A 115343-nucleotide genomic window follows, 5' to 3' on the forward strand; every position below is an offset into this window, starting at 1 on the left:
AAATTTAGCTTCATTGGTTTGCCAATAAAAATAACTGGTTTTATTTTTGGACCAATTGTAGGTATGATAACTGGGATATTGGCGGATATAATTTCATTTGCTCTAGTTCCAACTTACTATAATGTTTTGTATACAATAGCGGTTGCGGTATCAGGATTTGTTCCCGGGTTTGCTGCGTACTATTTTTTCAATATTAATGAATTGTTTTTTTCAAGAACGTATAGAATTTTTAAATACAAAGAAACAATTGATTATTTTAAAGAACAATATGATATTGCACTTACAATAGGTAACTCTGAAGATATGCAATATTTTTCAGAAAAAATTGCTTTTTATGAAGTCAAGATCATAATTTTAGAATGTAAGAAAAAGCCAATTGCCATGATTAATTTTTCATTTATTTCAACATTGATAATATTGGGTATTCAAGTGTTGATAATTCTTGCAATTTTTTCTAACCTAGATCCTTCAATATTTGAAAAAAATAGATTTGTTAAAAACAAAAAATTCTATATGTTCTTAACTTCTATAGGATTTATAGGAATGATGATTTTTGTTTCTCTATATAGAATATTTTTAAAGAAAAAATTTGAAACCTTTTTAGAAATAATGGCAATAATTTCATTTAGCGCTGTTTTAGAAATAGTAAATGTTATCTTATTGGCGTGAGCAGATACTTCTACATTAAAGACGGATTTCTGGGTTAATTTTACTGCTCAAAGTCTCTTTAGCCCCGTCAAAATATTTTTTAATTTAGCAATAATATTGGCAACGTATAAAGTTGTTGCACCTTTAATTAAATCAAAAGAAGGTGGACATTTATAATGAAAAAAATAGCAATAAGTTCTTTAAAAGTTACCAATTTAAAAAGTATTAATGTTGTAAATGAACAATTTAAAAACTTAATTAATAATCTATCTTTTACACTTAATGCAAACAATATATTGGGTTTTGTAGGTGGAGATAGCGAAACAAATAATTTAATATTTAATTATTTAACTAATAATACAATAAATCCTAAAAGATATCAAGGCTACATTGAATTTCAAACAAACTTAGGTGAATATTCTTCAATATATAAGAACTCAAATTATCAAAATAACATAGCTTTTGGTTTTTATAATGATATTTTAAATAATGATTTAAATGAAGATAATAGCTATAGAAATATAAAAAAATATATTAACCACGGAGCAGTTATAGGGGCACTAACGGAAGAGTTTGTTTCTCAATGAAAACCAGTTTTTCAAGATTATAAATTATTGCTTCAAAGCGAATTTGCAAAGTTGCAATATGGTGTCGAAATTGAACTCGGAAGTAAATTAGATGACTTATTCAGTGAATTAAATCAATTTGATTTGCGAAATATCGACGCTAAAAATTTAAAATTTGATACTCTTTTTAAGAAATTTAAAGATATAGAAATTTTATATAGAACCCATGAAATGAAACTATTCGCATTTGTTAATGCAACTATAGCAAAATATAATAAGGGGTTATCGTTTTTAAAACGCAAGGAATATTTAGACAGTAAAAAGGAATACGAAGAGGTAATAAAAAAAATTTATAAGCCTTTTTCAAAGCCCAATAGATTTTTAAATCGAGTAAGATTTTTTTCTAAACTTTTAGAAACAAAAAAATCTTCAAAATCGTCTATTAAAAAATTTGTAAATAAATTAAGGCGTGATTTAAATATTGAAAACTATTATTACAAATATGAGTTAAAGAAAACAATAAAACAATCTTCGTTTATTCACTTTTATAAAAATCTATATTTTAATGGTCTATTATTGAAATTTATAAATAAAAATTTAAAGGCCATATTAGGGCTAAAAGAAGCAAAATCGTTTGAATTATTGTATGAAATTTTTGATTTAAAAAACAATATTACAAATGAAGTTAATGTAATTTCAAACATTGATAATCAAAAAGAATTAAAGAATGAAATAAAGGCTGTAATAAAAAATAATTTTTTAAATGATGTGATGCCATATATTGAAAGAATTAAGGCGTCTAGTTATGAACACACTCAAGAAGTTATTAATGATGTTACAAGAGAAATTCAAACGTCTAATAACTACGATTTAAACATAGGCGAGTTTGGCCTTGCAAACAAAGCGTTTGAAAAATTAAAAACGGTTGAATCAAAATATAAAGATGCAAAAAATGAATATTTTTGAAATTATAAAACTGAAGGGAATGCCATTTTAAAGGAAACAAAAAAAGTTTTAAGAAATTTTAATAAATATTCAAAAATAAACTCACATAAATTAATCAAATTAAAACTAAAAATTTTTAATTTGATTAATTTAATAAAAATTAAGGAATTTAATAATTCAGTTCTAAATGAGCAAGTAAAAAAAATAAAAGAAAATCTACAATTTTTAAAAATTTTAAGAAATGAATTTGATTCTTATAAATATGTTGTAAGCGATTTTAAAACGGCATCAAAAAAACAAATAAAACTTTTTGTTTCAAAAATTAATATTTACAAAATTATTGCAAAGGCAAATATTGACGTTAATTTTTTAGTAGAGAAATTAGGCTCTTTAAGCGATGATGAAAAAATTAGATTAGAGTGCGAAAAAATTTTAATTAATAATCCTTCACTTATAATAATAGGACCCAATATTTCTAAATTACCATATGAAAAGCAATGTGAAACATTGAATCAATTGAATAAATTTGTTTTAGACAATCACAAAATGGCAATTTATTTCTTAGACAATATAAATATTGCTCAAAAAATAACTACAGATTTATATATTATAAATTCATCAAAAATTATTGAGCAAGGAAAAACTAGTCAATTAATAAGGAACCCAATAAATCCTATAGTCAAAAATATGTTAAATTATAAAGACGAGAAGACTCAAGAGGATTTAAGCTTTTATATGTCTCAAGAAGACAATATGGAAAATATATACAAATATGAAATAGAGCCATGCCACTTTGTTTGATGCACATGAAGTGAATTAAATAGATGAATAAACGCAAATAATGTTAAAAACAAAGAGCTAATGAGTTTATTTATTCCACAAAATACTTTTCAAAGTAAAGGAAATAAAACAATAGACAATAAGGAACCATTCGAAGAAACAACGCTTATAAATTTAATCGATGACGAAGATAACGAACTAAGGAATTTGAACATGGAAAAAACTTTTAATCATAAAATAGTTGAAAAAGACAGATGCAAAAAATGAAATGATATGAAGATTTTTCAAACTCACGATGAATCTAAAAAACCATTCACCATTATTTTGCCACCCCCAAATGTAACCGGCAATCTCCATATTGGCCATGCCCTAGACAATTATATTTCTGATACAATAATAAGGTTTAAGAAGTTACAGGGATATGATGTATTGTGACTACCAGGAACAGATCATGCAGGTATAGCAACTCAAGCAGTAGTTGAAAAGAAACTAGCTTCCCAAAATATCAATAAATATCAATTAGGAAGAGAAGAATTTATTAAAAAGGTTTGGGAATGAGTAGATGAATATTCAAAAAATATTCATAACCAATGACAAAAATTAGGTTTGGCCCTTGATTATGGTTTTGAAAGATTCACTTTAGATGATAATTCTAATGAAGCTGTATTAAAGGTATTTATTGAACTTTATGAAAATGGTTTAATATATCGTGACAAAAAAGCAATAAATTGAGATCCTGTATTAGAAACAGCTCTTTCTAATATAGAAGTAGTACCAAAAGAAACAAAGCAAAAGATGTACTACATAAAATATCCAATTAAGAATTCAGAAAACTTTCTTGAAGTAGCCACAACGAGACCCGAAACAATGTTCTCGGATGTAGCTTTAGCAATAAACCCGCAAGATAGTAGAGCAAACCAATTAATAAAAGAAATAATAATACATCCATTAACAAACAAAGAAATTCCAATTATTTTATCAAACAAAATAGATCCTAATTTTGGTAGTGGAATAATGAAAGTTTCAGCCCATGCTGTTGATGATATTGAAATTATTATTGAAAATAAACTTCCAATAAATGAATGTATCAATAAAGATGGGAAATTAAATGATTTAGCAGGTGAATTTAAGGGATTAGATCGCTTTGAAGCTAGAGAAAAAATTGCACACTTATTAAGTCAAAAAGGACTTTTAATAAAAGAAGAAGAAGTAGTTTCTAATATTGGATATAGTGAAAGATCAAAGGCCCCAATTGAAATTTTAGTTCAGCCACAATGATTTGTTAAGATGTCAGAATTTTCAAAGATGCTTTTGAAGGATTTACGCAGTGACGAAGGAGTAAAAATTTTTCCACCACGTTTTGAAAGTACACTAGAAAATTGAATGGAAAATGCTCACGATTGAACAATTTCAAGACAAATTTGGTGAGGGCATCGGATTCCCGCTTGGTACAATGAACAAAATGAAATTAAAGTTCAAATTCAAAAGCCTGAAGGAAATTGAAAACAAGACGATGATGTTTTAGATACTTGATTTAGTTCGGGACTTGCACCATTTGTGTTTTTAGGATGGCCACAAGACAAGAGCAAATTAAAACGTTATTTTCCTACAAGCTTATTAGTAACTGGATATGATATTATTTTCTTTTGAGTAGCAAGAATGTATTTCTTTAGTTTATATTTTATGGATCAAAAACCTTTTGAACATCTTTTATTACATGGATTAGTTAGAGATTCACAAGGAAGAAAAATGTCTAAATCGCTTGGCAATGGAATTAATCCAATTCAAGTAATTGATGAATACGGTTCTGATGTTTTAAGAATGTCTTTAATTTTTAATTGTACACCTGGCCTTGATATTAATTACAGTGATGAAAAAATCCAAGGTGCTAAACTATTTGCTAATAAATTCTGAAATATAGCTAGATTTGTTGAAAATATACCTGTTTCGATAACTGAAAAGATTGATTTTAATAAGTTGGATGAATATGATAATTGAATTTTGAATGAATATTTAACATTCAAAAAAAATATTGAAGATGCCATGGATAAATATGAGTTAACTATTATTTATAAGCATATTCAAGATTTTGTTGTTGACAAATTCTCAAATTGATATTTAGAATTTTTAAAATTTAAAGAAAATTCATATTTAATACATTATTTATTCAAACAAATATTGATTTTATTGCATCCATTTATGCCGTTTCTAACAGATTATGTTTTTGAAAAATTATATCATGAAGAATTGCTATGCAGCAATCTTCAAACTTTTGCCTTAAATAAAGAAAGTTCAAACAATACTCCTAAAATTATTTCTTTAATTACTGCCTTAAGAAAATATAGGGAAGATAAAAAGATTTCAAAATCTATTGAATTATTCTTCTATTTGAATAATCTTGTATTCAGCAGTATAGATTTAAAAATAATTAACAAATTAAGCAATTTTTCTTGAAAAGAAAATCACGATTTTTCACTAAAAACAGAAAGTTTTGAAGTATTTATAATTCAAAGCAAGCAAGACAAAGAAAATGAAATTCTAGAATTAAATAAATTAATTGAATTTAGTCAAAAAGAAATTGAATTTAATGAAAAATTAATCAATAATCCTAAATTTATGGAAAAGGCTAATAAAAATACAATCAATGAAAAATTAGCAAATTTAAAATTGCATAAAGAAAAATTAGAGTTTTATAAAAACCAACTTAAAGAAAAACAAGAAAAAATAAATTAATTAAAAACAAGATAAGAGTTTTTTAATAAACAATTATCTTGTTTTATTTTTTACTGTTATAAAATTGCATTAAAAATTATTATTTGTCTTGAATTGCTTCTATTCCAGGTAATTTCTTTCCTTGGACAAATTCTATTGATGCTCCACCGCCAGTTGAAATAAAACTAAATTTATCTTGATAACCTAATTTGTTTATTGCTGTAACAGAGTCGCCTCCGCCAACTACTGAATAGCAATCTCTATTTTGAGCAATAGCGGTTGCAATTCCTTTTGTTCCAGCTTCAAAGTTACTGAATTCAGTCACTCCTGCTGGGCCATTTCAAAAGATAGTTTTAGCATTTTTAATAATACTTGCGAATAATTTAATACTTTCTGGTCCAATATCTAATCCCATATTTCCGTCAGGAATATCAGGATTTTCTGGACTTGTAAATTTAGGAGTTTTGTCAGCAAATTCATCTACATAAGCATTGTCAATTGGCAAAACAATTTTATCTTTATATTTGTTTAAATATTCTTTTGCCATTTCAACTTTATCTTCTTCAAAAATAGAAGTTCCAATTTCTCTATTTAAGGCTTTTTGGAATGTATATGCCATACCACCAACAATTAAAACCTTATCTGCTAGTTCAAATAACTTTTCTAGAACTTTGATTTTATCACTTACTTTTGCTCCACCAATTATTGCAACAAAAGGACGTTTAAATCCTACTAATAATTTTTGAAGGTGTTCAACTTCATTATTCATTAAAAATCCTAATGCTGATTCTTTAGAATATTGTGAAATTCCATATGTTGATGCATGTGCTCTATGCGCGGTTCCAAAAGCATCATTAACATACACATCGCCTAGACTTGCTCAATATTTTGCAAGATCTTCATCATTATTAGACTCTGCTTTATTATTTAAATCTTGGAAACGAGTATTTTCTAAAACCAAAATTTCTCCAGGTTTTAAGTTTTTAGCAGCATTTGTAACTGCTTCACTTCTATTTTCGTTAATAAATTTAACGTCTCTATTTAATAATTGCGCCAATTTTTTAGCTACAATTTCTAAAGATTTAGTTTTCTTGTCTTCTTCTGTTTTAACTCTTCCTAAATGAGATAGAATGATTAAAGAAGCATTTTTACTCAATATGTATTTGATTGTTGGCAATTCTTCATCAATTCTTTTTGTGTCCATAATAGTATTGTTTGAAATAGGAACGTTAAAATCAACTCTTAAAATAACCTTTTTGTTTTCTAATTGAAGGTCTTCAATGGTTTTCTTCATTTTATCTCCTTGTGTGTCTTGTATGTTTTATATAAATAAAAATAATATTTTGTTTAAATTTATATAATTATAAAGAAAAAAAGTTATTTTAAAATCAACTTGGGAGATTAAATGGCAAAAATTTTAAATGCTCAAAAGCAAAAGGACACAAGAACTCTTAGCTATGATCCTGAAAAAGACAGCTTGACTTTGCTAATTTCAGAGTTTCAACTTTACAATAAAAACACCAAATTTATTAATGATTATTCAGAAATGGAAAAATTTCATTATTTTAAAGAATCTAGATGAATGAAAACAATGGATGAAAAATTACAAGATCAAGTGCAAGAATTTTCAAAAAGGCAAAAAAAATTAAATGCCAAATATAAAAGTTACATTGAATATTCTAAATGGTCTGAATCGCCATATGCAACAAAAACTAAACCGCTTACAAAATGAAATAGAATCATTATTATTTCGGTTTTCATTATTTTAGTAATTATCATGTTGCTAATCGTAATTGGCTTGAATAAATTGTGATAAAAACGGAGGTATTGACATGGAAATAAAACTATTAATTGTTTTACTAGTGTTGCTAGCAGGTGTTATTATTTTCATAATTGCTAATTATTCAATTACTTGAATTAAAAACAAAAAAAATTAAAAAAGTAACAAAAAGGTTTTGGGTGAATCTACAAAAATAAGAATTATTTATCAATTAAAAGAAGCCCTTGAATTTTTATCAAAGACAAAGACTGGTGCAATTATCACCATCGAAAATAAAGATAATCTTGATTTGCTAAGAACTGACGGCGTAATATTAAATGCTAACATTTCTGCTTCTTTAATTATTTCTATTTTTAATAAACACGCTCCACTTCACGATGGTGCAATAATTATTAGAAATAACAAAATTTATTATGCTGCCACATATTATAAAATAACAAAAAAATCAATTGATAATAAATATGGTGCAAGACACCGTGCTGCTATGGGTATTTCAGAAATTTGTGATGCTACAACTATAGTTGTTAGTGAAGAAAATGGCGGAATTACAATAGCTAAAAACGGAACTTTTAGCCCTGTTTTACTAGAAAATCTACAAGAAAGATTAGTCAATATTTTTAAGGATAATAATTAAAAAAATAAAAATTTTGAAATTATTAAAAAAGTATGGTAAAATGTATTTCGCAATTTGAAAAAAGCGATCGTTAAATTGCTCAAATTGCCGCTTAAAAAAATAAATATTATAGTTATATAATATACTCTCGCTCTTTTCTTATATTTATAATAAACCCTTATTTATTTTATACACATATACATACAACCCTTATTTTTTATATTTCCTTAACTTAGAACTTGAAGTTCAACTTATTATTAAATTAAATAATCAAAAGCTTATATTGTTCGATTTTTAGCGAGAGTAATCTTATTTTAAAAAATATTTCTTTCAAAATAGTAAACAAAAATGTTTGCTATTTTTTAATATTTTTGTTTAAAATATATAAGTACATAAATATCACTATTTTATGGCCAAAATTAAATCATTTACATTAAAAAAATATTTTTTTTGTTAAAATTACATTGCTATAAATGCGCGCTTTTGGACAGGACATAGTTGAAAGGCTATGCTAAGGTAGGTTAAACGCGTTTAATCAAAAGATTTAATAAATATTAAAAAAATTAAAATGTAATTTATTGAAAGGAAATTATTATGGCAAAATTAGATTTTGACCGTTCAAAACCACACGTTAATATTGGTACTATCGGTCACGTTGACCACGGTAAAACTACATTAACTGCTGCTATTGCAACAGTATTGGCTAAAAAAGGTCTAGCAGAAGCTAGAGACTACGCTTCTATTGACAATGCACCAGAAGAAAAAGCACGTGGTATTACAATTAACACATCACACATTGAATATCAAACAGAAAAACGTCACTACGCACACGTTGACTGTCCAGGACACGCCGACTATGTTAAAAACATGATTACCGGTGCTGCCCAAATGGATGGAGCAATTTTAGTTGTTGCTGCTACTGATGGTCCTATGCCTCAAACTCGTGAACACATTTTACTTGCAAGACAAGTTGGTGTTCCAAAGATAGTTGTATTTTTAAACAAAATTGATATGTTTAAAGATGATGAAAGAGAAGAAATGGTTGGACTAGTAGAAATGGACGTAAGAAGCCTTCTATCAGAATATGGTTTTGATGGTGACAATGCTCCTATTATTGCTGGTTCAGCTCTTAAAGCATTACAAGGAGATCCAGAATACGAAAAAGGTATTTTGGAATTAATGGATGCTGTTGATACATACATCGAAGAACCAAAACGTGAAACAGACAAACCATTCTTAATGGCTGTAGAAGACGTATTTACAATCACTGGTCGTGGAACTGTTGCAACTGGTAGAGTTGAACGTGGTGTTTTACAATTAAACGAAGAAGTTGAAATTGTTGGATTAAAACCAACCAAGAAAACAGTTGTTACTGGTATTGAAATGTTCCGTAAGAACTTAAAAGAAGCACAAGCCGGAGATAACGCTGGATTATTGCTACGTGGAATTGACAGAAGCGAAGTTGAACGTGGACAAGTTTTAGCAAAGCCTAAGACAATCGTTCCTCACACACAATTCGAAGCAACTGTTTATGTTCTTAAAAAAGAAGAAGGTGGACGTCACACACCATTCTTCCACAACTATAAACCACAATTCTACTTCCGTACAACAGACGTTACTGGTGGAATTGAATTCAAACCTGGACGTGAAATGGTTGTTCCTGGCGACAACGTAGAATTAACTGTTACTTTAATTGCTCCTATTGCTATTGAAGAAGGAACCAAGTTCTCTATTCGTGAAGGTGGAAGAACTGTTGGTGCCGGATCAGTTACAAAAATTCTTAAATAATTATCAAAATTATTAAAAGAAATTTTGAATTACAAAATTGGATTTGTATAAAGCAAGTCCAATTTTTTTATATTTTATTTAGTATGTTTAAATTGTAAATATTGCCGCTTTTATCTTCTATTATTAATTGTTAATAAAAAAAAAGTAACCATTTGTTCTTTAAAAAATGCCCCCCCCCCCCTATTTTTTAATTATTTTATTAACTTTTTAGTTAATAAAAATAAAATTGATTAATTAAAAATATAACTAAATTTCCATTTTTAATATAGGAGAACGAATGAATGAAAAAAAGAAAAAAATTGCCATTCCATTGGCAATTTTGTGCGGCGGTTTAGCAATTGCTACAACAGCGCTTATTGCAATAAAGGCTCGCCGTCATAAAATTGCAAATCAATCGCAAAAAGAAAATTTATTGCAAAATTTTAAAAAATTACAAAAGCAATTAAATGAATTGCTAGGATATAAAATTGTTAATGAAATAAATGTTTTTCATGAACAAGAAGTTTTGCAAGGATCACTAAAAATTAATAATAAATCTGAAACCAAAGCAATTGAAGAAGAAACTTTAAGGTTAAAAGATGCTATTACTTTATTAATATCAAAAATAAAAAATCAAATAAATCAAAAAGAATTGGAATTTGCTAAATTTAATGAAATAAAAGATAAATTGCAAGAATATATCAAAAACGAGTTATCGAAACAAGAATACGAACATATTAAACAAAATATCGAAAATGAATTAAATAAATATACTCCAATTAGTCTTGAATCAACTTTAATCGAAATACAAAATGCAACAAATAATCTAATTAAATTGTTAAATGAATCAACCAAAGAAAAAGATAACATTGATAATTTAAATGCCAAAGAACAATTAAAAGCATCTATTTCTCAAGCAAACCAATTATTGCCTCAATTAAGTGACAATGATAGTGAAATTGCAAAAGCTAAAAAATCATTAGATGCTGAAATTAAAAATGCAAATCAAGCAGTTGCCTCAAACAATACTGCTTCAATGCAATCAGCTAAATCTTCATTAGATGCAAAAGTTGCTGAAATTACTAAAAAATTAGAAACATTCAATAAAGATAAAGAAGCTAAATTCAATGAATTAAAACAAACAAGAAATCAAATTCAAGAATTTATAAATACAAATAAAAACAATCCAAATTATTCAGAATTAATTTCACAATTAACTTCAAAAAGAGATTCTAAAAATTCAGTAACTGATTCTTCAAACAAATCAGATATCGAATCAGCAAACACCGAATTAAAACAAGCTTTAGCAAAAGCAAATGCTGACAAAGTTCAAGCTGATAATTTAGCAAAATCAATTAAAGAACAATTAAACAACTCAGTTTCTAATGCAAATACATTATCAGCAAAATTAACTGACAAAGATAATACAATTCAACAAGCAAAAACTGAATTAGAAAAAGAAGTTCAAAAAGCAGATCAAGCAATTAAATCTAATAATACTGCTTCAATGCAATCAGCTAAATCTTCATTAGATGCAAAAGTTGCTGAAATTACTAAAAAATTAGAAACATTCAATAAAGATAAAGAAGCTAAATTCAATGAATTAAAACAAACAAGAAATCAAATTCAAGAATTTATAAATACAAATAAAAACAATCCAAATTATTCAGAATTAATTTCACAATTAACTTCAAAAAGAGATTCTAAAAATTCAGTAACTGATTCTTCAAACAAATCAGATATTGAATCAGCAAACACCGAATTAAAACAAGCTTTAGCAAAAGCAAATGCTGACAAAGTTCAAGCTGATAATTTAGCAAAATCAATTAAAGAACAATTAAACAACTCAGTTTCTAATGCAAATACATTATCAGCAAAATTAACTGACAAAGATAATACAATTCAACAAGCAAAAACTGAATTAGAAAAAGAAGTTCAAAAAGCAGATCAAGCAATTAAATCTAATAATACTGCTTCAATGCAATCAGCTAAATCTTGATTAGATGCAAAAGTTGCTGAAATTACTAAAAAATTAGAAACATTCAATAAAGATAAAGAAGCTAAATTCAATGAATTAAAACAAACAAGAAATCAAATTCAAGAATTTATAAATACAAATAAAAACAATCCAAATTATTCAGAATTAATTTCACAATTAACTTCAAAAAGAGATTCTAAAAATTCAGTAACTGATTCTTCAAACAAATCAGATATCGAATCAGCAAACACCGAATTAAAACAAGCTTTAGCAAAAGCAAATGCTGACAAAGTTCAAGCTGATAATTTAGCAAAATCAATTAAAGAACAATTAAACAACTCAGTTTCTAATGCAAATACATTATCAGCAAAATTAACTGACAAAGATAATACAATTCAACAAGCAAAAACTGAATTAGAAAAAGAAGTTCAAAAAGCAAATCAAGCAATTAAATCTAATAATACTGCTTCAATGCAATCAGCTAAATCTTCATTAGATGCAAAAGTTGCTGAAATTACTAAAAAATTAGAAACATTCAATAAAGATAAAGAAGCTAAATTCAATGAATTAAAACAAACAAGAAATCAAATTCAAGAATTTATAAATACAAATAAAAACAATCCAAATTATTCAGAATTAATTTCACAATTAACTTCAAAAAGAGATTCTAAAAATTCAGTAACTGATTCTTCAAACAAATCAGATATCGAATCAGCAAACACCGAATTAAAACAAGCTTTAGCAAAAGCAAATGCTGACAAAGTTCAAGCTGATAATTTAGCAAAATCAATTAAAGAACAATTAAACAACTCAGTTTCTAATGCAAATACATTATCAGCAAAATTAACTGACAAAGATAATACAATTCAACAAGCAAAAACTGAATTAGAAAAAGAAGTTCAAAAAGCAAATCAAGCAATTAAATCTAATAATACTGCTTCAATGCAATCAGCTAAATCTTCATTAGATGCAAAAGTTGCTGAAATTACTAAAAAATTAGAAACATTCAATAAAGATAAAGAAGCTAAATTCAATGAATTAAAACAAACAAGAAATCAAATTCAAGAATTTATAAATACAAATAAAAACAATCCAAATTATTCAGAATTAATTTCACAATTAACTTCAAAAAGAGATTCTAAAAATTCAGTAACTGATTCTTCAAACAAATCAGATATCGAATCAGCAAACACCGAATTAAAACAAGCATTAAATACCGCAAAGGCTAAAAAATCAAGTATAGATAATGAATTAAGGCCTCTAAAGAATGACTTGCAAAGTAAAATTGAAGAGTTTGGGCCTATAAGAAATACTAATTTTTCATGAATATCTAGCAAGTTAGAAACTACTAAAAATAAATTAGCAGAAGAATTAACAAAAGCAGATGCAATTAAAAATAATCCATCAAGTTCTAAACAAGCATTGAAAGATTCTTCACAACAAGTTCAAAAATTAGGAAATGAATTATTGAAGACTATAACCGAAGAATTTGGAAAGGTTGAAACTAAAAATAGTAACATCGGATATAGATTGTTTAAATTGGCACAAGCTGAACAATTTAATAACAGTGATGTTGATAAATTAAAGAACGCTTGAGAAGAAAAACAAACTCTACTTTCAAAGAAACAAAAACTAGGCAATCAATCAACAAAAGATTATTTAACCCAATTATCTACAGAAATGAGCACTCAAGAATCTACAATTAAAAAAGTTATAGTAAATATTCAAGCACATATAAGAAATAACCTTAACTCACAATATAGATTAGAAGCTGACAAGCTTATTGCCAATATGAAGAGAGGTTATGGAGATAAAGTTGGTATAGAAAGCTTACAAAAATGACAAGATCTTATGGACGATAGTGTGTTGAGTGTAGATGATAGTTTGAAAGACGACTTTAACAAAGCACTTAGAGTATTAGTTGGAGATTACACTAAAAACCCTCCTGTTTCATCGTGATTTATTAATAAAAGAAATAGAAGCATAGAAAATTATCAAAATCTAAGAAATTTAATTCTAGTAAGAGAAAATGAAATTTTATTAGATAAAGCAAAAGACTTAGATAAAAGAGCAGAAAAAACAATTAAATTTGTTGATGAAAATATTAATAGCCTTGACCAAAGAGCAAAAAGATTAAAACAAGAAATATTAAATGCTAAAAATGACTTAAGTAACTTTACACTAAATCATCAAAAAAATCAATTTACTGCAAAAGATATAACCCCTAAAATTTCTCTATTAGAAAATAAATTAAATGAAATAAATCAATATCTTCTTCCAATAATAAAAGAAAAAGCAGTATCAAAAATATCAGAAATTGAAAAAAATAAAAAAGAACTTGAAGATATTATAAGAAGCAATTTTTATCTTTGAGAAAAAGTTGAAATTAATAAATATATTAGTGAATTAACAAACAAACAAGTAGAATTAAGATCTAATATAAATTTCGAAAATAAATGAGAATCTATTAAAGATACATTAGATAACTTAAATATTAAAGAAAATGTTTCTTTATTAAAAGAAGTAATAATAAATAATTCAAACGCCCAATATTCAATTAATAGAATATTGTCAACAGTTCCTGAATTTATTAAAGTTGCTCAAACAACTAGAAGCAATAACTTGCGATCACTAGCAGAAATACAATTTAAACCCACATTGTTAGACATTGATAAGAATTTAAAAGAAGTAAAGAAAATACTAGACGAAAATAAAACATTAAATAGTGATAACATAGCCAAATTAAATGAAAAAATAAGATTGCTTGTGGATAGATCCCGTGAATTAAAAGAATCATTAAGATGATTTGATAGGCAAAATGAAAATATAAGTGATCAAAGGATTAAAAACAAGTTGGATGAAGTCCGCGAACTTCTTAAAAACGTTTAGTTTTGTAAGGTCTTTAAATTAAATTTAAAATTAGTGCAAAAAGCGCTAATTTTTTATTTTAATGTTAATCAAAAAAATAATTTCGGATTTTATTTTAAAAAAACTTTATTTTTCTAATGTGTTATAATAATAAATTAAATGCTTATTTTTAAGTATTTATATTGCAAGGAAAGGAAAATATGATAAAGAAACGAAGAAGAAAATTAGGATGATTGACCTTTATTGCTGGGGGATTGCCATTACTGCTTTTGTTTTAATAATGTGTAGATTTTGCAAGAAACCTAATAAGCAAATAAAAGATCGAACCTCTTTAAATTTATTTAATAATGCGCAAAGTGAATTGAAAGAATTAATTAATTCTCCAATAGCCAAACTATGCCAAACCGCTATTGAACAAAAAGTTTTAAACGATTCAAATAAAATAAATGAAAAGTCTACTGACGAAGAAATTTCAAAGAATACAGAATATTTAAATAGTTCAATCGCTTTGCTTAAAAATAAGTTAGATCTTGCTAAACAAGAATTAGAAAAATTCAACATGGCTATGTTTCAACTAAGATCATTAGTTAATAATAAAGATAGTAAAAGTATAGATACCAAAAATTCAATCAATGCTTTAAATAATGCTAAAAAATTGCCTTTTAATTCTATTGAACAAGTCAAGAGCGAATCTTTAACTTTGAAAAATAATATTGATGAATTAAAGTTAAAGCTTAAAGAAGTTAAAAAGTCTAGACTTGCAGAAGCCAAGAACAAATTAAAAGCAATTATTGATTCAGAACCTTCTAAAAATGTTGATAGTTCTAGAGAATTGCAAATATTTAATGATTCAAATGTTGAAGCAAAATCAACACTTGAAGATATTGATAAAAAGATTGATGCCGCAATAAGAGCAAACAATGATTTAAATGAAAAAATTCAAAATTATAAATCAGCAAAATTATCTGATCTTGAATCTTCAAGAAATGATTTGTCAAACTTTATTGCAAACGATTTAAAAAATCCTGTATATAAAGAAATTGCAGATAAAATTAATGAAAAGATTAAAGAAGTAAAAGGCGTTGGAAAAAATTCAACAATCAAAGAATTACAAGCAGCCATAAAAACTTTAGCAGATGCTAAAGAAAAAGCAATTAAAGAAAAAGCTTGGATAGATAGAGTTGGTATTAAAAAAGTTTTAGAAATTCAAAGATCTAAAATATTGTTGGTTGATGCTGAATATATTGCAAGATTTTTAAAATCACAAAATGGTGAACCATTTAGACAAAAGAATGAATTTAATGAATATTCAGGAACAGAATTTTTCAAATTAAAAAACGAGTTGGAAAGGGTTTCAAATCTTAAAGATTTAAATTCTCTTGACAGTGTTGATTATAAAGTAATATGAAAAGCTAATGAAGAATTAAAAAAATTTATTCCAATAATTAATAAAGCAATTAAATCATATTTATACGAAATTTTTGAAGACTGATCTGATGTGCTTATTTCAAAACTAAATGTTTGAGATAAATACTGCTATTCGCCAAAATATACTGGTGCAAATGAAAAATTAGCAGCATTTAAAAAGGAAATTCAACAAAAAAATGAAGAACTAAGAGCTAATGCACTAGATGCCAAATGAATGGATATTTGAGTAACTTATTATCCACAATTGTTAAAGCTTCTCACTGTTGACATTCGCGATAAATTTAGAGAAGTTTATATAACTGAAGAAGCAAAGAAAAATAATCTTGCATATCAAGTTGTTGATTTATTAAATAAATTAGAATCATTTGATTTGAACAATAGTAAATTAGATAAACAAGAAATTAAAGATTTTAAAGAAAAATTAAGTGCAAAAAATCTAGAAATTGAAAAATATTTAAGTGACAAAAAGAATTTTGAAAGTTATTATGCATATAACCCTGATTTATGAATGAATAATTTAAGTTATGATATAAAAGAACAAGAAAAAATTTTGAATAATATAAATTCTAAGATTTCTTTAATTGAAGAAAGCTCATTTACAAACCAAGAATTAAAGAATACTTTTGTTGAATTGAAACAAAAATTATCAATATTGAATAAAAACTAAAGGATTAGAAACCTTTTAGGGTTAAAAAAGTATATTAAAAATAAGGCTTAAGAAATGCCTTATTTTTAATTAGTCTGGATTATTGAACATCTTTTAGTTCGTTTAAAATATCATCTAATTCGTGGATATATTGAGATGCAAAAATTTCTTTTTCATAAAACTCAGGAAATTTTTCAATAGGAACAATGTTATCTTCATTGTCTTTTTTAACTTTATAAAATTGTCAATTATAGTAGATATTTTCTCGATTTGTTTCACCCGAAAATATAAGTCTATAAGAAATATTTTTTGAAAGCAATTTTTGTAATTTTTATTTTAATAAAAATTTTGATTTACTTATTTTTTAGTAATTCCTTTTGTTTTTGACCCATTATGTGGCACTTTCTGCATCTTGCTTCATATTCATTATAGTCACCAATTAAGTTTTGCTCATTTGAAGAATCTTTTCTAAAACTTGTTGAAGCAGCATGTTGACATACTACACAAATTGCTTGCAATTTAGTTACTCGTTCAGCCATTGCCATTAAGGCAGGAATTGGCCCAAAGGGTTTTCTTAGATAATCTTGGTCTAGGCCAGCTACAATTACTAAATATCCCTTATTTGCTAAGTCATCAGCGACTTCAATTAATGAATTCCCAAAAAAATGGGCTTCGTCAATTATTATTGCCTTATATTTATCTTGCTTAAGTAATTCATAAACTTCGTTAATGTTTTTTAATGAATGCGTTTTTCTTCTTACGCCACAACGGCTTACTATTTCATCATCAGAAAAGCGATTGTCATATTCAGGCTTTATTAAAAGCGGTAGCATCTTAGCATATTCTAAGGTTCTAACTCTCCTTAATAATTCTTCACTTTTTCCACTAAACATTGGTCCAGTTATAACTTCTATCATTCCATCATTAAATGTTTTATACATTTTTATACCTCAAACTTTTAAATAATAATGTTTTAACATTATAATATAATTATTACTTTTTTAAAGGAGTTTTTATGAGTTTAAAAGCTGGTATAGTTGGATTGCCTAATGTTGGCAAAAGTACATTGTTTTCTGCATTAACATTAAATGAAGCTGAAATGGCAAATTATGCTTTTACTACAATTGAACCTAACGTTGCAATAGTTAATTTAGAAGATCCAAGGCTTTATGAATTAGCTAAAATAGTTCAAACAGAAAAAATTGTTCCTGCTACTTTTCAATTTGTTGATATAGCTGGATTAGTTGCTGGTGCTTCAAAAGGCGAAGGCTTAGGCAATAAGTTTTTAGCAAACATTCGCGAAGTTGATGCAATTGTTCATGTTATAAGATGCTTCGAAAATGCTGATATAATGCATGTTAATAATAAAATTGATCCTATTAGTGATTTAAAAACTATTAATATTGAATTAATATTGGCAGATTTGCAAACTATTGAAAATGTAATTAATAGAATTGGTAAAAAAGCTCAAAATTCAGGTGATAAAGAATTGAAATTTGAATTTGAAGTTGCCTTAAAAATACGTAATGCATTAGAAAATGAAATTATGGTTAAAAATCTAGATTTAAGTTCAGAAGAACAAGCCGTGATCAAATCATATCAATTGCTTACTGCAAAACCTACAATCTATGTTGCAAACCTTGATAGTGATAGTTTTAAAAATCTAGAAAGTGCTAAATATTATCAAGAATTAAACAAATATTTGCAAGACAAAAAAGAAATTTTAATACCTATTTGTATTAAATTAGAATATGAATTATGTAAATTTAATGATGAAGAAAAAGAAATGTTTTTAAATGAATATAACATTGAATGCTCCGGATTAAATTTAATTATCAAGAAAAGTTTTTATTTATTAAATCAAGCAACATATTTTACGGCGGGTAAAATCGAAGCAAGGGCATGAGTATTTAAAAAAGGAATGAATGCTGCTCAATGTGCAGGAATTATTCACACTGATTTTGAAAAGAAATTTGTAAAAGCAGAAGTCATTAAATATGAAGATTATGTTGCTTTAAATGGCGAAAAAGGTTGCAGGGAAGCCGGAAAAATAGCAATTGAGGGCAAGAATTATATTATGCAAGATGGTGATGTTTGCTTTTTTAGAGTGGCAAAATAAAAATTAAAATTAGGGGAAAATACCTAATTTTTTTTGTTGTATTTTTTTAAAATCGTATAATAAAAGAGTAATGATACTTATCATAATGATATGATATGAATTAACGAAATATAAAACTTGACCAAATTTATTTGCTATGGTTTTAAAGTTAATTGCATGATTAAAAAGTTTATTGATATACTATCAAAACTAATACTCATTAAAAGTTTCATTACATCATAAAAATTTTATTAGTCTATATATATTGCTATATAGTATTTTTTGGTATTACATTAAGTTATTTGTAGGAAACGAACTTTTAAATTTCAACCTATTTTAAGGAACAATTATGAATTTAATAAAAATTGATTTGCATGTACATTCTCAGGATTCAAGCCATACAGGAAGTAATATTTCTCAAGAATCTGATTTAGAAAAATTGTTAATTTTAACTAAAAAAAGAGTCAAAATTGCTAGTTTTTCTGACCATGATAATTTTTATATTGAAAGTTATTTGAAACGCCTTGAAATAATTAAACAATACAATATTGATATTACATTATGGCCTGGTATTGAAGTTAATTTAAGAAAATATGATGGTCAAATAGGACAAGCTATATTTATATTTGATCCAGATAGCAACTTAAAAGAATTAAATGAAGTAACTAAAAAAGAATTTAGATTCAATAGCAATAAATACACATACAAAGACGCTGTTGAACTATTTAAAAAAAGTAACTTCAATTTTATGGTTTTCCCTCATGCTGGAAAAGGTCAAGATAATATGGAATGACAAGATATATGCAATAGCCAAGTTGATGGGCTGGATATAACAGATTTTAATAATAGCAATAAAAAGAAAATATTAAAACAAGATCCAAACATTCCGGTTTTATATTTTAGTGACACACATACATGAAGAAAATATCCTCAATATGGTAAATTTTGTTCTTATGTGGAAGTTGAAAATAAAGATCAAATTACATTTAATGAAGTAAAAAACAATATAAGAAATAATAAAGTTGATTATGACAATGTATAGAAAGGAATAATATGATAAAAAGCCTAAAAATTAAAAATAATAACGAAACTTATGACATAAATTTAAATAGTCAAGTTAATGTTATTGTTGGTGAAAAGGGTTCTGGTAAAAGCTCCTTGCTTTTGGTTTTAGCAGAAGCAATAGTAAACAAAAAATTATTCAAAAACGAATATGAATGATTCAATGAAAAGGCTAAATTTTTAGTCGATTCAATAAATATTGATAATACAGAAATTAAAACTCAGGATTTTTCATATATTTTTGATTCAGAAAGTAAGCAAAATTCAAAGGATGCAGGTATTTTAGAAATTCAAAAAAACCTAAGCGGTTATATTAGTCAAAATGATAGCAGGAAAAATTCTCTTGATTCTTCTGAATATGTTGAAAAGCAAAAAAGTAATTGTATTGATAATTTCACAGAAAAAATTTACTATGATCAAGATCAAAAAATGTTAAAACAATTAAATGATTTTAGATCGCTAGAAGATTTGTTAAATGAATATAGGCACGAACGTGATAGACAGATAGCACTTTCAAATGTTTTTAATCAATCTTTTAATTTAAATGAAGGTAGTACTAAAAACATTGCAACCATTGACTGTGATTCTTCAAATGAAATAAAAAAAATTAAGGAATTATTGAAATCAATTGAAGAAACAAAAGAAAAAATATATAGTACAAATTTGGTTGTCAATAATCTTTTAGCACAATTTGAACAATCTTCGTCGCTACTTCAAATTTCAAAAGAACAATTATTAGATATTCAACAAAGAACAGAAAATGTTATACTACAAAATAACTTATTTCTAGAATATTACAATCAATATAATTTAGTTGTATCCAAGGATAAAAAAGCTCTTGAATGTTTTAAATTATCATTTACAAATGCTAAAAGAGCATATCTTGAAGAATTAAGCAACACTTTGAAGATTCAAAATGATAATGAACAATTATTGGAACATTTCTCTAATTTAGGAAGAATAATGAAAAAAATCAATAGACAATATAATTCAATAATTGAAAAAGAAATCATTTTAAACTGAACATTAGAAGAAACTGATAAAAAAAATAAAAATATAAAATATAAAATAGAAAGTTTTGCTTTAAGTGAAGAAGAAAAAAATTTAATTTTGAATAAATGACTCGGTTCAACAAATAAGAGTAATACAATTGCTGATGTTCTTAATGGTAATATTAAAGATAACTTTGATATTAAAAAGATGATTAAGGCATTGATTAAAGATAAAATAAAAATCTATGCAGGGGATGAAGAATATAAAAATCTATCAATGGGCCAAAAGACATTGTTTGGTATAACACACGCGATTGACACATTGAACAATGTTCCTAATGAACAATACTTATTGCTAGACCAAATTGAAGATAATCTAGATAATAAAACAATATACGAAAAAATAGTTCCAATGTTGCAAGAACAAATTAAAAAAGGCAAACAAATTTTTATCGTTACACATAACCCTAATATTGGAACATTGATAAAAGGCAACATAATAACAACAGATATTTTCAATACTAATCTAAACAAAAAATTTGTTGTTAATGAAATAATTCGCGAAGATAATGAAATTGACACACCTCAATCGCTTTATTTGGAAGGCAGTATGAAAGCTTTGTATGAAAGATTAAAAGTTCATGAAGAAAAAATTAATAAAACCAAAGGAGATAAATAATGATAACAATTGACTATGTATTTACAAAAGATGAAAAGAGATTAATAGTTATTTCTAATGCAAGCGATAGCAAAAATAAATATAAAATTGAAATTGACTTAGACAACCCTTCTGATGCTTGAAATAAAGAAAACATTAATAATTTTATAATTAGAGCAATATCTATTAGTGACGAAAAATTAAGTGAACCACAATTAACAGAATCGGCTCAAGAACAATTACAAAAGGGTAATAAACAAATAGAATTTATTAAAAATTTATTCACAAATTTTGTTGAAAGATATAATGAAAATTAATTCTTATTCAATCTTAAATAAAGCACAAGATTTTTAATAAAAACATTTATTTTTAAGTTGAAAATTAAAAAAACAAGGCCTTGAAGGCTTTGTTTTTTTAAAAATTTTACATTTTTTCAGGTGCTTCAATGTCCATTAATTTTAAACCATCAGCTAAAACAATTTTTGTTGCCTTTACTAAGGCTGCAAGGCTTTGTTCATTAGGAGATCCTAAAACTTTGGTATTTGAATAAAATGAGTTAAATGCCTTTGATAATTTCAATAGATAAGGAGGCAACAAGTTGACTTTATAAGTTTTGGCCATTGTTGAAATTAATTCAGGGTATTCTTTTAATTCTGCAACAAGCTTTTGAGCATATTCATTATCCAACTCATCAGAAGCAATAGGGTTTTCAATTCCTACTTTATCTAATAATTGGCAAGCACGAGCATGAGCATATTTAATGATATACATAGGGTTATTTTCGTTGTTGTCAGTAACTTTGTTAATATCAAAGTCAATTCTTGAATTATATGATCTATCAATTAGAAAGTATCTAATTGCATCATTTCCAACTTCTTCTGCTAGTTCTCTTAACGTTAAAGAAGTTCCTAAACGTTTTGACATTTTAACTTCTTTACCATTCTTCATGATTCTAATTAGTTGGAATAGAAGAATTTCAATTTGGTCTCTTCTATGTCCTAAATCTTCAAATGAGAATTTAACACGTTCTACGTATCCTGAGTGGTCAGCTCCTCAAATGTCAACAATTTTTCCATTTGGATCATTTAATTCCAAAAGTTTTTGTTCGTGGTATGCAATGTCCGCACAGAAGTATGTTGAATCACCATTGCTTTTGATAATAACACGGTCCTTGTCATCTTTACCACCCTTTGTTGTTTCGAGTCAAGTTGCGCCATCTTTTTTGTATGTTGTCTTTAATCTATGAATTGCTGGTCATACTCTATTTTTGGCATATTGTTCTGCCTCTGATGTGAAAATATCGAATGTTACTCCAAATTTTTTCATATCTTCAATAATATTTTTTAAAGCAAAATCTCTTCCAAAACTTCTAAAGATTTTTCTAATTTCATCAGTGTATTCTACATTTTTGTATTCATCTTTGTGAATGTTATAAAATGCTTGAGCGAATTCTATCATATCTCCGCCATGGTATGAATCTTCTGGCATAGGAAATTCGGGATTAAATATTTGTTGGTATCTAGCAAATATTGAATCTGCCATTTTATTCATTTGGTTTCCATAATCATTAACTAAATATTCTCGAACAACGCGGTGACCTGCTTTTTCTAGAATATTGCACAATGTTGCACCAATAGCAGCATTTCTTGCGTGTCCAATATGCAAATATCCTGTTGGGTTAGCAGACACAAATTCAACATTAATTGCTCCTTTACCTTTTGGATCAATACTTCCGTATGTTGATCCTTCGTTGTTGATTTGATTTATTGTGTTGGCTATAACCGAGTTTGAAACTCAAAAATTAATAAAACCAGGTTCGGCAACCTTTATTTCACTAATTTCTTTAAATTTATTTAAATCAATATTTCTTACTATTTCTTGGGCAATATCTATTGCCTTCTTACCTAAATCCTTTTGCAATGTTAGGGCAATATTGCTTGAATAGTCGCCGTAATTTTTAGATTCGGTAAGTACAATAGGCTTAGAAATATTTAATTTTTCAAGTGCTTCATTTAATGAAGCAATAATAATGTCTTTCGTTGTTTTCATATTCATAATTATAATATAATAAAATTTAAAAACATTATATTTATAGTTATAATATTGAGTATGAAAAGATATTATTTATGTGGCCCAACTGTTTATAACTATCCTCATATAGGCAATTTAAGGCCAATAGTTAGTTTTGATTTAATGATTAGGGCTCAAAGGCAATTGGGAGAAGATGTTTATTTTCTTCACAATATCACTGATATAGATGACAAAATCATTGCTAAGGCAAAGCAAGAAAACAAGACAGAAAAAGAAATTTCAAGTTTTTATGAAGCATATTATTTAAATTTATTTAAATTATTCTCAATTGAAATGCCAAATAAGATTGTAAGAGTTACTGATTCCCTTAATGATATGTATGAATATATTCAATCATTGATTGAAAAGGGCGCAGCATATCAAGTGAACGGCAATGTCTATTTCGACGTTTTGAAATTTAAAGATGTGTATGGAAAAATAAGCAACCAGAAATTGGCAAATTTAATTTCAGATTCAAGCAATGAAGTTGACAAGCGCTCGCCATATGATTTTGCTTTATGAAAAGACACAACTGAAGGTATAAAATTCCAAAGTCCATTTGGTCTTGGAAGACCAGGTTGACATACTGAATGTAGTTGTTTTATAAATAAATATTTTGAAGGCAAACAACTTGACATTCATGGAGGAGGTATTGATTTAATATTTCCTCATCACGAAAACGAAAACATTCAACATTTTGCAATCAATCGCCAAGATATTGCCAAGGATTGGATTCACTTTGGTACATTGAATTATAAGAATCAAAAGATGTCTAAGTCAATAGGAAACATAATTTATGCTGAAGAATTTTTAAAAAATTATTCGGCTGATACTTATAAATTGTTAATGCTATCAACAAGTTACAGCAAACCAATTAATATTACTGATGAATTACTTGCATCGCTTCAAAAACAAATTAATAATATTGAGGCGCATTTTAATAAAAGTCAATTGGAAGATATTAAATATACGTTAGATAAACAAATAATAGATTCAATTTTAAAAAATGTTTCTAATCTTGATTTTTCATTAGCCTTTAAGCAACTTAATGAGCAATTAAAATCACCATTGAATTATGGTAATGCATTTTTTGTATTTAAGGTTTTAGGTTTTAAATTAGTTGAAAATAAAGTAAGCAATGATGATAAAGAACTATATAGAAAGTGAAATATTTTAAAAGAACAAAAACAATACGATAAAGCAGATGAAATAAGAAACATTTTAAAAACAAAAAGGTTGATTTAATGAAAAAGATAGTTTTTGGAAAAAATTCAGTCTTAGAAGCAATTGAATATGAATTTCCTATAGAAGAAATTTACTTGCAAAAAGGACTTGTTAACAACAATTTAAAATTTAAGAAAGTTGTTTATTTAGATAGAAATAGCCTAGATAAATTAACAGAAAATGGAAATCACCAAGGATATGCTGCAAAATTAAAAGATTTTCAATATCATGATTTGGGCAGTATTTTTAAAGACGGCTCAGATAAGGTTTTAATTTTAGACCATATCCAAGACCCCCAAAATTTTGGTGCTATTATACGTAGTGCCAATGTGTTTGGTTTTAAACATATAATCATTCCAAAGGATAGAGCATGTGATGTAACTCCGAGTGTTTTAAAAACTAGCTCGGGAGGTTTTAAAAACGTTAAAGTGATTAAAGTTAACAGCTTATTTGATGCAATTGAGGAATTAAAAAATAAAGGTTTTTGAATATATGCATCGGCCTTAAACCAACAAGCAAAAAAACTAAATGACGCAAAATTTAACGAGAAAATTGCAATTATTGTTGGAAACGAAGGGAGTGGCGTTTCAAAAACATTGCTTAAACATTCGGATGAAATTATTTACATTGAGCAAGATAAGGAATCCGTTCAATCTCTTAATGTTTCAGTGGCAACAGGAATTTTGTTATATACAGTTTTTAATAAGAAATAAAAAAATAACAATTTAAAAAAACAGCGGGTCTCGCTGTTTTTTTGTTTATATAGTTTTTTTAATATACGCTTAATTTAAAGTAACTTTTGTACCGATTTTTTCTGCTAGAATGTTTTCAAGATCTTTTAGATCACCAATAAATGCTGCTTTTCCGCCTTCTTCAACGAATTTAATAGCTGCTTGTACCTTTGGTAACATTGATCCTGGGGCAAATTGTTTTTCAGCAATGTATTTTTCAAGTTCTGCTTTTGTAGCGTGTTTTAGATCTTTTTGATCTGGCTTGTTGTAATTTACTTTAACAAAGTCAACTGCTGTTAGAACAATAAAGTAATCAGCTTTTGCTAATGCAGCCATTTTTGCTAAAGCGAAATCTTTGTCAATAACACCATCTACACCTTTAATAAAGCCATTTTCATCTTCAACAGTAGGAATTCCACCACCACCACCAACGATAACGGTAGCACCTGATTCAATAGCTTTTTTAATTTGATTAATACCAACAAAGTTTAATGGTTTTGGAGATGCTACAACTTTTCTGTAGCCTCTGCCTGCATCTTCAACAATTGTGCTATTTGGGTTTGCAGCAACTGCTTCTGCTTCTGTTGCAAAGAATGGGCCAATTGGTTTTGTAGGATTTTGGAATGCTGGGTCTTTTGGATCTACAAGAGTTTGAGTTAAAATGTATAAAACTTCTTTGTTCTTTAATCCTTCGTTTTTAAATGCATTTGTAATAGCATTAACCATATGATATCCAATGTATCCTTGGCTCATTGCACCTGCTTCAGGCAATGGAACTAAAGGAGACTTAGGATTAACTGAGTGAGCACTAACGAAACCATTGAAAATCATTCCAACTTGTGGTCCGTTTCCGTGTCCGACAATAACTTCATGTCCTGCTTTTACTAATTCAGCAATTTTGGCTGCAGGAACTTTAACAAGTTCTTTTTGTTCTTCGGGGTTATTTCCTAAAGCGTTTCCGCCTAATGCAATAACAATTCTACTCATATTAGTATCCTAAAGTAGCTAGAATAACAGCCTTAATTGTGTGCATACGGTTTCCAGCTTGTTCGATTGATTTGTTGTATTTTGATTGGAATACTTCATCAGTAACTTCCATAGCACCGGTTGAAACAACTGGGTATTTTGCACCTAAGGTTTCTTTAATAGTTGCTGAGAATTGAGTTTGGTCATCGTGGAATGCTGGTAAGCAGTGTAGGAAGATAACATTTTCTTTTGCTGCTTTGATCATTGCCATATCAACTTGGAATGATTGTAATTCTTGAATACGTGGTTCAAATAGTGAGAAGTCTTCTCCTAATGATACTCATACGTCTGTGTAAATAGCATCTGCGTTTTTAGCAGCTTCTAATTTGTTATCTGAAAATGATACAGAACCACCATTACGTTTGAATAGTTCTTGACATGCTTCATAAACAGCTTTGTGGTCTGGTCCATTTTTAACAATTTCTCATTGAGCTTTTGGTCCACATAATACAATATTAACACCAAAGAATGCAGCACCGATCATTAATGAACGAGCAACGTTGTTTTTAATATCACCTGAGAAAACAAGTTTCTTTCCTCTTAGGTCTCCAACGTGTTCTTTAAATGTTAAGTAGTCAGCTAGCATTTGTGTTGGGTGTTCAGCATCGGTTAAACCATTTCATACAGGAATTCCTGAGTATTTTACTAATGCATCAACATCTGATTGTTTGAATCCACGGAATTCAATACCATCATAAATTTGGCCTAAAACTTTAGCTGTGTCAATAACTGATTCTTTTTTACCAAAGTTTGATCCTGTTGGGCCAATGTATGTACAGCTTGCACCTAAATCAGCAGCTGCAACTTCAAATGAACAACGAGTTCTTGTTGAGTCTTTTTGGAACATTATAACAATGTTTTTTCCAACTAATGGGCGATTATTTGTGTGTAAACCAGCAAATTTTGCTCTTTTTAGTTCTAGTGATAAATCTAGTAAATAGTTAATTTCTTCGGTTGTAAAGTTTAGAGCGCTGTCTAAACTACGACCCTTTAAATTTAATGGCATATTTTCTCCTTAATTAAAATAAATTTATTTAATAAAAAATAAGTGTGTGTTTTGAATTTTTCAAGTTTTTTAAAACACGTTATAATTATACAATGTTTTAAAAATATAGATTTTTTATTTTTCATTATAATTTTTATAAAAAAAATAAGATTATTTTTCAATAACCTTATCTTTTATTTCTTTTAAAAATGTTTTATTTTAAATCGTTTTTTAAATCTTTTTTATTCCCAGAATTTTTCGTTTCTAATAAATTTTCATTTAATTTTTTTAATTCATTTAAAATTAATTCTTCTGTTGTTGGAATAGGTTCTTCCTTTATTTCTTCTTCAATTGGGTTCTTTTTAGCTTTTGCATATAGAATAGAATTCTTAATTGTAAATACAATCATTAATCCTATAAAAATAAATGTTGAAACAATAATAAATTGAATTAAAGCACCCAAAAATTTACCAATAAAAATTCCACCAGTTTCTTTTGTTGCATGAATGCCTGGTCAAACCACTCAAGCATCAAGATTTTTCATACCGACTGCCTTTGTGATTGCTGACATAATAACATCATTTGCTAGTGATGATACTAGTGCCCCAAATGAAGCTCCTAATAAAAGCCCAATTGCTAGCATGAACATGTTTCCACGCGAAACTATTTTTTTTGCATCTATATATGACTTTTTAATATAATGCTTTTTTTCTTCTAATTCTTTACTTGTCATATCAATATTATATAGAATAAATTTAATTTGAGTTTTTGTTTTTTTAATTAATAAAAAAAATAATAAAAAAATGGCGGGTAAGAGAGGATTTGAACCTCCGCGGGTGTTTTAGCACCCCTACAGTCTTAGCAGGACCGCCTCTTCGACCACTTGAGTACTTACCCATTTGCGCCATTGCATTAAAATTATATATAAATAATTTAAAAAAATAATAAAAATAAATCAAGGAAATTAATTTTTCCTTGATCTTTGAGGGTAAATTTTATTGATATCATTGCCACTATCAAAAATTCCTAATTTTAAATTTTTAGCATGATTAGAAGCTTCTTGTAATTGTTTGTAGTATTCAATGTTCTTTGTGTAATAAATGCTTTGAGGATTTGTACTAATATAATACATTCTTGCCATTCCAAAGAAAACCAATTGTTCATTTAAATTATAAATTTTTTTAGTTATTTTGTCTTGATAGTAAATAATTGCAACAATTCTTTTATAGTTATCATAAAAATTTTCGTCTTTTGTATTAACCCTTGATTTAGTTTCTTGAGGGACTACTCAAATTTTAGCAGCATTGTTTAGAAAATTCTTTGTATAATTTTCGGCAATTTTTCCATATTTATATTGAATGCCAGATGTTTCTTCAAATTTTCCATTAGTTATTTTATGAGTTTCTGGTGTATCAATTCCATTAAAGCGATATTTATTTCGATAGGAATCTGAGATTGTATCACCATCAGCAATTCTTGCAATATTTATTTCTGTTGCTTTTCCTACTTCAAATTTATTATTTTTTAGTATTTCAAAATCAAATTTAGCTTCATGAAAATTATTGATGTTGAATTTGTCATTGTTTGTGTCGTTTTGATTATTTGGCTTAGCTATCCTAGTAAATTTTTTTATTCTTAATAACAAAATATCAAATTCTTTAATTCAATCAATTTTTTTATTGTTTGAATTTATTAATTTTTTGGCATCAGCAATTAATTGTTTATAATAATCATTTTTTTGCCATTCGTTGCTATTTTCAATTTCCTTTATTTTTTTGTCATATTTTTCTTTAAAATTTTGTTGTTCTTCGTCATTAATTTTTTCTAGTTTGCAAGAATATGAAACTATTGAAATTGGAAAAATTGTAGCAATAGAGCCCAATGCAAGATTCAATATTTTTTTAGTTTTTCTTTCCATATTTATTCAATAAGTCCAACGTACATTTATATATTGCTTGATTTGAATTTGCATAAAGGATTCTTGGATTGTAATTTTTGTTTTCTAAAAAATTATTATTTTTTAAAAAATCATTTAGGGCTTTTGCATTGGCGATTTGCAACTCAGTATTGAAATTGATTTTTTTAATGCCTAATTTAATTGCTTTTTTAATGTCATCTTCTTTGATCCCACTTGCTCCATGTAAAACTAATGGAATTTTTATTTCTTGATTTAATTTGTCTAATAGTTCAAAATCTAGTCCCTTTCAATTACTTTCATATTGACCATGAATATTTCCAATTGCCACTGCTAATAAATCAATTCCAGTATTTGCTAATTTTTTAGCATCTTCAATGTTTGTTTTTTGAATATCAAGTGATTTATTTTTACTAATATCTAGTCCAATTCTACCTACTTCTGCTTCAACAGTTATATCCATTTTTTTTGCAATGTTAACTATTTTTTTTGTGTTCAATATATTGGTTTCAAAATCTTCTTTGCTACCATCATACATTATTGACTTAAAGCCGGCATTTATAGCATTAATACAATCGTTATAATTACCATGATCTAAGTGCAATATGACATTAGTTTTAATTTCTAAATCTTGAATAAGACCATTAACCAAATTGACAACGGTTTTATAGCCACCCATGTATTTAATTGCAGAAGGAGAAGCTCCGAGTATGATATCTAAATTTGCTTCTTTTGTTGCTAATAATACGAATTTCGCTCATTCTAAATTGTTTATATTTATATGCAAGATTGCATAATTTTCCTCTTTTATTTTTTTAAGTGTTTGATTTAAATTTTGTATTTCCATATTTTTTCTCTTTAATTTTATCATTGCAATAGTCATTTTAAAACAATAAAAGAAATAAAAAACTAGCATACACTAGTTTTTAAATTCAGGTCTTTTAGAAGTTCAAAGTCCATTTACTTTTTTAAAAAAACGCCCATCTATTGTTAATAGTTTATATAATTCACCACGTTTTTTTATTAATAGCTCTTCATCAGAAATACTAGATGTTAATTCTTCTTTTCAACGTTCAAGTAGTTCGTCTTTTACATAATTAAATAAAGTTTCAAAATCTAGTGCATCGTGTCTATCTAAAATTTCTTTAGCTATATCAACTTGCGATTTATATTCCATAATCACCTCATAAAATTTGTTTCTTATTATAACACTTTCTTACAATATATCTAATAAGCAATTCTCTATATATTATATAGATATAACTTTCATAATAACAAAAAATGTACATAATGGCGAAATTTTAGTTAACTATAGTTAGATTTTTTTAAGCAAGTATATTTTATTTACTATAAACAGTTAAAATATTTTGAACTTTGTTTCAAATTCAAATTATAAAAATAAAGATTATTTTATGCAGAATCTTTATATATTTTAACTTTTTTAACATTAGCCTGCACTAATTTTAAAATATGATGCATTTTATGCATAAAAAATGTTTTAAATTCTTTGCAAATTTATAAACAAAAAAATATAGTATAATTTATTACGTATAAATCATAATTAATGCAATAAAAGTGCATTTGTATTTATACGCTATAACATATATATTTGAAAGGAATAAAAAATGTCTGTATTTGACAGTAAATTTAATGGCATTCACGTTTATTCAGAAATCGGAGAACTAGAAACTGTTCTAGTTCACGAACCTGGACGTGAAATTGACTACATTACACCAGCTCGTTTAGACGAATTACTATTCTCAGCTATTCTAGAAAGCCACGATGCTAGAAAAGAACACCAATCATTTGTTAAAATAATGAAGGACAGAGGAATCAACGTTGTTGAATTAACTGACCTAGTTGCTGAAACATATGATTTAGCATCAAAAGCAGCTAAAGAAGAATTCATTGAAACATTCTTGGAAGAAACAGTTCCTGTTTTAACAGAAGCAAACAAAAAAGCTGTAAGAGCATTCTTATTAAGCAAACCAACTCATGAAATGGTTGAATTCATGATGTCAGGTATTACTAAATATGAATTAGGAGTTGAATCAGAAAACGAACTAATCGTTGACCCAATGCCTAACTTATACTTTACACGTGACCCATTTGCATCAGTAGGTAATGGTGTTACAATTCACTTTATGCGTTACATCGTAAGACGCCGTGAAACACTATTTGCAAGATTTGTATTTAGAAATCACCCTAAACTAGTTAAAACTCCATGATACTACGACCCAGCTATGAAAATGTCAATTGAAGGTGGTGACGTATTTATCTACAACAACGAAACATTAGTTGTTGGTGTTTCAGAAAGAACTGACCTAGATACTATTACTTTATTAGCTAAAAACATCAAGGCAAACAAAGAAGTTGAATTTAAACGTATTGTTGCAATTAATGTTCCTAAATGAACAAACTTAATGCACCTAGATACATGACTAACAATGTTAGACAAGAATAAATTCTTGTACTCACCAATTGCTAACGATGTATTCAAATTCTGAGACTACGATTTAGTTAACGGTGGAGCAGAACCTCAACCACAACTAAATGGATTGCCACTAGACAAATTATTAGCTTCAATCATTAACAAAGAACCAGTTTTAATTCCTATTGGTGGTGCTGGAGCAACTGAAATGGAAATTGCTCGTGAAACAAACTTCGATGGAACCAACTACCTAGCAATTAAACCAGGACTTGTTATTGGTTATGACCGTAACGAAAAAACAAATGCTGCTTTAAAAGCTGCTGGTATTACTGTATTACCATTCCACGGAAACCAATTATCTCTAGGTATGGGAAATGCACGTTGCATGTCAATGCCTCTATCACGTAAGGATGTTAAGTGATAATTTATAAATATTTATAATAATATTTAAATTTATATAAATAATAAACGGACTCACAATAGTGGTCCGTTTATTTTATTAATATACTTTAAATAAAGATTTGTTTTAGATTTGACTAGTTTTAATAATTATTTTTTATTCTTTCATAGTTTTTATGATTTTTTTTGGCATAGGCCGTGCAAATCATATCGCGATCAATATTCATAATTTCGCCTAGTCCTAAATAAACACCATATGCTTTTTTTATTAATCTTTTATTATGGTGCAAAAACAATTTGGTAAAGCATTGATATGTATAAGCAAGTTGCAAGGTAAAGTCATTATATTTAATTATTGGCTTTATATCAAATGAGGTTATGTTATTTTTTAGCGCAATGCTAGTAATAAAATGAATTCCATCCGCATATTCTTCTAACATTGAGATTTGGTTTATACTTTTATCTTTTTTTCAATATTTAAATAGTTTTACTTCGTTTGCAAATTCTCCTAGTTCAACAAGTAAAGCAATAACCATTTTGATTTTAATATTCAAAAATTCTGTTTTTTCAATACTATTTGCAAATGCAAGGTCTAATTTCTTTTGGGCTTCAAAAACTTCTGTTAAATTCATGTTTTGAATTATAAACTTAAAAGTTAAAAATAATTCCATAATAAATTATTTTTTTTATTATAATTATTTGTATGCCCCGATGGCGGAATGGTAGACGCAGTTGACTCAAAATCAACCGGTGAGAGCCATGCTGGTTCAAGTCCAGTTCGGGGCACCATATCTTTTGAGACTATTTAAACTAGCAGCAATGCTAGTTTTTTTGTATCTTTTATATCTAAAAAAAGAATTTGTGAGTCATAACAAGGTATTTTACTAAAAAATCAATTTATCAATGTTATACTTAAATAGTTAATTATAAAAATATGGGGAATTAAAAATATGGATAATAGGAAGCAAGAATTAAAACAGTTAAAAAAAATACCGTTGCAAGAAAATTGACCTAGAATTTTAATATTGCTAATATCTGCAATTGGTTTGCTTGTTTTGATTTATATTACATTAGTCTTTAAAAACAAATATGAAGAATCTTTTGAACTTGAAATTTTTAATGATATTTTTGTAAGTTGTTTAGTAGGAATATTTTCAGGAGCATTATTAGTCTTGGCTTCCTTTATATTATTAGATGTTTTTAAAAGAAATAAAATCAAAAATTTCTTTGAATATTATTGTTATCTTTCTTCATTAAAAAGTAAAAATAAATTTTTATTTTTTAAAAATTATGATTTAAGAGAAATAATAAATAATAAAAATCAACTAACCAAACAAGAATTTATTTGCTTTGTTGCCGAAAAATTAAACTATACAATGCCTTCTATTGAATATAAAAACTTAGTTAATGAAATTAACAGTGATTTTGCTAAACATTCATTTTTGGATCCAGATTTTAAAAAGCAAAAGAAAGCAACACTTACTAGGTTAATTATCTTTGAAATTATCATTCCTTTATTTATTTCTATTGCATTGATAGTATTAATTGCATGTCTTTTTAATAATGATGATCAACCAATCAGGGCAATTTATAGGTTAATAATTATTTTAGTCAGTGCAATAATTGTTTTAAGCCTATCGATTTTAATTTATGAACTATTTATTTTAAGTAAAGTAAAAAATTATCAAAATTTCAATAATTTATATTTACTTTCATTTAATAATTACTCATATAAGTATTTAAATTCTAGTTTAGTAAGATAGCAAAAGTACAATAAATTACAAAAATGTTATTTTATTTGAAATACTTTACCTAAAAGTTTTATAATTATACGTTTTAATAGGACTTATAAACGGACAATTTATGGTTTTATTAGTAATAATGAATTTTTGTAGCAATTTAGGTCTAAATTGTTAATTTTTTGTCTCAATATTAATTTAAATATATTAAAATTATCTTTGTGGAAACACAAGATTTATTTAACGCTATTAAATTTTATAAATTAATCTCAACCCTAGTAACAAGCTAGTTATTTTTTGGTTGAGATTTTTTAATTTATTTTAATTGACAAATATTAAATTAAAGAACATTTTTAATTATTAAATTGAAAGGAATTATAAAAATATGAAAAAGATAAACAAAATTCTTTTAGGGCTAGCACCTGCTGCAGCACTTATTGCTGCATCAGGACTTTCTGCTGCTTGTGGTCATACAGGAACTGGCTATGGATTTGACCAAACAGATGATGGAAAATTAGTATTAGCTTCAGGATTTTCTAACACAAATAAACAAGGTATTGCCTTAAAAGCAGTTGTTGATGCATACAACAAATGAATAAAAGACAATAATAAACAATCAGAAGGATATTTACCTGTTGAAGTTAAAACATTGGCTAATGGATATAATACCAATACTTTAAGAAGTGACTTGGATGCTAAAAACTCAAATGACTTTTATAACATGACATTAAATTATCCAGCTGCTGCTTCGATATTGTCTCAATACAAAATGAATTTAGCCATTTCAAAAGAAGATTATGATAAATTCGGTATTGAAAATGGATTTAATTTGGGTAATGATTTAATTGGTGGAAACACTAGAAAAGAAAAATGAGTAGTTCCTTTATCACGTTCATCAGAAATGCTTTCAGTTGCTAAAGCATTAGTAGGAAAATTCATTAAAGAATTAAACGGCTTGGGTGTAAAAATTTCTGACACAGACAATACTAAAGTTAAGGAATATCTAAACTATTACACAACTAATACCAATGAAGCAAAAGGTGTTGATGAAACTTGAGCACACGCTAAAACAACAGAAAAATGAGATGAAGTTAAAAAACAAATAGTTAAAGCATTGCCGGAAATGTCAGATCAAATCTTTAGAGATTATTCAAGTATGATTAATTTCTCAATTCAAGCAAAGAGAATGTACAACAAAGATCCTTTATTAAATGTTATTGGTTTTGACTCACTACCAAATGTTATTAATACAATGACAACTTCATTAACCAATGGAGATATTAATAAAGGATATATAAAACCAGATGAAGATAAAATAACAACAGGCGGATTTGACTACTCAACATTTCTAAAAGATGCAAATAGTGAACAATCAAAATTATTCAAAAAGATAGTTGACTTAATCCTAGAAGGTGTTAAGGAAGGCGCTGTTTGAATTGGTGGCGCAGGTGCTTATGGTTCAAATAACTTACTAAAATATCAATTAGCAATGAGCCTTGGATCAAATGCCGGATACTCACATACATTCTCAACTGCCCAATCATTAACAAACTTAAAAATAAAAGACACAACTACTTCATTAGATCAATCTACATTGGAAGTTTTAGGCCAAAAACCTAAAGAATCAGACAAATGAGTTATTCAAATTAAATCAGGCACACATAAAAATAGTGTATACGGCAAGGATAATTGAGCAAATGCTTCAAAATATGATAAGAAAATAACTCAAGAAGCTGCTGACATAATTAAGAAACAAGTCCAAGGTCAAGAAGGATATTTAGTAGAATTATCTTCAACATTTGAATATAAAAATAATAAGATTTCTCTAAAGAAAGGCAATAAAGAATTAGATGCTGTTTATTTAGGAAAAATTTATGAAGGAAATGAAAAAGAATATTTCTTCTTAAAGAAATCGCAAGTTGAAAATGAAGTAGTTTCATCAAATAAAATTTTAAATAAAGAAGATGCTGATTGAATTTCATCACCATTAGCATTTGATAAGACTGCTAAAAAAGCAGTATTTATTCAAGGACCTTCAATTCTTCCAATTCACGCTAACGAAAAAGAAGACAAGGCAACTAAATTATTCATCAACTGAATGTTCCAACACGATTTAGAAAACTTTAAAATTGAAGAAGTATTTAAAGGAAAAACTACAACTAAAACATTTGAAGGCAAGCAAAAACCTATTGATATTTTCAATGAATACGGAAGCTATATTTCACCAACTAAGTCATACTTCTCATCAGATAAAGCAAGCAAATTAAATACAGCAACAAAAATAGCATTTGACAACTTTAAACAACTTGACAATAAAGATAGTGGTTATATCCCATCAGAAGATATTGCAACTTCATTATCAGATGTTTTAAGAGAAGCAATAACAAGTGCTGGAAAAGCAGCGTTATCAAAAGCAAACGTTAACGAAGTATTTGAATATAAGGAATTTGTTTCAAAAATTTTAGGTCAATTAAGTAACCAACTTTAATAGATTTTTATTAAATATTAATATTTAAAAAACATAAAAACAACCAAATTTGGTTGTTTTTATACGGAAATTAGAGAAATATAAAATGAAAAAATACAATAAATTTTTATTGATTTTAGCCTCATCTGCTAGCTTAGTGGTCGGGGCTCCGTTACTGTCCGTATCATGCAAGACAGTGAATAAAGAAAAAATAAATTTATCAAAATTTGATGTAATAAAGAAAAATTATGAAATTCCAGTATATGAATTTTCAAAAGTGGGAACAATTTTTAATAAATCAATAAATTATAGAATGTATGTCACTGATGAAAAAGGAAAAACTATTAGAGAAGTTTCTCAATCATTATGGGATTATTATAATTACATTGAAGGCGAAGTTACTAGAATTTTTGATGGTGACACCATTGAAATAAAAGTAACAAAGCAACCAAATCCTAAACCTGGTGGTAAAGTTCTTACTGTTCCTACAACAATGAGATTAAGAATTCCAATGATTGATACATTAGAAGAAAATACACCAGAAGTTGGAAAAGAAGAAAAGGAATTAGCAAAAAAAGATCATGCATATGCCGAAAAATTAATTCCTATTGGTTCAAAAGTTAGAGTAATTTCAAGCAATTGAAGTGAAAAAACATATGATAGATTTGTTGGATATGTCTTCTTTGGCAAAAATTTTGAAAGACAATTTGATATTGAAATGTTAGCAGGTGGATATACTCTTGCTAGATTAGATACAACAAAAGTTATTTCAGAATTTATTGCTGATTTATCAAAAGAAAGCACTGAAGCAAAGGAAATAAGAAGTTACTTGTTGCCTTATGCTGCATATGCAATTAATTATGGAATTTTAAATAGAAAAGGATTTTATGGTGAAGTTGCCAATATGCGTTCTCCATATGAACTAAGTTCAAAATATTTGGAACATGGACAAGGCATGGTTGATTTCTCACTTTCAATACTTCATTATAATTATTGAAAAAAGCCTGAATTGGCAACTAAAAGGAATAATATCTATAGATATTTAGAACAAATTAATCAAAATAAAAAATAAAAGGAAATTCTATGAAAGAAACAAAATCAAGAGAAGAATTATTAAAAGATATTCATAGTTTTTCTAAGCAACGTCATGAAATTAAAAAGACATTGCCTGCAATTGAAATTAAAAATTTAGTTATTGACTTTGGTGAATCACTAGCAGTCGATAATGCTTCATTTTGCATTAATAAAGGAGAATTAGTAACATTATTAGGACCATCTGGTTCTGGTAAAACAACTACCTTGAATGCCATTGCGGGACTTTTAAGACCAACAGGGGGAAAAATTTTCTTTTCAGGAATTGATGTAACAAAATTCTCACCTCAACAAAGAGAATTAGGATTGGTGTTCCAAAACTATGCACTATATCCTCACATGTCAGTTTACGAAAATATTGCATTTCCTCTATACAATGACAAACATTGACGTGAAGAGACTCTAGAAAAAACTAAATTATCACAATTGAAAATTTTTGAAATCATTTTAAATGCTTATAAAGTTGATGAAAAAGCAATTGAAGATTTAAAGACAAAATGCTACTATTCAATTGACAACCCTAAAGAAACTAAAAAGTATTTAAATGAATTAATTTCACAATATAATGATATTATTGATGAACAAATTAACAAATTAAACTTTTATAAAACTAAAAAAACAGCCGAAGGAACTTCGCTAACTAAAAATGTTTTGCAATATATTAAAAAACTAGGATTGCAACGCCAAGCAGAAATTTCAGAAGCTAGAGAAAAATTTTTGGGTGAAAAACAAAAACTTGATAGAGAATTTGAATTTACTCATGACAAAAATATTTTAAAAAATATATCAGTATTAAAATCAGAATTTTCAGATACTGTTTCTAAAATTAAATCTAAAAGTGCAGAAGAGATTGCTAATGCTAAAAAAGAATATTCTGAAAAATATAACGAAGCGTTAGCTCGTAATACTCAAGCAATTAAAGATGCAAAACTAGAACTAATGGAAAAGAAACGTGAACAAGCAGAATCTCCATTAGTTAATAAAATAAAAGAAATAAAGAATAGATACGTTTTAGTTTCAAAAATAACTAATGTTGAATATACAGAAGCAGTTGAAAATGTTTTTGGTTCGTTGTTCAATTCTCAAAATATAACAAAAGGTAGTTTTGATACTAAACTTAAGGCTTTAATATTTGCTTTGGATCAAGAAACTCAAAATCAAATTTCAGAAATTTCTAAAGATGTTTTGACAATTGACGAAGCAATCGTAAAAGATGTATTAGATGTAGCACAAAGAGTTGAAATTACAAAGAACTTAGCAAAACGTCCTACTCAAATGTCTGGTGGTCAACAACAACGTGTTGCCATAGCTAGAGCAATCGTTAAAAAACCAAAAATATTATTATTGGATGAACCATTGTCAAACTTGGATGCTAAGTTGCGTATTTCAACAAGAAAGTGAATACGTTCAATTCAACAAGAATTAGGAATTACAACCGTTTTTGTTACACACGATCAAGAAGAAGCTATGTCAATTAGCGATAAAATCGTATGTATGTCAACTGCTAAAATTCAACAAATTGGTTCTCCTATGGAACTATATTTGAAACCAAAAAATGAATTTGTTGCCAAATTCTTAGGTATGCCAGAAATGACAATATTTGAAGCTCAAATTAAAGATGGATATATAATTTATAACAATAAAAAACTACTTAAAGCTCCTGAAGGATATCAAAAATCTTCTATTGATGTTGGTATAAGAGGCGAATCTCTAATAGAAGAAGAAGAAGGAATATTTGAAGGAAGCATAAAATTAGTTGAACATTTAGGTAAGGAAATTCAAGCTCAAATATTTATCAAAGAATTAAATAAAATTGCAAACGTTTTCTTAGCTAAAAAACACAATTACGAATTAGGTGAAGTTGTTAAGTTAAATGCAAAAAGTGAAGGCTTATTCCATTTATTTGATGTAGACAGCAAAGAACGTGTATAATGAAAACCTATTTTTGAAAAAAATATAGAGTTAAAAACACTGGACTTGCCTTAAGCACATTAAATAACAGGGTTAGTTTTTGAAAGCCCTTCTTATTGATGTTGCCATCATTAATTACATTAACTTTATTTACTATAATTCCATTTATTTTGGTTTTAATCTTTTCATCAACATATCAAGTTGGTGCAACGGTTTATGATAAGGGATTTGGACTAAGAAACTATATTAAGTTGTCAAAAGATCCAATATTCCACATCGCTATTAGAAATACATTGGTTTATGCTATATTAGCTTTACCAATTAGCTTGGCGATTTCCATTTTAATTTCATCTGCAATAAGCTTTGTAATCAAACAAAGTTTCCGTAGATTTTGACAAACAGTATTCTTTCTACCATATGTAACATCAGGAATTGCTGTTTCAATCGCCTTTGCATTCTTATTTAGAACATCAGGCGGATTTATTAACATGCTAGCGGGTAAAAACATCCAATGGCTTGATAACCCAAATGATGGTAATTGAAATGCATTTGTTGTTATTTTAATTAGAGGTGTATGAGGAAATTTAGCCTTTCAAATTCTAATTTTAACAACTGCTATGCTATCAGTTAACCCTGATTTATATAAATCAGCTTCTATTGATGGAAGTTCAAATTTAAAACAATTTTTTGCAATTACTTTGCCATCAATTAGAAAAACAATTACTTTCCTATTTACAGTAGGAATTATTGGATCAATTAAAACATTCCCATTGGCTTTATTTGATAACAAACCTGCTGAAGCAGCTGCAAACTCTGGTATGAGTATCATGCTATATATATTCTGATATGTTCAACGTGGAGTAAATGGCGTTGCTGGAGCAGCATCATTGATACTATTTCTATTAGGCTTATTAGTATCATTTGGTTTAAGAAAATTAGTAAGCTTAGTGTTCTTTGCTAACAAGAAGATTGGAGAAATAAATGTCATTAGGAAAATTGAAAATAAAACATTGAAGAGAAAAGTCGTATTTAAGATCTAAGCAAGAGTTAATGTCGAAACCTTACTCTTCAACTAAGGCTAGTTCATTAATAGCATCTTGAGCATTTAAAATAATAATTTTAGTATTCTTCGCGTTAGTAATAATATTCCCATTCTACTTTATGATTGAAATGTCATTTGTAGAAAAACAATTAAGTACAGATTCAAGAACCACAATACTATTTCCAAGGGCAATAGTAGAAGGTGGAAAGAGTTTCTTCCCTGAAAACTATAGAGATGCTTTTGAATCAGGATTCCTTGAAGCACTAGTATTTACTGCTGGTATCACAACTTTCTCGGTATTAATTAGATTAGGATTTTCGATTACATTAGGATATGCACTATCATTAAGAAATTGAAGGGGGAAGAATTCGTTCTTTATCTTCTTTATATCGCTAATGATATTGCCGGAAGTCGCCTTACTAAGTGGTCAATACCGGTTAGTTGTAGCATTGGGTTGAACTATTGGATGAGGTCAATTCTTTGCATTAGTTATGCCATTTGCCGCTTCAATATTCTTTGGATATATGTATAAAAATGCATTTGAAGCAATACCAAACAGTGTTAAAGAATCATCAATGCTAGATGGCGCAAATGGAATCAAATACTTCTTTAAAATAGCAATGCCAATGGTTTCGGCAACAACCTGAACAGTTTGCATTCTTACAGCATTTGCATCATGGAACTCATATACATGACCTGCATTAATATTTAAAACTTTAGGTTCGCCTTGAAAACCTTTAAACCTATGAGTATTTACTACTGGTAAATCACAAGAATCAGAAATTCAAATTGTTTATACATCAATAAGAATGGCTGCAACTGTAATTGCAATTCTCCCAATGTTTATAATTTACTTCATATTAAAGAAGAGAATTATGAATGCAATTTCAAGACAAGGAAATGCAACAAAAGGATAGAATTATGGAAAAAGACATTAATGTTCAATTAGTAAAATTATCGAAATATCAAAAGAAAAGTAAAATTAAAAAAGTATTTATTTATATTGGTATAGGATTTGTATTAATTTCTTTGATTATTATAATGATATTGGGTGTATACGGTATAGTTGGTGGTCTAGACGGATTAATAAAAAAAGGTTTATAAAAAACTGTAATAAAAAATATCGCATTTGCGGTATTTTTTATTGATATTTTTTAGTTTGCAAATATAATATTTAAACAAAGTCAATAAAAAATTAGGAGAGATATATGGCCTATGGAACTAAAAATTTATTAATATTTAAGAATAATTTAATTCAAAATAAACAAAATTTAAAATCTTTTGCACTTAAATTAAGCTTTTATGTTTTAAAACAAATGCCACAAATTAAAAGTGTTATATTGGCATATGACAATGAGTATTGAAAAAAAATGAGCCAATACGTAACTTATTATTTAAAATCCAGAGGTATAAATGTTTATTTTTTACATAAGAATCATTTAGGAGTTCCGTTTTCATTCCTGGAATTTGCTTTTAAAAAATTAAATACCTTGGACTTAGCAATATATTTTTCTTTTTTTGACAGTAAATCATGTGAAATTCAAACTATTTTTAAAAATCATCAAGAGATAAATTTTTTTGATTTTAATAATTTCAACCTCAATGAAAATGAATATCAATTTTTAAATGATGAGCCAATATATTTAGATACTAAGATGTTGCTTAATGATTATTTAAACCAAATTACTTCAAATAGAGTAACTAAATATCATAATTCAATCCTTAATTTAATAATTAACAAATATCAATATAATTTTGAATTAATTAAGAAGATTATGGGTTTTGACGATTTAGGATATAAATTTATTAATAAACAAAAATTCACTAACGATACAATTTTTAGAGTTTCTAAAACTTTGTTAACTAGAGGCACGCAGTTTAATTATTTCGCTAGATTTTTTATAAATCAAGAAGTTAAATATTATTTAGCACATAAAAAAATATTTAGTTATGATTTTAAACAAATTTTAAATGAACATTTAGTTGCATTATATATTAAATTTCAAAACACATTCTTTAGCTCAATGCTAATAAATGATAATTTTTTTAAAATAAATAAAATTTATATAAACCAACTTTATCCCACTCCTATTTTAATAAAAGTTTGTGAAATGTTTGACATAGAATATAGTTTTGTTTTGCATCAACAAGACATTATTTTAAACGACAATGAAAACGTTTTGTATGTTGATAATAATGATATTTCATTTTTAAGTGCTGAGTATAATTATAGAGATTCATTTAAGACATTTTTTTATATTAATGAAATGTTAAACTATTTTGAAACTCAGCAAATTGATATTTTTGACATTGAAAAAGAATTGAAATTAAAATTCTTAACTTATAAAGAATTTGAAATTGAATGTAGTATTGCAAATTTAGTTCATTTTAAAGACAAATTAAGTATTCAAAAATCAATATCTCGTATTGAAATTGATCAATTAACAGTTTTTGAAAACAAACAAGACAAATATATAAAATATATTGCTAAGATAGCATTAAAAACCAATCCTCAATGTTTTATATCTATTAGTTATAATGAAATCTCTTGCAAGTTGAAATTTTCTGTTTTTTATTCGCAAACTACAAAAATTTTCAATAAAATCAAAGAGTATTTTAACAAATTTCTTTTATTAAACAAAAAAATTCGCAACTAAGCGAATTTTTTAATATTATTCCTGGAACAAAAGCTTAATTTTATTAATAAATTCATCGTAGTCAAAAATTTTTAAAACATTGGCATCACTCAATATTGATCTAGCTGCTTGCTTTATTGCATCTCTTAATTGACCACTTCTTCTAGTTGCAACATCATCGGCAGGTTTGTATATTGATCCTTCATTGATTAAATGTTTAAAGTTTGTGAATGCTACTTCTTCGGCAATATTTTTTGTTACGTTCTTTGCATCTTGGCTTAGAAATTTAGTTGTAGGAGAAATATAACCACTAAAGATATTAAAAGCGTCTATTGCTTTTGTACCATCGGGGAATCTTTGAACATTTATCTTTTTACCCTTACTATCAACTTTATAAAGCTCTAAATTATTCAATGGTTGTGTATACATTCAATTAATAAATAATTTAGTTGCTTTGTCTTCTCTTTTATTTGCATGAACCGGAATTACAGAAGGACCTTGAAGAATGATTCCTCTATATTTTTCATTTTCTGAATATGAATAAGGGGGCGATATTATATCTACATCTTCTTGATTAATAAAATTATTAGCATTTAATACATTGACCTCTACATCTTTTTTGTCAATAAAGAAATATTCGTTATTGTCATTGTTAAAGAATTTTCCTAAATAAATTCCTTGAAATTTAGTTATTTTATTTCCGATTTTTAATTCGATTTTATCTTCAATTTTGTTGTATGAATATTCAGGTCCAGAAACAATAAATCCTGCCTTGCCTTGTAATTTTTTAGCTTCTTTTGTTGATAAAGAAGATATTTTTTTAATATATCTAGGATTTTGTTCTGCATCTTTTATATCTTTTTCACTAGCATCTGCTGTTCAAATTGTATTCGAATATTTATCATTCAATTGTTTAAATTTCGATAATCATTTTTCATTATTTTTGGGAGTATCGTTTAATATTTCAATTGTTGTGTTTGGATTTAACACTCTATTTGCTTGTTTGATTGTATAATTGTTATTTTTTCCATTTTCACTAACAAAAGTGTAATGATATGCAGCTGTTGAAGTAATAACCATTGCTAATTTATAGGTGGTAAAAATGCCTGTTCCTCAAACACCTTGTTTAGCTACTCAAACGGCACCTTCTTGAATACCTTTTAAAATAATAGAAGAAACTTTTTTAAATAATTTCGCTTGTTGGCTATCAGGATTTTCAATAAAATTGTCATAATTGTAGCCACCAGTTGTTGGGCAATTATTATCTGGGTTTATATAGTTTTTATTGATATCACCGCCAATGATTGATGTTGCCATAACATTGATAGCCGAAGGTATTTCATCTATTCCCAAAACATTTAATGTAGGGTCAGCATTATATAATCTTTTTGCTTGAATTGCAAAGTTAATTAAATCACTATAATTGTCAAATAATTTATCTGACATTTCTGGCAATTCTTTTAATATTTCAGGTGTTAATTTTTTTAAATTTTCTGGTGTTGTTTTTGAATATGCTCAAATACTATCAACGCCTTCTGCTTCTTGTTTATTATTATTGTAATAGTCTAAATAAGATTGCAATTTGCTGCTATTTTGACTATCTAATTTAACTCCTAAAGCCATTAATTCTTTAACGAATTTTCCAATTAATGCTTTAGCTACTGCAGTCATTTCTCCTGAACGAGATAGAGGTATTGCTCATTTTTTGTTATCTTTATTATTTGCAATTAAAGAGTTTGCAACATTAAATACAGGTTCAATGTTATATTTTTTAAAATCTTTGTCTTCAATTGCTAAATTCATTTTGTGATTTGCATATAAAGCAGCTGCTGATGCGTAATTTAATAAAATGTTGTGAAAATCTTTCCTATTTTTTACTTTTAAATCAAGTGCAATTGAAGATGTATTATATCCTGAAGCTAGTCAGGAAATTTTTAAAGGCAAGTATCCTTCAGATTGCTTGTTATTGTCTTTGATTCATTTGTTGTATGTATCAACAATCCCTTGAATAGCAAGCCCTTGCCAATCATTTTTTAAAAATCCCATTGCTAATACTAATTGGCCATCATCTTCTTGGTCAAATCCGTATTTCGAATTTTCTGTTGTTGAACATGAGGATAAAATCAATGTAGTCGTAGGAAGTAAACCTATAGTCATTAAAGTGAATAATTTGCCAAGTCTTTTCATATAATCTGTTTCCTTTAAAAATGTATAAGAAATGAACTACAAATTCATATAACCGTGTTGTTCTCTACTGGTTTTAAAACCATGTAGTAATATAAAATATATTTTAAATATAAACCCAAATTTCTTATTTTAACTAATGAAATAAATTATATATTTTTATTGCATTAATTTTTAGAAAACGAAATTCTTTATGCACTTTTAGAAACAAAAAAATGTCTTATTAAATTAAAAAATTCGCAACTAAGCGAATTTTTAATATTATTCTTGGAACAATAGTTTAATTTTATTAATAAAATCTTTGTAGTCAAAAACTTTTAAAACATTGGCATCACTCAATATTGATCTAGCTGCTTGCTTTATTGCATCCCTTAATTGGTCGCCTTTTCTAGTTGCAATATCATCAGCAGGTTTGTATATCGATCCTTCATTGATTAAATGTTTAAAGTTTGTGAATGCTATTTCATCAGCAATATTTTTTGTTGCACTCTTTGCATCTTGACTTAGATATTTATTTGTAGGAGAAATATATCCACCAAAGGCGTTGAAAGCATCTATTGCTTTTGTACCATCAGGGAATTTTTGAATGTTTGTTTTTTTGCCATTGCTATCAACTTTATAAAGTTCTAAATTATTCAATGGTTGTGTATACATTCAATTGATAAATAATCTAGTTGCTTTATCTTCTCTTTTGTTTGCATGAACTGGAATTACAGAAGGACCTTGAAGAATGATTCCCTTATATTTGTCATTATTTGAATATGAATAAGGTGCTGCTATTCAATCTGCATCTTCTTGGTTAATAAAATTATTGGCCTTTAATACTTTAACATCCACGTCTTCTTGATTAATAAAGAAATATTCATTTTCATTATTATTAAAGAATTTACCTAAATAAATTCCTTGTAATTTAGTTATTTTATTTCCTATTTTTAATTCAATTTTATCTTCGGCTTTATTGTATGAATATTCAGAACCGGAAACTATATAGCCTGCCTTGCCTTGCAATTTTTTAGCTTCATTAATTGATAAAGGAGATACTCTTTTAATGTATGTAGGATTTTGTTTAGCGTCTTTTATATCTTTTTCACTAGCATCTGATGCTCAAATTGTGTTTGGATATTTTACACCCAATTGTTTAAATTTCAATAATCATTTTTCATTATTTTTAGGAGTATTATTTAATATTTCAATTGTTGTTGTTGGATCTAATACCCTGTTGGCTTGTTTAATTATATAAGTACTATTTTTTTCATTATTGCCAACGAATGTGTGACGATATCCAGCAGTAGAACCAATATTTATAGCCATTTTATAACTAGTAAAAATACTTGATCCATAAACGCCTGGTTGAGCTACTCAAACAGCATTTTCTGAGATACCTTTTAAAATAATAGAAGAAACTTTTTTAAATAATTTTGCTTGTGGACTATTAGGATTTTCAATAAAATTGTCATAATTGTAGCCACCAGTTGCAGGGCAATTATCATCTGGGTTTATATAGTTTTTATTGATATCACTACCAATGATTGATGTTGCCATAACATTGATAGCTGAAGGTATTTCATCTATTCCTAAAACATTTAATGTAGGGTCAACATTATATAATCTTTTTGCTTGAATTGCAAAGTTAATTAAATCGCTATAGTTGTCAAATAATTTATCTGACATTATTGGTAACTCTTTTAATATTTCAGGTGTTAATTTTTTTAAATTTTCTGGTGTTGTTTTTGAATATGCTCAAATACTATCAACACCTTCTGCTTCTTGCTTATTATTATTGTAATAGTCTAAATAAGATTGCAATTTGCTACTATTTTGACTATCTAATTTAACTCCTAAAGCCATTAATTCTTTAACGAATTTTCCAACTAATGCTTTAGCTATTGTTGTAATTTCTCCTGAACGAGATAGAGGTATTGCTCATTTTTTGTTATCTTTATTATTTGCAATTAAAGAGTTTGCATTATTAAATACAGGTTCAATGTTATATTTTTTAAAATCTTTGTCATCAACTGCTAAATTCATTTTATGATTTGCATATAAAGCAGCTGCTGATGCGTAATTTAATAAAATATTGTGAAAATCTTTTCTGTTTTTTGTTTCTAGGTCCAATGCAACAGAAGAAGTGTTGTAACCTGCTGCTAGTCAAGAAATTTTTAAAGGTAAATATCCTGCTTGTTTTCTTTCTTCTTTGAATTTTGGATCATTTATTCAATTATTATATGTATTAACAATTCCTTGAATGGCAAATCCTTGCCAGTTACTTTTTGAAAATCCTGTTGCTAATACTAATTGTCCATCATCATCTTGGTCAAATCCATATTTTGAATTTTCTGTCGTTGAGCACGAGGCTGAAATTAATGCAGTTGCGGGAAATAATCCTGCTGCTACTGCTGTAAATAATTTGGTAATTTTTTTCATATAATTTATTTTTCTCCTAAAAAAAGTGTATAAAAAAACGAACTACAAATACAAACATGTTGTACAGTTATGTTCTTACTAGTTTAAAAAACGCTAGTAATATAAATATATATATTTTTTATTTTTTGTTTCAAAAATTTTTATTTTTTTTCAGCCAAAAATATAAATTTAAATTTTAAATTTTTGCTTGTTAAAATAAATTAATATATTGTTATTACATTATTTTTAAAAAATAGATTTTTTTATAAAAATTAGTGTAAAATAAGCATGCAATGACTCAGCATAAAAATATTTTTTAAATAATTTTTGCTACATTGGATTGAGAGTAAGAAAGCTGTAATCCGAAATCATTTAAGCAAAAATCTTAGGAAAGAATTTTTAAAGTCCTTGCATATGAAAGGAACTAAAAAATGTCAAAATTTGTTGGCTCAATGTTTAAAAAGAGCCGTAGATATGGAATTTCTTTATTAGAAAATAATAAAGAATTCACAAAAGGCAAAAAACGTACAACTGCCCCTGGACAACACGGAGCAAAAAGAAGCAAACCATCAGACTATCAACTACACATGTATGAAAAGCAAAAAGTTAGATATATGTATGGTTTAAATGAACGTCAATTTAAAAATTTATTTATTAAAGTTTCTAAAAAAGCCGGAGTTACTGGTATTAACTTGCTACAAACTGTTGAATCAAGATTAGACAATCTAGTATTTAGAGCAGGATTTGCAAGAACAAGAGCTCAAGCAAGACAATTAGTAAATCATGGACACTTCACAGTTGATGGATGCAAAGCAAACATTCCTTCAATGATTGTTAAAGTAGGTTCAGTTATTGAATTAAAAGAAGCATTACAAAATAATGTTGCTATTAAAGATGCTATTGAAGTAATGACAGTTGCTCCATGATTAACAAAAGAAAACTTTAAAGTAACATTTACAAGATTGCCAGAAAGAAACGAATTTGCTAAAGATATTAACGAATCATTAATCGTTGAATACTACAACCGTTAATAAACAAAAAACGAAGTTTGAACAACCTCGTTTTTTATTATTTATTTTTAACATAATTAGCTTTTTTAAAAAATATAAATTGTTTTTCTTTTGTTTTTGCAATCAAAACAATAAATAAGATAAATGTTGGTATATAAACTAAATTAATTAGATAAATATTATTGCATAAAGGATTAAGCGTCATTGTTATACTTGAAAGTGAAAACAGCGTATTTAAAATTTCAGGGAAAACTATAGAACTTAAAACAATAATCAAATAGTTTGTGAGTCTATCATGGCTAATTTGATAAAAAAGAGTACCCAAAATAAGTGATATTAGATATATTAATATAATTACAAAAGTAAACAATATTGCTTTTTTGAAGTTATTGGTGATTTTTATTAATAAAAAACTTAATAAAAATCAATAGGTTAATCTAAAAATATAAACATAAAAATATTCAATAATTTTTGTATTTTCTAAATATACAGGAGTTTTTGTATTTCAATGTCTGTGGATGATTTCATAAAAATTTTGTTTAATAAACAAAATCATTACGTTAATTAAAAATATTACAATCAATGATATTGCAGTCGTCAATATTATTATTAAATAGTTTCTTCTTTTTTCTTTGTGATCAAGTTCTATACTTCGTTTTGATAAATATCGTTTAACAAAATAGAAGTTTAAAAATAGTCCTATTGATAATAATGCCAAAAGAAGCTGGGTAGTATAAGAAGGAGCAATTAAAAATATTTGATTTATTAAAGGAAATAGATTAAATTGGTCGATTTGACCATCTATTTTTAACATTATTGCTGATACTAAAAGATAAATTACAAATCCTGCTAGCAATATTCAATATGGCAGAAATAGTAGTAATTGTTTTTTATTTTTTTTCATTAACAAATTTCTCCATTTCACTATGCATGGTAAATAAATGAATATATAGTTTTAGCTCCATATGCGATAATTAATTTTTATTTTAGCTATTGTTAATATCTAATTATTTTTTAGTTTCTTGGATATAATATCATTTGCTTTTTCAATTCATAAACTCATTTGGTTATGAATGTAATTGTAAAATCAACTAGATTTGTTTAAATATTCTTCATTAAATTTTTTTAATTCGAAACTAAAAGTATTTGCTGCTTCTAATAGTAATGCTTCGTATTTTGTATTATCCAATGTTTTAAATAGTTGTTCAAGTTCCTTTTTTGCATCTTCTGGGTTGCAATATATATAAAAGGGTTTAATAATATTATTTTGGATTTTTGTCATAATAATAAAGCAATAATTAAGGTCTTCATCATTGACAAAATTTAATAGTTTTTTTATTAGTTTTTGAATAATATAACTTGCTTGGTAATTATCTTCATCATTTGAATTGCTGAATTTAAATTGGTATTCTGTTTCTTCATCAAATAATTGATTATCAGCAACAAATGCTTGGTTTATATCACAATATAAACCTTGAAAATTATCAATGTCATATTGACTTAAATTATTTGATATTGAAGTTAGAAGTACTTCATTATCGTGTTTTATTTTTGAAGCCTTTGCATAAATTGTAAATTCGATTGTTCTAACAAGCGGAATTAATTTATATTCATCAACATCATTCAAAGGTAATAGTAATCTAGAACAAATCATATACTTTCTCCAATCTAATAAAAAAACCACAAGACATAATACTTCTCGATATGGCTGCTATATTTCTATCCTGACCAAGTTACAAGGTTATCATTCTCATGGCATAATAATTATACTAAAAAACAACTATTAATACAAAAACTATTCAATATTTTGATTAATTTAACAATTTAATTCTTATTTTTTATTGCCCTTGTAGTTGCTATTGTTTGGGTTCAATTGATTAGAATGATTGTTTAAATTTGATCTGTATGCTGAGTTATTAGAATTATTTTGATTTGAATAATTATTCATTTGTTGTCTTGTATGTGTGTTTCCACTTACTTTATTATTTTTGTCATTCATAATTTACTCCTAATTTTTATATTCATTCGGCAATCCATAATGATCACAAAGCACAATGTATGCTGCCATTTTTTTAGCAAGTTTTTTTGATGTGCCATATCCTTCTGTGTATTTAGTCCATAAGCCCATTCATTGAAGATTTCTAAAATTAACATTACATCTGCAATGTCATCATTGTTTGCCGTTATTATCAATTATAGGTTTTTCTGATATTTGATATATTGGCATTGAGCATTCACCACGCTCTGCTAATTCTTTTAATGTATTGATAGCATTTTCTAATTTAAATTTATCCGGTCTTTTTTCTCTGCAATCAACATCTTTAAAAAAATGTTCAATATCTAACATCTTTATAATGATGTTTTTTAAACGCTTAATATCTCAACCACTGTCAATTGCTATTGCACCAATTATAGCTTCAAATAAATCAGCTTTCACACTATCTTGATTAGCAACATTATTTCTTTTATCATTATCTCCTAAAACTAAATACTTAGCAAAACCTAATTTATTAATTTTTTTAGCTAGTGTTTTATTGCTTACGATTTGATTTTTTAAATCAGTAAAATCGGATTCATTTTTATTGGCTATAAGGCAATATTCTTCAAGATCTTCATATTTGTTGTAATATTGCGAAGCCGATTTTAAAAAGCCAAATTCTTCTGCCATTAGTTGAACTACGCAAAAGCTCAAAACTGAATCTCCTATAAATTCAAGAACTTCATTATTTTAAACTCCATATTGATTTGAATAAGAACTTCTAGTAAATGCTTGATAAAGTAAAAATTTATTTTTGAAGAAATATCCTATTGTATATTCAATTTGATAAATATATTCTTGCCATTCTTCTATTCCCATATTTGAATTTTTCCTTTCTAAAATAATTATTGTTCAATAGTTAAAATATGCTTTTGTTATATATTTTAAATTTTATTTAATTAAGGCAAAATAATTTTTATAATATAGTCCATCTAAACTTCTTTATTTTTAAGTGGCAAAAAAGTTTAAATAATACTTATTATTCAACTACTTTAACAAAACTAAATTATTGAACAATTTAATTATACTTTATATTAAATTATGACTTTCTTTTATTTAAAAATGAATTTAAGCGTATATATATTAATTTTTGCAAAATAATATTGCAATGTGAGTTTTATTTGATTTTAGCGTTTTATAATAATTTAAATAATATAATATTTATGTATTTAGGAGAAATTATGTCAAACTAAGAAAAAATTTATGTTTTTAGTTATGGAACTATTCAAGATCCACAATTTTATAAAGAATTATTACCAAACTCAAAGCCAATGCCTGCAATATTAAACGGTTATGCAAAATGTGTTGATGAAACAATGTATTTTTTATTAAAAAAAGATTTGTCAAGTCAAGTTAAGGGAAGCGTATTTGAAATTAATAAAGAAGAATTGTTTTTAATTGATAGATGGGAATTATTTCCTCAATATCAAAGATTTCAAGTCAATGTTTTATTAACCGAAACAAATGAAATTTTAGAAAATGTTTATGTATATACAAAATTAGAAGTTGGAAAATATTATTTAGCAACAGATGATATGGGATTTTCTAGAAATCCTAATGCCAATGAAAATAATTTAAATGCTTTTATTGAAATGGAAAAGGCAATAAAAGATTTTCCATTAACTGACTATATATTTTTATATGACATAAACGAACAAGAATTTGAAGAAATTAATAAATTAACTCACCCTTATGCTGCTTTAATTATTGATGATAAGGAAAATAGAAATTATGTTGCAATTCACGGATCAATTTTTGCAATTAAAGAAGATGGTAAAATGTATGCAGCCTTAACTTCGTTTAGCCAAAAATCAAATTTAAATAGTATTTTTTATTATCAAGCATTTAATGAAAAGTTATTAAATAGCAAACCAGAAATAACGTTAAAATCGTTATATGATAATACAAATATAGATTTTTTAATTAATAAAAAACCTGTTTATTATTTAAGCTCAAGAGAAGACAAAACAATCAATGAAACTCAAGTTGGTTGATATGAAAATAAAGCCTTTGAATTAGTTGAAAAAGATTTTGACATTGATCCATTTATTCGCTTTAATAAAATGTTAAAAGCATTTTTTGATACAAAACAAAAAAATGATAAATAAAGAAATAATTATAAAAAATGTGCCACATAAACCCGGAGTTTATTTATGAAAAAATAAAAATGGCAATATTATTTATGTTGGCAAAGCAAAAGATTTGAAAAATAGAATGTTGCAATACTTTGATATAAAAATGCAAAATTCTTTTAAAACAGAAAAAATGAGGCAAGAGATTGCCGATTTTTCTACAATCATTTTAAGCTCGGAACGTGAAGCATTTATTGAAGAAAGAAAATTGATTGATTTTTACAAGCCATTTTACAATGTTCTTTTTCCAACTAGAGATAGTTTCCCTTATATAAGAGTTAAATTACTAAGTACTAATAAATTAATAATTGATATAAAAAATCATTATAAAAAAGAACCAAATTCTATATATTATGGTCCTATTCCTGACAATAAAAATTTCAAACCATTAATTAGATATTTGAATCATTTACTACTTTCTAAGGATGGAATCATAATTGAAAAACAAAGTCCTGAATTTGCAAAGCAGAGATTTGAACAAGCCAAATCAATCATGAAATTTGGTCCTGATTTTAAAAGAAATTTAAAACAAAAAATCAATGAGGCAATTGAAATGAACCTGTTTGAGCAGGCGAGATTTTATGACCAAATTTTAGATTTATTAAATTACAATAAACAAAGTCAAAATATTTTTATAAAAACTATCAAAGATATTGATGTCTTTGGTTTTTATCAATATCAAAACTATATGATGGTTAATGTTATGATTTATAAAAATGGATCATTAGTAAATTCTTACGACTATATTTTTGAAATAATATTGAATGAACATGAATTTGTTAATCAATTTATTGATGAATTTTATGTTAATAATCAATTACCGGCTCAAATAATAATACCTTTAAAATATTATGAATTAGGTGGATTTGATTATAATGACAAAGTAAGCGCGCCATTGAACAAATTAAACAAAAACTTGATTGATATTGCTATTGAGAATGCATCAAATAATATTGAACAAAAAATAAAAAATTATTTGAGTAAGCAAACAAAAGACAATGAAATTTTCAATAAATTATGTTCATATTTGAATGTTTATGCAGAGAGAATTGTTTTATTTGACAATTCATTTTTATCAAATACTAACGAAGTAATAGGAGCAGCTTGCTATTTTAAAAATGGCCAAGCTTTTAAAAAATTCTACCGTTTCTATAATTTAAAATTGAATTTATTAAGAAATGCTGATGTTGAATATATGCAACAAACTTCCTTTAATTATTTAAAAGATTTGGGAGATCAAGTTGATGTTGTTATTGTTGATGGTTCAATTGGTCAAATAAATGAAGTTAAAAAATCAATGGCATTTTTAAATTTAAATATTCCTCTATTCGGGCTGGTTAAAAATAGTAAACATGAAACTCAAAAATTAATTGATTCAAACAACAACGAAATTAAAATAGATGACCAAGATGTATTTAATTTGCTTTCAAGAATGCAAACAGAGGTTGATAGGTTTGCAAAATATAGATATAACCAAAAACAAAGAAAATCAATGTTATCTAATCCTCTATTAAAAATAAAAGGTATTGGATTTAAGACAATAGAAAAATTAATTAATTATTTTGGCAGTTATAAAAAAATTCAACAAGCTTCTTTTGATGAAATATCAAAGGTAGCAAACAAAAAAGTTGCTAAGCTAATTTGTGAAGACAAAGGGGAATCGTTTTATTAAATTATTTTTCAAAAATATTAAAAAAATTTTTAAATGGTGTAAAATAATAAAGCAACAAAATAATGGTCGTGTAGCTCAGGGGATAGAGTACGTGCCTTCTAAGCATGTGGTCGCAGGTTCGAATCCTGCCACGATCGCCATTTTTTTTATTCATTTTTTTAAAAAAATAAAAAATATGTATATAATTATTAACGCATACAATTAAATACGCGAGTGTAGTTTAATGGTAGAACATCAGCCTTCCAAGCTGAATACGTGGGTCCGATTCCCATCACTTGCACCATTGCGGATGTAGTTCAATGGTAGAACATCAGGTTGCCAATCTGAATACGTGGGTCCGATTCCCATCATCCGCACCATTTGAGTAAAGTTCACCAAAATTGACATAGGCTAAGGCTTGTGTCAATTTTTATTTATAAAATCGCGCGAATACTGTTACTGCCATATTTCATAAAATCTTAAATCTGACAGTTATTATGGTTAATAAACATCGGCTCTTTTTTTTATTATTTTCTTTATTTTTTATTAAATAATAAGGTGCAATAAAAAATTCAAATTAAAAATTAAAGTTTGAAATATGAATAAAAAAAGTATGCAAAGACGTACTAAAACCATTATGATATTATTTTTATTTTATATTGAAATAAGCATTTAATTACGAGTTTAAATTTTTGTCCTATTTTAAGGCTATACATCTTTTTTGTTTTTAAAACATATTGATGTTTAATTTATTATAATTAACTTAATATTTAGCAAATACATTAATTGACTAAATATTAACCTTAAAAATATAAAGGAAAATTATGGCAAAAGTATTAATAATATATGGTTCAGTTATACCAAGAGAAAATTCAATTTCAACAAAAATGTTAGATCTTTTTGTTGATGAATATAAAAGAAATAATATTAATGATGAAATAAAAATTCTTGATTTAAATAATGAAGATATGTATTCATTAACTGACAAGAATTTTAAATTGTTTTATAGTGAAGAAAACTCTGACAAATATATAAATTTATTGAAGTCTGTTGATAAAGTTGTTATGAATGCGCCGATGATAAACTTCAATATTCCAACTATAATCAAGGCATTTTTTGACCGTATTGCAGTTGCAAATAAAACATTTTCATATAAATACGCAAGCAAAGGTTCTTCAATTGGTTTATTGAATAATTTAAAAGTTCAAATAATTGCAACGCAAGGAGCTCCATTAGGTTGATATCCATGAGCAAGTCATATTAATTATCTTGAAGGAATGTGAAAGTTTTTAGGTGCAAATCTTTCAGAAAGCATTTTATTAGCTGGCACAAAAGTTGAACCTTTAAATAAAATGCAACCTCATGAAATGGTTGAAACTATTAGTAAAGAAATTATTAAAAAAGCAAGCATATTTTAATTATTTTTTGTTATAATGTAAATGCAATTTTTATTGCCACATTAAAGTGGAAGAATTTGAAACAAATTCGTTTGAACCACTATAATCGAAAGGATTTTATTTATGGCTAAAAAAGTAGTCAAGAAAGCAAAATTACAATTTGCTGCCGGCCAAGCAAAACCAGGCCCAGCATTGGCTGGTGTTGGTATTAACATGCCAGAATTTACAAAGGCATTTAATGACAAAACAAGAGAAAGAGGAAATGAACCAGTTCCTGTTTTAATTACTGTTTATGAAGATAAATCATTTGAATTTAAATTATTTACTTCTCCAACATCATACAAGTTAATCGAAGCTGCCAAAATTAAAAAAGGTAGCGGAGTTGCAAACAAAGAAAAAGTTGGTTCTATAACAATTGATCAATTAAGAGCAATTGCAGAATATAAATTACCTGATTTAAATACAACTAAAATTGATTCAGCAATGAAACAAGTAGCTGGTACTGCAAAGAATATGGGAATTACAGTTGAAGGTTATGACGAATGACTAAAAGGAAGTGCTAACTAATGGCTAAAAGAATTACAAAAAACATTAAAAATGTTAAAAGCTTAGTTAATAAAAAAGACGTATTCCCTCTTGCAGATGCTATTGAATTAGCAAAAAAAGCTTCATTTGCAAAATTTGATGAATCTGTTGATATTGCAATTAGATTAAATCTTGATACAAGAAAATCAGATCAACAATTACGTGGATCAGTTGTACTTCCACACGGTACAGGAAAATCAGTTAAAGTTTTAGTAGCAACTGACGAAGTTTCAGCCCAAAAAGCTTCATTAGAAGCTGGAGCAGATTTTGTTTACAGTTCAGCTGAATTACCAGAAGTATTAAATCAAGATAAATATGATTTTGATGTAATAGTTGCCGATCCTAAAATGATGTTAGTTTTAGGAAAATTTGGTAAAAAATTAGGACCTAAAGGTTTAATGCCAAACCCAAAAACAGGAACAGTTACAATCAATCCTGCTAAAGCTGTTGAAGAACTTAAAAAAGGTAAAGCAAATTATCGTGCTGATAAGGGTGGAATTGTTCACGCCTCATTTGGTAAGAAATCAATGGAAACAAATGTTCTAGCAGAAAATGCTGATACTATTATTCAAACAATTAAGAGATTAAAACCTCAAACAGTTAAGGGTACATATGTTTTAAATATTACCGTTTCAACTTCTATGGGTCAATCTGTTAAAGTAAGAATTGATTAATATGTTGAAAAAAAGCAGTCTTAACACTGCTTTTTTATTTGTTTTTAATAAAAAAACAAAATTGTTAAAATAAAAAATACCTCAAAATTAGAGGTATTTTTTAAATTTAGTTAATTTTTTAGATTATAAAATGAGTTTTTGCCTTCGAATTTAGCTTCATTGCCTAATTCTGATTCTATTTTTAACAAGCGATTGTATTTAGCAATTCTATCTGTTCTTGAAAGAGAGCCGGTTTTGATTTCTCCAGTATTTAATGCTACTGCCAAATCTGCGATAAATGTATCTTCAGTTTCACCTGAACGGTGAGAAATTATTGCTACAAAGCCAGCTTTTTGTGACATTGTTATTGCCTTAAATGTTTCAGTTAATGAACCTATTTGATTTATTTTTATTAAAGATGCATTGATTGCGTGTTTGTCAATAGCCATTTGAATGTATTTTGGATTTGTTACAATTAAGTCATCTCCAACTAGTTGAACTTTGTTGCCAAATCTCTTATTCATTTTTATAAAGCCATCTCAATCGTTTTCATCATGTGAATCTTCAATAGAAATTATTGGGTATTTTTCAATTAAATGGCCATAATATTCAACAAATTCATCGCTAGTAAATGAATATTTAACATTTTGATATTTTTCAAATCCTGGGCGTTTTTCTTCAATTGCTTTCTTGAATTTTTTAAATACATATAATTTTGTATCTGAATGATAAAGTTCTGAACTTGCAGCATCCAAACAAATTGCTACTGCTTTTTCTCCTGAAGTAGCTGGATTATATCCTGCGACTTTAATTGCATTTACTAAAAAGTCCAATGCTTCTTCATGAGTGTGTAGGTTTGGTGCAAATCCACCTTCGTCTCCAACTTGTGTTCCATGACCTGCTTGTTTCAATAATTTTGCCAATGTATGAAATACGAAGTTTGCCATTTGCAATGATTCTTTAAATGTTTTTGCCCCAATAGGCATTATCATAAATTCTTGGAAGTCAATAGTATTTGAAGCATGTTCTCCACCATTAATAACGTTTAACATTGGCACTGGCATTTTGTATGCTACTTGGTTGTTTAATTTTGCCAAGTATTTATATAATGGAAGATTTGCTTCAATGGCACCAGCTTTTGCAATTGCTAATGAAACAGCTAATATTGCATTTGCCCCTAATTTTGATTTTGTTTCAGTTCCATCAAGATTAATCATTAAATTATCTAATTCTTCTTGCTTAGAAACTTCCTTGCCAATAATAGCTTTAGCAATAATATTATTAACATTATCGCATGCTAATTGCACACCTTTACCGCCAAATCAATTATTTTCGTATTTTGTTCCTTTGTCGCGTAATTCAAGTGCTTCTTTTGATCCTGTTGAAGCTCCTGATGGTACTAATGCTTCGGAATATGCAAGTTCAGTATTTAATTCAACTTTAACTGTTGGATTCCCTCTACTATCTAAAACTTCATAGGCATTAATCTTAATAATTTTTGACATAATTCTCCTATATGATTATTTAAAATAAAAGCTAAAAATAAATGCACATCATTTATGTTAGTTTACATAACAATTATATTATTAATTTTTAAAGGTAAAAAAATAATTGTTATTTTGTGTGTTCAATCTAAAAGAAACATAATTTTAAAAATATTTTTACGTAATGAAAAATTGCGATTTTAAATTAGTGTAAAATTTTATTTATGAATAACATTGATAATAATTTATTTTTTATTGAAGAAGAAATTAAAAAAATTGAAAAAATTGCAAAAGAAGACCCACTTAAAGCAATTTATATTTTAGATGAAGACAAAAAACAATTCTCTCTAAAAGAGGACTTGGATGATTTAGATGCATTGAGGGATAACATTGAGTTTCAACTTAAGAAACAAAATTTAATAACCTCAACAAAACTTGATACATTAAGTTTAATAAATAGTTTAAAAAACAAAAAAATGGGTTATGCATTTATGCTAAGCTACAACGAACTTAAAAAACGAGATGATATAGCAAAATATGCAATTGAATTTCAAGATTTTTTTAAAGGAAATGATTTTGATAGTAAAGGATTTCAAACATTGATTTATGACTTATTAGTCAATAGCAATATTGATTTTGAATACGATATTCAAAATAAAAAAATTAATCCCAAAAAATTAGGATCATTATTAAAGAATGCTGAAATTCAAAAGATGCAAGATGAAATCATTGCAACTTTTGATAAAGATATTTCAAAAAACAAGGTTGCAAGACAAGTGTTTTCAGCGTATTTATTTCAAAATTGAGTTGCAATCTTATTGCACGAAACAAAAGACGATTATTTAAAAATATCACACGTAATTGAAGTAATTTTAGGTAATCAAACGTCAGATTCACTTTCCAAAGAAGAAAAAGAGTTATATAACATTTTTAAATAAATTATTATGTATAATTTATAACATTAAACTAAAGGAGCATTTATGTCAAGAACATTAAATAAAAAAGAATCAGAATTAACTATTGAATATACAATTCAAGGTGAACAATGAGAAAATGCTAAAGAAAAAGCAAGAAAAGCATTAAGAGCCAATGTTCAAATCGATGGTTTTAGAAAAGGCCACGTTCCCGCTTTTGAAGCTGATAAAAGAATAAATCCAATTGAAGTTTATCAAAAAGCATTGGATAGTATTTTAGATAATATTTATAAAGAACAAATAATTAGCCAAATAACCAAAGATGACGAAATTGTTGGACATGCAAATTTAAGAATTAAAGATATAAATGAAGAAAAAGCAGAAATTTCATTTGTATTTCCACTTTTCCCAGAAGTTAAATTGGGAGATTACAAAAAATTGGGTGTTAAATTAGGATCATGTGAATTAACTAAAAAAGATTTAAATGATGCAAAATCACAAATAGCTTCAAACTATGTAGTTATGCTAGATTCTAAAGAACCAATTAAAGAAAAAGATCAAGTAAACTTTAATTTCAAAGGCTTTATTGACGGAAAACCATTTGATGGCGGAGAAGCTGAAAACTTTGATTTAGTAATTGGATCTAAACAATTTATTCCAGGCTTTGAAGACAAAATGATTGGCCTAAAAGCAGGAGAAGAAAAAGATTTAGATTTAGTATTTCCAGAAGATTATCATGCTAAGAATTTAGCAGGAAAATCTGTTGTTTTCCATGTAAAAATAAATTTTGTTAAAACTCCAAATTATCCAACAATCGATGATAATTTTGTAAAGGAAATTAATTTGCCAAATGTTAAAAACGTTGCTGAATTTGAAGAATATGTAAAATTTATTGCTTTAAAGAACAAATTAGCAAATGTTAAAAATGAATTTATTAATGAAGCAGTTAAAAAATTATCAGAACAATCAGAAGTTTCTTTATCAGAATCATTAGTTGAAGAAGAGGCAGATAAATACTATCAAAATTTCCTTAACAATTTAAAACAACAACAAATTACTGAAAAAGATTATTACGAATTTTCAAAGAGCACAAAAGAAGAATCATTAAATGTATTTAAAAAACAAGCCCAAATAAACTTAAAACAAATGTTTGTATTAGGTGCTATTGCCAAAGCTGAATCTTTAAAAGTAACATTAGAAGATTATGAAAAAGAAGTTGAAAAATTGGCAAAAACATACGGCTTAGCTCCTGAACATGTAAAACAAATTTTGAAATTTGAAAATGTTGAAAATAATTTAATTAATGAAAGAATTAGCGAAATTTTACTAAAAGAAAATGACACAAAAGCATTTGAAAACTTTGACAAACTATTAAAAGAAGTCGAAGAATATGAAGCTAAACAAACTCAAGCTATTGTAGATGAAGCTAAACGTAAAAGAGAAGAAGCAGAAAAAATAGCTAAAGAATCAAAAGAAAACATTGACGAACAAAAATAATATAATTTAAAAAGTGCCATAAAAATTGGCATTTTTTATTTATTATTTTTAACAATCATTAAAAATAAAATAATATTGTAAAATATTAACTATGAAAATATTTGAATTTAAATCAACTGAAATGAGAATTGCAGAGGCAACCCTTAAGAGGATAAATGCTTTAGAACCAGAAATATCAAAATTAAGCAACGAGGAATTGCAACAAAAAACTATAGAGTTTAAGTCGCGTTTAAAAGCAGGAGAAACGCCAGAACAAATTAGACCTGAAACGTTTGCTGTTTGTAGAGAAGCAACAAAACGTATTTTAGGCAAAAGACCATTTGATGTTCAAATGATAGGCGGAATAATTTTAGATTTAGGTTCTGTAGCAGAAATGAAAACCGGTGAAGGTAAAACTATTACTTCTATAGCACCAATTTATTTAAACGCAATTACTGGTCAATCTGTTATTGTTTCAACAGTTAATGAATATCTAGCAGAACGTGATGCTCAAGAAATGGGGCAAGTTTTTAACTTTTTAGGTTTAAGTGTTGGAATAAACAAATCTCAAATGTCAAGTGAGTTGAAAAGAGAAGCATATGCTTGCGATATTGTTTATTCTGTTCATTCTGAATTGGGTTTTGATTATTTACGCGACAATATGGCAATGAGTAAAGAAGAAAAAGTTCAACGCGGGCTTGATTTTATTTTACTAGATGAGGTAGATTCAATATTGATTGATGAAGCAAAAACTCCTTTAATTATTTCAGGCGGTGATAATGACGAAAGCAATTTGTATACAATTGCAGATTTGTTTGTAAGAACATTAAGTCAAGATGATTATTTTATTGATGAAGAAACAAAATCTGTTTATCTAACAGATAAAGGAATTGAAAAAGCTAATAAATATTTCAATTTTAAAAATCTTTATGATATAGAAAATTCTGAACTTGTTCATAGAATTCAAAATGCTTTAAGAGCACATAAAGTAATGAAATTAGATGTTGAATATATTGTTAGAAACGACAAAATTGAATTAGTTGATTCCTTCACAGGTAGAATAATGGAAGGAAGAGCTTATTCAGAAGGATTGCAACAAGCAATTCAAGCAAAAGAACGCGTTGAAATTGAATCAGAAACCAAAACATTAGCAACAATTACTTATCAAAATTTTTTCCGTCTATTTAAAAAAATAAGTGGTATGACAGGAACAGCAAAAACAGAAGAAAAAGAATTTATTGATATTTATAATATGAGGGTCAATGTTGTTCCAACAAATAAACCAATAGCTAGATTTGATGATAAAGATGAAATCTATGTTGATATGCACAGCAAATGAAAGGCAGTTACTGCAGAGGTTAAACGTGTTTATAAAAAGAAACAACCAATATTAATAGGAACTGCTCAAGTTGAAGATTCTGAAATATTGCATGAATATTTGCTATCTGAAGGCATACCTCATACAGTTTTAAATGCAAAGCAAGATGCTTCAGAAGCAGAAATTATTTCTAAAGCAGGACAAGTAGGAGCAGTTACAATTGCCACAAACATGGCCGGACGTGGAACAGATATCAAACCTTCAAAAGAAGCACTAGAATTAGGTGGATTGTATGTTTTAGGTACTGAAAAAGCTGAATCAAGAAGAATTGATAATCAACTAAAAGGACGTTCTGGCCGTCAAGGAGATGTAGGATATACAAAATTCTTTTTATCATTAGATGACCAATTAATTTTGCGTTTTTCAGTTCAAGATCACTGAAAAGAAATTTTCAAAGAATATGGCGAAGATCCAATTCCTGGTGAAGCAATTAGAAAGGCCTTTTTGAGGGCTCAAAAAAAGATTGAAGGGTTTAACTTTGATAATAGAAAAAGCGTCCTAAATTTTGATGACGTAATTAGACAACAACGTGATTTAATTTATGAACAACGTGATCTAATTTTAAATAGAGATGATCTTGGAACAATAATTAGAAAAATGATATCAGTTGCAGCAGAAAAAACAGTAAATAACCCATTCTTTATAAAAAACAATAGTTTGGATTTAATAGAATTTGTAAAGCATCTAAATAACAATTTTATGATTTTAACAAACAAAGAATTTAGTGTTGAAGAATTAGTTGAATATGATCGTGAAGAATTAATTCAATACTTAATTGAAACCTGAAATAAATGTTATGACCAACTAAGACAAAATATCATTGATAAATATGGGATATCTTCATTAATAAATTCTGAAAGAAATATAATATTAAGCGTTTTTGATGCTGCGTGACAAGATCATATTAATATAATGGACAGATTAAGAAGAAGTACAAATTTAGTTCAATATTCTCAAAAGAACCCATATCAAGTTTACACTCAATTGGGTTCAAAGAAATTCAAAGAATTAACAGGCAGAATTGCTTTGGAATGCACAATTAATTTAATGAATAATTACGACGCAATACCTTCAACAAATACTGATGTTGATTTATCATGGTTAACAAATGCTTTTGAAGAAAAAACAGATATGGCTCAAACAACTTCAAAGAACCAGCAAGCTCTTGAATTTATCAATTATTTATTGAAGTCAGAACGTGATCATTTGATTAAAGAAGGTTTAAACGAACAAGAAGTGGATGATAAACTAAAGGAAGTGGAAAGATCAATATTAAAAGAGTTCCAATTCCAACTTGCTTCTTTGCAAACTAATGAAGAAAAAAAATAACGAGTTGTTTAAAACCCGTTATTTTTTGTTATATATTCGCAATAAAATTCAACAGCCTTTTTCAATATTTCACAATCACTTTCGTATGTTATGCGATATAACAATGCATTTGTTGTATCTTGCCATTCAACTACCTTAATTTCACTATCTTGCTTAATTAAATCAAAAGATGTTGGCTTAGCAATAAAATAAACAACTTCTTTAGATATTAATTTTCCAATAATATATTTATTGACTTCTCTAAAACCTTTGAGCAATTTTATATCTATGTTAGTTTCTTCTTTTACTTCTCTAATCGCGGTTTCCTCTTCTGTTTCGTTTTTTTCAACATGGCCTTTTGGGAACCCTCAATGGCCTGCTGTTTGTTCAACTAATAAAACAAAAAGATTATCATTTTCTTCTTTGAAAATAATAGCGCCACACGACTTCTCTTTTTTCATTAGCGAAATTTCCCTTACCTTTCTTAACTACAATTTATTTATATAAATTATATAACAATAAAGAAAATGAGCATCTTGCCAAAAACTTAATTATTCATCTTTTTAAAAATAAAACTGCATAATATTAATGATGAAGCAATTGTAACTAAAAATATCGTACTTGAAATTCACATTTCAACTTTAATTACTTTGCCTTGTCAAAGTATACTTTGTAATAAATTATTATTTTTAGTCATTACTGCTTGAATGTATGTTTTTCTAATTGAAGGTAAAATTAAACCATTAACAATAAAACAAATTCCACATATCAAAATAAAAATGCTAATTATTAATAGAGTTTTTAATATCTTTTTGTTTGCAATTTCTGATTTAAATCTATATACTAAAAAGAAATTCAAAATATAATAAACAACGTAAAAACCGCAAATTATTTGTCCAAAGCAAGATATTGCAAGACGGCCATTATTTGAAAGCGATTGTATTGAAAATATCCCGGTAATCAAAAAAGAAATCAAAATCGCTAAAAAGCCAAACGCTGTTGTTATTAATAATCTTTTTATATTATTTTTTATAATATTGTTAATATCCATTATGCCTCTTTTGAAATATTATAAATGATAATAATAACCTTATTTTTGAATTTGGTAAAATTAAATTATTAAAAGGAGAAAATGTGGCACTTACTAATAAATATTTAGCATTGTATAGAAAATATAGACCAAAAATTTTTGATGATATAAAAGGCCAAGATCACATTGTAATAACATTGAAAAATATTATTTTGAATAATAAATTGAGTCATGCGTATTTATTTTGTGGTCCCCACGGAAATGGAAAAACTTCAACTGCTAAAGTTTTTGCAAACACAATTAATTGTTTACATAATCAAAGCGATATATTAAAACCATGTGAAGAATGTATCAAAAATGTCGATAGAAATCTAGATATTATAGAAATAGATGCTGCTTCTAATACCGGCATTGATGACATTAGAGAATTAAAAGAAAAAATAAAACATTTACCAACACAAAGCAAATATAAAATTTATATTATTGATGAAGTTCATATGCTTTCAAAAGCAGCCTTTAACGCTTTATTAAAAACAATTGAAGATCCACCTAGTCACATAATTTTTATTCTAGCAACAACTGATCCCCAAAAAATACCAGAAACTATTTTAAGTAGGGTTCAAAGATTCAATTTTAAACTTATGACAATTGAAACATTGGTTTCTCAATTGAAGGATATTTTCAATAAAGAAAATATTGAATATGAAGATGATGCAATTAATGTTATTGCTAAATTAGGAAATGGTAGTCTTAGAGATTCATTGAGTATTGCAGACCATGTTGCAATATATTGTGCCAATAAAGTTATTAAGAAAGAAGTTGTTGAACAATTATTTGGAATTGTAAATATAGATAATAAAATAGAGTTATTAAATTACATGTCAATGCATGATATTAATAAAACATTGAATCTTGCAAGAGAATTATTTAGTCAAGGTATTGATATAAACATCTTGATAAACGATTTAATAAACATTTTAAAAGAATGAATAATTTTTAATAAGACAAGAGATCAAAGTCTTGTTTCAACTGATTTTAAAATTTTATTGCAAATTAAAATTGATGATGTTAAAGCACACTATTACATTGAAACATTGATAGATCAATTGCATAGTATTGCTATAAGCGATAGTCCAGAAGATTATTTTGAAATTTTGTTATTAAAGTTATGCAACTTTTTAAGCCCAAAAGAAGAATATAAAAATTCTGCAGTTATGCCAAAAATTAGTAATGAGGAATTTAATAATTTTAATAGTCAAGAAAAGCAGGCCATTAATAAAAATAATATTTACAAATCATTGGATTTATCCTCAATAGCAAATGGATTCAATGCAAACAATTCCACAATACAAAATTCAAGTGATAATAATTCAACAGAAGACTTAGCTAATAATTCAAAAAAGATTGATGACTTATTAGAAAAAACTGCAGAAATATATTCATTAGATCAAACATCAGAGTTTGAAGTTGCTGATATTTCTAATCAAATAATAAGCAATAATCAAATTAGCATAGATTCAAATGTTGATAACCAAGAAACAACCGATTTACAAATATCGGAAAATTGAAAAGATTTAGTAAATGAGGATTTAATTTCAAAAGAAAATTCAGAAAATAAACATGTTCCTTTAGAAACAATAATCGACTGTTTATTAATAAAACAATATTTGAAAAACAATATGTTAAATGATGGTCGTAGTAATTTTACAGACATTGATGCTATTAAATATGGTATGTTAAGTCAAAAAATAACAGACAAAAATGAAATTAATATCTTATCAGACTTTAAAATTATTTTTTCAACGAATGATTTTATTTTGTTAACGTGTGATATAGATGAAAAAGTCTACGATTTAAATATAAATTCACATAATGAAAATATTATGGCTGCATTGAATAAAGTTTTTGATAGATATCTTTATGCTTATGCCATTACAAAAGATGAGATATTAGAAGCAAAGAAATATTGAAAGGCAAATATAAACGAAATAAGAGCCAAAAAAGTTAAACCTTTGGAAGATTTAAATTTAAAATACAATAAAACAGTTCAAAAAGATGTTGCTTGAGCGCAAGAAATTTTTGGAGATAAGTTCAAGTTGAACAAATAAAAATTAAATAAGGAGAGAGTAATATGAGTATGAACATGAATGAAATGCTTAAAAAAGCACGTAGAATTCAAACTGAAATGGAAAAAGATGAACAAGAAATTCAAAAGAAAGAATTTACTATTGAAAAGCAAGGTATAACCGTTGTTATGAATGGTTTGAGAAAATTAGTGTCTATAAAATTTAATCCTGCATTAATCGATCCAGATGATCCAGAATTATTAGAAGATTTATTAATGCTTGCAGTTAATGAAGCAATAGAAACAGTTGATAAGGCTTTTGATGAAATTAATGCTAAATATTCTGATAGTGGCCTTTCATTCTAATGAATAATATTGAGATACAAAAACTAGAAGAACTTTTAAAAACAGTTTTTGATTTTACTAAAAAACAATCTCAAAAATTTATATTCAACATTTTTAAATCATCAAGTGAAGATATAGATCAAATTTGCAATCAAATAAAAGCATTGAGAAATTCAATAAAGAAGTGTAATATTTGCAATAGATATAACGAAAATACAATTTGCAATATTTGCTTGGACACTAATCGAACAAAACAACTTATGTTAGTTGGCAATTCGTTAGATATTGATAAATTTGAAAATATTGGTTTGTATAAAGGAAAATATTTTGTATTTGATCAAAATATAAGCTTAAAGAATGAAGATTTTATAGTTTCAAGTTTATTAGAAAAATTAATAGATATATTAAAAGATAAGAATGAACTAATTCTTTCACTTTCCCCAACTATTGAGGGTCAATTTAATATGCATTATATTAAAAAATTCTTGAAAAACAAAATAAATTTTACAAATGTTTTTCAATTGTCAACTGGTATTCCTTTGGGCTCATCAGTTGAATATATTGATCAAGATACATTAAAAGAATCATTATTGAATAAAATCAAAATGTAGGAGGAGAAACATTTATGTCAAAGGGAAAATTTGTAGTATTTGAAGGGATGGATGGTTCAGGAAAAACAACTATTATAAAGAAATTAAAAGAATATTTAGAGTCTAAAAATAGACTAGATGATTTCGTATTTACAAGAGAACCAGGAAGCTCACATTCAAAAGAAGCAGAAGAAATAAGACAGCTAATTTTAGATAATGATAATTCTTTTAGTGTTATGGTGGATGCCTTATTATTTGCAGCAAGTAGAAGGTTAAATCTTGAAAAATGTGTTTGACCAGGATTGAAAAAAAATAAAACAGTTATTTCAGATAGGTATTGAACATCATCATTTGTTTATCAAGGAGTTTTAGGTGGTTTAGGACTTAAAAAAGTAAAAGATATCAACAATATTGCAACTGAAGAAACAACACCTGATTTAACTATATTCTTTGATATGGAGCCAGAACTATCAGTTGAAAGAATTACGCAAATTCGAAAAACAAAAACTGATAGATTAGAATCTACCAATGTTGAATATTACAAAAAACTAAGAGATTCTTATTGATATGTTATTAATCAAGGTAATGAAAAATATGAGATTATAAAATCTGATTGTAATATTGATGAATTATTTAAAAGAGTATTAAATGTATTAAAAGAAAATAAAATAATTTAATTTGATTTTGTCTTTTTATATTTAAGGTTGTAAAAATATGATAAACGAAAATTTGAGTAAAGTATTGGAAAATTCAATAAAAAACAATAAGCTCCAACAAGTTTATTTACTATTTTCACGTGCAAATCAAGATATTGATTTAGATATTTTAGAATTTGTTAGATTAGTTAATGATGAAAAACAAATAAGCTGGCATCAATGTTTGCAAAAAGAATATTGTTTTATTATTGATGGGAGCCAAGGCGAAATATCGAAAGAAAATTTACAGGAATTTTTAAATCGTGTTTCCAAAAGCTCTCTATTTGCTAATAAGTATAAATTTTTAATTATTAAGTGTGTTGAAAATATTACACTAAAGGCCGCAAATAGTATTTTGAAATTTTTAGAAAATCCTCCATTCAATACAATAATATTATTACATACAATAAAGCCCCAAAACGTTTTGAAAACAATCAAATCAAGATGTTTTATTATTGACATTCGTGATGATTTTAATGCTATTGTTAGCGTTGAAAGTTTTTTTATTACATATAAAATTGACGTAAGCAAGCAAAAACAATTTAGGGAACTTGCTGATTTAATATACAATTCACCAGCAAATCTATTTAATCTTATTTTGTTTTATATTCAACAATTAAATATAGAAAATTATAAAAATATTATTCTTTTTTCTATTTTTATTTTTAAACAAATTTATGAATTAAAAAATAGCATAAAAAAAGATAAAAATATTAGTAAATTTGATTCTATTTCAATATTAAATATTATTAATAATTTATATAATTTTGTTGAATTAATTGATAACAATAATTGTATTTTCAATATTCAAAAAGCAAAGTTAATTTTAAAATTAAAGGAAGAATATGAATAATAAAATTTATATAGTTGGAACTCCAATTGGAAATTTAGAAGATATAACATATAGAGCAATTAAGGTTTTACAATCCAGCGATATAATTTTGTGTGAAGATATAAGAGTTAGTCAAAAATTATTGCAACATTATGAAATTAATAACAAGCGCCTAATTGCATACCATAAATTTAATGAAAAAGAAATGACACCTAAAATTATTGAATTATTGCAACAAGGGATGATTATTTCATTGATTTCTGATGCCGGTATGCCTTGCATTTCTGATCCTGGTTTTGAAGTTATTAAAGCAGCTAAGGCAGCAAATATTGACATTGATGTAATTGGGGGCCCGACTGCTCTAATACATGCAATAATAAAGGCTAATTTGGATAATTGCTTCACATTTCTAGGCTTTTTAAAAGATAAGTCAGGTGCAAGACAAAATCAATTAAAATCTTTGACATTTGGCACATATGTTGCTTACGTTTCACCTCATAAATTGCTTTCAACTATTAAGGATTTTGAGATTATTTTTCAAGAGCAAGTTAAATTATTTTTAATTAAAGAAATGACAAAAATGTTTGAAACCTCATTTGAAGGAACACCTCAAGAAGTTCTAACACAACTAAGCAAAGAAGATCAACGCGGTGAATATACTCTTGTATTTAGTTTCAAAGAACCAAAGAAACTTAAAATTAACAAATATAAAAAAGAAATAAAATAAAAAAGTTCGGACGCGAACTTTTTATTATTTAATTTTTTAAATTTAGTTGTTATTTTTAGCAATAAATGCATCTAAACGGCTAGCTTTTCTAGAACCATTGTTTTGATGTAAAACGCCCTTTGAAACAGCTTTGTCAATTTCATGGTGAGCATTAGCTTGAAATTCAGCAGCTTTAGGATCTTTATTAACAGCAGCAATTTTTGCTTTCTTAATAGCTGTTTTAACTGATGATTTAACGGCTGAATTACGGATGTTTGCTTTTTCGTTAGATAATATTGCTTTTTGTTTTGATTTAATGTTTGCCATTTTTTGCCTTTCATGCTTAATAATTAGCAATAGTATTTTACAATAAAAAAGCGTTTTATTTAGAAAAATAATATTTTTATTAAAATATTCTATATGGTAACAAAGAAAAAATATGATGGATATCTTAAATATTCAAAAAATAATGAATCTGAGTTGATAAATTATTATCTAACTAATAATAAAAATATCTATTTAAAGTTAAACAAGGAACAAGAAATCGTAGCCTATGTGCCACATAAGTATATGAATACAATAATATTGGATAATTTTTTAAAATCATCGGTTCCTAAACTTCTAGAAATAAAAATAAAAATTGAGCAAAAGAAAATACTTGCAATTGATATAGAAAAAAATAAATTTTATTTATGAGGCAAGGAATCAAAATTTTTAATTCAAAAAAATATATTAAATTTATTTGAATTAAATAAGAATTTGAAAATCTTAAAACAAGGTATAGAATTTACTCTAAATAAATATTTAAAAAAAATATTACTGGAACTATCAACTTTATATGTAGAAAAATTTTGTAAATTATTATGCATACCATCTGAGTCAATAAAAGTAAGAATTTTGAAGAAAAATAATGCCTGGGGAACAAATCATTTTTTAAAAAGAACAATAACTTTTTCAGATCGATTGATTTTTTATAGAAAAGAAGTTTTGGAATACGTTGCTTGTCATGAAGTTGTTCATTTTATTTATCAAAATCATTCAACTGAATTTTGAAATATGGTAAAAAAATATATTCCTGACTTTAAACAAATAAAAAAGGAATTAAAAGATAAAATTTTTATATAGTTAGGAGATTTCATGGAAAATAAAACAAAATTTATAAATGGAATTATTATAGGATTAGTTTTGCTATTAACGATAGTTATAATTCTAATTTCAGTTTCTATTGTTCTTTCTAAAAAGAATAGAAGATTTTTAAAAGATCAAAAAGGATTTTTAGATTCATACAATGCACAATTAAAAAATATTAGTGAATCTATAAAAAATTGCAATTTTATAGGTGCTAACGATTATTCTTATGATGATCGAAGAATACACTTAGATGATATATTTGTTACTGATAAAATTATTTTTGTATTAAAGGCTTATATGTATGATTCTGATTCATCTATTCAAGGTGACTATTTTAGCAACGAATGAATTTTAACTAAATCAAATGGTAAAAAATCTAAGATACCCAATCAATTAATTAGTTTAAAAAAATCTATGAATAATTTTGGACTATTGTTTTCTAGTGAAATGAGTATATGTTCAATTTTTGTACATAATTTAAGCACGGAATTAAATATAGAAGATTTGCCATCGTTTCAAGGAATTTGCAATATTAAAGATTTATGTGCTTCAATAAAATCTGTATATAATTCGAATGTTAATTCAATGTATAACCAATCTGTTTCAACTATTTTCAATGTTTTAAATAATAAAATGGCAAAATAATTGTAAAAATTTAGTATTTTCAATAATTTTTCAATAAAACAACAATATCTTTTTGTTATTTTAGTGTTTTTGTGTAATAATTTAATTGTAAATATTAATATTTAATTTATTTATAAAATTTTTTAAAAAATAACCTTACGTAAGGAGTATCTTAAATATGGCAAAAGAACAAAAAACAGTATTAGAAAAATACTATATTTCTGAAACTTTTGATAAAGATAGAAATATTTCATTTAACTTTAAAAAGGCAAATAAGGGCATTTCAGGAAACTTTTTAAATTTTTCTAGCGCAGTTGAAGAATTTATTAAAGTTAGCGAAAATACACAAAACCCAACCAAATGTTGATTCCACCGTGATGGCGCTTACCGCGGATGCGTAAACATTGATGGTGCCCGTGTTATTGTTGAAAAAGTTGCTGAAAAACAAGTTAAAAACGAAGAAGCTATTGAATTTATCGAAAGAGAAGAATTGGTTGAAAAACCTGCATCAAAGGCTAAGAAAGTTGAAGAACCAAAACAAGAATGTGAATGCTCATGCTCTTGCGATTGTTTAACTGGTATAGAAAACAACAAACATTGAAAAGAATATTGAACAAAGAAATCTTCAAATAACATTGTTTGTTCAGGTATACAAGACCACAAAGGCGGAGAAAAACTATTTATTACTCTAACAGTGCTTTTATCGCTTCTAACAATTATTAATTTGATTTTGATTATTTTGTTAGCAACAAACGTTATTTAATCCAATAAATTAAAAAATAAAAACTGGAATTCCAGTTTTTATTTTTTAATTTATTTTAAATTCTTTTTTAATTGTTTTAAGTAATTTACAAATTCTTCTTTGCTGTATGTTTTAGAATCATCTTTTCCATATTCTCTAACTGATAAGGTATTTGTTTCAATTTCTTTTTTTCCAATTACTACTATAAATTTGGTCTTTAAAATTTGAGCATCACGAATCTTTTTATTTATTCTTTCTGGTCTTATATCAATATTAACATTAAAATCTTCATCTAAAAATTCGTTATACAAGTCTTGAGCTTTTTCGTTTAATTCATCATTTATAGGAATAATTGTTATTTGTCTTGGACTTAATCAAAATGGCAATACACCTTTTGTTTGTTCAAGTAGTGTTGCAATAAATCTTTCATAGGTTCCAATTAAACCTCTATGAATTAATACTGGTGTTACAAATTGTTCATTGCTATCAACAAATTTCATTTCGAACCTTGAAGGCAATAAGAAGTCTAATTGTAATGTTGACATAGTAATAATTCTATTTAATGCAGTTTTTACTTGAAAATCAACTTTAGGTCCATAAAAAGCAGCTTCGCCAATAAATTCTTTATATTTAATATTTAATTCGCCCAAAACTTCACGCAAGTCATTTTCTGCTTTATTTCACATTTCATCATTTTGGAAGAATTTTTGAGTATCTTGTGGATCTCTTAATGATAAAGAAATATGGTCTATTTCGATATTAAAATCTTTCAATGCTTGTAATATCATTTTATACAAGTGCTTAAATTCTGATCTTATTTGATCTGGTCTAACAAAAATGTGACCTTCTGTTAGATCCATTCCTCTAACTCTTTCAAGTCCGCTTAAAGCACCCGATGCTTCGTAACGATATAACCTTGATTGTTCTGAATATCTAATTGGCAAGTCTTTGTATGAACGTCTTGTTGAATTGAATAATATTATATGGTGAGGGCAGGTCATAGGTCTAGCAACTAATGTTTCGTTATCCATTTTAATTGGGGCAAACATAGTATCTTGGTAATGTGCTCAGTGTCCACTTATTTCATAAAGCTTCTTTTCACCAAAGTGTGGAGTTAGCACTTCTCTAAAACCAAATTTTTTATCAAGTTTTAAAACATAATCTCTAATTGCATTATGAATCTTCATTCCGTCTTCTAATCAAAATGGAAATCCTTGTCCACCTAATTGGTTAAAAGTGAATAAATTTAAATCTCTTCCTATTTTACGATGATCTCTTTCTTTTCTTTCCCTTAAGATATCTAAATATTTTGCTAATTCATCTTTTGTTTCCCAACAAGTACCATAGATTCTTGTTAACATCTTGTTTTTAGAATCACCTCTTCAATAAGCACCGGCTATTCCTAACAATTTGAAGTATTTAATTTCTCTAGAATTTTCAATATGGCCACCTGCACATAAGTCTGTAAATAGAATTTCTTTTGTTTTTGGATTTCAATATTGAAAGAATGTTATTTCTTTTCCTTCTTTTTTAAATTCTTCATAAAGTTCTTTTTTATATGGTTGATTTTCAAAAGAATATTGTTCAATGCCAACTTTTCGCATTTCGTAACCTTCTTTTGCTAATTCTTTCATTACTTTTTCAATATTTGGAAGATCTGATTCTAAAATTGGATTTTCAAATTCAAAGTCGTAATAGAACCCTTCTTCAATGGCTGGTCCAATTGCCAATTTAGCATTTGGATAAAGTTTTAATATAGCAGCCGCTAATAAATGGCTTGCTGAATGATTTAATTTTTTATTTGCTTCCATTATCTTAATCCTATTCCTTTTAATAACATATCTAAGTTAATTTGGGCAACTTCACTTGCCTTTTTTGCTCCCTCTTTACTCAATGTTTCAATTTGATTTAAGGCATTTTTATACTTATCTTGGATCTTAATTAAAAATTCCTTTACACATTGAGCGACAGCATTTTTAAATTCACCGTAATTGCTGTTTTTAAATTTTTCAGCGCTTTCTTGTAATGAAATATCATTTAAAGCACTATATATAGTCAAAAGGTTTTTTATGCCCGGCTTTTCATCTGACAAGTATATTTTTCCTTCTGAATCTGTAACAGCTTTTAATATTTTTTTGTATGCATCTTCTGGATCATCTAATAAATAAATTGCTGATTTAGGATTTGTATCAGATTTTGACATTTTCTTACTTGGGTCAGTTAAAGACATTATTTTGGCCCCAACTTCTGGTATATATGGTTCAGGTATTTTGTACGTTGTATTGAATTTATTATTTAATCTAATTGCTAAATTTCTAGTCAATTCAACATGTTGCTTTTGGTCGATGCCAACAGGAATAATATCTGCATTATATAGTAATATATCGCCAACCATTAAAGTAGGATACATTAAAATTCCTGTTGGAATTGTTTCCATACCATTTGCAGTTTTTATTTTAGCTGATTTATCTTTAAATTGCGTCATTCTTGACAATTCTCCGATTGTCGTATTTGTCAAAATTAATCAATTCATTAATCCATGTTGAATGACATCTGATTGAAAAAATAACACACTCTTTTTAGGGTCAATTCCACATGCAATATAAAGTGCAAAAATATCCTTTTTATTTTTTGATAATTGCTTAGGATCAATTGGCAACGTTAGAGCATGTAAATCTGCTATAAAAATGTAATTGTTATATTCTTCTTGCAATTTAACCATATTTTTTATAGCGCCAATATAATTTGCTAGCGTTAATTTACCAGTTGCAGTAATTCCGCTTAATAACGTCTTCTTTTCAGAATTTTGCATAATTAGCCTTTCTTTTATTGTTTAATACAAATAAAATTTTATAACTTTCTAAGATTATAAAATAATTTTATTTTACATTTATAAATTAAATAATATTAATTAATATTAATATATTTTTATTAAAATATAATTATATTACTTGCATAAGTTACATAGGCAAAACTATAATAGGAGAAACAAATGCTAAACAAAAATAAATTTTTATACATATTTTTAATAATCATTACTCTTGGGTTAATCTTAATATTTTGAAGAAAAAAATACAAGGTTTTAAAAACTAAGAATTATTTAACAACAGACAATGAAATAACCTTTTCAATGCAAGATTTAATTTTGTATTTGGGTGGAATTTCAAATATAGTTTCTTCATCAGCAACTCAAAAAATTGTAAGAATTTCATTTAAAAATAAAGCAAATATTTCTATTGAAAAAATAAAAAAACTTAATGGCATATCAGGTATTGCATTTCAATCTTCAAATATATCATTAGTTGTTGGAAATTGTGCAAATTATTTATCTACATTACTTAATAAGGAATTAAACAATCATGAATAACAAAGATTCTAAATATCAAACATTAATGGCTAATTTATTGAATATTGATACATATGATACTTCACTATATACATCTATAAATAGTGAAAATTTTTTTGATATTTATAACAATTTTGGCCAAGAAATATTTGATCAAATTTTCAAAAATTACAAATTTAATTGTATTTTAACCGAAGTCAAAAATAAAGAAATGCGCCAATTGCTAGAAAAGGCACAAAATAAGCAGGAAATAATAACAATTTATAAAGATAATAATGTCAGAATCGAACAATCAATATTTAAGATGCTATCAACTGATTTTGAAAAAGCTAAAACCTTATTAATTACTAAATTAGAATCAGAATTTCAAAAATCAATAGTAAATTGAAAAAAAATAATAAATAAAGCTGAAAATATAAACATTGAAACAAATATCTGACCTTTGCATGTAGGTTTTTTATTTATTTCAATAAAAACGGATAAAAAGACAATCTTTGCTCCTTTATTATTTAAAGAAGTAACATTAGAAGTTAAAAATTCCTTGGTTTATTTGAAATCGAATTCAGATGTAAGAATAAATAGTAAGTTAGTAACATTTTTATCTCAAGAGGGTTTTTTGTTAAATATTGATAATTTAGATTTTTCTAATTTGTCAATCGAATCTATATTTGAGCATTTAAAAAAAATTTGATCTCCTATATACAATATGCCTCAATCACTAAGAAGCAATATTCCGCTTGTATCTCAAAGTGATATTCAAAACGTATCTATCGAATTTCATCCCGGAATGATTTTTGGATTTTATAACGTTTCTTCTGGATATTTATGAAATCAAATGAAAAAAATTATTGAAAACGATGAATTTGAAAGTATTTTAGTACCCGAAATTAATAAAAATGTTTATAGAGAAAAAATCAACACAAGTATTTTTAATAATAAATTTAAGTTATTTAAGGTACAAAAAACAAACTTTTCACAAGATGTTGCTACAGTGTCCGCACTATGTCAAGATACAATAATTTGAGGACCTCCAGGTACCGGGAAATCTCAAACTATTTCTAATATTATTGTCAATATAATTGCAAGGGGATATACTGCGCTAGTTGTGTCTCAAAAGAAGGCCGCCCTTGATGTATTGAGAAATAGACTAGGACAATTGAGCTTATTTTGTTTATTTGCTTTAAATGATAAGAATTTAAGACAAGAGGTATTTTACGAACCATTAAAAAAATTTATAGAAAAAATTGAGAATTTTTCTATTTCTCAAGTTGAAAAAGGAATTCAAATTTTTTCTGATGAAGATAAAGGTTATGTTGATACATTGAATGAAATAGAAGCACTGCCTAACTTAAATAACTTACTTCATTTCTATGCCTCAACATTGAATGCCAATTTAACAATAAATGATTTTAATACCCTAAGATTATTGACAAAAGATATAAAATATGATGTTGAAGGACATACTTTTAATGATAAGAAAGAACTTAAAAAATATCTATACGAAGTAAATTTAAAAAGAAGACCGTCAATATTTTCAATTTATCCAAGGTCAATAAAAGAAGCTAGTGAATTAATTATTAATGCGCCTGAATTATTTAAAATCAATGTAGATGAAGCGGTAAAATACATTGATAAAGTAGAGTTTGCCGAATTGGAAACTTTTGTTGAAAAATATAAAAATTTATTGATTAAAAAAACAATAAATGTAAGTAATTCAACCATTTTATCTAACATGCTATTTGCTAAATTAATAAATACAATTTCAAATTTCAATGATGAACAAAAACGTGAATATACATCATTTGCAATGTCTATAAGAACAGGTAGCTTAAAGCCATATATGTTTTTCCATAGATATAAAAACATAATTAAAGTATTATTTCCAATAATTGTAACTACTCCTGAATTAGATTTGTCAATGTGAGGTAAAGAAGAATTTGATTATGCAATCCTAGATGAATCAAGCCAAATCTTTATTGAAAAAGGAATTCCAATTTTATACTTAGCTAAAAGAAAGATACTTGCTGGAGATTCAAAGCAAATGCAACCAACACGTTGATTTTCGGTTTCATATAATTTTGAAGATGAAGAAGAATTGGGTGATATTGAATCTCTTCTAGATTACGCTACTGCTAGAGGAACTTATTCAATATTGCTAGATAAGAACTATCGTTCAAAGAGGGCATCATTAATGACATTCAGTTCTAAACATTTTTATGATTCCAAATTAGATGTAATAGATGATTTTAAATTAGCATTTTCTAGTGAAAAACCAATTGATGTAATTCAAGTTGATGGCGAATGAAATAATAGTTACAATGAAGCTGAGGCTAAAGAAGTATTAAGAATAGCAAAAGAAAATCTAACAAAATATGAAAAAATAATTATTCTTGTTTTTAATGTTAAACAACAAGAATATTTGACAAATGCAATATTTAGCGTTGAACCAGAACTAGAAAAAGCCTTATTTTCCGATAAAATAACAATAAAAAATATTGAAAACATTCAAGGTGACGAAGCTGATTTAGTCATTATGTCTGTTGTTTATGACAAAAAAACAGCATTGTTTGGAACATACGTTGCAAGGAAGGGTGGAAAAAACGCCCTAAATGTTGCCATATCAAGAGCAAGAGAAAAAATTATTGTTGTAAAATCAATTTATGCAGATGATGTTGAAATTAATGAACGTTCAACATCTGATATGCGTTTATTCAAAGAATGGCTAAAATTTTTAGATTTATCAATAATTGAACAAAAAAACTATTTATTTTTAGATAATGAAAATAAAAAATATGATGAAAAAACACAAACAATATTGTTACCAAAAGTAAGCAACCTTCAAATGGATGTATTGGCAAAATTAAACGAATTATTGAAGGAATTAAATGCTAACAATTTCGAAATAATTTCGAATTATTCAATAGGAACTAAATTATTAGACTTAGTCTTAATCAATAAAATTTCAAATAATATGATTATTGGTATCAATATTGACGATTTTAAATATTTGCCTGATTATAGAAAATATTTAAAATTTAAAGATGATTTTAATTTTTTACTATCAAAATCATATCCAATAATTAATATTTCTAGAATAAGTTGAATAGTAGAAAACAAACAAATTTTAAATAAGATTAAAATTTTAATTAAACACGAAGAAGAGTTAAATTCTCAAATTTTATTGCCCGAAGAAAATAACAATTTAAATGTAGAAGAAATTAAAGAAAACATTATAGAAAATAATGCCTTAAAAAACATAAAATCAAGCCAAATTAAACAAGGTTCTGAATTAAAAGAAATAGATTTTGAAAATGTTGATGACGAAACTTTTGAAGTTAATCAAGATTCTAATAATAAAATTTATGAATTAAATGAATCTGAGGTTGCTCAATTTGAAGAATTCCATAATAAGAATATAAATCATGAATTTAATGACCAAACCGAATCAAGAGCCGAATACTCAAAGGACTATGAAAAAGATTTTTTGATTAATTATAATGATGTTGAATTGGATAAAACGCATATTGATCAGGAATTTCACATTGAAAATGAATTTGAATCAGCAATAAATAATAGTAATGTGGTAAAGATTGAAGATGTCACTTCATCATCGGCTAACGATGAATTAAAAGTAACTAATTCTAATGAACAAAAAATTTCTACAAAAACAACAAGTGAAGATATTGAATCAGGATTTTCAATTGAAGATATAAACAAAGAAAATATTAGCAATTTATTTTCTAATACGTTCGATGATCTTGATATAAATATGGCGCCTGAAAGCGAACAACAAGTTGAGGCTAAACTTAATTATGATTCAGGCATTATTCAAGATAAGTTGCATGAGCAAGACGATGAATATTTTAATTTAGAAGAAAATAATATTGAAGAGCAACAAAAGAATGATGATGTTCAAAGTCCAGATGAGACATTAAAATCTCAATTAGTTTATATTGACAATAATAAAGAAGTAAACGATAAACAAAAAAGCTATGATTTTGCAGGTTTATTTGCTGATGAAAACGAAGAAACTTCTACAGATGTAAAAAACATGATAGACATGAATACTGCAGAATATAATCAATACATGAAAAATAAAGATATTGAACAAGATGAACAAAATAAAGAGATAACTAAAAATACTGCTGATGAAGAAATATTGAATTTTGATTTAATCGAAGATGAAAAAACTACGGAATTCAACGTGGAGGACAACAATGTCAAAAAATAGCGACCCTCTTGATCAATGAGAGCAAGAAATAAAAAGAAGAGTTTCAATAGAAGATCAATTATTGCATAAGGATATTGGAACTAAAATCGCAAAGCAAAAAAAGATTAAAAAAATTTTATTCATAACTCTTTCTGTTGCTGGTATCGTTACAATCGTAGGGGCAACAATTGGAGTTACAAGCAGAAAAAAAATGGAATTAGTAACTTATGATGATTATATTGATGTTTCTCTATATTCACAAATAAATTCTAAATTTAAAGAATTGTATCTCGATGGAAAACAACCTGACAAAAAAAATTACCCAATTACTTGAAATGTAAACACTAAACCAATTTTAGGTGAGCCTTTTGAAATTCTAAAAAAAATATTAAGTGAGGGTGCCAATTTAAACAATGAAATCTTTAAAGAATTCAATTTTAAATATGATGCTAGTCAATGAAATCCTAGATTAACTAACTTCTTTTTAGATGCAATAAATAGAAAGCATTTGCATTTTGATATTTATTTAGAAAACAAGAAAAATTTAAATCAATCATATGTGGTAAGAAATTTTACTATTGAAACAACGAATGTTTTAGATAATGAAATGTTTTCTGAAACACAAATTGCCAAGTGAAACGAGCAAGATCCTAATATTTCTAAGGCGGCTTTAACTAAAAATTGAAATTTCTATTATGTTACTAAAACAAATGCAAACCTAAATTTTGAAAATGATAAAACATTCGAAGAACTTGGAAACAAAATAAGTAATTTTAATAATAAAATTTTGAATAATAGTGATTACAATTACGTTGATAAATCGCTTTGGTTAACATCTCATCCTAAAAGAACCGATGAATCCGAATTAAATTATTTTAAGTTGTTTCAGTCAGATGTAAGAGACTGGTTTGTTCCTTTTAATTTCTTAAGTCAAGGAATTCAATTGAAAAAGATTGAAAAAAATGAAAATAATATTTTTACTAAGACGCTCAATTTAGAATTCAAGTCAACTTTTTATACTATTGTAAAGAATAAATTAATTTTAAAAAATAAATCTAGTTATGAATATGCTATTTATGTTCCATTTTTTACAAATAAGGATAAGACCATTAAACACGGCAAGGAAATTTATCAACCTAGAGTTTTTGAATATAGTTGTCCTATAACATTTGTTAATAGTAATTACAAAAAATTTAAATAAAAAAACCGTTTAAGTCGGTTTTTTTATTTAACTAAATTAAATGAGAATTTTTTTCTTGCTTTCAAGGTTGATTTTTATTGATTCTGTCTATAAATAATTTTCCTTGCAAGTGGTCATATTCGTGTTGCAATACAATTGCCGGATAGCCAGAAACATCATAAATTTTTTCTTTTTTTTCAAAATACGAATATGCTTTTATTACAACTCTTGAATATCTATATACAAAACCTTCTTGACCTGCATCGCTTTCCTTAACACTTAAACATCCCTCCCCTTCTTGCAATGATATTTTATGGTTTGAATGTGAAAGCATTATTGGATTTATTAAAGCATCTCTAAAAATATAATTATTTTGATCGTCTTTTACCATTACATAAAAAATATTTTTCAATATTCCATATTGAACTGCTGCAACTCCAACGGCAGGTCTAAATTTTGTTTGAGGAGTTTGACTATCATCAACATGAAAAATCATTTTTTGTATTAATAAATCATCTTCTGCGGTCAATGGGAGTTCAACGTTCTTTGATTTATTTCTCAATACTTTTTCTGGTAATTGAACTAATTTAACATCTTCAAATTTAAACATAGTTAAATTATTACATATTTAATTGAATTTAAATGAACTTTTTAAAAATATTTTATTATAATTAGAGATTATCTTAAATATAGGAGAAATTAATGCCAGAGCCTCTATCCGGTAACTATAATACTTTAAATTCAGCATCAGGAGCTTTAACTTCAACCGGTGCACCATGACAATACATTTTATATTCAATCATTCTTTTTTTACTAATATTATTTAGTGCTATATTTTCAGCTTCAGAAACAGCATATACAACTGTTTCAAGGGCTAAGATTGAAAATATGATTGAAAAAAAGCAAAAGTTCGCTAAATTAATTCAAAAACAACATTTGTTTTTTAATAGAATTTTAGGGACTATTTTAATAGCTAATAATTTGGTAAATATTGCATCTGCAACATTGTTTTCATATGTTTTATCATTAACAACAATGTCTTCTGGCAAGGCTACTATTATTTCAACTGCTGTTATGACTCCACTTATTGTTTTGTTTGCAGAAATTTTGCCAAAGCTAATTGCAAAAGCATATCCCGAAAGAGTTATTAGATCAACGTGTTGATTTATTGAAGCATTATATTGAATATTTTTTCCAATTACTTATCCAATATCTAAAATTGGCAAAAAGATTTATATAACAAATACAGAAGAAGATATGAAAAACCTGATTAATATTGCACAAGATGAAGGTGTTTTAGAAATCAATGAATCAACTATGGCAAAGAATGTTTTGGATCTTGATTCAAGCAAGGTTTCTCAAAATTACGTTAAGTTAAAAGATATTGATTATTTGAATTATAAAGCAACTTTGCAAGATGCATTAAACAAGTTTAAAGAAACTAATTATTCAAGATTGCCAATTGAAAAAGATGGAGATATGATAGGCATATTGCTTTTAAAAGATATATTCTTTTTAAAGCGTGGCAATATTATGAATTATGTTAAAACGGTGCCAAAAATTTCCGCAAATAGTTTACTTTCTATTGCATTAGAAAAATTAAGGAAGGCTAGAGCACAAATGGGTTTCGTCATTAAAAATAATAATGATGACAGTGTCATAGGAATAATTACAATCGAAGATATCATTGAAGAAGTTGTAGGCGAAATATACGACGAATATGATGATGATGAACAAATTTATGAAATAAGTTTGGAACGCTGTGAGGCCCGCGGAAACGTTAAAATTTCAACAATTTGAAAGCGCTTTGAGTGAGATGAAATTTTAAATTTAGAAGCTCCTAATGATGAGGATTTAAATTTATCAAATTGACTAAAAAACCGTGTTGGCCACGAGCTACATGTTAATACAAAATATACTTACGAAGATAAAATTGATTTTCAAGTGATATCATTAAAAAATAAAGATCAAAAATTTGATATTATCGATATAGATTGAAGTAAATAAAACCTGTTTTTCTTAACGGGTTTTTTATATCTTTATTATTTATTTTATAAATAAACATTCATTTTATACAAAAAAACTATTTTGTGTATATAATGTAGAAGTTAAAAATATTTTTAACAAGGTTTATGACTCCTTGACCGTTAGGTCCAAATGTCCAAAAGGAGAAAAATTATAATGTCAAATTACGAAATTATGATTCTAACTAATCCAAAAACAACAGATGAAGAATTACAAAATCTAGTATTTTCAGTATTAGATAAAAATTCATCAAAATTTGAAAGATTAGAAAGAAACGAAACTGCATATCCAATTAAAAAGTTAACTCATGTAAATTACTTTTTAATTACAACAAAGGCAGAACCTCATCTAATGTCTGAATTAACAAGAAAGCTTAATATCGATAAATCAGTTTTAAGATCTTTAATTATTAATTTAGATTCTGAAAAAGGTTTAAAGCCAAGAAAAGTTTCTAAGAAATTCAATAAGAGAATTCCTCTAAACCGTGAAAATAAAAAACCTTATGTAAAAAACAACGAAACTTCTAAAGATGCTAGCGAAGAAAAGAAGGTTGCAAGAAAACCAAGAACTTCAAAAGTTTTAGACGAAAAGAAATAGTTAAAAAATAATAAGATCGGTAGGAAAAATGAATAAAGTATTTTTAATTGGTCGTTTGTCGGCCAAACCTTATAAAAATGTTACACCTTCTAATGTTGAATATTCAAGATTTACTATGGCTATTAGACGCGAATACGCCGCCCCTAATTCTGAACCTGTAGTAGACTTTGTCCCATGTGTTGCTTGAAGATCTAACGCAACTTTTATTAATAAATATTTAGATAAAGGTTCGCTTCTTCTTGTTGAGGGTACATTTCAATCTTCACGTTTCAATAACGGCGATGGTCAAATTTCAACATCATATGTTGTTAGTGTAGAAAAAATTCAATCACTAGAAACACGTGAAATGTCAGAAAATAGACGAAAAAATAACAATGGTAAAGAATTTAATATTGCCACAGAAGAATCAAACACTATCGATAATAATTTAGAAAATAATCATCAATCAAATGAATCAAATGATAATCCTTTTGATCAACTTGATTGGGATTTATAGGAGTTAAAATGGCAAGAATTGTTCGTAAGAAACCTTTTATTCGTAAACGTCCATGTCAATTTTGTTTAAGTAAAGAACCAGTTGTTTACATTGACTACAAAAATGAAGAAGTTTTATCAAAATTAGTAAATTTACAAGGAAAAATTTTATCATCACGTATTACCGGAACATGTGCAAAACACCAAAGAGCAGTTGCATTAGCAATTAAAAGAGCAAGATTTGTTGGTATTTTGCCATACATCGGTTTAGTGAAAAGAGAATCTAAAAAAGAAACTGTTAAAACTGAAAAAGTAGAAAAAGCAGAATAAAATAATAAAAAAATCAAGTGTATGTATTTGCTATATAACTTGATTTTTTTATTATAATTTTTAGTAATCATGAATATAAAAACCAAGCAAAAACTAGCAATATTTATTGGCGTTGTCAATTTTTTAACAATCGTAATTTTTTTATGTTGATGTTTAACTTATTTTTTAGAAAAGAAAATAGATTTTAAATTATTTGGTTATATTTGTTTAGGCTTTACATTGGTTGCTTTTTGTGTAAATATAGTTGGATTAATTTACACTACAAAATATGATATTAAAAAACCTTGAAGAGTTTTTTTTATAAGCCTTTTAATAATACCTTTAGGATTTTTTGGGGCAATAAGCTTAGCGTTAAATTATCCAGAAATTAAAAAAAATAGGAGTAAGAATTAAATTAATATGAATAAAAAAATAAGTTTTAGCCAGATGGTTTTAAATTTAGTAGCATTTATTTGTTTCATTGTGCTTATTTGATCTATTGTGGCTAATATTTCCTTTAAATTTACATATGAAAAAAATTTTCAAAATCAAATTCCAGTTTATGAAACTAATAAATTTAATATGATCAATAGAGTATTAACGACTTTTTTAGTATTATATATTTTATTTACTATTGCTTCTATTTCGCTGAATATTTATGTTTCAATAATCTTATTTAAAAACAAGCATGCAAAACTCTTTTTACTTTCATTGGCAAGCGTTTTAGTTTCAAGAATAATTGGTATTTTTTGTGGAATCATTCTGCTTTTAAATAAAAGACTTTCAACAAGCAAATGCTAAAAGTCTTTTATTTTTTAATAAAATAAAAAAATTAAATATTTTATAATTTAACCATATGGATTCTAACTTAGCAAATTTAATAAGGCCGAAAATTTTAGAAGATTTTATTTGCCCACAAGAACAAAAAAAATTATTTCAAAAAATTATAGAAAATAATGATTATCGTTCATTTATTTTTTATGGAAAGCCAGGTACCGGAAAAACAACTATTTCCTATATTCTTGCCAATGCCTTAAAAGTAAATTACGAATATTTTAATGCGGCTATTGAAAATAAAGAAGATCTTGTACATAAATTAAAGTTGAACAAGATTTTGATCATTGATGAGATTCATAGATTAAACAAAGATAAACAAGATATATTGTTACCATATCTAGAAAACGATTTAATCACAATTTATGCAACTACAACGGAAAATCCATATTTTAAGCTTAATCCTGCATTACGTTCAAGATGTTCAATAATTGAAATTACTAAGCCAACAATTCAAGATTTATCAAGTTGTTTAAAAAATGCCTGCCTTAAAACTTTTGGTGTGGATCTTAATAAGGATATTGCTGATTATTTAGCCCTACAGGCTAATGGCGACTTTAGATCAGCATTAAACAATCTTGATTTGATTATGTTAATTTTTAAAGATCAAGAATTTTCATTGGAGGCAATTAAAAAGATTATTCCCTCAATTCAATTTAGTTCAGATGAATCAGGTGATAATCATTATGATTATTTAAGTGCTTTTCATAAATCACTACGCGGTTCGGACATTGATGCAGCATTATATTGAGGATTTATCATTATTAAATCCGGAGATTTTGATGGTTTGTTTAGAAGAATGTTGTGTGCAAGTTACGAAGATGTTGGAATGGCAAATCCTAAATTGGGATCAGAGGTTTTGTCAGCAATTGAATGTTTTGAAAGAATAGGAATGCCTGAGGGGTATTTACCAATAACACAAGCAATATTAAATATTTGTTTAAGTCCAAAATCAAACACTGTTTATAGCTCATCAACATTAATAAAATCTATAATTGACAGTGGAAATATTTTTGAAGTGCCAATTCATTTAAAAGATGCTCATTATAAATCGGCAGCAAAACTAAAAAGAGGATTAAATTATAAATATCCTCATGATTATAAAAATAATTATATTGATCAACAATATCTACCAAATGAATTAAAAGATAAAATTCATATTGAATTAAATGGGCAAGGTTATGAACAAAAAATTAAACAATACTGAGATTTAATAAAAAACAAAGGAGAAAAATAAAATGGAATTTGATTTAAATAAAATAAATACATTGGAAGATTTAAAGTTAGCTAAAAATGCTTTCAACAATTCAGATGAGTTAAAAGAATTAATGTCTCAAATTAAAACAGCAGATCCATTGCAAAAAGCAGAACTTGGTAAAAAAATTCAACTACTAAAAAAGCAAGCAGAAGATTTTTTTGATTTAGCAAAGCAAAAACTTGAAGATATAAAAATTCAAGATTTAATTAATCAAGAGTATGTAGATTTTGCAAATCCTATAAATACAACTGGAGGAATTCATCCAATTAATTTGGTTGCAAATAGATTTAGAGAATGATTATTGGCAAATGGATATTTTGAATATACGGGACCCGAAATAGAAAATGAAGAATATAACTTTGAACGTTTGAATATTCCTCAATCTCACCCCGCAAGAGAGATGCAAGATTCACTATATATATCAGAAAAAGAATTGCTTAGAACTCACAATACAGGATTTAGTGCAAGAGCATTAGAGGAACATAAAAATCAAGAGTTTTCACAATTTGCTATTGGAAAAGTTTATAGAAATGATGAAGAAGATAGAACACATACTCACCAATTTACTCAATTAGATTTTGTTAGTGTTGGTAACCATTCATTTGGAACATTAATTTATACATTGACTGAATTATTTTCTTATGTTTTAGAACAAAAGGTAAAAATTAGACTACGTCCTTCTTATTTTCCATTTACTGAACCTAGTGTTGAAGTTGATGTTTTGTTTAATGGAAAATGAGTTGAAGTTTTGGGTGCTGGTATGTTGCATGAAAACGTTTTAAAAATGGCCGGATATACCAATGATATGAATGGCATTGCTGCAGGAATTGGTATTGAAAGAATAACAATGATAAAGTATGGCATTGACGATATAAGAGAATTGTATGGAAATGATCAAAGATTTTTAAAACAATTTAAATAAAAGGAGCAAAAATGTTATTTTCTTATAAAAAAATAGTTAAATTGGCAAATATAACTGACAAAAGTGTAGAAGAGGTTGTTGGAGCAATTAATTCAATAGGCTTTGAAGTTGAAGAATATCATAAGTTTCTAGATGCCGAAGGTATGAAGTTCTGTCATGTATTAAAGGCATACAAAAATCCTAATTCCGATCGTTTAACAGTTTGTGAGGTTGAATTTGGTAATGGTGATCATTCAATAATTCAAACCAATGCAACAAACATGCATGAAGGCGATTATGTAATGGCTTATGTTCCTGGATCAAGATCTGGAAAAAATATATTTGCTGCCAAGGAACTAAAAGGAATCATCTCTGAAGGAATGTTTGTAAGTTTGAATGAAATTGGTATTCCAGAAGAATTTCATCCTTTAGATTCAAAAGATGGTATTTTTCAAGTTGGAAAAATAGATTTAAATTTAGACCCTGTTCAATATTTTGATCTTGATGATTATTTGATTGATGTAACGATTTTATCTAATAGAGCTGATGCATTGTGTTATTTAATTTTAGCTAAAGAAATTTCAGCATATTTTGAATCATATGTTGAACCTCTTTCAAAACCAAAACCTACTTTGGAAAGCGATATTGTTGTAAGTAAAAATTTAGTTGCTACAAACTGTTTTAGTTTAGTTGAAGCAACTACTAAACAACCTACTATTTCTCTTCAAGATGAATTTCTTTTATGAAAACATGGAATAAAAACATTTAGAAATGCAGTTGATATAACTAATTTGGTCTTATTGTATGCGGGAGTTCCTTGTCATGTATATAATAAAAATTCTTTAAGTTCAAATGAGTTTTCTACATCATTGAGCAATGAAACATTAAATGTCTTAGGCAATAAACAAGTTACATTAAACAACAATTTGGTTGTAAAAAATGGAGATCAAACTGTTTCAATAGCAAGTGTTATAGGACTAGAAAATTATGAATATAGACCCGATGGTGGACATTGCGTCTTTGAATTAGCATCATTTTCGTTAAAAGAAGTTAGAAGAAGTATAAAAACAGTCAAATTAGAAACATTGGCATCTTTACGGGGCTCAAAAGAAATATCATGTGGTCAAGTTGTTATGGCATATGAATTTTTAACTAAATATTTAGATCAATATTCAGTTCAAATAAACGCACCAAAGCAAAGAAAAACAAATATATTAATTGATAGTCATTATATTACTAAATATGCGGGCTTTAATATTACAAAAACCAAAAAATATATTCAAGTCTTAAATCAATTAACTCTTTTGGGCTTTAAAATAAAGGAAGATTTATCATCAGTAATTTTTCCGACTTATAGATACGATTTAAAAAATATGCAAGATTTTGTTGAAGAAGTGTTTAGATTTTATGGATATGATAATTTCCCAGCTAAATCTCCAAAAATTACTAGATTATTAATTAAAGAAAACAAAGAATTTAAATTTATTGAAAACTTCTGTGCAAAAGGATATTTCAATGTTAGAACATACACGTTAATTAATCCTGAAAAAAACATTTTTAATCCATTTGATTTTAAAACTAATTTCAATGCAATTGCAGCAAAGAATTATGATCATTCTCAAATTAGAAATTCAATGATTTCTTCATTATTAGAAGTCTTGGATACAAATATCAAACAAGGTTTGCCAGCTGCTTCTTATTTTGAAATTGCTATGATTAATAATAAAATGAATGTATTAGGAATTGCTTCATTAAATAAAACTATTGATGATATAAAAGCTGATATTTATTCAATAACTAATGAAACATTGGAATTTAAACCAAGTAAATTAAAAATTTTTAATCCAAATGCAGCACAAGAAATTTATTTAAATAACGAATTAATTGGATATGTTGCAAAATTAGACCCTCACTATTGTCAATATAATGCAGTGTTTAGCGAAGTCTTTTTAGATAAAATTAATAGCAACGTAATTAAATATAAAAATTACAAGCACACACCTCTTAAATCTAGGGATGTTACTATATCTGTTTTAGATAAACAATCTATTGAAGAAACAATTAAAAAAATACAAAGTATTTTTGGCGTGTACAAAATTTCAATTAAGGATGTTTATAATAAAGATAATGGCACAAAAAATATTACATTAGAAGTAATTTTAGAAGATTGAGCAACCAAGAAATTTGATTCAATTTTTAATAAATAAAATTAAAAAATGGTAAAAAAAGCCATTTTTTCTTTATTTTTTCTCTATTTTAAATTTTTAGGATATTTTATGAATATACTTAATTGCAGGAGTGAGAATGAAAGAAACAACAAATGATAATCTTCAAAAAGAAAAGAGCATTATTGCTGAAACATTAAAGGAAATAGAAAAGAAATTTGGCAAAGAAGCCGTTATGATTTTAGGAGAAAAGCCAAGCATAATTCCCGAAACTTTTAGTAGTGGTTCGTTGACTATTGATAGAGCGTTAGGAATAAATGGATGACCAAAAGGTAGAATTATTGAAATATATGGTCCAGAAAGTAGTGGAAAAACAACATTAGCGTTGCACGCTATTGCCGAAATACAAAAAACTGGTGGAATTGCAGCATTTATTGATGCTGAGCATTCTATAGATCCAATATATGCCAAAAATTTAGGGGTTGATATTGACAATTTAATTTTATCTCAACCAGATTCAGGAGAACAAGCATTAGAAATTGTTGATACATTGTCTAAATCCGGGGCAATAGGACTAATTGTTGTCGATTCGGTTGCTGCATTGGTTCCTGAGGCTGAGTTGAATGGAGAAATGAAAGACCAAGTAGTAGGTGCACAGGCAAGGCTTATGTCTAAAGCCTTAAGAAAAATAACTGGATCATTATCAAAAAACAAGACAACAGTAATATTTATTAATCAAATAAGAGAAAAAATTGGAGTTATTTTTGGCAATCCTGAAACAACAACCGGCGGAAGAGCATTGAAATTTTATTCAAGTATTCGCCTTGAAGTTAGAAAAATTCAAAATGTAACCAATAACGGAGACATTACAGGTAATCAAATTAAGTGTAAAGTTGTAAAGAACAAATTAGCTGCTCCATATAAAACTGCTCAAATTGATATTATTTTTTCAAAAGGTATTTCAAAAGAGCTTGAAATAATTAATTTAGCAGAAGAATTAGGAATTTTAGTAAAAAAGGGCTCGTGATATAGTTTCAATGGTGAAAATATAGCACAAGGAGTGTTAAATTTACAATTTATTTTGCAAACTAATAAAGAATTATTCGATAAATTAAAACAAGAAGTTTTAGACAAATTAAATTCGATAAATTAAAATAGAAATTTAAACATATAAATGTTTATAATTTAAACTATGAAAAATGAAAATATAAAAATTCTATTTTTGGGAGACATATTTGGTTTACCAGGAATTAGATTTGTTGAGCAACAATTGCCAAACATAATAAAACAAAATAATATTGATTTTGTAATCGCTCAAGCAGAAAACGTTTCAGGAAGAAAGGGCTTTGAGCCTAAGGATTATGAAAGATTAAAAAGAGCAGGAATAAATGCATTTACATTAGGAAATCACGTTTGAGCTAAAGAAAAGATTCATCAAATAATAAACAACGGAGATTTAATAAGACCAGCAAATATAAATAGTTCATATCCTGGCAAAGGCATAAGAATATTTGATATTAAAGGCCATAAAGTCGCAATTATGTCTTTTATGGGCATAACATTTAATCCTCTATTAGAACCATGAAAAGAACAAAGTGCAAATAATTTCTTTGACGAATTTGATGAGCTATATGAAAATAATGGCGCAGATTATTACATAATAGATTTTCATGCTGAGACAACATCTGAAAAAGCAGTATTTTCACTATACGTTGATGGTAAAGTTGATGCAATTTTTGGAACGCATACGCACGTTCAAACAAACGATGCAAGAATTTTGCCTAAGGGTACATATTTTGTAACTGATGCCGGAATGTGTGGTCCAAGAGATTGCGCTATTGGTTCTGACTTCCAAGAAGTATATGAAAAAATGCGTTACGCAGCATTTTCTGCATTTAAAGTATCAAAAAATAAATGTCAATTAAATGGAGTTATTTTTACATTAACTAAAGATCCAACAGCAAAGCATATTGAGTTAGTAAATATAAAGGAGCAATAATATGAATAACGATTCATCATCAAAAATCAGTGAGAAGGATAAACGAATTTTATTTCTACTCAATAAATATAAGGCAAGGATGCATATTATTAATTGCATATATCAGAGCGAGCTATTTAATAAGAATCTTTCAATACAAGAAATTTTGGAAAATTGTGGAGAAAATCAATTGAATGCCAATGAAATAGAATCTTTAAAAATAATTGAAGCTAAATATGATGTTTTTACTAGAATAGCAAAAAAATTTATTAGTGAAGACTGAGAATGAAATAGAATTTTACCACTATCGAGAGCCATAATAATATACGGTGAATATGAATTATTATTTAATGACCCAAGGGTGGTAATTAATGAGATGGTTAATATTTCAAAAATATACAGTCCTAATAATGATTATAAATTTATCAATAAGGTTCTAGATCTTGTTTCTAAAAATGTAATTAAAAAAAATACTAAAGATGAAAAAGAAAATTAGCGAGATAATAACCAATATTTTTAAATACGATTTGAAAATTTCAGAAGCGTTAATTAGAGAAGGAAGAGTAATTGTAAATAATGAAAAGATAATTATTCCATCATTAAAATTTGAAGAAACCGATGTAGATATAAGATTCATTAATATGAAATTGCCCTATGTTTCAAGAGGCGCTTATAAATTATTAGAAGCAATAGAAAAATTTAATATAAACTTAACGGATAAAATATGTCTTGACATAGGATCGTCTACTGGGGGATTTGTTGATGTAATGTTAAGGCATGGTGCTAAAAAAGTATATGCCGTAGATTGTGGCACAAATCAACTAGCATATGAACTTAGGATAAATGATAAGGTTGTTGTTTATGAAAAAACTAATCTTAAAAATTTAAAAAAGGAAATGTTCCTTGAAAATATTGAATTTGTATCTTGCGATGTTTCATTTATAAGCTTGAAATATGTATTTGAGGTTTGCAATAAATTATTAAATAATAATGTAAATGTAGTTTTTTTAATTAAACCCCAATTTGAAGCTTCTAGCAAATATGTCGAACCTGGAGGGTATGTTAACCAAGAAAATCATAAATATATTATTGATAAAGTAATTTCATATGCAAAAAATAATGGCTTTGTTTTGATTAATTTAATAAAAAGCCCTATTTTAGGAGAAAAATCAAAAAACATTGAATATTTAGGCTTTTTTAGAAAGGATAGTTAATGAATTATAAGGATTTATTTCCTATGTTTAAAAATAATCCCGGTATTGTATATTTCGATAATTCAGCACTCACTTTTAAACCACAAACCGTAATAAATTCAGGTATTGATTTTTATGAAAAATATTCAATTTCTACAAGGACTGCTGATAGCGTTTTAGGAATACAAACAGAAGAAGTAATGCATGAAACTAGAAAAAAAATTGCAGATTTGATTGACGCTTCTGCCGATCAAACCATATTTACTTCAGGAACGACTGATGGATTAAACTTAATATCTTTAATGTTAAAAGATATAATAAAGGATGGCGAAATAATATTTAGCTATTTTAATCACAGCTCAGCAATCGTTCCATTCATTGAAAATCTTAAAAACAATAATATAACATTTAAATATGCAAAAGATAACGAGGAAGTTTTAAATTTAATAAATGAAAAAACGAAGTTAATTGTATTACCTCAATTAACTAATAATTTTAATGTATTTTTTGATTTAAAAAAAATTCATCAAAAATCTAAAAAATATGGTGCATATTTGATAAACGATGCCGCACAAGCTATTGCTCACGAAAAAGTTTCATTGAACGACTGCGATGTAATTGTTTTTTCAAGTAATAAAATTTATGGTCCTACTGGTATGGGGGCTTTAGTAATTGAAAAAGATTTACTAAAAAAAATAGTTCCTCAAAAATGAGGTGGTGGTCAAGTTCAATCTATTGGTTCTGGTTGCGAATGAAGTGCCAAGAATGATATAAAAAAATTTGAACCTGGAACTCCTAATTTTGCCGGGATTTTTCAATTTAACGCTGCAATCGATTTTATAAATAGTTTAGGTTATGAATTAATAAATAAACTAGAAACAGCTGTTGCAAATTATTGCTATGATGAATTAAAAACAATAGATGGAATAGAAATAGATTCAAAAAGAGGGGATAAAATTATTTTATTTAATATAAAAAATATTCCTTCTCAGGATATTGCATCATATTTAGGACATAATAATATTTATGTAAGATCTGGGGTTTTTTGTGCACATAAATTTCATGAATTGAAACAATATGGCAATAGTTATGTAAGAATTTCAATTTCATTTTATAATGATTATAATGATGTTGATAAATTCATTAAACTTTTAAAAGAAATGGGGGCTAATTTTCTTGAATTTTTATAGTAATATTGAAAAACAAAGAATAATTTTTGATGCATACGAAAACCCAAAATTTAAAATAAAAAATGATGAAGATTTTAAGAAAACTGATAAGACATTATTTGAACATTCAAATGTATGCGTTGACGATATTAAGTTAAATTTTTTATTTGATGAAAAAAATACTTTGAAAAAAGTGGAATATTGTGCTAAAGGGTGTTCAATTTTTTTGTCATCTGTTGAATTAATGATTCAGCAAATTTTGAATAAAAATAAATTAGAAATAAATGAAATTTTAAATGAATATAAAACAATGATAGATACATCTACAATTTCACAACGTGGTGGAGAAATATTGGGAAAATTGGTTGTATATCAAAATGTAAGAGTTCATTTAAATAGGTTAGAATGTGCATCAATAATTTTTAGGTTAATAAAAAAAGCTGTTTCTAATGAATAAGATAATTTTTCACATAGATATGGACTCCTTCTTTGTTAGTTGCGAACGTTCTATTAATACAAACTTAATAGACAAGCCTGTTGTAATTGCTAAACGATACAAACGTTCAATAATTAGTGCAATGTCTTACGAGGTAAAAAATCTTGGATATAGAGTAGGAAGTTCTTTATACACCGTTTTAGAAAAGGTTCCTAATTTGCTTATAGTAGAACCACACTATGATTTATATTCTCTAATTTCTAAAAAAATTTTTGATTATCTAAAAAATAAGTATTGTACACAACTAGAAATATATTCAATAGACGAATGCTATATTGATTTTAGCAACACTGTTAGCAATTGGGAGGAAGCTAAAAATCTTGCCCAACAAATTAAAGATGATATTTTAAAAACATTTATGATTCCTTGTTCAATAGGAATTTCCTTTACAAAGTTTTTGGCAAAAATGAGTACAAATAAAGCAAAACCATCAGGAATTTTAATAACAAAAAAGGAAGATATTGAAAGAAATTTTTACTCATTGCCGGTGGAAAAAATATTTGGGGTAGGAAAAAATATTTCACAACAATTAATAAAAAATAAAATTTCTACTTATAAAGATTTGCTAGAATGCAATAATGAAATTTTTTTAAGAAAATTGTTTAAAAAAAATTTTTTCTTATTTATTGAACAACTAAAGGGAATCAATGCAACCGACCACATCTTAAATCTTGAAACAAAAGGAATAAGTAACACGATAACTTTTATGGAAAAAGATTCTGATGATATTGTTTTTTTGAAAAATGAATTGTTTAAATTGGCAAGAAATGTTGCTAATAGGGCCGTAAACAACAATTATGAATGCAGATGTGTTGAAGTTTTAATAAGAAAACAAGACAAAAAATGAATGTCAGAGCAAAAAAAAATTGATTTTTTTACAAATGATATTGACATTATTTTTAAAATTGCGTTAAAACTTTTTTTAAATTTATGAAATGAAAAAGAATGTTTAAGGGGTCTTGGAATTAGAATCTGCGATTTGAGGTCGATATTTCAAGAAAACAAACAAATCGATTTGTTTGAAGATAATAATCAAAAATCAATAGTAAATTCAATATTAAATGAGGTTAATGCAAAATTTGAGGGTAAAATTTTAATAACAGGGAAACAATATTTGTTAGAGAATTCAATCGATATTGATAATATAAAGTTTTTAAGAAAAAACAATCAACCATATGATAAAAAAATAAATTTAGAGGAGAAAAAATAATGAAGATAGGAATATTTGGCGGAAGTTTTGATCCTGTTCATAAAGGACATATTTTAATTGCTAATGATGCAATTGAATTATTAAAACTAGATAAAGTTATTTTTGTTCCTGCTAACAAAAATCCTTTTAAAGATAAGCAAGATTATGCATCTAATGAACATAGAATAAATATGATTAATATTGTTATAAACAAGAGTAATATGGAAGTTTCACAATTTGAAACAAAAAGAGGTGGCACCTCATACACAATTGATACTGTAAAATATTTTGCTCAAAAGTATCCAAACGATGAGCTATATTTTTTAATTGGATCGGATAACGTTGGCAGTTTAAACAAATGAAAAGATATAGAAGAAATTTCAAAAATTGTAAAAATTGTTGTATTTAATAGAAATAATATTTATTCAAAAATCAATATTAAAAAATACAATTGTTTAGTTTTAAAAAATTCTTTTCATCCTTTTTCTTCAACTTCTTATAAAAATGGAAATATAAATGTAGTAGATGAAAGGGTTCAAGAATACATAGGAAAGAATTATTTATATTTAGAAAATATTGCCAAAAATACTCTTTCTATTCCTAGATTTAAACATTTAAGATATACTGCCGAATTTTCTGCACAATTGGCTAAAAAAAATAATTTTGATGTTGAATTAGCATATAAAACTGGTTTTATGCATGATATTACTAAAGAGTGAGACATAAACAAGGCATATAAATTTTTAAGTTCATATGGGTATAATGAACAAAATTTGCCAGAATATATGCTACACCAAACTACGGCCTATTATTGGTTGAGGGATGTATATAAATATCAAAATGATGAAGCGTTACAAGCAATCAAAATTCATACATCATTAGATTTTAAAATATCTTTATTGGCAAAAATTTTATATATTGCTGACAAAATTTGTGAAGGAAGAAAATGACCGGGAATTCAAAAAATTAGAGAGCTTGCCTTAAATAATTTAGAAGAAGGTTTTAAGGAAGTAATTAGAATATGCGGTCTTAAATTTAATGAACAAAAAGGCATTATTTTTGATGAAAAGCAAAAAGAAATATATAAGTTATTATTAAAATAAAATGTGTTATAATGTATATGCTTTAACTAGCATAAAGTAGATTCATTTCTCACCTTAGTGATTTTTTGCTGGGTTGCTACAATAAAGAATTTGTAGTTTTTGGGAAGTGGATTAATACCACTTTTTTATTTATAAAAGAAGGAGGAGTTATTATCAATAACCAAAAAATTGGAGACGATTTAAATAACAATCAAACAAATCGTAAACCAAAGTCAGAACATGTTATCAACAATGCTATTCCATACAAAAAAGTTTTTGTTCTAGGACCTAGTGGGGAAAAAATTGGTGTGTTAACCAAAGAAGAAGCTTTAGAAAAAGCATCTGAATATAATATGGATTTAGTTTTAATTGCAATAGAAAACAATAAGCCAATAGTTAGAATATTAGATTATGGCAAATTTAAATATGATAAGAAAAAACGCCAAAAAGAAGTTAAAGAAAAACAAGCAGTTACTGTTAACAGAGAAATTCGCTTAACTCCATTGATTGGTGATCATGATTTGAAAACGAAGGCAAACAAAACTAGAGAATTTATTTTAGATGGTAATAGAGTTAAAGTTTCAGTTAAGTTCCGTGGTAGAGAAAGAGCAAGAATCGAATTAGGGGAAGAAATATTAAAAAAGTTCTTTGCCTTAATTGAAGATGTTGCAAAAATTTCAAAAGAAGCAACATTAGTTAATGATAGATTTTTAGATATGTATGTAGAAAAAGATAAACGAAAAGTTGATACATTAACCAATAAAAAAGATAACTAAACCTTCAATAGCATAAGGAGAATAAAATGCCAAAAATGAAAACCAAAAGCGGTTTGAAAAAAAGAATTTCAATCACTGAATCAGGAAAAGTAAAACGTGGACAAGCGTTTAGATCACATTTAGCACAAAACAAAACAACAAAACAAAAACGTCACGCTCGTAAAGCAACAACTTTATCAAGTTCAGATTTTAAAAGATATAAAGAATTAATTTAGAAAGGATAAATTATGCGTACTAGAGGCGGAATTGTAACAAGAAGAAGACGTGCAAAATGAATAAAATTAGCTAAAGGATATTGAGGACACAAATCAATAGGATATAAAGTAGCTAAACAAGCAGTTGTTAAATCATGGACATATGCATTTAGAGACAGAAAACAAGTTAAACGTGAATTCAGAAAATTATGAATTGCTCGTATTAACGCAGCTGCAAGACCACTAGGAATTACCTATTCAAGATTAATTGAAGGTCTTAAAGAAGCTAACGTGTTAGTAAATAGAAAAATGTTATCTGAATTAGCAATTAATTATCCTACATCATTTGCTAAATTAGTAGATCAAGCAAAATCAGCTTTAGCAAAAAAATAAATCTGTAATGGATTTATTTTTTATTATATTTATTAATAATTTATTAATAAATTAATTAAGTTCTTTATAATTTTATTTATATTGCGTAATGGAGGAAGATGAAAAAAAGAGTGGTATTAGGAATGAGCGGTGGAGTTGATTCTAGTGTTTGTGGATATTTGCTACAAAAACAAGGATATGACGTTGTTGGTTTGTTCATGAGAAATTGAGATTCATTTTTAAACAATGATATTTTAGGAAATGAAAATATAACTCAAAATATTTGCCCACAAGAGCAAGATTATTTAGATGCAAAAGCGGTTGCAAGCCAATTAAATATTCAATTATATAGAATTGATTTTGTTAAGGAATATTGAGAAAATGTATTCAATTACCTAATTGATGAATATAAAAAAGGTAGAACTCCCAACCCTGATATTTTTTGTAATAAATTTATAAAATTTAAAGCTTTTTCTGATTATGCCTTTAAAGAATTAAAAGCCGATTATATTGCTATGGGGCATTATGCAAATGCTATTGACGGAGAATTATTTCGGGCGCAAGATGATAATAAAGACCAATCTTACTTTTTAGCGCAATTAAGCCCTGACCAACTTAAAAAAGTAATTTTTCCATTGGCTAATATTACCAAACCAGAAGTAAGAGAAATTGCAAAACAATTAAACTTGTCAACCGCTATGAAAAAAGATTCAACAGGAATTTGCTTTATAGGTGAAAGACACTTCACAAAATTTTTAGAAAATTATATTCCTGCTCAACCGGGTAATATTATTGATATATTTAGCGGGAAAGTGGTTGGAAAACATATTGGTGCGATGTATTATACTATAGGCCAAAGAAAAGGCTTGAATCTTGGCGGGTATGAAAAACCATATTTTGTAGTAGGTCATAATCTTTCAAAAAAAGAAATTTATGTAACAAACGATGACCATATTGACTATTTAATGTCAAATAAATTAATTGCAACAAATTTTAATCAAATTTCAAAAGAATTTAATTTTGCCAATTTAACTGCTAAGTTTCGTTATAGACAAAAGGATATCAAAATAACTTTAAAAATTTTAGATGGCAATAAAATAGAGGTTTGCTATCCAAATACCGAAGCAGTAACCCCTGGCCAACAAGTTGTAATATATGATGGAAATAAAGTCGTTGGTGGAGCAATAATTGACAAAATTTATTTAAATAATGAATTAAAAACGTTTTTATAAAGGAAAGGAAAATAGAATGTTAACTTCAAAAGAAATTAGAAAAATGTGATTAGATTTCTTTAAATCTAAAGGACATTTAGTGGTACCTTCAAAATCTTTGATACCACAAAATGACCCTTCTTTGTTATGAATTAACTCAGGAGTTGCAACATTAAAAGATTATTTTAGTGGTAAAAAAATACCTCCTGCTAAAAGAATTACCAATTCTCAAAAATCAATTAGAACAAATGATATTGAAAATGTTGGAATAACAGCAAGACACCATACATTTTTTGAAATGCTTGGTAACTTTTCAATAGGCGATTATTTTAAAAAAGAAGCAATTGCTTTTGGATATGAATTTATTTTTAATGTTCTAAAACTAAATAAACAAAATATTTATATAACTTATTATTCAGAAGATAAAGACACTTATAATTATTGAATTTCAAATGGTATTGATCCTTCGCATATGATAAAAGGCAGTAGAGATACAAACTTCTGAGATGTTGGCCAAGGACCATGTGGCCCTGATACCGAAATTTTTTATGACCGTGGGACAAAGTATGATACCCGTGGCATTGAATTGCTAGAAAACGATATTGAAAATGATAGATATATTGAAATTTGAAATATCGTATTTTCACAATTTAATAATGATGGTGAAAACAATTACACCGAATTAGCAACAAAGAATATTGATACTGGTGCAGGGCTTGAAAGAATAACATCAATCTTGCAAGATGCTCCAACTAATTTTGATACTGACTTATTTTTACCAATAATTCATGCGACAGAAAAATTAACAAACAAACATTATGATATTAATAACTATTTTACAAAAGAACCAATTCAAATGAAAATTAACACCCAATTTAAAATAATTGCTGATCACATTAGAGCTTCAGTTAATGCAATAAGTGACGGTGTTAAACCTTCAAATATTGGTCGTGGTTATATTATTAGACGTCTAATAAGAAGAGCATATAGGGCCGGTATTTCTCTTGGCATAACTCAAAAAGCATTTTTATATGAACTTGTTCAAATAGTTAAAGATTCATTAATTTATGACATTGATGTTGAAGAAGTTAAAAAAGTTATTTTGGATGAAGAAAATCTTTTTGCTAAGACTATTAATGAAGGCGAAAAACTATTAAATCAAGAAATTGAAAAAAATGGTACTATCGATGTTAAAATAGCCTTTAAAATGTTTGACACATATGGCTTTCCTATTGAACTAACAAGAGAAATTCTACAAGAAAAAAACATTGACATCGATATGAATGAATTTAACGAATTTTTAAAGCAACACCAAGAAAAATCAAGAGGAAATATTGAAGCCGGAATGCAAAAAGTTATTAATTCACTTTCATTAATAACTGATAAGATATCTGAATTTGTGGGATATGATCACACTAAAACAACTTCAAAAATTTTATATTTATTAAATAGCGAAGAAAAAATAAATAATGCGGGCGAAGATGAAGTTTCTTATTTAATATTAGATAAAACTCCTTTCTATGCTACAAGTGGTGGCCAAAATCATGATGAAGGTTACATTTTACAAGGAAATAACAGAATTGAAGTTTTAGATGTATTTAAAGACAAATATTGAAATCATGTTCATGTTGTAAAAGGCAAAATAAATTCAAATGAACCAGTTCAATGTTTTGTTGATGAAGATAAACGTATTAATTTTGCAAGAAATCACTCTTCAACTCACTTGATGTTTAGTGCATTAAGAGAAACATATCCAAACGAAATTATCAAGCAATTAGGTTCGAATATTACATATGAACATTTTACATTTGATTTCGGTCTTGATCATAGGCCAACTAAAGAAGAGATAAAATTAATTGAACATAAAATGAGGCAATATATTGCTAGAGATGTAAAACGTAATTACATAATAACTTCGCTTAAAAAAGCAGAAGAAATGGGCGCATACATGACAATTGATGAATCAGAATATCATGATGCAAATTATATAAGAGTTGTTGAATTTGAAGGTATTACCAAAGATTTATGTGGTGGAACACACGTTCCTCATTCAGGTATAATTGAAGATTTTAAAATAGTTGCCGTTGATTCAAAAGGTACAGGAATATATAGACTTAGAGTAGTTACTTCATATGATTTAGTAAGAAAATATTTATTATCAGAAATTCAAGAAAAACAAAAAATATTGGATACATTAATTAAAAATAATCAAAAACTAAATGAAGGCTATAACTTTAAATATACAAAGGAAATTATTTCTAATAAGACATCTGATTTAGAAGAATTACTTGAAGAATATGATAAGTGCGAAGAAAAATTAAGAAACGATTATCGAGCATTATTAAAACAAAAACAATCAGAAGATGTTGATTTAAGTTTGTATAATTATGAAACCATCAACGATAAAAAAGTATTCTTATTAATTAACATAGAACAATCATTAATTAAAAAAGTTTCAATCTCATTAAGAGAAGCAAATCCTGATTCAATTATTATTATCTTAAACAAGAGCAAACAAGATTCATATTATTTTGCAGTAGCATCTAAAAAATATGATTCAAATGCAATATTTAAAAACTTGGGCAAGGTTTTAAATATTCATGGTGGTGGAAATGCAATAATTTCTCAAGGTTCATTGGCTTCAAACTTGAAACAAGAAGAAATTATTGAAATTATTAAGAGCAATTTATGCGAATTTTAGCATTGGATTTAGGCACAAAAAGTTGTGGCTTTGCAATAAGTGATCCTAATAATATAATTGCAAGTGGACTTGAAAATTTTAGATTTGAATTGAACCATTTTAACTTAGTTATTGAAAAAGTGTTACATTATTTAAACAAAAGTGAATATCAAGGTTCAATTGGTACAATAGTTTTAGGATATCCCTTAAGAATGGATTTATCAAAAAGTCAACGAACATATATGGTTGAAAGATTTGGAGAAAGATTAAAAAAAGTTGTTGATATTCCAGTTGTATTTCAAGACGAAAGACAAAGCACTATTGGAGCTCAAGAAATATTGCAGAGCGCTGGATGAAACACTAAAAAATCTAAATCAAAGAAAGATTCACTAGCAGCGCAACTTATATTAGAAGATTATTTAAAAGGAATTAAATATGAATAAAAATATTATTAATTTAGATGTAGTTGATAGGCAATTGACTACAAGCGATGGCGAAAAACTTTATGTTATTTTTGATATTGAAGAAAACGGCGAACATTATCTTGTTTTAACAGATTATGACGCGATTATTTTTGCTAAAGAACAAGATCAAAATTTAATCGAAGTAACAGATGAAGGTGAAATTGACATTCTTGTTGATTTGACAATGGAATTTGCAGAAAATAATTTTGTTTTAGATAAAGATGGAAAATCAGATTTAATGAAGAAATTAATTGGCAACGATCAGGGTGAAAATGAAGCATAAGGGTTCAATATTTAGCGCTAATACAAAATTAGGTTTAATAATCTCTGTCGTCGTTGTATTTATTTTAATGTGTGTAATTTTGTTAATAACTATTTTAGCACGTAGACATTTCTTAAAAAGCACAATAACATCAAGTGAAGAACGAGAACTACAAAATTTAAAAACAAAAAATCCAAATTATGGAATTGTTTTGAGTGGCATTAAAAAATATTATGATAATGTTTTAGGCGACCATTTGATTGCGTTTTTAATTAATACAATATATTTGAATAATTTTCTAAACGTTAGTCTTATTGAAAAAAATGACTATGCTTCAATTTCAATAGCAGCATTATCTATGGCTAATGTTTATTCAAAAAATCAATATTTAATTCAAAAGCAAGGTTCAAATATTCAAAACGAAAATCAAGATTTAGATTTATCTAGATTAAATTATGCTGATGAAATTTATAATCCTTCAGATATGATAATATCTTTATGTGATGATCTTTCAATAGAACAACAAATTAATTCAAATTTACCTTATTTAAGTGATAGAGGTATGCTAATTGTTTCGTTTAAGACTATAAAAGACTTTAAAAATCAAAAAAATGTTATTTTAGATAATAATTTAAGATACGAAACTGTTAAAATTAGTAATAAAAATGTTATACTTTTAGCAAAAAACAATATGAATTCAAACAATGAAAATTCTAAGGAGCAACAATAATGGCTAATAATGATAATAAGATTTATTTAACAGAAGAAAGTTTAAAGCAATATCAAGAAAAATTAAAATATTTACAAGAAGTTGCAAGACCTCAAGTTATTGAAGAAATTAAAGAAGCAAGAAATCAAGGTGACTTGTCAGAAAATGCTGAATATGACTCAGCTCGTGATAAACAAGCTGCTATTGAAAATGAAATTTTAGAAATTCAACATATTCTTGAAAATGTTGAAATTATTAAATCAACATCAACTCATACAATTAGAATTGGTTCAACTGTAAAATTAATAAATATAAACACAAACGAAATAAGCGAAGTTAAAATTGTTGGTGCATTAGATGCCGATCCATTCAACAATAAAATTTCAAATACCTCACCGCTTGCAATTGCATTAAATGGCAAAAAAGTCGGACAAGTGATTGAAGTTGAAGCTCCTAAAAAATATAAAGTTAAAATTGAATCAATTTTATAATTTAAAAATATTTGCACTGTGCAAATATTTTTTATTGTTATTTTATAAAATAAAATATTTTATTTAATGAAACAATTTCACACATTAATTTATAATATCTAATAATGAAAAATGAAGTTGTTAAAAATAATTTAGGATATAGCGGAGATTTATTTGTATATCAAGATAAATCAATGTTTAATTACTCTGTTGATACTATTTTACTCGGCAATTTTGTATCAATAAACAGAAAAGTAAGAAATATTTTGGAAGTAGGCACGAATAATGGAGCCCTTTCTATTTTTATTGCTGCAAGAGATAAACGTTTGAACATTGATGCTATTGAAATCCAAAGCAAAGCTGTTGAACTTGCAAGAAAAAATATTATTTTAAACAAACTTGAAAATCAAATTAATCTTATTGAAGGCGATTTTCGGATGTGGGCTAATCAAAAGGCATACGACTGTGGTAATAAATTAGCCAAAAAATACGATTTAATTGTTGCTAATCCGCCTTACTACAATGAAGATTATAATCAACAAAGAAAAAACTCAACTCTTGAACAAAAACTAGCAACACATGAAATAAATTTAAATTTAGAACAATTAGTTGCTAATAGTGCAAGAATTATTGAACAAAAAGGATACTTAGCAATTGTTTTGCCAATGGCAAGATATATTGATTTAATTTGTTTGCTAAGAAAATACAATTTTGAACCAAAAAGAATTCAATTAGTTTATCCAAGAATCACTGATTTACCAAAATTCTGTTTAGTTGAAGCTAGATTTAATTCAGGTTGAGGAACATATTTTGAAAGTAATATTTATTTACATAATGAAGATAAAAATGATCACAGTTATAGCCAAAAAGTAAAAGAATTATATAAACCAAAAAAATCAAATTTTTAAATATAAACATTGAAAGGAAAATATGAATAATAATAAAAAGACATTTTATATTACCACACCAATTTATTATCCAAGTGGTAATCTTCACATAGGACATTTATTGACTACTACATTAGCTTCAGTATATAGAAATTACAAAAAACAACAAGGATATGAAACCTTGTTTATTACTGGAATTGATGAACATGGTCAAAAGATTCAAAAAAAAGCTCTTGAACAAAATATTACTCCAAAAGAATACGTAGATATTCAATCTCAAAAGTTCGTTGATTTATGAAAATTATTAAAAATTGATTATGACAAATATATTCGTACAACTGACGATTATCATATTGAAACAATTCAAAAAGTTTTTTATTTAATGGAACAAAAAGGCTATATTTATAAATCTAAATATGAAGGCTTATATTCAATTAGCGATGAAGAATTTTTAACTAAAACTCAAGCAATATCGAAAGATGGAAAATTTTACCACCCAATTTCAGGACATGAACTTCAAGAAGTAAAAGAAGAAAGTTATTTCTTTAATATGTCAAAATTTACTCCTTGAATAAAGTCATATTTCGAACAAAATCCTGATTTCATTACCAATAAAGCAACATATAAAGAATTAATGAATAATTTTATTAATAAAGGATTAGAGGATCTTTCGATAACAAGAGTTTCTTTTGACTGGGGAATTAAAATAGAAACTAAAGATGCTGAAAAGCAACACATTATTTATGTTTGATTAGATGCTTTATTTAACTATTTATCAGCATTGGGATACAATAATTACCTAGGCCAAGAGTTATATAATAAATTTTGGGTAAATGGTAATGAAAGAGTTCATTTATTAGCTAAAGAAATTTCAAGATTTCATGCGATATATTGACCTATATTTTTAAAATCTTTGGATCTTAATTTACCAACAAAATTAGTAATTCACTCATGAATTGTTACCCCTGAAGGAAAAATGTCAAAATCAAAAGGCAATGTTATTGAGCCAATTCCTTTAATTGAAAAATATGGGGCAGAACCCGTTAAGTATTTTTTCGCATCGCAAATAAATATTGACAATGATTTTAGTTTTAGTGAAGAATTACTTATTAATGTATTAAATGCTGATTTAGCAAATAATTTTGGTAATTTAGCCAATAGAACCTTTAAAATGGTAATGTTAAATTTTGAAAATGGTACAACTTATTGTCCAAATCAATTGAATTCATTAGATAAAAATGTTTATTCAGAAATAGAAAATGCATACAATGATTATAAAAAATATTTTGACAATTTTAATGCTGATAAAGCTTTAAAAAGAGCAATTGAATTAAGTAAGTTTTTAAATGAATATATCGATAAAAACGAACCTTGAAAATTAAAAGAAAATTTGCCAAGATTAAATGTGGTTTTAAATACATTGTTGAATGGAATTTATGCAGTTAATATGATGTTAAGCGTTGTTTTAAAAGAAAAATGTAGCATTTTATTAAATGATTTGCAATTGTCTGAATTCTCTGAAAAAATGTTGTTTAATTATTTTAAATTTGATAACAAAAAGTTTTCTAAACCTAATATTTTATTTGAAAGGATAAAACCAAATAATTAAATTATTGGTAAAATTAGTTCATGAAATTTATAGATGAAACAAATGTAATAGTAATAGCTGGCAAAGGTGGCGACGGCATAATTAGTTTTAGAAGAGAAGCTAATGTTGACAAAGGTGGTCCTGATGGTGGCGATGGTGGCGATGGTGGCGATGTTTATTTTGTAGGTGATCCTGGCCAAAATACACTTCTACCATTTTATTATCAAAATAAATTGGTCGCTGAATCAGGAGAAAATGGAAGGCCAAAAAATCAATATGGGGCTGATGGCCAAGATTTAATTGTAAAAGTTCCACTTGGAACAATGGTTTATAATGGCGATGATTTAATAGCCGATGTAGTTAGCCAAGAGAAATACTTAATAGCAAAAGGTGGACACGGTGGCAAAGGAAATCCTAGATTTAAATCTAGTACTAACACTGCTCCTAGAATATGTGAAAATGGTACACCTGGTCAAAAATTTGAACTTCACTTAGTTTTAAAGGTTTTAGCAGATGTTGGCTTTGTTGGAAAACCTAGTGCTGGCAATAGCACTATTTTAGGCGAAATATCTAATGCAAAGCCTAAAATTGCAGATTATGATTTTACTACATTGGTTCCTCAACTAGGTTTGGTAAAATATTTTGACAACTCATACGTTGTAGCCGATTTACCAGGACTTATTGAAAATGCTCATTTGGGCAAGGGCCTTGGAATTCAATTTTTAAAGCATATTGAAAGATGTAAAATTATTGCTCATGTTATTGATTTTGGTAGCGAAGAAAAGAATCCAATAGATGATTATGAAATAATTAATAATGAATTAAAATCATATAATTTGTTGCTTGAAAAATTACCACAAGTAGTAATAGCAAACAAAAAAGATCTACCGGCTTTTTCACTAAACTTATCAAAATTTAAAGAAAAATATCCAAATATAAATGTATTTGAATATTCAGCATTAATGGCTGAAAATTTAGATGAATTAAAAGGCTACTTGTTTGAAACATTGCAATCTGCTAAAGATTCAATCGCTGTTCAACAAATTCATGAAAGTCAAAACATTGTAAAAATAACATTAAATAAAAAACCTATTCAAATTAAAAAAATTGATAATGAAACATATGAATTGTTTGGTGATGATATAGATAATATATATAATAAGATACCAGTGATTTCATTAGATAATTTATGAAGATTTAATGCCAAATTAAAAGCATTAGGTGTATTTGAATTAATAAAACAAAATAATATTAAAGATGGTTCTACAATAAAAATTCATGATTATGAATTTATTTGGAATGCTGAAGAATTTTAAAATTTGTCAAGATTTTATTATTTTTTAAAAATTGTATATTACTATGTAATAAAAAAAATTTTAATTTTAAAACTTTTAAAAAAATAATATATAATAATTAAGCATTAAGCAAAAGCAATAAGTATTTATTTATAAACAACAATTGTGGGGAAGTAGCTCAGCTTGGTAGAGCACTTGACTTGGGCTCAAGCGGTCGCAGGTTCGAATCCTGTCTTCCTCACCATTTATGGGGGGGTAGCTCACCTGGCCAGAGCGCCTGCCTTGCACGCAGGAGGTAGAGGGTTCGAGTCCCTTCCTCTCCACCATTATGGCACTGTAGCTCAGTCGGTTAGAGCGTCCGGTTCATACCCGGAAGGTCAAGAGTTCGATTCTCTTCGGTGCTACCAAATGCAACAAGCCTAACGGGCTACGGACCCATAGCTCAATGGTTAGAGCAACCGGCTCATAACCGGTCGGTTACAGGTTCGAGTCCTGTTGGGTCCACCATTGGGCAATTACCCAAGAGGCTGAAGGGAGCAGTCTTGAAAACTGCCAGGGGCTTTACGGCCCGCGGGGGTTCAAATCCCTCATTGCCCGCCATTATATAGCGGAGTAGAGCAGGCGGCAGCTCGTTGGGCTCATAACCCAAAGGTCATTGGTTCAAATCCAATCTCCGCAACCATGGTCCAGTGGTAAAGTGGTTTAATACGCTTCCCTGTCACGGAAGAGATCGCGAGTTCAATTCTCGTCTGGACCGCCATGGCTCTGTAGCTCAGTTGGTAGAGCAACGGACTGAAGCTCCGTGTGTCACTGGTTCGATTCCTGTCGGAGCCACCATTTCAGAGATGACTAACACCTTAGGGTGTTTTTTTATTTTTTATGTTTAATAAAAGATAAAAAAAGTAAAGTATAATAATACATGTTATGAATATTAATAGTATAAAAATTGCAATTCAATTATTTGGAATTTTTGGTTCAATTGTAACGATTTGTTTAGTAATTCCACAATTAATTAGATTAAAAAAAACAAAAAACACGGGCAAAGTTAGTTTTGCAGCATTTTGAGTTTTTTATTATGGAATTTTAGCGTGACTAGTTTTAGGAGTATTTACTTCTAGCGAAAATTCATGATATTTATTCCTATCAAACTTTGCATGTGTTACAATAACATCCTTTACAGTATTTTACTTGTATTGATATTATGAAAAATTAACTAAAAAAATGTTAATAAGGGCTATTGTTGGAATAAGCATTAATCAAGTTATTTCATTAATTTTCTTGTGCTTATTTTTTGTTACGGTATATCAAAAGTTGAAATTTGGTAAATTTTATCCCGATAATTCAATTATTCCTGTTCTTCCGGGTAATGCACAACTTGCATTTGGACTAATATGTCCCGCCTTTACAAGTGCAGCATTTTTCCCTGGATTAATTGTTAGTTTAATTAAAAAAGAAGAAATAAGTTTAAGCCCATGAATGGCTCTTGTTTATATGCTAAATAATACTTTTTGAATATTGTATTTCTCATTAAATATTGTTTATTCGAAGTTTGGCGTGGATCAAGCAGCTCTTAATAGTATGCCAGGATTTATCGGGGGACTAGTTTGACAATTACTAGCATTAGGAATGTTTGCTTTCCAATTTGGAGTTACATTACACTTTGATATTAAGCACAAAAAACAACAAAAGCAAGCAATGGTTAACGTTATCAATCAAAATTAATCAAATTAAAAGTAGCAAATTACTGATTGCTACTTTTAATTTCATCATTTGCAACTTTAGAATATGCTCTAATTAATTTGCTAGCGCCTAATTTTATTCCGCCAAAATATCTAACTACAAACAACACACAATTATTTAATTTATTTCTTTCTAGTAAAAAATATAAAGGTTTGCCTGCTGTTCCTGATGGTTCACCATCATAACTCATTCCACCACTTTGAACGCCATTTTCAATAACTAAATAAGCATAAACTATATGTCTTGCTTTTTGATGTTGATTTTTTAATTGCTCTTTTAAAAGTTTCACATCATCTTTACTTTTAATATTAAATTTATAAGAAATAAATTTAGACTTTTTAATTTCTAAAGTTGCCATAGTTTTATTATAATAAAAATTATTGTATATAATTACTAACATGTTAAAAATTATTTCAAATTATTCAGACAGAATAGATAAATATGTTGCTAATAATAGTGAGATTTCAAGAAACGATATTAAGGAATTGATTGAAAATGGCGCAGTATTTGTAAATTCAATAAAGATAAATAAACCTAAATTCGTTGTTAAAGAAGGCGATGAAATTTTAATTGAAAGATTATTAGATAAACAAATAAAGGTTGAACCTCAAAACATTCATTTAGATATAGTTTATGAATGCGATGATTATTTAATAATTAATAAGCCATCAGGGTTAGTTGTTCACCCAGCTCCTGGACATCATGATAATACATTAGTCAATGCTTTGATGTATCATTTTAAAAATAATTTAAGTGATGTTAATGGCTTATTACGTATGGGGGTTGTTCACAGAATCGATAAAGATACTAGTGGCTTATTATTAATTGCTAAAAATAATAAAGCGCATAACTACTTTGCTTCTCTTTTAAAAACACATGAAATTAAAAGGAGCTATTATGCTATTGTTGAAGGCAAGATTGCAAATGAAGAATTACATATTGAACTTCCAATAGGCAGAGATACTAAAAATCGCCAAAAATATGCTGTTAGTGAAACAAATTCAAAACCTGCTTATACAATAGTAAATGTTGTCAAATATTTTAAAATGAATAATAAAGATTTTTCATTGGTTAAATGTAATTTAAAAACTGGTCGTACTCACCAAATTAGAGTTCACTTAGCATATATTAAACATCCTGTTTATGGCGATCCAATTTATGGTCACAAAATTGATGATTTCAATCAAAGGCTTCATGCATTTGCTTTAGATTTTGTTGATTTAAATGGAAACAATAAACATTTTGAAGCAGAAATGCCTGAAATTATGAAAAAAGAAATAACTGGCGAATAAAAAAACCTAAATTAAATTGCAATTTAAAATATAATTATTAAATATAAAAGGAGTTTTAATGAAATCAATAAACATAAATGAATATAATTCTACAAATGAATTATATACAAAGAACAAAAAAGTTTTTTGGGCTTGATTCATTGCATGAAGCGTTTTATTTGCAACAATTTTAATATTTGTAATTGCTTCTTTTATTCAATTTGCAGTTGAAAAACAAAACTATTTGAATAAATATGCTGAACTTTTTGGCCAAATCCAAAAATTAAATCCAAATTTTCAAGGAGATGTATTCGCACTAGCCAATAATGAATATGTAAAATCTTTGGCAATGTCAGGCGTTTTACTTGTAATTTTAATTGCGGTTTATGTTTGACATATTGTTTCCATAGCATTGGTTGCCAAAAACAAAGATTTTTCTGCTTATTCAAGGATTTTAACAACATTATATTTATTTGTAATTATTTATGAAATAATAACATTAATCTTTTCTGGATTTCAATCATTTTCGTTAGCAATTTGACAAGTAAATAAAATTTTAAATTTAGTGGCAACATTGTTATATATAGTTTCATATTTTGCTGTGTTTTTAAAATGTTCTTATGTTGCAAAATTATTTTTAATTTTAAAAAGAAATTTAGCATTTAAGGCATTAAATAACTCAAGTTCAATGGATGATATTTTAAGATCATATTTCTATGGTCAAGAATCTCCTGAACCAACACTAAATACCAATAATACATTTGATTCAAATCAAAAAACCGATGAAAACAAATCTGAAGATTTAAACAAAGAAGAAGATTCAAAATCAATTGAATATCGTAGTAAATTAGAACAATTAAATGATGAACAATTGCAAAATATGGCTAAAAAATTAAATATTTTTGGAATTGAAACATTTTCAAGAGAACAATTGATTTCAAAAATTAGCGATATTTTTGAACAATCAGCCAAGTCTCAAAATCAACAATCAAAACCTGATAATTCCGATGAAGACAACAACGATGGAAGTCAAACCAGCAATTAATTTTTTGTAATTTTATAATTACTATTTAACAAGGAAAAAACAATGAATAATCAAACATCATTAAAACAACATATTTTTACTTTTTTTTCACAAAATTCTCCTGCTAGTCCAATAAAAAATGGTGATCAAAAATTATGAATTCCTGCATTAGTTTGCATTATATTAATTTTATTTTCTCTATATCTAGCAATAAAATTTTTTGTTAATTTTAAACGTAGCATTGCTAAAACTAAATCTATTTTAAAAGACGATCTTGTTAGTGCCTATATACAAGGCTTTAACATTAAATCCTCAGCAGTTTTTAATTTTATATTAGCTAACATAATTTCTTTAGTTTCAATTATCATTTCTATAATATCAATAGTTAAACATTTTTCAGCAAGCTCAACGTTAGGTAAGTCTTCGTTTCTAGCGTTGTTTATAGCAGTAATTGCGCTTTCAATTGTTTTAATAATATCAATTAATTTATCACTATTAGCAATTTATTTTGTTTCATTTAAAGAAGCTAAGTTTGTTAATAAAAAAAATTTAGAAGATGAGCTTATTTCTTTGAAGTATAAAAAATCCAAAGAATTAAATGATTTAAATGCCCCTGAAAATATTAAACTAGATATTAAAGCAATGGAATCACACAACCCATTAGCTCCTAGAGTGTTAGCAAAATTTATTGATTTTTATAACAAAATGTCAAGTATTGAATTATTTAAGCGTTATAAGAATTATTTAAATCAAACATTCAAAATTAGATATTTTAATGAATCTCTTGAAGTAATTGAAGGAAAAAATGAAATGGAAGATAATCTTGAAAAATATCTAGACAACATAAATAATAAAGATCCTGAATCACAAAAAAATTCTCTAATTTTAAAAGAAATTGCTTGAATGAATGATATGGATAAAAAGGTTAAAATTATTAGAGAAGCAGATAAAAATATAACCATGTCTAAAAAAGAATTTCAAGAAAAATATGATGAATATGTTTATTTGCAAAGATCACAAGATCCTGCATATCAACAAACTCAAAAGAATACATGACTTACATATCGTGATTCTGATATTGAAGATCTATTTTATAACACAAATACATCAGTTATTTATACCATTGATAACGGCAAGACAATTTTAGAAAAACCAATGAATGAATTTTTAAATGAATATGGGCAATATTTAGAAACTAAATTTTTTGCATCAATTAAAGAAAATGAAGAACTTAAATAAGAGATTGTAATGACTAAGAAACACAAAAGAATTTTATTTTTATCAACATTAGCATTACCCGTAGCCCTTGTACCAGCAACTATGGTTTCGTGTTCAAAAAAAGATATTGAAGAAATAAAATTGGATATGATCACAATAGCAAAAAATCAAATGCTAAATTATTTACAAAAATTTGAATCATTTTTTAAAAATGATGATGATCCTGATGTTAGAAATTTAGAAGTAGAATTTAATAAAATTATAATTTCATTAAAAAAAATGGATATAACACCTGATTTTAATATGGATCAATTTATTCAAGAAATGACTAAAAAATTCAGCGATGTAGCAAATAATTTTTTGAATATAAAATACAATAAGGCCAAATTGACAAGTGAATATTATATTTCAAAAGTAAAAGCTCAGCTAATTTTGGAGCAATTTAAAAATTCTGGTATTCTTCCAGAAAAAAATGAATTTGCCAAGATTTTAGAGCAAGAATTATCAAAAGTTTCCGATCCAACTATTAAAACCTCCGAAGAAGAGTTAAAAAATTCAATTAAATTTTTAGATGATTTAAACAAAAAATATAATGAAATTTTAAAAAAGCAAGTAATGATTTCAAAATAAAATTTCTTGCTTTTTTTATTTTTTGTTTTTATTTAAAAAAGTTTAATTTTTTTAAAAAACACCGGGTTAGTTGTTGTATAATTGTACAGTATTTATCTATTAAAATACCAAAGACCATATAAAAATACAATATATAATTTAAATTTTAGAAAGGAAAAAATATGCCTACAGTTGCACAATTAGTAAAACAAGGCCGTAAAGATAAAACAACAAAATCTAAAGCTCCTGCTTTAGGAAAAATGTATAACTCTTTACAAAAAAAAGAAACTGCTATGCCCGCACCATTTAAGCGTGGCGTATGTACTCGTGTGGCAACAATGACACCTAAGAAACCTAACTCAGCTATTAGAAAATATGCCCGTGTTAGATTATCAAATGGTCAAGAAGTTACTGCCTATATTCCCGGTGAAGGACACAATTTACAAGAACACAGTGTTGTTTTAATTCGTGGAGGTAAGGTTAAAGATTTACCCGGAGTTAGATACACAATTGTTCGTGGAACACAAGATGCTGCCGGAGTTAATAACAGAAAGCAAGCTCGTTCTATTTATGGAACTAAAAAACCAAAAAGTAATTAATTATAGTTAGAAATTAGAAAGGAAAATCATATGTCAAGAAAACATAAAGCGCCTGTTAGAGATGTCTTAGCAGATCCAGTTTTTAACTCTAAGATAATTACTAAATTAGTAAATACCATTATGTTAGATGGTAAAAAATCTATTGCTGAAAACATTTTATACAGTGCATTTGATATTATTAAAACAAAAACAGGAAAAGAACCAGTTGAAGTATTTAATCTAGCATTAGAAAATGTTAGTCCACAACTAGAAGTTAGATCAAGAAGAGTTGGTGGTTCAAACTACCAAGTTCCTTGTGAAGTTTCTGCAAAAAGAAAACAAACTTTAGCATTAAGATGAATTATTCAATATGCAAGATTAAGAAACGATAAAACTATGGAAGAAAAGTTAGCAAATGAATTAATAGATGCCTCAAACAAAGTTGGTGGAGCTATTAAGAAACGTGAAGATACCCATAAAATGGCTGAATCTAACAAAGCATTTGCTCACTTTAGATGATAATAGGTTGGTTGTATGTCTCGTGAATATAAATTAGAAGATTACCGCAATATCGGAATTATGGCTCACATTGATGCCGGAAAAACCACAACTACTGAACGTGTGTTATATCACACGGGAAAAATTCATAAAATTGGTGAAACACACGAAGGTGCTTCACAAATGGACTGAATGGTTCAAGAACAAGAAAGAGGTATAACTATTACCTCAGCTGCTACCACAGCTTATTGAAAAGGAAAAAGATTAAATATCATTGATACTCCAGGACACGTTGATTTTACTATCGAAGTTGAACGTTCGTTAAGAGTATTGGATGGTGCAGTTGCTGTTTTGGACGCCCAAAGTGGTGTTGAACCTCAAACAGAAACAGTTTGAAGACAAGCAACAAATTATCATGTTCCAAGAATAGTTTATGTTAATAAAATGGACAAAATGGGTGCTAACTTTAAAGCATCTGTTGAATCACTTCATAAATTACTTGGTGCTAA

At 26.8% G+C, this 115343-nt stretch carries 104 protein-coding genes, 13 tRNA genes, 1 other RNA gene and 2 pseudogenes (2 of these 120 cut by a window edge); 92 read left to right on the forward strand and 28 right to left on the reverse strand.

Features of this window, described 5'->3' with window-relative positions; genetic code table 4:
• Both MHO_RS00260 and MHO_RS05140 read left to right on the forward strand, forming a co-directional pair.
• A protein-coding gene (locus tag MHO_RS00260) for a hypothetical protein (RefSeq protein WP_012855324.1) crosses the window boundary here: on the forward strand, nucleotides 1–825 show its 3' portion. The gene continues 180 nt to the left of window position 1, outside the view; 825 of the gene's 1005 nt are visible here — the last part of the coding sequence; the start codon falls outside the window, past its left edge; it ends in the stop codon at nucleotides 823–825.
• Nucleotides 825–5672: a valine--tRNA ligase gene (locus MHO_RS05140; RefSeq protein WP_232500349.1), complete on the forward strand. Its 4848-nt coding sequence runs from the start codon at nucleotides 825–827 to the stop codon at nucleotides 5670–5672. Before MHO_RS00260 ends, MHO_RS05140 begins: the two co-directional genes overlap by 1 nt.
• A gap of 79 nt (nucleotides 5673–5751) precedes the next feature.
• Here the strand turns inward: MHO_RS05140 and MHO_RS00270 are convergent, their stop codons facing one another.
• The gene (locus tag MHO_RS00270; protein WP_012855326.1) at nucleotides 5752–6945 is read right to left on the reverse strand and encodes a phosphoglycerate kinase; all 1194 of its coding nucleotides are present in this window, start codon (nucleotides 6943–6945) and stop codon (nucleotides 5752–5754) included.
• A gap of 111 nt (nucleotides 6946–7056) precedes the next feature.
• On the opposite strand from MHO_RS00270, the gene MHO_RS05145 reads away from it, so the two are divergent.
• From MHO_RS05145 to MHO_RS05150, 5 genes and pseudogenes are all read left to right on the forward strand, one after another.
• Nucleotides 7057–7467, forward strand: a complete 411-nt coding sequence (locus tag MHO_RS05145; RefSeq protein WP_012855327.1) for a hypothetical protein — start codon at nucleotides 7057–7059, stop codon at nucleotides 7465–7467.
• A 16-nt stretch (nucleotides 7468–7483) separates the two neighbouring features.
• Nucleotides 7484–8065: pseudogene (locus tag MHO_RS00280) on the forward strand (diadenylate cyclase).
• Nucleotides 8066–8638: 573 nt separating this feature from the next.
• The gene (gene tuf / locus MHO_RS00285) at nucleotides 8639–9832 is read left to right on the forward strand and encodes an elongation factor Tu (RefSeq protein WP_012855329.1); all 1194 of its coding nucleotides are present in this window, start codon (nucleotides 8639–8641) and stop codon (nucleotides 9830–9832) included.
• Between the two features lie 277 nt (nucleotides 9833–10109).
• A complete protein-coding gene (locus MHO_RS00290) occupies nucleotides 10110–14678 on the forward strand; it encodes an Lmp1 protein (protein ID WP_012855330.1) in 4569 nt (1522 codons plus the stop codon).
• Nucleotides 14679–14886: 208 nt separating this feature from the next.
• A complete protein-coding gene (locus MHO_RS05150) occupies nucleotides 14887–16752 on the forward strand; it encodes a hypothetical protein (RefSeq protein WP_012855331.1) in 1866 nt (621 codons plus the stop codon).
• A 79-nt stretch (nucleotides 16753–16831) separates the two neighbouring features.
• On the opposite strand, the gene MHO_RS05155 is transcribed toward MHO_RS05150, so the two are convergent.
• On the reverse strand, nucleotides 16832–17050 hold the full coding sequence (locus MHO_RS05155) for a hypothetical protein (RefSeq protein ID WP_041359585.1): 219 nt from the start codon (nucleotides 17048–17050) through the stop codon (nucleotides 16832–16834).
• Between the two features lie 34 nt (nucleotides 17051–17084).
• On the reverse strand, nucleotides 17085–17672 hold the full coding sequence (locus MHO_RS00305) for a thymidine kinase (RefSeq protein WP_012855332.1): 588 nt from the start codon (nucleotides 17670–17672) through the stop codon (nucleotides 17085–17087).
• A 74-nt stretch (nucleotides 17673–17746) separates the two neighbouring features.
• Between MHO_RS00305 and ychF the strand changes: the two genes are divergently transcribed.
• The 4 genes from ychF (at nucleotide 17747) to MHO_RS05170 (ending at nucleotide 21858) form a co-directional block, all read left to right on the forward strand.
• A complete protein-coding gene (ychF, locus tag MHO_RS00310) occupies nucleotides 17747–18850 on the forward strand; it encodes a redox-regulated ATPase YchF (RefSeq protein ID WP_012855333.1) in 1104 nt (367 codons plus the stop codon).
• Between the two features lie 328 nt (nucleotides 18851–19178).
• Nucleotides 19179–19871 (forward strand): PHP domain-containing protein, encoded by a 693-nt coding sequence (locus MHO_RS05160; RefSeq protein WP_012855334.1) that lies wholly within the window; start codon nucleotides 19179–19181, stop codon nucleotides 19869–19871.
• An 11-nt stretch (nucleotides 19872–19882) separates the two neighbouring features.
• Nucleotides 19883–21562: an ATP-binding cassette domain-containing protein gene (locus MHO_RS05165; protein WP_012855335.1), complete on the forward strand. Its 1680-nt coding sequence runs from the start codon at nucleotides 19883–19885 to the stop codon at nucleotides 21560–21562.
• Nucleotides 21562–21858, forward strand: a complete 297-nt coding sequence (locus tag MHO_RS05170) for a hypothetical protein (protein ID WP_012855336.1) — start codon at nucleotides 21562–21564, stop codon at nucleotides 21856–21858. Before MHO_RS05165 ends, MHO_RS05170 begins: the two co-directional genes overlap by 1 nt.
• A gap of 106 nt (nucleotides 21859–21964) precedes the next feature.
• Here the strand turns inward: MHO_RS05170 and argS are convergent, their stop codons facing one another.
• Entirely contained in the window at nucleotides 21965–23590 is a 1626-nt protein-coding gene (gene argS / locus MHO_RS00330) for an arginine--tRNA ligase (RefSeq protein WP_049780777.1), read from the reverse strand.
• Between the two features lie 60 nt (nucleotides 23591–23650).
• On the opposite strand from argS, the gene cysS reads away from it, so the two are divergent.
• Together cysS and rlmB are read left to right on the forward strand one after the other, a co-directional pair.
• Nucleotides 23651–24856, forward strand: a complete 1206-nt coding sequence (gene cysS, locus MHO_RS00335) for a cysteine--tRNA ligase (protein ID WP_012855338.1) — start codon at nucleotides 23651–23653, stop codon at nucleotides 24854–24856.
• On the forward strand, nucleotides 24856–25548 hold the full coding sequence (gene rlmB / locus MHO_RS00340; RefSeq protein ID WP_012855339.1) for a 23S rRNA (guanosine(2251)-2'-O)-methyltransferase RlmB: 693 nt from the start codon (nucleotides 24856–24858) through the stop codon (nucleotides 25546–25548). The genes cysS and rlmB overlap by 1 nt, the downstream gene beginning before the upstream one ends.
• Before the next feature lie 69 nt (nucleotides 25549–25617).
• Here the strand turns inward: rlmB and arcC are convergent, their stop codons facing one another.
• The 7 genes from arcC to rpoE form a co-directional block, all read right to left on the reverse strand.
• A complete protein-coding gene (arcC, locus tag MHO_RS00345) occupies nucleotides 25618–26553 on the reverse strand; it encodes a carbamate kinase (RefSeq protein WP_012855340.1) in 936 nt (311 codons plus the stop codon).
• A 1-nt stretch (nucleotide 26554) separates the two neighbouring features.
• Nucleotides 26555–27598 (reverse strand): ornithine carbamoyltransferase, encoded by a 1044-nt coding sequence (gene argF / locus MHO_RS00350; RefSeq protein WP_012855341.1) that lies wholly within the window; start codon nucleotides 27596–27598, stop codon nucleotides 26555–26557.
• A 193-nt stretch (nucleotides 27599–27791) separates the two neighbouring features.
• Complete coding sequence (locus tag MHO_RS05175) at nucleotides 27792–28310, reverse strand: large conductance mechanosensitive channel protein MscL (RefSeq protein ID WP_012855342.1); 519 nt, start codon at nucleotides 28308–28310, stop codon at nucleotides 27792–27794.
• Nucleotides 28311–28381: 71 nt separating this feature from the next.
• Nucleotides 28382–28474: transfer RNA gene (locus MHO_RS00360), tRNA-Ser, on the reverse strand.
• 67 nt (nucleotides 28475–28541) lie between these two features.
• On the reverse strand, nucleotides 28542–29495 hold the full coding sequence (locus MHO_RS00365; RefSeq protein ID WP_012855343.1) for a thermonuclease family protein: 954 nt from the start codon (nucleotides 29493–29495) through the stop codon (nucleotides 28542–28544).
• A complete protein-coding gene (locus MHO_RS00370) occupies nucleotides 29479–30339 on the reverse strand; it encodes a class II fructose-bisphosphate aldolase (protein WP_012855344.1) in 861 nt (286 codons plus the stop codon). Before MHO_RS00370 ends, MHO_RS00365 begins: the two co-directional genes overlap by 17 nt.
• A 72-nt stretch (nucleotides 30340–30411) precedes the next feature.
• Complete coding sequence (gene rpoE, locus MHO_RS05180; protein WP_012855345.1) at nucleotides 30412–30669, reverse strand: DNA-directed RNA polymerase subunit delta; 258 nt, start codon at nucleotides 30667–30669, stop codon at nucleotides 30412–30414.
• A gap of 448 nt (nucleotides 30670–31117) precedes the next feature.
• Here rpoE and arcA point away from each other — a divergent pair, with 448 nt between their 5' ends.
• The gene (gene arcA, locus MHO_RS00380) at nucleotides 31118–32347 is read left to right on the forward strand and encodes an arginine deiminase (RefSeq protein ID WP_012855346.1); all 1230 of its coding nucleotides are present in this window, start codon (nucleotides 31118–31120) and stop codon (nucleotides 32345–32347) included.
• Nucleotides 32348–32465: 118 nt separating this feature from the next.
• Here arcA and MHO_RS00385 read toward each other — a convergent pair whose 3' ends face one another.
• On the reverse strand, nucleotides 32466–32954 hold the full coding sequence (locus MHO_RS00385; protein WP_012855347.1) for a dUTP diphosphatase: 489 nt from the start codon (nucleotides 32952–32954) through the stop codon (nucleotides 32466–32468).
• Nucleotides 32955–33027: 73 nt separating this feature from the next.
• On the opposite strand from MHO_RS00385, the gene MHO_RS00390 reads away from it, so the two are divergent.
• The 9 genes from MHO_RS00390 (at nucleotide 33028) to MHO_RS00430 (ending at nucleotide 43230) form a co-directional block, all read left to right on the forward strand.
• A tRNA-Leu gene (locus MHO_RS00390) sits at nucleotides 33028–33111 on the forward strand.
• A gap of 161 nt (nucleotides 33112–33272) precedes the next feature.
• Entirely contained in the window at nucleotides 33273–34085 is an 813-nt protein-coding gene (locus MHO_RS00395) for a hypothetical protein (protein ID WP_012855348.1), read from the forward strand.
• A gap of 361 nt (nucleotides 34086–34446) precedes the next feature.
• Nucleotides 34447–36549, forward strand: a complete 2103-nt coding sequence (locus MHO_RS05185) for a P68 family surface lipoprotein (protein ID WP_012855349.1) — start codon at nucleotides 34447–34449, stop codon at nucleotides 36547–36549.
• A gap of 175 nt (nucleotides 36550–36724) precedes the next feature.
• Complete coding sequence (locus tag MHO_RS05190; RefSeq protein ID WP_232500350.1) at nucleotides 36725–37600, forward strand: thermonuclease family protein; 876 nt, start codon at nucleotides 36725–36727, stop codon at nucleotides 37598–37600.
• Nucleotides 37601–37611: 11 nt separating this feature from the next.
• Nucleotides 37612–39552, forward strand: a complete 1941-nt coding sequence (locus MHO_RS00410; RefSeq protein ID WP_012855351.1) for an ATP-binding cassette domain-containing protein — start codon at nucleotides 37612–37614, stop codon at nucleotides 39550–39552.
• Entirely contained in the window at nucleotides 39552–40571 is a 1020-nt protein-coding gene (locus tag MHO_RS05195) for a carbohydrate ABC transporter permease (RefSeq protein ID WP_012855352.1), read from the forward strand. Before MHO_RS00410 ends, MHO_RS05195 begins: the two co-directional genes overlap by 1 nt.
• Entirely contained in the window at nucleotides 40513–41490 is a 978-nt protein-coding gene (locus MHO_RS05200) for a carbohydrate ABC transporter permease (protein WP_012855353.1), read from the forward strand. Before MHO_RS05195 ends, MHO_RS05200 begins: the two co-directional genes overlap by 59 nt.
• 4 nt (nucleotides 41491–41494) lie before the next feature.
• Nucleotides 41495–41677, forward strand: a complete 183-nt coding sequence (locus MHO_RS00425; RefSeq protein WP_143763815.1) for a hypothetical protein — start codon at nucleotides 41495–41497, stop codon at nucleotides 41675–41677.
• Between the two features lie 104 nt (nucleotides 41678–41781).
• A complete protein-coding gene (locus tag MHO_RS00430) occupies nucleotides 41782–43230 on the forward strand; it encodes a hypothetical protein (protein ID WP_012855354.1) in 1449 nt (482 codons plus the stop codon).
• A gap of 15 nt (nucleotides 43231–43245) precedes the next feature.
• Here the strand turns inward: MHO_RS00430 and MHO_RS00435 are convergent, their stop codons facing one another.
• Together MHO_RS00435 and MHO_RS00440 are read right to left on the reverse strand one after the other, a co-directional pair.
• The gene (locus MHO_RS00435) at nucleotides 43246–45396 is read right to left on the reverse strand and encodes a P68 family surface lipoprotein (protein WP_012855355.1); all 2151 of its coding nucleotides are present in this window, start codon (nucleotides 45394–45396) and stop codon (nucleotides 43246–43248) included.
• Nucleotides 45397–45654: 258 nt separating this feature from the next.
• Nucleotides 45655–47817 carry a P68 family surface lipoprotein gene (locus MHO_RS00440; protein WP_012855356.1) on the reverse strand — a complete coding sequence of 721 codons (2163 nt, stop codon included), beginning with the start codon at nucleotides 47815–47817 and terminating at the stop codon, nucleotides 45655–45657.
• A gap of 410 nt (nucleotides 47818–48227) precedes the next feature.
• Between MHO_RS00440 and rpsD the strand changes: the two genes are divergently transcribed.
• Nucleotides 48228–48827, forward strand: coding sequence for a 30S ribosomal protein S4 (rpsD, locus tag MHO_RS00445; RefSeq protein ID WP_012855357.1), 600 nt, complete (start codon nucleotides 48228–48230; stop codon nucleotides 48825–48827).
• Between the two features lie 37 nt (nucleotides 48828–48864).
• On the opposite strand, the gene MHO_RS05205 is transcribed toward rpsD, so the two are convergent.
• The 6 genes and pseudogenes from MHO_RS05205 to MHO_RS05215 form a co-directional block, all read right to left on the reverse strand.
• Nucleotides 48865–49710 carry a hypothetical protein gene (locus MHO_RS05205; protein WP_012855358.1) on the reverse strand — a complete coding sequence of 282 codons (846 nt, stop codon included), beginning with the start codon at nucleotides 49708–49710 and terminating at the stop codon, nucleotides 48865–48867.
• A 99-nt stretch (nucleotides 49711–49809) separates the two neighbouring features.
• Nucleotides 49810–50460, reverse strand: a complete 651-nt coding sequence (locus tag MHO_RS00455; RefSeq protein ID WP_012855359.1) for a hypothetical protein — start codon at nucleotides 50458–50460, stop codon at nucleotides 49810–49812.
• Between the two features lie 12 nt (nucleotides 50461–50472).
• Nucleotides 50473–50570, reverse strand: an RNA gene (ffs, locus tag MHO_RS02995) — signal recognition particle sRNA small type.
• A 67-nt stretch (nucleotides 50571–50637) separates the two neighbouring features.
• Nucleotides 50638–50805 carry a hypothetical protein gene (locus tag MHO_RS03070; RefSeq protein ID WP_162980102.1) on the reverse strand — a complete coding sequence of 56 codons (168 nt, stop codon included), beginning with the start codon at nucleotides 50803–50805 and terminating at the stop codon, nucleotides 50638–50640.
• Nucleotides 50806–50814: 9 nt separating this feature from the next.
• Nucleotides 50815–51522: pseudogene (locus MHO_RS05210) on the reverse strand (ribonuclease III domain-containing protein); the annotation flags it as partial.
• 12 nt (nucleotides 51523–51534) lie between these two features.
• A complete protein-coding gene (locus tag MHO_RS05215; protein WP_269076317.1) occupies nucleotides 51535–51663 on the reverse strand; it encodes a hypothetical protein in 129 nt (42 codons plus the stop codon).
• Nucleotides 51664–52043: 380 nt separating this feature from the next.
• Between MHO_RS05215 and MHO_RS00465 the strand changes: the two genes are divergently transcribed.
• The 8 genes from MHO_RS00465 (at nucleotide 52044) to rplA (ending at nucleotide 57283) form a co-directional block, all read left to right on the forward strand.
• Nucleotides 52044–52952, forward strand: coding sequence for a gamma-glutamylcyclotransferase family protein (locus MHO_RS00465; RefSeq protein ID WP_269076318.1), 909 nt, complete (start codon nucleotides 52044–52046; stop codon nucleotides 52950–52952).
• Nucleotides 52942–54648, forward strand: coding sequence for a GIY-YIG nuclease family protein (locus MHO_RS00470; protein ID WP_012855362.1), 1707 nt, complete (start codon nucleotides 52942–52944; stop codon nucleotides 54646–54648). The genes MHO_RS00465 and MHO_RS00470 overlap by 11 nt, the downstream gene beginning before the upstream one ends.
• Before the next feature lie 64 nt (nucleotides 54649–54712).
• A tRNA-Arg gene (locus MHO_RS00475) sits at nucleotides 54713–54788 on the forward strand.
• Nucleotides 54789–54857: 69 nt separating this feature from the next.
• Nucleotides 54858–54931, forward strand: a tRNA-Gly gene (locus MHO_RS00480).
• Between the two features lie 2 nt (nucleotides 54932–54933).
• Nucleotides 54934–55007 (forward strand) — tRNA-Gly (locus tag MHO_RS00485).
• Between the two features lie 444 nt (nucleotides 55008–55451).
• Nucleotides 55452–56045: an FMN-dependent NADH-azoreductase gene (locus MHO_RS00490; RefSeq protein ID WP_012855363.1), complete on the forward strand. Its 594-nt coding sequence runs from the start codon at nucleotides 55452–55454 to the stop codon at nucleotides 56043–56045.
• Between the two features lie 102 nt (nucleotides 56046–56147).
• A complete protein-coding gene (gene rplK / locus MHO_RS00495; protein ID WP_012855364.1) occupies nucleotides 56148–56591 on the forward strand; it encodes a 50S ribosomal protein L11 in 444 nt (147 codons plus the stop codon).
• Nucleotides 56591–57283 (forward strand): 50S ribosomal protein L1, encoded by a 693-nt coding sequence (gene rplA, locus MHO_RS00500; protein WP_012855365.1) that lies wholly within the window; start codon nucleotides 56591–56593, stop codon nucleotides 57281–57283. Before rplK ends, rplA begins: the two co-directional genes overlap by 1 nt.
• Nucleotides 57284–57393: 110 nt before the next feature.
• On the opposite strand, the gene eno is transcribed toward rplA, so the two are convergent.
• On the reverse strand, nucleotides 57394–58767 hold the full coding sequence (gene eno / locus MHO_RS00505; RefSeq protein ID WP_012855366.1) for a phosphopyruvate hydratase: 1374 nt from the start codon (nucleotides 58765–58767) through the stop codon (nucleotides 57394–57396).
• A gap of 203 nt (nucleotides 58768–58970) precedes the next feature.
• On the opposite strand from eno, the gene MHO_RS00510 reads away from it, so the two are divergent.
• The 3 genes from MHO_RS00510 (at nucleotide 58971) to secA (ending at nucleotide 63843) form a co-directional block, all read left to right on the forward strand.
• Entirely contained in the window at nucleotides 58971–59684 is a 714-nt protein-coding gene (locus MHO_RS00510) for a hypothetical protein (protein ID WP_012855367.1), read from the forward strand.
• Nucleotides 59685–59726: 42 nt separating this feature from the next.
• On the forward strand, nucleotides 59727–61157 hold the full coding sequence (tig, locus tag MHO_RS00515; RefSeq protein ID WP_012855368.1) for a trigger factor: 1431 nt from the start codon (nucleotides 59727–59729) through the stop codon (nucleotides 61155–61157).
• Nucleotides 61158–61248: 91 nt separating this feature from the next.
• Nucleotides 61249–63843, forward strand: coding sequence for a preprotein translocase subunit SecA (gene secA / locus MHO_RS00520; protein ID WP_012855369.1), 2595 nt, complete (start codon nucleotides 61249–61251; stop codon nucleotides 63841–63843).
• Between the two features lie 8 nt (nucleotides 63844–63851).
• Here secA and MHO_RS00525 read toward each other — a convergent pair whose 3' ends face one another.
• Together MHO_RS00525 and MHO_RS00530 are read right to left on the reverse strand one after the other, a co-directional pair.
• Nucleotides 63852–64283, reverse strand: coding sequence for a bis(5'-nucleosyl)-tetraphosphatase (locus MHO_RS00525; protein WP_012855370.1), 432 nt, complete (start codon nucleotides 64281–64283; stop codon nucleotides 63852–63854).
• 86 nt (nucleotides 64284–64369) lie between these two features.
• Nucleotides 64370–64873 (reverse strand): hypothetical protein, encoded by a 504-nt coding sequence (locus MHO_RS00530; protein WP_012855371.1) that lies wholly within the window; start codon nucleotides 64871–64873, stop codon nucleotides 64370–64372.
• Between the two features lie 83 nt (nucleotides 64874–64956).
• Between MHO_RS00530 and dnaX the strand changes: the two genes are divergently transcribed.
• From dnaX to rsmI, 6 genes are read left to right on the forward strand one after another with little or no spacing between them, the layout of a single operon-like run.
• The gene (dnaX, locus tag MHO_RS00535; protein WP_012855372.1) at nucleotides 64957–66960 is read left to right on the forward strand and encodes a DNA polymerase III subunit gamma/tau; all 2004 of its coding nucleotides are present in this window, start codon (nucleotides 64957–64959) and stop codon (nucleotides 66958–66960) included.
• Between the two features lie 23 nt (nucleotides 66961–66983).
• Nucleotides 66984–67283, forward strand: a complete 300-nt coding sequence (locus tag MHO_RS00540) for a YbaB/EbfC family nucleoid-associated protein (RefSeq protein WP_012855373.1) — start codon at nucleotides 66984–66986, stop codon at nucleotides 67281–67283.
• A complete protein-coding gene (locus tag MHO_RS00545) occupies nucleotides 67283–67873 on the forward strand; it encodes a toprim domain-containing protein (RefSeq protein ID WP_012855374.1) in 591 nt (196 codons plus the stop codon). The genes MHO_RS00540 and MHO_RS00545 overlap by 1 nt, the downstream gene beginning before the upstream one ends.
• A gap of 14 nt (nucleotides 67874–67887) precedes the next feature.
• Nucleotides 67888–68529, forward strand: coding sequence for a dTMP kinase (tmk, locus tag MHO_RS00550; RefSeq protein WP_012855375.1), 642 nt, complete (start codon nucleotides 67888–67890; stop codon nucleotides 68527–68529).
• A 37-nt stretch (nucleotides 68530–68566) separates the two neighbouring features.
• Nucleotides 68567–69400 (forward strand): DNA polymerase III subunit, encoded by an 834-nt coding sequence (locus tag MHO_RS00555; protein ID WP_012855376.1) that lies wholly within the window; start codon nucleotides 68567–68569, stop codon nucleotides 69398–69400.
• Nucleotides 69393–70106 (forward strand): 16S rRNA (cytidine(1402)-2'-O)-methyltransferase, encoded by a 714-nt coding sequence (gene rsmI / locus MHO_RS00560; protein WP_012855377.1) that lies wholly within the window; start codon nucleotides 69393–69395, stop codon nucleotides 70104–70106. Before MHO_RS00555 ends, rsmI begins: the two co-directional genes overlap by 8 nt.
• A gap of 42 nt (nucleotides 70107–70148) precedes the next feature.
• On the opposite strand, the gene rpsT is transcribed toward rsmI, so the two are convergent.
• Nucleotides 70149–70412, reverse strand: a complete 264-nt coding sequence (gene rpsT / locus MHO_RS00565) for a 30S ribosomal protein S20 (RefSeq protein ID WP_012855378.1) — start codon at nucleotides 70410–70412, stop codon at nucleotides 70149–70151.
• Nucleotides 70413–70505: 93 nt separating this feature from the next.
• Between rpsT and MHO_RS00570 the strand changes: the two genes are divergently transcribed.
• From MHO_RS00570 to MHO_RS05225, 3 genes are all read left to right on the forward strand, one after another.
• Nucleotides 70506–71210 carry a M48 metallopeptidase family protein gene (locus MHO_RS00570; RefSeq protein ID WP_012855379.1) on the forward strand — a complete coding sequence of 235 codons (705 nt, stop codon included), beginning with the start codon at nucleotides 70506–70508 and terminating at the stop codon, nucleotides 71208–71210.
• 12 nt (nucleotides 71211–71222) lie between these two features.
• A complete protein-coding gene (locus MHO_RS05220) occupies nucleotides 71223–71861 on the forward strand; it encodes a hypothetical protein (protein WP_012855380.1) in 639 nt (212 codons plus the stop codon).
• Between the two features lie 157 nt (nucleotides 71862–72018).
• A complete protein-coding gene (locus tag MHO_RS05225) occupies nucleotides 72019–72603 on the forward strand; it encodes a hypothetical protein (RefSeq protein WP_012855381.1) in 585 nt (194 codons plus the stop codon).
• 50 nt (nucleotides 72604–72653) lie between these two features.
• Here MHO_RS05225 and thrS read toward each other — a convergent pair whose 3' ends face one another.
• Both thrS and trpS read right to left on the reverse strand, forming a co-directional pair.
• Nucleotides 72654–74393 (reverse strand): threonine--tRNA ligase, encoded by a 1740-nt coding sequence (gene thrS, locus MHO_RS00585; protein ID WP_012855382.1) that lies wholly within the window; start codon nucleotides 74391–74393, stop codon nucleotides 72654–72656.
• Nucleotides 74393–75394 carry a tryptophan--tRNA ligase gene (gene trpS / locus MHO_RS00590; RefSeq protein WP_012855383.1) on the reverse strand — a complete coding sequence of 334 codons (1002 nt, stop codon included), beginning with the start codon at nucleotides 75392–75394 and terminating at the stop codon, nucleotides 74393–74395. The genes thrS and trpS overlap by 1 nt, the downstream gene beginning before the upstream one ends.
• 180 nt (nucleotides 75395–75574) lie before the next feature.
• Between trpS and MHO_RS05230 the strand changes: the two genes are divergently transcribed.
• The 3 genes from MHO_RS05230 to MHO_RS05240 are packed head-to-tail and all read left to right on the forward strand — an operon-like array spanning nucleotide 75575 to nucleotide 81339.
• Complete coding sequence (locus MHO_RS05230; RefSeq protein WP_012855384.1) at nucleotides 75575–75949, forward strand: PTS sugar transporter subunit IIB; 375 nt, start codon at nucleotides 75575–75577, stop codon at nucleotides 75947–75949.
• A complete protein-coding gene (locus tag MHO_RS05235; RefSeq protein ID WP_012855385.1) occupies nucleotides 75942–80159 on the forward strand; it encodes an AAA domain-containing protein in 4218 nt (1405 codons plus the stop codon). Before MHO_RS05230 ends, MHO_RS05235 begins: the two co-directional genes overlap by 8 nt.
• The gene (locus tag MHO_RS05240; protein WP_143763817.1) at nucleotides 80146–81339 is read left to right on the forward strand and encodes a hypothetical protein; all 1194 of its coding nucleotides are present in this window, start codon (nucleotides 80146–80148) and stop codon (nucleotides 81337–81339) included. The genes MHO_RS05235 and MHO_RS05240 overlap by 14 nt, the downstream gene beginning before the upstream one ends.
• 31 nt (nucleotides 81340–81370) lie before the next feature.
• Here MHO_RS05240 and def read toward each other — a convergent pair whose 3' ends face one another.
• Entirely contained in the window at nucleotides 81371–81928 is a 558-nt protein-coding gene (def, locus tag MHO_RS00610) for a peptide deformylase (RefSeq protein ID WP_012855387.1), read from the reverse strand.
• A 92-nt stretch (nucleotides 81929–82020) separates the two neighbouring features.
• On the opposite strand from def, the gene MHO_RS00615 reads away from it, so the two are divergent.
• The 38 genes from MHO_RS00615 (at nucleotide 82021) to MHO_RS00800 (ending at nucleotide 109618) form a co-directional block, all read left to right on the forward strand.
• A complete protein-coding gene (locus MHO_RS00615; protein WP_012855388.1) occupies nucleotides 82021–83325 on the forward strand; it encodes a CNNM domain-containing protein in 1305 nt (434 codons plus the stop codon).
• A gap of 174 nt (nucleotides 83326–83499) precedes the next feature.
• Nucleotides 83500–83940 (forward strand): 30S ribosomal protein S6, encoded by a 441-nt coding sequence (rpsF, locus tag MHO_RS00620; RefSeq protein WP_012855389.1) that lies wholly within the window; start codon nucleotides 83500–83502, stop codon nucleotides 83938–83940.
• 28 nt (nucleotides 83941–83968) lie between these two features.
• A complete protein-coding gene (locus tag MHO_RS05245) occupies nucleotides 83969–84436 on the forward strand; it encodes a single-stranded DNA-binding protein (protein WP_012855390.1) in 468 nt (155 codons plus the stop codon).
• Nucleotides 84437–84444: 8 nt separating this feature from the next.
• On the forward strand, nucleotides 84445–84744 hold the full coding sequence (rpsR, locus tag MHO_RS00630) for a 30S ribosomal protein S18 (protein WP_012855391.1): 300 nt from the start codon (nucleotides 84445–84447) through the stop codon (nucleotides 84742–84744).
• Nucleotides 84745–84813: 69 nt separating this feature from the next.
• Nucleotides 84814–85137: a hypothetical protein gene (locus tag MHO_RS05250; RefSeq protein WP_041359595.1), complete on the forward strand. Its 324-nt coding sequence runs from the start codon at nucleotides 84814–84816 to the stop codon at nucleotides 85135–85137.
• A 6-nt stretch (nucleotides 85138–85143) separates the two neighbouring features.
• Entirely contained in the window at nucleotides 85144–85524 is a 381-nt protein-coding gene (locus tag MHO_RS05255) for a hypothetical protein (RefSeq protein WP_012855392.1), read from the forward strand.
• Between the two features lie 55 nt (nucleotides 85525–85579).
• Nucleotides 85580–86794 carry a replication-associated recombination protein A gene (locus MHO_RS00645; protein WP_012855393.1) on the forward strand — a complete coding sequence of 405 codons (1215 nt, stop codon included), beginning with the start codon at nucleotides 85580–85582 and terminating at the stop codon, nucleotides 86792–86794.
• Between the two features lies 1 nt (nucleotide 86795).
• The gene (gene pheS, locus MHO_RS00650) at nucleotides 86796–87737 is read left to right on the forward strand and encodes a phenylalanine--tRNA ligase subunit alpha (RefSeq protein ID WP_012855394.1); all 942 of its coding nucleotides are present in this window, start codon (nucleotides 86796–86798) and stop codon (nucleotides 87735–87737) included.
• A gap of 11 nt (nucleotides 87738–87748) precedes the next feature.
• Nucleotides 87749–89923, forward strand: coding sequence for a phenylalanine--tRNA ligase subunit beta (locus tag MHO_RS00655; RefSeq protein WP_012855395.1), 2175 nt, complete (start codon nucleotides 87749–87751; stop codon nucleotides 89921–89923).
• Nucleotides 89924–90020: 97 nt separating this feature from the next.
• Nucleotides 90021–91034, forward strand: a complete 1014-nt coding sequence (gene recA / locus MHO_RS00660) for a recombinase RecA (protein ID WP_012855396.1) — start codon at nucleotides 90021–90023, stop codon at nucleotides 91032–91034.
• A 39-nt stretch (nucleotides 91035–91073) separates the two neighbouring features.
• Entirely contained in the window at nucleotides 91074–91880 is an 807-nt protein-coding gene (locus MHO_RS00665) for a TIGR00282 family metallophosphoesterase (protein WP_012855397.1), read from the forward strand.
• 1 nt (nucleotide 91881) lies between these two features.
• Nucleotides 91882–92355, forward strand: a complete 474-nt coding sequence (locus MHO_RS00670; protein WP_012855398.1) for a transcription antitermination factor NusB — start codon at nucleotides 91882–91884, stop codon at nucleotides 92353–92355.
• Entirely contained in the window at nucleotides 92339–93073 is a 735-nt protein-coding gene (locus tag MHO_RS00675) for a TlyA family RNA methyltransferase (protein WP_012855399.1), read from the forward strand. Before MHO_RS00670 ends, MHO_RS00675 begins: the two co-directional genes overlap by 17 nt.
• The gene (locus tag MHO_RS00680) at nucleotides 93073–94242 is read left to right on the forward strand and encodes an aminotransferase class V-fold PLP-dependent enzyme (protein ID WP_012855400.1); all 1170 of its coding nucleotides are present in this window, start codon (nucleotides 93073–93075) and stop codon (nucleotides 94240–94242) included. Before MHO_RS00675 ends, MHO_RS00680 begins: the two co-directional genes overlap by 1 nt.
• Nucleotides 94229–94678, forward strand: a complete 450-nt coding sequence (locus tag MHO_RS00685; protein WP_012855401.1) for an iron-sulfur cluster assembly scaffold protein — start codon at nucleotides 94229–94231, stop codon at nucleotides 94676–94678. Before MHO_RS00680 ends, MHO_RS00685 begins: the two co-directional genes overlap by 14 nt.
• Entirely contained in the window at nucleotides 94671–95927 is a 1257-nt protein-coding gene (locus MHO_RS05260) for a Y-family DNA polymerase (protein ID WP_012855402.1), read from the forward strand. The genes MHO_RS00685 and MHO_RS05260 overlap by 8 nt, the downstream gene beginning before the upstream one ends.
• Complete coding sequence (locus MHO_RS00695) at nucleotides 95927–97009, forward strand: nicotinate-nucleotide adenylyltransferase (protein ID WP_012855403.1); 1083 nt, start codon at nucleotides 95927–95929, stop codon at nucleotides 97007–97009. Before MHO_RS05260 ends, MHO_RS00695 begins: the two co-directional genes overlap by 1 nt.
• A gap of 65 nt (nucleotides 97010–97074) precedes the next feature.
• Complete coding sequence (gene infC / locus MHO_RS00700; protein ID WP_012855404.1) at nucleotides 97075–97764, forward strand: translation initiation factor IF-3; 690 nt, start codon at nucleotides 97075–97077, stop codon at nucleotides 97762–97764.
• 26 nt (nucleotides 97765–97790) lie between these two features.
• A complete protein-coding gene (gene rpmI, locus MHO_RS00705) occupies nucleotides 97791–97979 on the forward strand; it encodes a 50S ribosomal protein L35 (RefSeq protein ID WP_012855405.1) in 189 nt (62 codons plus the stop codon).
• 12 nt (nucleotides 97980–97991) lie between these two features.
• On the forward strand, nucleotides 97992–98351 hold the full coding sequence (rplT, locus tag MHO_RS00710; RefSeq protein WP_012855406.1) for a 50S ribosomal protein L20: 360 nt from the start codon (nucleotides 97992–97994) through the stop codon (nucleotides 98349–98351).
• Between the two features lie 98 nt (nucleotides 98352–98449).
• Nucleotides 98450–99562 carry a tRNA 2-thiouridine(34) synthase MnmA gene (gene mnmA / locus MHO_RS00715; RefSeq protein WP_012855407.1) on the forward strand — a complete coding sequence of 371 codons (1113 nt, stop codon included), beginning with the start codon at nucleotides 98450–98452 and terminating at the stop codon, nucleotides 99560–99562.
• Between the two features lie 16 nt (nucleotides 99563–99578).
• The gene (alaS, locus tag MHO_RS05265) at nucleotides 99579–102242 is read left to right on the forward strand and encodes an alanine--tRNA ligase (RefSeq protein WP_012855408.1); all 2664 of its coding nucleotides are present in this window, start codon (nucleotides 99579–99581) and stop codon (nucleotides 102240–102242) included.
• On the forward strand, nucleotides 102230–102664 hold the full coding sequence (ruvX, locus tag MHO_RS00725; protein ID WP_012855409.1) for a Holliday junction resolvase RuvX: 435 nt from the start codon (nucleotides 102230–102232) through the stop codon (nucleotides 102662–102664). Before alaS ends, ruvX begins: the two co-directional genes overlap by 13 nt.
• Nucleotides 102657–102968, forward strand: a complete 312-nt coding sequence (locus MHO_RS00730) for a hypothetical protein (protein WP_012855410.1) — start codon at nucleotides 102657–102659, stop codon at nucleotides 102966–102968. The genes ruvX and MHO_RS00730 overlap by 8 nt, the downstream gene beginning before the upstream one ends.
• Nucleotides 102958–103677 (forward strand): BC85_0335 family putative methyltransferase, encoded by a 720-nt coding sequence (locus MHO_RS00735; RefSeq protein ID WP_012855411.1) that lies wholly within the window; start codon nucleotides 102958–102960, stop codon nucleotides 103675–103677. Before MHO_RS00730 ends, MHO_RS00735 begins: the two co-directional genes overlap by 11 nt.
• Nucleotides 103677–104147 (forward strand): transcription elongation factor GreA, encoded by a 471-nt coding sequence (greA, locus tag MHO_RS00740; protein WP_012855412.1) that lies wholly within the window; start codon nucleotides 103677–103679, stop codon nucleotides 104145–104147. Before MHO_RS00735 ends, greA begins: the two co-directional genes overlap by 1 nt.
• A 104-nt stretch (nucleotides 104148–104251) precedes the next feature.
• Complete coding sequence (locus MHO_RS00745) at nucleotides 104252–105034, forward strand: tRNA1(Val) (adenine(37)-N6)-methyltransferase (protein ID WP_012855413.1); 783 nt, start codon at nucleotides 104252–104254, stop codon at nucleotides 105032–105034.
• A 22-nt stretch (nucleotides 105035–105056) separates the two neighbouring features.
• A complete protein-coding gene (metG, locus tag MHO_RS00750) occupies nucleotides 105057–106622 on the forward strand; it encodes a methionine--tRNA ligase (protein WP_012855414.1) in 1566 nt (521 codons plus the stop codon).
• Between the two features lie 20 nt (nucleotides 106623–106642).
• Nucleotides 106643–107917, forward strand: coding sequence for a GTPase ObgE (obgE, locus tag MHO_RS00755; RefSeq protein ID WP_012855415.1), 1275 nt, complete (start codon nucleotides 106643–106645; stop codon nucleotides 107915–107917).
• A gap of 146 nt (nucleotides 107918–108063) precedes the next feature.
• Nucleotides 108064–108140, forward strand: a tRNA-Pro gene (locus MHO_RS00760).
• A 5-nt stretch (nucleotides 108141–108145) separates the two neighbouring features.
• Nucleotides 108146–108222: transfer RNA gene (locus MHO_RS00765), tRNA-Ala, on the forward strand.
• 4 nt (nucleotides 108223–108226) lie between these two features.
• Nucleotides 108227–108303, forward strand: a tRNA-Met gene (locus MHO_RS00770).
• A 24-nt stretch (nucleotides 108304–108327) separates the two neighbouring features.
• Nucleotides 108328–108403: transfer RNA gene (locus MHO_RS00775), tRNA-Ile, on the forward strand.
• Between the two features lie 2 nt (nucleotides 108404–108405).
• Nucleotides 108406–108496, forward strand: a tRNA-Ser gene (locus tag MHO_RS00780).
• A 6-nt stretch (nucleotides 108497–108502) separates the two neighbouring features.
• A tRNA-Met gene (locus MHO_RS00785) sits at nucleotides 108503–108578 on the forward strand.
• A gap of 1 nt (nucleotide 108579) precedes the next feature.
• Nucleotides 108580–108656: transfer RNA gene (locus tag MHO_RS00790), tRNA-Asp, on the forward strand.
• Nucleotide 108657: 1 nt separating this feature from the next.
• Nucleotides 108658–108733, forward strand: a tRNA-Phe gene (locus MHO_RS00795).
• Nucleotides 108734–108820: 87 nt separating this feature from the next.
• The gene (locus MHO_RS00800; RefSeq protein ID WP_012855416.1) at nucleotides 108821–109618 is read left to right on the forward strand and encodes a PQ-loop repeat-containing protein; all 798 of its coding nucleotides are present in this window, start codon (nucleotides 108821–108823) and stop codon (nucleotides 109616–109618) included.
• Between the two features lie 19 nt (nucleotides 109619–109637).
• Here MHO_RS00800 and MHO_RS00805 read toward each other — a convergent pair whose 3' ends face one another.
• Nucleotides 109638–109994: a YigZ family protein gene (locus MHO_RS00805; RefSeq protein ID WP_041359692.1), complete on the reverse strand. Its 357-nt coding sequence runs from the start codon at nucleotides 109992–109994 to the stop codon at nucleotides 109638–109640.
• Between the two features lie 40 nt (nucleotides 109995–110034).
• Here MHO_RS00805 and MHO_RS00810 point away from each other — a divergent pair, with 40 nt between their 5' ends.
• From MHO_RS00810 to fusA, 7 genes are all read left to right on the forward strand, one after another.
• Nucleotides 110035–110928, forward strand: a complete 894-nt coding sequence (locus MHO_RS00810) for an RluA family pseudouridine synthase (RefSeq protein ID WP_012855418.1) — start codon at nucleotides 110035–110037, stop codon at nucleotides 110926–110928.
• A gap of 58 nt (nucleotides 110929–110986) precedes the next feature.
• Complete coding sequence (locus tag MHO_RS05270; RefSeq protein WP_012855419.1) at nucleotides 110987–111952, forward strand: hypothetical protein; 966 nt, start codon at nucleotides 110987–110989, stop codon at nucleotides 111950–111952.
• 42 nt (nucleotides 111953–111994) lie between these two features.
• The gene (locus tag MHO_RS05275; protein ID WP_012855420.1) at nucleotides 111995–113170 is read left to right on the forward strand and encodes a hypothetical protein; all 1176 of its coding nucleotides are present in this window, start codon (nucleotides 111995–111997) and stop codon (nucleotides 113168–113170) included.
• A 9-nt stretch (nucleotides 113171–113179) separates the two neighbouring features.
• Nucleotides 113180–113779 (forward strand): hypothetical protein, encoded by a 600-nt coding sequence (locus MHO_RS00825; RefSeq protein ID WP_012855421.1) that lies wholly within the window; start codon nucleotides 113180–113182, stop codon nucleotides 113777–113779.
• A gap of 161 nt (nucleotides 113780–113940) precedes the next feature.
• Nucleotides 113941–114357 (forward strand): 30S ribosomal protein S12, encoded by a 417-nt coding sequence (gene rpsL, locus MHO_RS00830; protein WP_012855422.1) that lies wholly within the window; start codon nucleotides 113941–113943, stop codon nucleotides 114355–114357.
• A 30-nt stretch (nucleotides 114358–114387) separates the two neighbouring features.
• The gene (gene rpsG, locus MHO_RS00835; RefSeq protein WP_012855423.1) at nucleotides 114388–114858 is read left to right on the forward strand and encodes a 30S ribosomal protein S7; all 471 of its coding nucleotides are present in this window, start codon (nucleotides 114388–114390) and stop codon (nucleotides 114856–114858) included.
• 12 nt (nucleotides 114859–114870) lie between these two features.
• Nucleotides 114871–115343, forward strand: partial view of an elongation factor G gene (fusA, locus tag MHO_RS00840; RefSeq protein WP_012855424.1) — the start only. 1621 nt of this gene lie beyond the right edge of the window; 473 of the gene's 2094 nt are visible here — the first part of the coding sequence; its start codon is at nucleotides 114871–114873; its stop codon lies beyond the right edge, outside the window.

Source organism: Metamycoplasma hominis ATCC 23114 (assembly GCF_000085865.1).
Taxonomy (GTDB): domain Bacteria; phylum Bacillota_I; class Bacilli_A; order Mycoplasmatales; family Metamycoplasmataceae; genus Metamycoplasma; species Metamycoplasma hominis.